Raw genomic sequence first — 115,343 nt, 5'->3', positions numbered from 1 at the left:
TTTGACAGCGAACCAGGAGCAGTAGTGGTACCAAACGAAAACCTAAAACCAGAATACGCCTATAGTGGTGAATTAGGACTGAAATTAGATTTCAATAATGTATTCATTTTAGATCTAGCAACCTATTACACCTATTTAGACGATGCCTTAGTACGACGCGATTTCACCTTAAATGGCGAAACCGAAATCATGTACAATGGCGAACTAAGTCAGGTGCAAGCCATGCAAAACGCATCTAAAGCATGGATTTATGGTTTTGAAGTTGGTATGAAAGTCAATCTATCTAAAAAAATACAGTTTAGCTCACAATACAATGTGATTGGTGGTACCGAAGAAGATCATGACATCGAAGTTCCGGTAAGACATATTGCACCAAATTTTGGAAATACACACCTTACGTGGAAATCGGATAAACTAAAATTAGATGCTTTTGCAGAATATAATAACGAGTTATCGTTTCTAGATTTAGCGCCTTCAGAAATAGAAAAAGATTATATTTATGCATTAGATAACAACGGAAATCCATATTCTCCTTCTTGGTATACACTAAATTTTAGTGCGCAAATGGAGGTCTATAAAAATACTACAGTGACCGCGAGTTTAGAGAATATTACAGATCAACGTTATAAGACCTATTCCTCTGGTATTGCTGCTCCAGGAAGAAATTTAATTATAGCAGTGAGCTATTCTTTATAATTGTATAGCTGGCTTAATTTGGGCGTTTATTACTTCGCTTAAGCTTCGTAATACCAGGCTGTACATTATATCTTTTTATGTTTTCAGGAGTAGGATAAGCATAATACAAAACAGCAACTATACTACCTGTTAAAACACATATTCATAACATAAAAAGGATGCCATTTCCATCCTTAACGCAAAAAAGCCTTTCTAAAAAAGAAAGGCTTTTTGTTATTTCGACTATATGCAAACAAAGTATAGAAAGTAATACTCTTTAGTTTCTTTTAATAGCCTTTTTAGTAATCACTACATCATTAGATAAAGTGACTTTAGCAAGATAAGCAGCTTGGCTTAGTTTATCTAAAGTATAGATTTCTGTACTACTGTTTCCGTTTAGGTTATATAGTAGTCTACCTAATACATCATATACTTTTACATTTTTAATTTGTAAAGCATTAGAAGTGCTAAACTTCACCGTGCCATCTGGTTGTTCTATCATGGTAAAGGCGCTGTTTAATTCGTTTTCATTTATAGAAAGAGCAGTTTCTTTAAATACAATTTCAAAACGGTCGTTGTGTTCTCCAGTTTCCGAAGTGAAAGTATAAGGAGCTTCACTTAAATTATGAATAAATCCTAAGGCATTATCTTTTAAATAAATGGTTTGGTTTTCGGTTTCAAACAAGCCGTCTATTGCAGCAATAGCAATAGTGTGGTTGTTTTGAGAAGGAACATGTAAACCTAATGGAATGCTATCAGCATCATCAAATGGTAATGCACGACCTTGTATAACAAAGTTTTCATTGTCAATTAAAGAATAGAAGTTTTGATTATCTGTAATCGCATCATATAAACGATCACGTTGTTGTGTTGCATGATCCACATAACCAACTAAAATACGCGTTGTAGATGCGTTTTCAGAAACTAAATCTAACCAAATACGATGTTTTTCATCTACTTGTTCATTTCTAAAAAAGTCTGAATTAACATATGCTTTGTTTCGCATATCATTTTTAAATTCTACTTTATCATTGCTAGTATTTAACATATTAACCATAAAGCTTTGCCCAGCTGCTATGTCTCCATTAAACCCTGATGGTCCATTAGTAGTTCCAGTTCCGTTATGTGTTATGTAATCATTAGCGGTATAATTAGAACCAAAATTATCATAAAAAGGATCAATAGTTCCATTCGAAGGCAGGTTGCCGTGTGTCCAAATATTAACAAAACCATCTATAACGTTGGTGTTAACAGTGTTTGATAAAAACGAAAGCGCATTTATAGCAGATGGATACGGATTTCCTATTAAATTCCAATCATCATCTTCTTCTCCTTCATCACTACCTCTAAAAACATCTACTGTAAATTCTCCATTAAAAGGTTTACCATTATTAAAAGTGGATGTTATGTTTGCGGCAGTTGTTGTATAAGACTCTGGACCTCTAACAATATATCCAACACCTCTTTGCATAGTTTCTCCAGCGGCAGATACCCAGTTTCCTTGTCCGCCATTTGGATTTGCAATCGTTGGATTCCAACGATAAATTCTATTTGTTGGTGTAGTTGCACCGTAAACATCATTGATAGAAAAACCATCAACAGGGGATGACCAATACACATAATCTAATTTTCTAATATTAGCATTACGCTTCATGGTTATTGGTCCACTATTAGTATCTGTATCGTTTATTTGAATCAAACTACCAGAGTCTTCAATAGTTAAATCACCACCAGTTACAATTACACCGTCATCTACCGTTAAAACTTCAGGAGAATTAATAGTTAAGGCACTAGCTACCATATTTAAATCTTCACCAACTAAAATATTTGTAGGATTTCCTAAGGTTTTAATTCCAGTTCCAGAAATAGTTACATTTTTATACTCCGGACTAAAAGGTGTAATGTTTTGATTTGCTCCTTGATACTCAATAGTAGAATTATCAAGTAACGTAATTATAGGGCTATTCGCATTGCTTAAAGAAGTGTTTGCAAGACCTGAAAAACCATTGGTATTAGATTGTTTAAAAGTACCTGTTCCGGTAACTGTAAACGAACCGTTAGATTGAAATTGAATAAAGGAGTTTGGTCCAGAACCATTTGCAATGGTTCCTACATTATCACCTGAAACTACAATGTTTGCATAATCAGGCACTGGATTAGATAACCTAACAGATTCAAAGCCTCCATTACTATTAAACTCGATAGTTGTATTTGGTTCAAAGGAGTAATTTCCAGTAGCATCTGGTTTCGTTCCAGCCCCAGCCATTATAAATCTACCTTGATCTTCCATGATTAAATTTGTGCCAGAACCACCTAAAGACCAGTTTTTGATATCTACAATAGCATCTTCAGATATGGTGATATTGTTAGAAACACTTGCGGCACTACTAATACCCTTGTATGTTGGTAATCCTGGAGGTAATGGAGGTAATCCTTCTAAAACGTTAGAACCACTAAAGGATAAATTTACATAATTAGGTACTCCAGATAAAATTTGTGTATTATCTGTTCCTGTACCATTTAAATGCACAATTCCGCCTGTTAAGGAGTAGCTACTGTAGTTACTTAATTGCGGTAAATAATCTGTCAATTGCGTATTAGTAATAGTACTTATTCTGTATTCACCATCCGTCATTACCAATCTTCCACTTCCAGAAAAATCTCCAGTATTGGTTCCGATAACAATTCCTTGTTGAATTTCTAATTTACCACCATTAGAGTCTAACGTTATTGCGTTTGCAATACCAATATTATTACTTAAGTTAAGTGTTTTGGTATTATCTATAAGATTTACGTAAACTAGTTTTCCTGTAGAACCCGTGGTTAAAGCATCACCAGTAACTTGATTTTCTCTTCCAACATAATGAAATGTTGCGGTTTGACCATAAGATGTATTCGTTGCAGCAAAATCTTCAACATTACCCTGTGTACTACTATCCCAAATGCCTTGTGGATGTGTTATAAATAAAGTTGCCCCATCTAGTTGCGTAAATCTATTTCTAGCTCCTGATATGTCTTGCACTTCTAGAGCAGTTGTACCATTAAAGCTAAAATCGAAAATAGCTCCACTTTCAACTTCTATACTAGAATCTCCAGTAAACTTTAAGTTTTCATTTAATAAGGTTGCAGTATCTCCACTTTCTATTACAAAAGGAACATTACTACAATTAGGAGCAACTTCAATTGTATGAGAATTATCACCACTAAATATAATCTCTTTTGTAGTTACATCACTATTTACTGTGTTAACTGTAGAACTAATCTCCAGATTTCCTTCAATAATTACTGGGGAATTTCCTGCAGTAACAGTTGGCGTACCATTAAAAGCATGGTGTACATAAAAATCATCATTACTATTAACTGTAACATTACCAAGCACTAAAAAGTTTTGGTCAAAAGTATCATTTGAAAAAGAACCTCCAAAAGTGAAAGCACCATCAGTGACTAATATATTACCTCCATAAGTGGAAGAGATATTAGCAGTTCTATTAGACATACCTAAAACATAAAAAGAAGAATTGTTATTTATTTCAAAATCATTTTCTGTAACATTAATATTCAAACTACTTCCAACAACTGTCCAATGGTCTAATAAACTTGTAGGATTAAAATATAGATTACCAAATTTATAACCATTATCATTATTAGTAATTGCATTAGCAACATTTATTAAACTTCTTTGAGTAGCTGACGCTCCCCAATCCCAGTCATTAATCTCTACCATAGAGCCTCCTTCAAACTTCTCAACGCCATCCCAAATTGGGTGGACATTAGTCATGGTTCCTTGATCGATAGTCATTTTTGCACCATCTCGAACGATTAAGTTTGTTGTGCTTGCTAAATCGATATCACCTCTAATTATTAGTTCAGCAGTAGATTGTACTTCTAAAGTGTTTCCTGCTGATAAAAATTCGGTAGCAACAGGTGGATTATCATTTTCTAGTAATTCAAGAGTTCCTCCTGCCATAACTAAAATATCACAGTCGTAATTATTACTAGCACTTCCACCTCCTGTAACGTATTGATCAATTAAAATACGTGTTATAGTTGTAGATGTGTTTTGTGGTGCATTACCATCAGGTACATTTACCCAAGCCGAGCCATTAAAATATTCCCAATCTCCATTATAAGAAAAATCAGTAGCATATTTTGGTCTAAAATCACCAGAATTGAAAGTGAATAATATAATATCAAAAGGACTAGATATACCATTTAATAGACCAGAAGCACTTGCTGTTAAAGTAAATCCAGTTCCAGAAACTGTATGAACAACACTATTAAAAGTAGCTATGCTACTAGCAGTTGGCTGTGTAATTGGATCACCTGTCATAGTACCAGTAGATGTAATAGAAATGTTTCCTGTCCAATCTAAATCTATATTGGTATTAATATCAGTAGCTTCCACTTGAACAGCAGGAGTCATAGTTGCATTTGTACTTGTAGTACTTGGTTGTTGTAAAAAGTTTAACCTGTCTGCCGTTACCTCAATACGGTTTCTATCACCAATAATACTAGAATTAGCTCCTCCTGCATCTGTTGAAGCAAATACAGAGCCCGTACTGTTTGCTGTTGCATTACTTATTGTAAATTGTAATTGTTCGTTATCACTTACTGTTGCATTAAAACTAACTCTTAATGTTAATGTTAAAGTTCCATTATCTGGTGCGGTAAAATTAGCTCCAGACAATCCTGAAAATGTAATAGTTCCTGCAGCCGTATTAATGGCAGGATTATTGGCACGCATAGCGTTTCCATTAAATAAACCAGCATTTCTAATATAATTAATATGTGCTGTTCCAACGTTAAATGTAATATCGGTAAGTTCTGTACCAAGCGCGTCCGTGTCTGTTGAAGCACCACCATCTTGTATTATAAATCTGTAAACTCCAACGCTACCCGTGGTGTTGGTAAAAGGACCTGCATTTTGAAAATTAATATAAGGGATATTTGAAGTATATGTATAACCAGAATCACTTATAATATCTGAAGCACTACTATTAGAACCATTTCCTTCGATATCAAATGTATAAGGATTTTCATCACCATCATCATTGGCAATACTTATTGTTGCCTGTCTTGCACCTAATCCACTAGGGTCAAATTCTATCGAGAATGTGGTGTTTCCTCCGTCACTAATTGGTGAGCTAGGGTTTGCTGTTAACGTAAAATCTCCAGCATTTGCTCCTCCAATAGTAACATAAGGACTAGCATTGGTTAAAGTTAAATCTGCAGTACCTGTATTATAAATTGTAAAAGTGTGCACTGCTGTGCCCCCTGCAATGGCTACGTTACCAAAATAGGTGTCGTCTAAAGCGTTTGGTGTAGTTGCGCCATTTACAATTTCTGTACTGTTTCCTTGGATTTCTATTTCTGGTTCTGGTGTGGAGGCAATACAATATAGCTCTACTAATTCAATAGTAATTCTTTTTCCGGAAACTGTAGAAAACTCTAAAACAGAGTTTGCCGGAACACCTGTAAAAGATGCTGAATATACATTAAAAGAACCATCTGCAATGGTATTAAAAAATTGCGAAACGCCGTTTAAGGTAACGGTTACTTGGTTTTCATCACCATCCCATCCTTCAGCATTAAATTGAACCGTTACATCTCCAGATACTCCAGGTAATGGATCTGTAAAAATTGAACCAGGACTACTTCCAGAAGCTAACCGTTTTGCGTTAGTACCACTGTTAACAGTATAACCCGATGTGTTTGAAAAATTTCTACCATACATTGTAAAACAAGGCCCACTAATAGTAGTATCATTATTGGAAACTGAAGTTGCATATAGAGGGCCACCTCCACAAGCTGTATCATTATAAGCAAATACAAAATAGTAATAAGTAGTAATTGAACTCAATCCACTGTCTGTAAAAGAATTTCCAGAACCATTGTAAACTATGGTTCCTCCTCCTAAACTATTACCAACAATATAAGTATTTGTGTCTGTTGGATTAACACTTAAAGTACTAGTTGTACTTTGTATTACTAAATAATTATCTGCTCCAGAGGTTGTAAAAGCAACATCCATTGCACTAGCTGTAATGTTTGAAAATAATAGGTTTGAGGCAGAACTAGGTGTTGAGCAAGCGGCACTTACTTCACCTTCCAAATCAATATCAACGTCTGTTGCTCCTGTGCTTGTAGCAGAAATCACTTCATCATAGTTGTTTACAGATAGACCAGATTTTAAACGTACATAAATTGTTTGACTAGCATTTCCGCCAGATTCTGAAACGGTTAAAGTGGAAGGATTGCTTACCCACGAAGCATCATCATTAGAAATCTCATAGTTAGTTGGTGGAGTTAAAACAATATCGTTTGTTAATAAAGCTCCCTCAATAGTAAAACTTTGAGAAGGAGAAGGACCTGTACCAAAAACGTAATCTAAACCTGTAATTGTAGTTGGTGTTGCTGTAATGTTTGGGCTAGCAGGTGCAGCTAATTTATATAGTTTTAATTTTACTTGGTTTGACGTGTATGCAACAAAACGAGGAGAGCCATTATTCCATTGTAACATTCGTGCTGAATTTGAAACATTAGCTAAAGTCCATAATCCACCACTTACTGTTGGTGTCCATCTTTCTGTATTTGCTACAGTGCCATTATAAAAATCTGCATCGTTTGCTGTTGCTCCACTTCTTCCCCAAGAAGCATAGCCTTCATTTGCGTTGTAAATAGTAATGTTACCACCAGAAACAGTAATAATAAAAACGTTAGCAGCTGTATATCCAGTAGTAATTGTAGCACCAGGACTTGTAATTGTAGTGTAATCTATAAGTACACTACCAGAAGTTGTATTTTTCATCAAACCTTGATTAGTGTAACCATCACCAACAATTAGATAATTACCATCGGTAAGTGCTCCTACAGTTGTGATTTGATTGTATGTCTGCCCAAAACCAGACACAAAAGCACATAAAAAGGCTATAAATAATAGAGAGTATTTCTTTTTCATAGGGATAATTAATTAATGCTAACTTTTTAATAAAAAAAAATTGACAAACAAATATACAGTAAAGCTTAAAAATGAAAAGCATAAACATGTTACCAAATTACTTCGTTTTTAACGCTTTAGAGTAAATAATCTTTGAAAAACATATTCAATCGATGAATTGTAAAAAATGAATATTTTTTTATTTAAAATTTTAAGAAATAAAGGTAATTAGCATGGTTGTAATTACTTACCGTTTTTTATGCTGTTTTGGTGTATAAAAAACAAAAGACTCAACGATGAGGTTGAGCCTTTTGTTAAAAAAAAAGAAACGTTTTGTAGAGTGTTATTTTTTTACCGCTTTTTTAGTTAGCACCATATTATTAGATAAAGTTACTTTGGCTACATAGGCAGCTTGGCTTAAATTATCTAGATTGTAGATTTCTGTGCTGCTATTTCCGTTTAAGTTGTATAATAAACGACCCAAAACATCATAGATTTTTACGTTTTTAATTTGTAAATCATTCCCTGTGCTAAATAGTACACTACCATCTGGTTGTTCTATTACCGTGAAACTGTTATGGTATTGGTTTTCGTCTATGCTTAAAGGATTGTTGTGAAATACAATTTCAAACCTATTATTCATTACTCCTGCATCTAGTGAGAAAGTATATGGTGCAATTTTTAAATTATGTATATATCCTAAGACATTATCTTTTAGGTAAATGTTTTGTGCTTCTGTTTCAAATAAACCATCTACAGCAAAAAGTGCAATACTATAATTAGAAGCACTTGTAGCTTTTATTCCTAAAGGAATTACATCGGTATCTACAAATGGTAATGCACGACCTTGAATTTTATACCCTTTATTTTCTATAACGGAATAGAAGTTTTTATTACTATCTAATTCGGATTGTGCATCATACAATCGATCTACTTGCATGGTTGCGTTTTCTATATAACCGACTAAAATTCTTCTTGCTGGTTGTCCTTCTGGTACTAGATCTAACCAGATTCTGTTTTTTTCTGTATTGGCAGTTCTGTAAAATTCAGAATTATCTAAAGAGATATTACGCAGTGAATTATTAAAAACAACCGTTTCTGAAGCAGCTGCTCCATCTACCATATTTACCATAAAACCTTGGGCTGCACCAATTTCGCCATTAAAAGTGCCTGGTCCGGCAGAAGGTCCTGAAAGATTGTATGTTAGGTAGTCGTTTTCGTCATAATTAGCAGCGAAATCATAATAAAAAGGATCTGTAATTGCAGTGCTAGGTAACGTACCATGTGTCCAGATATTCACAGCTCCTTCTAAGTTTGTGTTTAAGTTAAGAAAATCTATTGCGCTAATAGCCGATGGATATGGATTACCCAATAAATTCCAATTGTCATCTTTAACATTATAACCAGTAGGATTAGCTCCTCTAGATATGGTAACGTTATGTTCTCCGTTTAAAGGAACACCATTGTTAAAGATTGCTGTAAATCCTGAAGCAGCAGATGTGCTAAAGGTATTTGGTCCTCTAACAATATATCCAACACCAGGTGTCATGGTATTGTTTGCAGCAGCAATCCAGTTCCCTTGGCTACCATTGCCATTAGTTATGGTAGGATTCCAGCTGTAGATTCTATTTGTTGGTGATGCAGGAGATATATTATTGGTGTTAAAACCAGAAATAGGTGAAGACCAATAAACATAATCCATTTTACGAATTGAGGTAGTACGTTGCATACTAATATTACCCGAGTTTATGGCGTTATCATCTATTTGTACTAGAGAACCACTGTCTAATATGTTAAACGTACCGTAGTTGGTAACTTCAAAGTATATCTCTGCATATTCGTTTTTAGTTACTACTAATGTTTTACCAGCGTTAATAAGAAGACTACAAGCGCTAAAACTTCCGTTTATACTCGTGTCATAATCCCCATCAATTATTGCTACAGTATTTAGATTTGGTGCATTATTAGACCAGGTTGTTCCGTTCCAGGTGGTAGCGCTGGCTTTTGTGATTTCCGCATTTGAAATATTTACACAGGTGCCTGCTTCTGTTACTTCACAATAAAATTGGTAGTTAAATAAATTACTTAAAGGATTCGTATCTCCTCCAATTAATAAATTATCGCCATCTTCTCCTAAGATAGTATATCCTGCAGGAGATGTGCTTGTAACTGCTATCCAAGAATCATTAACAGCATTGTGATAATACCATTGGTAGGTTAAATCGCCAAGGGTATCTGTATCGCCTTCGGTTGCCGTTACAGAAAAATCTAAAACCGCACAATCGCTTGTATTTGTAATAGAAGAAACTAAAGGAGCATTGGTTATTGCGGCAGATGAAAAGATTCCTAAATCATCACAACTTTCTGAAGTAGCGGTTGACCAATCTCCCGCATTATACGTTGCAGTTGGCCCTGTAGCCGTAGGATCTCTTAAAATAGAATATCCATCTTCATCAGGAGCATCTACAGCGTCTATAATTGCACCGTTATTGGTAAGGTACATACTGTCTGATGCATTAATTCCGCCTCCATTATCTATCACATCATACGCAATACCTGTACAGGTAGAAGTACTAGTTCCTAAATTCAAAGTATATACCGTATGTGGTGCAAGTGTTCCAGATAAAGTAATTGTTCTTGTAACACCACCCGCTCCACTATTAGCTGCTTCAGAATATCTTTCAATAGCATAGGTGCTTAAATCAATAGGGTTTACTGTAGGATTGTATAATTCCATATACCAAACATTATTAGCCTCGGAATCGTACACTTCTGATATTATTAAATCGGTAAAATTGGTCGGTCCATAACAAGTTCCTCCAGCTTCTAGGATTGTAAATATATCTGCATGAAGTCTACAGCCTGCTTCTGTAAGTGTAAGATTGTTTGTTGTAGCACCAGCAGGTACGTGGACAATTAAAGTAGTTGCATCTACAAAATCTACTGTAGCAATTATACCACCAAAATTAGCTGTAGTACTAGCTGTAAATCCTGTTCCTGTTACTGTAATCTCTGTTTCTTCTGGACCAGTTGTTGGTAGCATAGAAGTAAATGTATGTGTTGGTGTACAGGAAGGAATTACTTCTATCGTATAATCTGCAATTGTTCCATAACCAGGTTTAGCACAAGGGTCTATTAATGCTTCACTACCACCTTCATCTTGAATAATACGCATTCTGTAGTTTCCAATAGGTTGCCCTGCAGGTACATTAATCGTAAAGTTTACAAAGAGGTTGGTGCCACTAAAAGTAATTGTAGTAGTTCCAATTTTTTCATCTGTATCGTTAAAATTTCCATCTTGGTTCCAATCTATCCAAACTGCACCAGCACCATCAAAATAAGTTCCATCGTTACAATCTCCAAATTCAACGCTAAGTGTATATGCGGTACCATCAAATAAATCTGCAGTCATTGCAGTATTGTCTTGTACGGTATTTGTACAAATATTGGAAGTAATATTATTTATTGAATTATTTTCACCTGTTAGTATAACTCCTTCAATTTCAGAATCACTACTAGACCATGATTCAGGATCGCAGTACGCTAAAGTTGGTGTACAATCTACTTGCACGCCAGAACTCCAACTAGTACCATTATTAGTAAATACGGTATAGGTATAGTTAGTATTATTAGTAAGGTTTGTAATACTTACGGAAGTACCAGAGCCATTATAAACCACAAACCCAGTATCATAAGCTGAACCAGAACCAAAGGTTGCATTGGGAGCATATGTACCGCTATTTCCGGAAGGTGTAGTTGTTAATGCACTTGTAGATGCTATTATTATATAATTATCTAAACATCCTGTTGCTGCTGTCCAAGAGAGACCAACACTACCGTTTTCACAGTTTGCAGTTGCTAAAGCGGTTACGTTATTAGGGGTGACTTCTGCTATATTATGTGTACCACTAGCATAGGCTGTTCCTGTTGCTGTACCGCTGGTAAAAGAAAAATCTGTTGGTGTTATTGCTTCTACTTGTATGGTGTTTCCGTTTGTAGCACCACAAGGAATATCTGCAGTTATAAAAATATAACCAGTGCTTCCGTTAGTAATTGTTTGTGAAAAACTAGAAAAGCTATGTGTGCCAGCACCTAAAGCTGTTGTTATATTTCCTAAACTGGTAGTTGTACCTGCATTAAAAGTATTATCTGTAGAGTAATACGCTTCAAAATTTGTAATATCTGAAGTTAAAGCGGTACCTGAAGTTGTAAAATTAAAAGCGGTTAATTCTGCTTGATAATTAGTTACTGCTAAATCAAAGGCATAAATAACCGTATTAGTCACATTTGCATCCGCCTGAATATTGGTAGCGGTGACAGCAGGATTTGAAGAACTTAATACAATACTTGGTATATCGGTACCATTTCCTTCTACGTTGAAGTTATATGTACTTTCGTTGGCGTCATCACTTGTGATGGTTATTGTTGCTGTTTGTGTTCCAACGGTGGAAGGATCGAAGGAGACTGTAAATGTGGTACTAGAATTTGCAGCAATTGTAGTAGGGAAAGTGCCTATGGTGAAATCTCCTAAATTGGAAACGATACTAGAAATATTTAAAACTAAATCTCCAGTGTTTTCTATGGTAAAAGTATGGACTTGTGCACCACTTGAAATTAATACATCTCCAAAATCGGTGTCATCTGCGGTGTTTATTGCAGTGTTGCCATCTGGTATATCTGTTGCGTTTCCTAGGATGTTGATTTCTGGTTTAGGGGTAGACGCTTCACAATAAAGTTCTACTAATTCAATTGTAACTCTTTTTCCAGAAACAGTAGAAAATTCTAAAACAGAATTTGCAGGAACTGCAGTAAATGATGCTGCATATACATTAAAAGAGTCATCTGTGATGGTACTGAAAAATTGAGAAATACCGTTTAAAGTAACTGTAACTTCTTTTTCGTCTGAATCCCAACCTTTAGCGTTAAATTGTACTGTAACATCCCCAGATACACCTGGTATTGGATTCGTTGAAATTGAACCACCGGAACTTCCAGAAGCTAATCTTTTGGCATTACCACTATTAGTTGTGTAACCAGATGTGTTAGGGAAATCTTTACCATACATTGTAAAACAAGGCCCAACATAAACCACAAAACTTACACTTATGGTGTGGGTAGCAGTTACGTTTGTAAAATCGTAAGAAGTTACAGCACCAACGGAAACACCATCAACCAATACATCATCCACGGCATATCCTGAATTTGGAGTAAACGTATAGCTTTGGTTTGTGCCACAAGTAACACTGGTAGTGACACTAGGCGAGATAGAACCATTAGCTCCAGTCGAAGCCGTTATATCATAAGTGTCTGCGGTATAAACGGCAGTAATCGTGTGGTCTGCGGTAACATTAGTGAAAGCGTATGGATTAGAGGTTATGGCGCTATTGTTTGCTCCATCAACATCCCAATAGGAAAAAGTATGACAAGCATCTGCAGTAGCAGTAAAAGATTGATCGGCATTATCTGGAACGTTAGTTGTACCAGGAGTAATGGTGCCGCCTGTTGCTTGAGTTACTGTAATAAAATTACCAGTGGCAATTGTACCAAGTATTTCGGCATCATCTATAACCCAATCCTCATTAGAATTATTGTTATTTATTATTAATCTTACTCTCAGATTATTAGCATTAGGTAGACCGTCAACTATTATTGTACTATAGCCATCATTAGTTCTATTCCCTCCTCCAGTAGGAGAAAATGTAGTGGCATTATTATCATTATCATAAGTTGTGGAAGCAGTAGCTGTTCCCGTATCAAAAGACCACTTTGCATTAGAATTTCCTTGAACTTCTAACTCACTTGACCAAGTAGTTCCTCCATCAGCACTTACTTCAACATATACTTCATCCCCACTATCAGCTCCGTTTGTAGAAGAACCAAAAGAGGCTAACCGACAAGTAAAATAAACACTTGTGTAGGCTGAAGCATCTATAGCGTCAAAAGTTATTGTTGCTGTCTGGTTGCTTGTTTCAAATCCACGAGTACCACTTACAAAGTTATTGTCATTAGGAACAGGGCCAGTACCTGTAGTAATAAAACCATTTGTATTAGTGTAATTTAAGGTTGGAGTGGCAGGAGTAGTTTCAAAATCCTGTTTAGCTATTGTTGTCTGCGAATAACAGGACAGAATAGCGCATAGGAACGCTAGTAGGTTTAGGGCGTAGGTTTTAATCATAGGGAAAATGTCTTAATAATGCTTCAAAAAAAAGCATAAAACAAGTATGCAATTTAAATTAAATTGTATAAAATCGAAGCGATTAAAGCTATTTTTTTGTTATCAAATGGTTAACCTTTAGCTTTTCAGGTTTTTTTTGAACAATATGGGAAGGCCTTTGTTTTGGGTGTGTAGCACTATAAATAAAGTTTTATTTTAAGGTTTAAAACCTTGTGCGCTAAAGTTTTAAATTGTTTTTTCTTACAAGTTTTTTGCGCTTATTACTTTAATGAAAACCGTAGTTTTAGTAGTGTTTTTTTACTCCAATTTATTTTTTATTTTTTGTTGCATTTATATCAAGATATTTGTCTTTTTACTTCTAAAACTGAAGCGTATCTGTTCGTTTTGTTTCTTTTTTATTATTTATAATGCCAATTTCTTGTGTATGCAGCATCAAAAAATTGTTTTGCTAGGGTTGGTTTTATCTTTATTGCCATAAAAGGGAATAATAATGTTAATATATCGAGCCAGTAGTTTTATTCAGGATAAAATATTTATTTTCGTTTTGTTAAAAAAATAGCATATCTCAAGATGTTTAATAAACAGGTTATTCGCTTGCCCTTTTGGCTAATTAATTTGTTGTAACTATAAATGCATGTAAAGGCTTATGAATACTCACAAAACCTATTCTCTAGATGAAGCACAAAAAAAACTAGAGTTTTACTGTGCATATCAAGAGCGTAGCCATAAGGAAGTGGTTACAAAGCTAAAAGACATGCGCATGATTCCCGATGCCATAGATGTTATTGTGGTGCATTTAATACAAAACAATTTTTTAAACGAAGAGCGCTTTGCGAAAGCTTTTGTTCGAGGAAAATTCAGAATTAAAAAATGGGGAAAAAATAGGTTAAAGCTAGAGCTTAAAAGAAAGGATATTAGTAAAACAATTATAGATATTGCACTTAAGGAAATTGATGCAGCCGATTACCTAGAAACCTTTCATGCGTTGGCAGAAAAAAAAGCCGAAACAATTAAAGAACCGAATAGCTATAAGAAAAAAAAGAAGCTAGCCGATTACTTGTTATACCGAGGATGGGAAAGTCCGCTTGTGTATGACGTAGTAAATACCTTAATAAAATAACCCTTAAAGTAGAAGTACTTTAAGGGGTATGGTTTACCAAAACAAGGTGTAAATAATGACGTTATAAATTAAATATAACTCCTGCATTTACAGTAAATTGGTTGTGTAATTTTTCTGAAGGATCTAGTTTTCCAGTATCGTATTTGGCAAGAGGAACATTTAATTCTGTGAAAACACCAAAACCGTCTGTAAAGAAATAACGAGCGCCAAGGTGTGTACCAAAATTCTTTAATCCAAGGTGTAAACCAGGATATAAATCGAAGGCATCGTCAATGTTTAATACGTTTCCAATATTTGCATTAATTCTTGCTTTGATATCAAATCTTTCATCGAAAGCTTTACCTACATAGTTTGTGTTAATGCCTAAAGAATAACTAGAAGAAACACCAACCGAAATATTTTCTCCTAAACCGTAATCAAAACTAGCAAAAATACCCGTTGCATTGTCTTGAAAATTAGCGCCAACTTGTACTTTTTTATCTCCATTTCCAGAAAAGGATTGTGCTTGTAAAAAGCTAACACTTAGTAAAGTGATAAATAATAATATATTTTTCATTTGAAAGTTTTTAAATTAAAACGATAGCAAAATTAGCTAATTTTTTTATTAGTATTAAGTATTGCTTGCTTGTTTTTATAATCAATCCAGTTTTGTCCTTTTATTTTTCGCATGATTGTATCAAAATGCCTCATGATTGCAATGTTATATACTGCTTTTGCTAGGTTTTTTGGGTTTTTAGGAATAGACCGTAAACTCATAGAAAAACCTGGTGTTATATATTTCATGTAATGCCAGTAACCTTCTGGCATATATAAAACTTCGCCATGATTTAGTTCCGTAATATAGCCTTTAGCGTTTTGTAGGGCTGGCCATTTTTTAAAATCTGGATTAGAGAAGTCTATATCTTCTCTGGTTATTAAAGAGTATGGTATTTTATATAAGTATTTATTTTGGTCCTGATTAAATAATATACATTGTTTTTTACCTTCAAAATGAAAGTGAAAAATATTGGCAAAATCGATATCGTAATGCATAAATGTATGCGAGTCTTTTCCGCCAAAAAAAAGCATTGGTAAGCTTTTCATAAGTTTTAAACCAAAATCGGGAAAGCTAAAGTCTTTTTGAAGTAGGGGTACTTCCTTTAAAATATTCCAAAGAAAAATCCGGTATTTTGTCGGCTCACTTTTCAGTAAATCTACATACGCACTCATTTTCATGGTGGCATGTGCTTCGTTAAAACCGTCTTTGTAGTTTACAGGTCTATCGTCATACAACGGAACCGTTTTATCACCAGCCACTTGTTTTATGTAGTCTAGATTCCATTTTGTGAAAGCAGGCCAATCTTCTATACAACGCTCTATTACCACAGGTTTTTGTGGTTTGAAATAGTGTTTTATAAAATCCGCTTTCGTAATGGTTTTTACTCTAGGGATCTCTTGAAGATGGAGTTTCAATATAATGGGTTTAGAAGCCCAAAGTTACTAAAATGAAAGTAAATTAAATCAACAAACCTATATTGATTGTTTTCGAAAAAAAAGCGATATCTAGAATTTACTGGTTCTTGATATCGCTTTGTTGTTCATCTATTTATTGAAACGTGTATTTTAATCCAAATAACAAATTCCCTTTTGGCATTGGTACTAAGTTCGTTTCTGTGTATTCGGTATTAAAAATATTGTTTGCAATTATAGAAATTTCAAATGCTTTTAGATTATAATTTACACTTGCATCTACAACGGCATAGCTTTGCCCCGAAGTTCTTTCAGCATATTTATAAATAATATTTTGCGATATATTTTTTATAAACTGCGATTGAAAACTTGCTGTTGCATGGTGTTTTAAAGAGTTGATAGAATATCTAGAGAAGTTAGAAGAAACTGTTTTTAAATCGTCTTCTAAAAAGGTGTATCCTGTTGCAATTTTTTGATTAAAAGTACCAATCTTAAAACCATAAGAAGCATTAATTTCTATTCCTTTGGTGTTTAAATCTCTAATATTGGTTGCTTGCCATAGATCGGTATCGTTTTCTTTTACAAAATCGATTAGTTTTTTCGAGTCTCTATTAAAAGCAGCAAAGGAAAGGTTAAAGTTTCCGGTGTTAAATTTAATCCCCAATTCTTCGGCTATAGCTTCTTCTGGATCTAAATTTTCGTTTCCTAATTCACTCGGACTGTTATAATATAAATCGGTATACGTAGGTATTCTGTAGGTGTAACCAATGTTTCCGTAGATTTTTAAAGCATCATTTAGTGTATAGCCAACATCTAAACCAGGAAAGGCATGAAATTTAAAATCGGAAAAATAATTCACCGCAACTCCAGGAGTTATGTCTAATTTATCATCCATAAACGTAAAACGATGTTCTAAAAACATGGTAGTCATAAAACGATTTCTAGATCCTAAATTGTTACTAGATAAAAACACTTTTGCAATATCTACTCCAAAACCAGTAATACCAATATTCGATTTGTAGGAAGCATCTAATGCAGCACCTACTTTATTGGTTTGGTGTAAGTTTCTATAAACAGAAGGATCTTGTCTTATATACACATACATGTCTTGGTTGCGTTTCCAATATAGTTTTGGCTTAAGGGTTAGCTTTTCTTTTTTTATTTCGGAAGAAATTCCAATCAAGCTAGCTTGTGTTTCTTCGTATTGATTAATTGCAGACGGACTAGCATAAAAACCATTGGCACCAAATTTTCTTTCTTGAAACGAAGCGATGAAATTTATAGGTGCTTTATCCGTGTTGAAAGTACTCTTTACAAAATAATTCTGATTATCATAATCGGTGTTATGTCGGTATCCATCCGAAGTATTTCGAGATACATGTATAATATGCGAAGATTTTTCTAACTGACTACCAACCGTTACGCCACCATTTAATTGATTATAAGAACCTGTTTGTGCATTTAGTGTCACTAGATTTCCCATATTCTTTTTGGTCACAATATTAACTGCACCTGTAAATGCGTTTTGTCCAAAAACACGAGCTGCAGGACCTTTAATAATTTCTACACGTTCAATAACTTCTATTGGTAAAGCCATGTTCATGGTATGATGTCCGGTTTGTGCATCGTCCATTTTAATACCGTCGATTAATAGTAGAGTTTGATCAAAACCACCACCACGAATGTATAAATCTGCTTGGCTACCTGCCGTTCCACGACGTCTAATATCTACACCTGCAACTTGTTGTAATAAGTCGGCAACATTAGTGGTTGTACTTTTTTTAATGTCTTTTTGGGTGATAACTGTTATGGTTCTGGAGTTTTTAGAAAACGGTAAATCGATTCTTGTGGAGGTAATAACTACAGAATCTAATTGTTGTTCTTTTTCTAATTCTTGTGCTTGTAGGCTTATAGAAAATACAGCAAGCAAAATAAATAAAACGTTTAATTTCATAATAAAAGGTATTCGTGTTTTTTAGCGCGGCAAAATTAGTAACTTTCCGGATCACTAAAGTAGTCCAGTTTTAAAACAATGCATAGTCCGGTTAACGACAAGTTACAATCCTTAATATATTTTGAGAAGTCGCCAAACACTTCCATTTATATTCAAATAGCACAGCAAATTATCAATGCGATACAGCGTGGGTATTTGACAGAAGGTACTGCTTTACCAGGAACGAGAAAATTTAGCACCTTACTTTCTATAAACAGAAATACTGCAGTTGCCGTTTATGAGGAGCTTGCATCACAAGGTTGGGTAGATGTTATACCTAACAAAGGAACGTTTGTATTAAAGCCTGAAAAGAAAACTGCTGCTATAAAAGGAACGTTGCAAGGATTAGAAAAATTAAAAACGTATCCAGAAACGGCAGGGTTTCCGTTTCAATCTTCTTTTCATTTGGCTTCTACCGAAGAATTTTCGATACATAAATATGTAATCAATGATGGAAAGCCGGATTTAAGACTGCATCCTACACACCAATTTTCAAAATGGTATAGCGCATCGATGAAGCGTGCTTCGTTAATTTCAAAATGGAATCAAACCCAAGATGAATCGTACACCACTTTTAGTAAGGAGCTGTGTAATTATTTAAATGCTACACGAGGTTTTCATATTAAAGCGAATAATATTGTGAGTACTCGAAGTACCGAAATGAGCTTGTATATTGTGTCGCAACTTTTAATAAAAGAAAACGATGTGGTTCTTGTTGGGGATTTAAGTCCGTATAAATCGAACATGATTTTTCAACAAGCAGGCGCTAACATTATAACGATTCCTGTAGATGCGCATGGAATGGATGTCGATTTTATTGAAAAAAACTTTACCAAAAACAGCATTCGTTGTGTGTATGTTTGTGCACACAGGCAATACCCAACTACAGTTACACTTAGTGCAGAAAGACGATTAAAGCTATTGCAATTAGCCAAGGTATATGGTTTTGCGATTATAGAAGACGATTTTGATTACGATTTTCAGTTTGATGGTTCAGCTATGGTTCCTATGGCAAGTGCAGATGGTCATGGGGTTGTTATTTATTTAGGAAGGTTGGGACAGTCGTTTTTTCCTAATTTTCAAATCGGATTTGTAGTAGCTCCAGAAAATATTATCCAGGAAGCTAAAAACTATTTGCAAATACTAGATAAGCAAGGTGATTTAATTCAGAAACAAATACTTACAGAGCTTATTCATGAAGGAGAAATACATCGATTAATTAAAAAGAATATTACGGTGTATAAACAAAGGCGCGATTATTTATGTAGCTGTTTAGAAACCCATTTTAAAGCCCATGCTACTTGGCAAGTACCAGAAGGAGGTTTAGCCGTTTGGTTGCATTTTGAACCTAGAATATCGCTTGTTAAGCTTGCTGAAAAAACAAAAACACATAATTTATTTTTACCGAAAACCATACTGTATCAAAACAAAAAGATTTGCGCGATACGATTTGGTTTTGGACATTTAAACGAAGCAGAAATAGAAAGCGTTGTTCGTATTTTAAGAGCATCTTTTGATGCCGTTGTGCAAGAAACTATTTAGTGATCCAAGAAAGTATTTAATATCTTAAAAAATTTCTCCGGTTCTTCTAAATACGGGTTATGTCCGCTTTGCTCAAACATTTCAAACTGTGCTTGTGGCATAAAGATTTTGTATTGTACCGCGAATTCTGGAGTAGAAACACCATCATAACGTCCTGCAACAATAAGTGTTTTCGCTTTTACATCTTTTAATTGTTGTCGGTAATCTTGATTAATCATACTTCCGGAAACATCAAAATCGCCATCTCTTCCAATAATAGTAGTATACACATCATTTGCCCAACCTCTATGTTTATACTTTGGTACATTTTGTTTCAAGCTGGTGTTGTGATAGTAAATGTATTTGGTTGGAAAGTTACCATACACGGTTTTTAGTGGTTCTTGACTAGACACGTAACCTAATGCACGAAGCGAATCTACTTGTTTCCATTTTTCAGGAAAATGTGTTTTTGCATAATGGTTGTAGCTATCGCAATTGGCTTGCCACATCGCACCAGAATGAAAACCGTTTATTAGTACCATTTTATCTACATTGTCTTTATATTTTATGGCGTATGCTTGCGCTGGAACGGTGCCGTAAGAATGTCCTACTAATGCAATTTTATCATATTTTAAAAGAACACGAAGCTTCTCTATAAGCGCAACATCTGCTTCTACAGAATACTCAGAAGCATCTTTAGCATCATCACTTTTACCACGACCTAGCCAATCAAAAAACACTACGGTATTGGTTTTATAGTATTGCCCAAAATTCCCTTGCATATAATCGTGCGAGTTTCCTGGTCCGCCAGGAAGAAAGAAAATAGGGTCGCCAGAACCTAAAACTTCTACGTTTATTTTGTAACCATCAATCGTGTAGAATTTAGATTCAAATTTTTCAAAAATATCTGGATCTTGTTGTGCGGAAATAATAAAGCTACTTAGCAGCATCAAGACGAATAAAGTTTTAAAAGAGGAATGCATAATTAGTTGTGTTTAGTTTATTATTTAATATCGAATTCGGTATTACAATCATCACATTTATATTTGTCTTTGGTGTAAAAGGGAAGCGTACCAAAAAGGAAACCTATTAAAAATGAAAAGAAGGATTTAAAATCGGTAATAGTAGAAACCATAGCGATATGATTACTGCCACAGTTTACGCATTGTATCGCATTTCCTTCATCATCTACAGAATACTTTTGTATGGTGTCTAGAATATGCTGCGCTTGAAGTGCGTCTTCTACATATACTTTTAATTTTATGCCACCAATAGCGTTGCTTACCAATGGATCGGTTTCAATAGTAAAATTATCACTTAAAAACACAGGAATACCTTCCGATTCTAAACGGCCTTTTATAATCTGCGCTTCTGTAGAATATTGGTATTTCGCTATGGTTTTAAAGATATCGCTCATAATTTCCCGTGAAAACGGGAATCTTTTAGTTAGTCTTAATGATTTCTTAAAGATACAAAAGACCTCACAGGTTTTTAAAACCTGTGAGGTCTAAATTATTAATATTTTTTTAATAAAAAATTATTGTTTTACGATAATTTTTATATATTTGTTATCGTTAAACAATAATAATATAGGTTATGAAAATTAAAATGTTTGGAAAAAAATCGGTTTCAGCATTACTCTTTTGGGTGTTTCTTTTTCTATTAACACTTGTGGTCATAAGTACTGCAATGTATATTCCTAATTTGATTCAAGATGCAAGTTCTATTATGCTGTTAAATCTTGCTCCTTTAGTAAGTTATTTCGCATTATTAATTCCACTAGTCTTTCTGTTTTATGCATTTAAGAAGCGCGTTTTATTTACCAAACAATGTATAAAATACTTGTACCTATTTGCTGTATTTAATTCCTTATCCTTAATATTCACTTGGGTTACTTTTGTTTTCTTTTTAGGGATGGAACACATAGACATGTTCTCTCTGTCGTTTCCAAATATTTTATTAATCACTTTTGCGTTATTTCTTACCTCTATTTTTAAACAGGGATTTTATGTGCAACAAGAAAACGAACTAACTATATAATTATGAAGAAAATAAAATCTCTAAACGTATTTATTATTGCATTGATTATAATTTACATATGTTATTTTGTAGGTAATATATATCTTACTTTTTTTTCTGATTTTACAGATAAATTTAGAGCGATTAATAAGGATTTCTTTTTTGGATATTACACCCAATTTATAATTATGGCATTTCCAGTTTTTACTTTTATAGGATTACTATTTATAAAAAAAGGACTTAGTGTAATTATTAAAGAAGGTTTTTTTAACCTGAAAAGCGCAACCCAATTTAAAACAGGAGGGAAATTATTTTTAGTGTCTGGTATTTTGAGCTTCCTTTTTGATTTTATAATAATGTATGATTCTAAAAGCATGGTTTTATTAGGGAATTTAGGTCAAGATTTCCTTCTGATGATTGTAGGATTCAGCCTATATATTGTTGCAGATATTTTACAAAGTGGAAACATAATGCAACAAGAAAACAAATTAACTATATAATTATGAGAACCATTTTAATTTTAAAAAGACTTATTACTGTTTTTTATTATTTAATTTTTATTGGCTTAATAGCTCAGTTATTCCGCATAATAAATCAAATAATTACAGGGAAAATACACGATTTAAAACCAAAAATATTTGGTGAACAATTAGACTATAATAGTATGAGTCTATTTGAAATAGGATTATCTGGCGTTGTACCTTTTGTTTTGTTTTATTGTTTTTTTCAATCCCTTATTTATCTAAAAAATAGTCTTAAAGATTTGGAATCTGGGAATTATTTTAGTGCGTTAGTAGTTACTAATTTTAAAAAAATAGGAATCCTTTTTTTAGTATGCTCTATAGGAGAGGTTATAGGTAAACTTCTGTTTTTTATATTTTTTAAAAGCAAGTTTCATTTTGAGCTAGACAGTTCTGTTGTACTATTTTTTATAATGGGATTATTTTTCATGTTTTTAAGTGAAGTTTTTCAAAAGGCAAGGAGATTACAACAAGAAAATGAACTAACCATATAACTATGCCAATAATAGTAAATTTAGACATCATGCTTGCGAAGCGCGAAATGAAAAGTAAAGACTTGGCAGAAATTATTGGTATCACTACCGCTAATCTTTCCATCTTAAAATCGGGAAAAGCAAAAGCCGTTCGGTTCTCTACACTCGAAGCCATTTGTAAAGCATTAGATTGTCAGCCAAGTGATATTTTAGAATATAAAGAAGACTAAAAATACTATCTTAGAGCTTTAAATAATTCCTTATGAAAAAAGTTCTATTACTCGTAATGCTTGTTTTGGCATTCGCTTTCGTGGAAGCACAACCTGCTAGTGAAAATATATCTTCTAATCCAGAAGTATCTACAAACTATTTCATTTCCTTTGAAAATGCAGCGCATCACGAAGCGCAAATTCAAGCAACATTTACAAATATTAAGTTGGGTGAAACAGAGATTATAATGAGTAGAAGCTCTCCTGGTCGTTATGCATTACATGAATTTGTTAAAAATGTGTATCAGGTAGTTATTACAGATAGCCAAGGAAATATTTTAGAAACCAATCGTATAGATCCGTATTCTTGGAAAGTTTCTGGACACGATGGTACCATTAAACTAAGCTATACTTTATTCGCTAATCGAGGAGGAGGAACCTACGCACAAATAGATGAGACGCATGCGCATTTAAATATTCCAGCAACCTTTATGTATATGCCTAACTTGGCTAATCAAGGGATGGAAGTAACTTTTAATGTACGTGAAGATTTAAATTGGAAAGTCGCTACGCAATTAAAACACCTACAAGGTAACACCTATTTCGCTAGTGATTTGCAGTATTTTATGGATAGTCCGACAGAAATAAGCGACCATAGTACACGTTCTTTTGATGTAGACGGACAAACCATAAATTTTGTATTGCATCATAATGGTGCCGAAGCGGAACTAGATACTTATTTTGACAAAGTAAAGAAAACCGTACTGCAACAAAAAGCCGTTTTTGGAGAGTTACCGAAATATGATTATGGTGCATATTCGTTTTTAGCATGTTATATTCCTAATGCTTCTGGAGATGGTATGGAACATAGAAATTCTACTATTTTAACGAGCACAAGAGCTTTAGCAGATGGTGGTTTAGAAGGAAATATAGGAACCGTTTCTCATGAGTTTTTCCATTGTTGGAATGTAGAACGTATTCGTCCGAAATCTTTAGAACCTTTCAATTTTGAAGAAGCCAACATGAGTGGTGAACTTTGGTTTGCTGAAGGTTTTACTAGTTATTATGACGATTTAACACTTTGTCGTGCAGGATTAATTAATCAAGAAGCATTTATAAACGGATTAACAGGAACCTTTAATTATGTGTGGACTTCTCCAGGACGTCAATTTTTTAATCCGATCGAGATGAGTTACCAAGCACCTTTTGTAGATGCTGCACGTTCTGTAGATCCTGTAAATAGAGGCAATACCTTTATTTCTTATTATTCCTACGGAAGTATGCTAGGTCTTGCATTAGATTTATCGTTAAGAGAAAAAGGATTGCAATTAGACGATTATATGAAATTGGTGTGGACTACTTTCGGAAAACAAGAAAAACCATATACCATTTCCGATTTACAAAACACTTTAAATAGTTACGCCGGAAAGGATTTTGGAGATGCCTTTTTTAATAACTATATCCACAAAAGTGGCATGCCAAATTATAAAAGATTATTCGATATGGTTGGTGTAACTTTAGTACAAAATACTGCTGAAATCGGATTTGGTGCGCAGGTTAGAAAAGGGGTTATTTCTAGTTATACTACTATTGGATTGTCTGCATATAATGCGGGATTAGAAAATGGTGATACTATTATTCAAATAGGGGAATATGTACTTTCGGATGCTTTAGAACTAGACGCTGTTTTGAAAAACTTTAAACCAAAGGATGTAACCAAAGTCGTGTTTGAGCGTTTTGGGAATAGAAGGGAAGCAAAAATGACCTTTGTAGCCAATCCTAGCTACTCTATTGCTACTATGGAATCGAAAGGACAAGTTTTAAAAGCAAATCAGAAGAAAGCTAGAGCTGCTTGGTTAGAGGCTAAATAAGGGTTTGAAACGCATTTGATCTAGAAATTCAGTATCGTATTGAAGTATATTGTAAAAGGAGAAGTATTATTTACGTATATTTAAAACATAAATTATAGATTTCCGTTCCTGCCTGTCGGAAAATAGGCACACGGAATATAAAAACAAGTTCCTTATGTTACAATATACATCCGAATCTCTTACGTTTTTTACTCCAGAGGTTATTGAAAATTCTGGTGCCGTTTTTTGCGATACAGGAATTTCTGCTGGGTTTCCAGCGCCAACCGAAGATTTTAATGAACAAAGAATAAGTCTAGATCGGGAACTTATAAAAAATAAGGAAACTACTTTTTACGCTAAAGTTAGCGGACAATCGATGATTGGTGCAGGGCTAGACGATAAAGATTTATTAGTAATAGATAGAAGTATAGAACCAACACATAATAAAATTGCCGTTTGTTTTTTAGATGGCGAATTTACAGTAAAGCGTTTAAAAATAGATGACGAAGGACTTTGGTTACAACCAGAAAATCCTAATTATCCAATTATTAGAATTACCGATGATAACGATTTTGTTATTTGGGGAATAGTTACCAATGTGATTAAAAAGGTGTGATTTTTAGTGCTATTTTCATGGCATTGGAACCGATATAAAATAAAAAAAGCTTCAGAATTTCTGAAGCTTTTTTTTATATAATATGTGTTTGTAATTAGTCTGCTAATACAATCACTTTATTGTTGTTGATTTCTAAAGTACCAGAGTTAATTGCTAACCATGTTGCTTTATCACTTCCTGTAGTGAATTTATCTTTTACTTCTTCTTCTAAAGAAATATCGCCATAAATTTTCACATTTCCTTCTTTTAAAAGAGAAACAATAGGAGCGTGATCTTTTAATAATTCGAACTCTCCGTTTATTCCAGGAACAGCAATACTTGTTACTTCTCCTTTAAATAAAGTTGCTTCTGGTGATACAATTTCTAAATACATAGTTTATTGTTTTAAATATTAAGCTTCAGCTAACATTTTCTCTCCAGACTCGATAGCTTCTTCAATAGTTCCTTTAAGGTTAAAAGCAGCTTCTGGTAAGTGATCTAATTCACCATCCATAATCATGTTAAATCCTTTAATCGTTTCTTTAATGTCTACTAAAACACCTTTAAGACCTGTAAATTGTTCTGCTACGTGGAAAGGTTGTGATAAGAAACGTTGTACACGTCTTGCTCTACCAACAGCCATTTTATCTTCTTCAGATAATTCTTCCATACCAAGAATAGCAATAATATCTTGTAATTCTTTATAACGTTGTAATAACTCTTTTACACGTTGTGCACAATCGTAGTGCTCATCACCTAAAATATCAGCAGTAAGAATTCTTGAAGTAGAATCTAAAGGATCTACGGCAGGATAAATACCTAACTCTGCAATTTTACGAGATAATACGGTTGTTGCATCTAAATGCGCAAATGTTGTTGCTGGTGCTGGATCTGTTAAATCATCTGCAGGTACGTAAACCGCTTGTACAGATGTAATAGATCCTCTTTTTGTTGAAGTAATACGTTCTTGCATTGCTCCCATTTCTGTTGCTAATGTTGGTTGGTAACCTACAGCAGAAGGCATACGACCTAATAATGCAGATACCTCTGAACCAGCTTGTGTAAAACGGAAGATGTTATCTACGAAGAAAAGTACATCTTTCCCTTGTCCTTCACCTGCTCCATCACGGAAATATTCAGCAATTGTTAAACCAGATAATGCAACACGTGCACGTGCTCCAGGTGGTTCATTCATTTGTCCGAATACGAAAGTAGCCTTAGACTCTTTCATTATATTTTTGTCCACTTTTTGAAGATCCCAACCACCTTCTTCCATAGAATGCATAAAGTCGTCACCATACTTGATAATTCCTGACTCTAACATTTCACGAAGTAAATCGTTTCCTTCACGTGTTCTTTCCCCAACTCCTGCGAATACAGAAAGTCCACCGTGTCCTTTTGCAATATTGTTAATCAACTCTTGAATTAATACTGTTTTTCCTACTCCAGCACCACCAAATAAACCAATTTTACCCCCTTTTGCATAAGGCTCAATTAAATCGATTACTTTAATACCTGTGAATAGAACTTCAGTAGAAGTTGATAAATCTTCAAATCTTGGTGCTTGTCTGTGTATTGGTAACCCAGCTTCACCAGCTTTAGGTAAATTTCCAAGACCATCAATAGCATCTCCAATTACATTAAATAGACGACCGTAAACGTCATCACCAACTGGCATTTGGATAGGAGCACCAGTAGCGTTAACTTCTGTTCCTCTACTTAAACCATCGGATGAGTCCATAGCAATAGTACGTACTGTATCTTCACCAATGTGAGATTGTACCTCTAATACTAAAAGCGAACCATCTGCTTTTTTGATTTCTAATGAATCATAAATCTTTGGAAGTTCAGCACCAGCAGCGAATTCTACATCGATAACTGGACCTACTATTTGTGCAACTTTACCTGTAACTTTTGACATTACTTTTATATTTAATGTTTTGGTATAAATTTATTACGAATAACATGTGACTCCATTTGAGCGGAGTACGAGGTTTTTTCGCGCTGCAAATATAGTGGTTTTAATTTAAAAAATATATCAAAAGATACAGATTTTTATGCATAAAAAAACGCCTTCATTTTGAAGGCGTTTTTTTAAATAAATATTTATGTAATTTATGGTAATAAAGGAGAATGGTTTACACCATAATCTGTAGCTTTTGCTACATTACCTGAAGCTCTAAAGTTAGAACCAAAATTAGTATCTATAGCATCTAAAAAGGCATTTGCCATTAATGCATAGCCTCTTGATGTTAAATGAACACCATCTAAACTTACTAGACCACCAAATACTAATTCTGTATTCAAATCATATTCATCAAATATAATACCTGTTGTAGTTGCTTGGTCTAAAATATCATTTAAATCTACTAAAGCTAAGTTTGGATTTGCATCTGTTGCTGCTTTAATGGAAGTGTTGTAATTCATCGTTGCAGTAGCAATTTCTGCTTGCTCCTCTGGAGTTAAAACCCATTTATCTGCTAAAGGAATTTGAGTTCCATATCCATCAGGAATTAAAGTAGATAATGGTAATACAAATAAATCAGTAGATGTAGATGGTCTGTAACTAGGAAGACCTAATCCAGATAAATCTGTTAAGTTTTCATCTATTAATACCATCGTATTTGTTGTAGAAACTTCAAACATTATGGTTCTAGCAGCAGCTTCATCTGCAGTAATTAAATTATTAGCAAGTGCTACTTGTAATCCTCCATTATATTGCGCGTATGCACCATTTAAAAGAGCAGCATTTGCTGTATTTAACGGAATTGGATTATAAGGAACTGTTGTAAAGTGAGATAAACTTGTAATGTTTGGTACATTACCAACTACTCCTTTAACATTATTTGTACCATTTGAAGTTAACCTTGCAATGATTCCATTTAATGCGGCATCAAAAGTTGGTAATGGTGTGATTAAGTCACTACCATCTCCTCCGGATACTGCATATCCTAAAACATCATTACCACCTATTTCACTTAAAGTGAAAAACGTAGGTGCTTGATCTACTGCTAAATCTAAAATGCTAGCATTAGGTGTTAATCCCGTTAATCTAATAGCGTAAGGGTTAGCAGCGGCAGGGAAATTAGCTAAACTTCCAAAACCTGGAGCTAATAAATGGTAACTTTTTGCTCCTGGTACTCCTAAATTATTAAACGGTCCTGTTGGATTGTTTAAAACAAAATCTGTAGTAGACATTGCCGCAGGATTTACACTTTGTAATGGAACAGGTCCTGCTCCTCCAAATACTAATCTTTCTGCAAATAATCTTTCTCCAGTTAAAGGGCTAATTATTGGACTACCTCCCGCAATTAATCCACCATAATTATCATTCATTAAAGGTTGTGTAAAAACTCCTCCTCCTGCATTTGCAAATTGTTTTGCTAATGTATTTGGAAATGAATCTTCTTGACCAGCTATGAATAAACCACTATCTGTATAACCAGCTGTAAACGATGCTCCAATTGCAACATAGTTTGAGAAATCTGCAGAACCAGCAGTTAAAGCAGGTAAAGTTACTTCAGGTTCTGGAGAGTCAATAAAATCATCTTCACTTTTACAAGCTGTAAACCCAACTAGGACTGCAGCTAGTAATGCATATTTTATATTTTTCATATTCGTTATTTTATAAGTTATTAATTGTCCATCCTATGTAGTACATAGAACCAATATGACCAGTACCAATAGCCGTAAAGTATTCTTTACCTCCAAGGTTTGTTCCACCTAATTTAAATGTAGACTTTAATTTTGGTACTCTATAATTAATTTGTGCATCCACGGTATGAAATTCTGGTACTACACCATCTCCAAACGTTGCTTCCCAATAATAATCATCACTAAATCTATAAGAAAGATTAAATCCAAAGTTTTCAAATAAATTAGTATTACCAAAAGAGGCTTTAAATTTATGCTCTGGAGTATTAAAGTTTGTTTCAAAATTAGGATTCGCATTTTCGTCATAATCTTGTTTTGTAAAGGTATAACTTCCGCTTAAGTCGAAACTACCAAATACTTTAGTAGAAAGACCTAAAGAAGCACCATAAGAATTTACATCTACACTAGAATTTGTATATGCACTATATGCTTGGTAATCTCCATTTGCAATTGCTGCTACAGATAAAGGAGTTCCTACTTCACCATATAAAGGAGCTACTACAACTTCTTGAGAAATGAAATCTTGATATTTATTATAATACGTACTAAAATCAACAATTAGCTTATTGAATTTTCCTCTATAGCCAATTTCCATAGAAGTTACTTTCTCTGGTTTAACAAGCTCTGGATTAGCAATAGCATCTGGAGTTAATAAAACTGCTGGGTTATTGGTTGCTGCAAGTGCCTCAACAGCACTTTGTGTATACGAATTGTCATAAGCTCTAGCACCTGTTTGTGTAATAGTAGATGATTGTCCATAGTCGTTTTGACCAACTGTACTAATATTATAGTTTCTAGAAAATCTGTCTAAATTATCTGGAGCAGAACCTATTAAAATAGCACGACCAGAATCTAAACCAATAAATAAATCTTGTGTTGTTGGGTTTCTAAATCCTGTTTGAATAGACCCTCTAATATTATGATTTTGGTTTAAGGTTAAACCTAAAGATAATCTTGGAGAAATGAAACCGTCAAAAAATTCTGATTTATCATAACGAGCAGAACCTGTTACTTTTAATTCCATTTCATCATTAAGTTCGAAATTTTTCTGAATTTGAGTATATACACCAAACTCAGAATAATCTATTTCGCTATCCCCATCTGTATAAATAGTACCACCAGAATTTAAATTGTATTTTCTGTAAGAACCACCAACTTGAATATCTGCAAAGTCAATTAAGTGACTAAAGTTATAGTTACCATCTGCATGGTAATATTTAGATGCATCTTGAAATTTAGATCCCGTAGTTAAATCTGGGTCATTTATACTTCTGTTAAATGCATTTTTAAATTGTGGTGAACCTGGCTCAAAACGTTCTATTCCATCATCTCCATCTGTATCAATTACTTCATCAGCAACATTTCTAGCTAAAGCATGTTTTTGGGCTTCGGTTAAACCTTGAGGGTTACCACTTAATTCGATACCAGCAATGGTTCCTATGTAATCTCCAAACCAATCTTGATCACTTTTCCAAGCTCTGTTAATTTGAATTCCAGTAAATACCATGTCATAAGAATCTCCTGCTTTATCAGCAACTACATAACCTCTTAAAAAGTAATTATCATTTTTTAATTCTAATTTATGTTGTTGTTGGAAGAAGTTATCGATGTTATATCTATTTGTTCCCTGATAAATAGTAGAACCTGTTCCTACTTTACCAACATAAGAAACTTCGAAATTGCTATCTGTAATTGGGCGATAGTATAATCCCCAATCTGATTTAATACTTTCCGCATTATAATCGGTTAAATCGCTTTCATTATAACCGGTTCTACTTACTTCAACATCTGGTATAAAACCAAAACCTGAAGCAGATCTTATATTTGTTGAAACCTCATCACCATAAACATTTAAACCATTATAGTTAATGTTGCTAGCACGTGTTCCACCTACCATGTCTGTGTCGTCAATACTATTAGCTGCCCAATCTGTTCCTTTTAGGAAACCAAAATTTATTTTAGCGGCAAATTTGTCACTAAACTTGTAAGCCATACGTATACCTAAATCTGTATATGGATTATCTCCTGATGCTTTTTGAGAAGTGATACCTTGTTTGATGAACCCACTAATACCTTGGTGGTCAAAAGGACTTTTACTTCGCATAAAAAGGATACCATTAAAAGCATTTGCACCATATAATGCAGATGAAGCTCCTGGTAATAACTCTACACTTTGAACATCTGTTTCAATCATACCAACTAAATTACCAATAGGGAAATTTAAAGCTGGAGTAGAATTGTCCATTCCGTCAACTAACTGCATGAATCTAGTGTTTGCAAATGTTGCAAAACCTCTTGTGTTTACAGATTTAAATGTTAAACTATTTGTGTTTACATCTACACCTTTTAAGTTTTCTAAACCACCATAAAAGTCAGCTGAAGCTGTGTTTTTAATTTCTTTTAAACCAAAACGTTCTACCGTTACTGGAGATTCAAAAACACGTTCTGGAGTTCTAGAAGCTGAAATTACAACTTCATCTAAAGAAGTTCCTTCTGCTAAAATAAAATTAAAGGTTTGGTTGTTTGCAGTTACTTCTTGTGAAGAAGCCTCAAAACCAATGCTACTTGCTTGTATAGTAAATGGAGGGTTTTGGTTTACTGTTAATGTGAAGTTACCATCAAAATCGGTAACAGTACCAACGGAGGCACCTACAACAATAATGTTTGCACTAGGAATTGGTAAGTTGCTATCGTCAACCACTGTTCCTGTTATTGTTGTTTGCGCATAGGTTAATCCACAAAAAAGCAACAATAGAATTGAAAGAATTGTTCTCATTTTTTAGTTTTAGTTAAATTATTTGAGCCAATATAATTAAATATTATGATAATTTTAAGAAGTTTTTTTAAAAATTATGCACGCATAGTACTATTCTTTTAATTTTAGGGGCTAAAATTTAAGAATTTCTTAAAAAATGACAACAATAATAAGGTTTATGTAAAAACGCTATTGCTACTCTACCGTGACCGATTTTGCTAGATTTCTTGGTTGGTCTACGTTTCTATTTAACATTACTGCAATATGATAAGACAATAATTGAAGTGGAATGGTGGTAAGTAAAGGAGTTAAAGATTCTAAAGTTTCTGGAACCTCAATAACATGATCGGCTAGGTTTTTAACATTGGTATCTCCTTCTGTTACTATACCAATTATTTTACCTGCTCTTGATTTTATTTCTTCAATGTTACTTACAACTTTTTCATAGTGTCCTTTTTTTGTTGCTATAACAAAAACTGGCATTTGTTCATCTATTAATGCTATTGGACCATGCTTCATTTCTGCTGCAGGATATCCTTCAGCGTGTATGTATGAAATTTCTTTTAATTTTAATGCACCTTCTAAAGCTACTGGGAAATTATAACCTCTTCCTAAGTATAGACAGTTTTTTGCATCTTTATATATTTTTGCAACTGCTTTAATATGTGGTTCTGATTGTAATGCTCTTTCTACTTTTTCAGGAATTAATTCTAATTCTTGTAAGTGGTAATGATAATCAGGATTCGATATTTTTCCTTTTGCTTTAGCTAATTTTAAAGCAATTAATGTTAATACCGTAATTTGAGTGGTAAATGCTTTTGTGGACGCAACACCAATTTCTGGTCCTGCGTGTGTGTATGCACCTGCGTGTGTTTCTCTAGCTATAGAAGAACCTACAACATTACAAACACCAAATACAAATGCTCCATTTTGTTTAGCAAGCTTAATTGCAGCTAAAGTATCTGCCGTTTCACCAGATTGCGAAATAGCAATAACGATGTCTTTATTAGATATTACGGGGTTTCTATATCTAAATTCTGAAGCATATTCTACCTCAACAGGTATTCTTGCTAAATCTTCAAAAATATATTCTGCTACTAGTCCGGCATGCCATGAAGTACCACAAGCAACAATAGTTATTTTATCTGCTTGAAGAAATTTGTCTAGATTGTCATCTACTCCAGACATTTTAATGATTCCTTTTTTTGCTAAAAGACGTCCTCTGTAGGTGTCTCTTATTGCATCTGGTTGTTCATGAATTTCTTTAAGCATAAAGTGTTCATAACCTCCTTTTTCAATTTGCTCTAAATTCATTTGAAGCTCTTGAACGTAAGGTGCTACAACAGAATCATCTTTAATTTTTCTGATTTTAACCTCTTTATTTAATCTAATAATTGCCATTTCTTCATCTTCTAAATAGATGGCACTTTTTGTGTATTCTAGAAAAGGAGTAGCATCACTAGCAATAAAAAATTCGTCTTTACCAACTCCAATAGCTAATGGACTTCCTAGACGAGCGATAACTATTTCGTCTGGTTTGTTTTTGTCAATAACGGCAATTGCATAAGCTCCTACTACTTGGTTTAGTGCAATTTGTACTGCTTTACCTAGTTTTACGTTTTCTTTAAGTTTTACGTCTTCAATAAGATTTATTAAAACTTCAGTATCTGTGTCGGATTTAAAAGTATAGCCTCTTTTGGTTAATTCTGTTTTAAGCGCTGCGTAATTTTCTATAATACCATTGTGGATAATAACTAGATCTCCAGAGTTGGAAGCGTGCGGGTGTGAGTTTACATCATTAGGCACACCATGGGTTGCCCAACGTGTGTGACCTATACCTAAGTTACCGTTAGTAGATATTTCGTCTTCTAATTTTTTTTGTAAATCTGCAACTTTACCTTTGGTTTTAGATATCTTTAGGTTTTCACCATCAAAAAGGGCAATTCCTGCACTATCATATCCTCTGTATTCCAGACGTTTCAGTCCTTCAAGGATAATTGGATATGCTTCTCTATGACCTATGTAACCTACTATACCACACATAAATTATTAGTTTTCTGGTTCTGTATAAAAAATTTCTAACTTAACTCTTTTTTCGTCTGGGACATTTGCTTTACTACCATGTAATACCGTTCCTCTTGGTGACATTACTGTTCCAGATGGTACTTTGTCTTCACTGTTAAAAATACTGTATGGTGAAATTTCATTAATGTTAGTTGTAACCATTAACCCTAGCTTAAGGTTCATAGAATCTCTTAAAAGAATATTATTTAAATGTTCTGTTAATCTGATTTTATATTTTACACCAAAACCATCACTATCTCTTTCTAAAACTGTTGAGTGATACACGACAGAATACTCAGGATCTATAGTGTTTGGACTGTCAATATAATAATCAATAACAGGGACGTTATTTTGTATATCATAAATTATTACTCTACTTGGCTCTTGCTCTTTGTTTAAACCAGCAGTTTCATCTACATAAAAAACTAAGTTAGCTTCGTTAATAAGACGTTGGTCTTTATATGTATCTATAAAAGTCTCATAATCATCTGGTAATTCATTATTATCTGTATCTTCATTACCAAATAAATCTATAATAGCCATAGATCCTGCTCCTCCTTTTAAATATAATTTATCATCACCATTAACTTCATCAGGGTTGTTGTAAGCATCGATTACATCTGCGTTCGTAATGTTGTTTTCAAATAAATTTAATCGGTTTCCATTTAGGTTTATTTGAAGTGTTTGATCTTCTCTAAGTTCCGTACCATCTTCATCCGTTTCACCAGTAAGGTTTGTATAATTAAGTTCAATCATCGCATTGTTAAAATTAAGCATGATTAAATTACCCTTTCCATTAACAGCTTCTGCTTTAAAATAAAGACCTCTAAAATAATTTTTAAAATTATTGTCATTACTTAATTCCGTCATACCTTCTTTTTCGAAAAACAAGCTCTCCCAGTAGCCGCTAGGAGCATTTAGTTCTTTTCTAAACCTTGGAGATAGTTTTTCTTCTACCTCCTCTTCATCTTCAATAGTAGTTAAAGTTATTTCTTCTTTACTTGGAAAAAAATGAGGGTTTTCAAGAGTGCCTTCGGTTTCAAATAAGGTGGCCTCTATATGATTGTCAAAATTTATAGTTGTATTTGCGTTGGAATAGTATTTTTGAGATTCCTCTAGACTTTCTGGATCAATATCTCTTAAGAAATATCCGTTTTTATAAATAGATAGCTTTATTGGAGATTCATCAGAATCACCAAATAATGAATCTTTAGCTGTCATAGAATAGGTCGATTCTCCTTCTGTTGTATCCTCAAGTGTTGAATAGTAAGGTATAGTTAATATTACAGAAACAAGTTCTGGTGAGTCCCCAAATTCAGGAGCATAAGTTGAAAGTGTAGCTTGGGTTACAACACTTGCCGTAGTTAAGCCATATATATCATCATTATAAACACCTAATAAATTAGAAGAAAGAGCATTACTTTGAACAGCTTCTATCTTTTTATTATATGTTGTTACCGTGAAAGTAGCGTCTTTTGTGCTAAAATTTTGATATCCTTGAATTTCACTTTCTAGCGTAGAAAAATCTTTGTCACAAGCTACAAATGCTAATGTTATTAGCGAAAGTAGACTTATTGCTTTAATTGCTTTAATTGTTTTTTTCATAGTAATGTGATGCAGTTAGCTTAAAACTTCTGTGTTGTAAAAATTGGTGTAAGCTTCACTAAATTCATCTTTATTTTTGTACTCTAATACTGGTTTTTTAGATGCTTCTAAATGGGTTTCAATGTCTTTTGGTAATTCTTCAGATGCAACTATTAAAGCATCAGAATAGTCAATAGCAACTTTCATTAAATTTGTAAAAGTTGGTTTTTTAAGCGTTTCTATTGCATCCCCTTCAATGTTGTCAAATTTCACTTTGTTAGACATGTCTTTGTTTAACGATCCTTCAAAGGTTTGATTGTATATAGACGTAACTATTTTACTTTCATTAAATAGTGGTTCGTTTTTATAATATTCTTTAAGATATAAAGGTAATAAAGCAGCCAACCATCCATGAACATGAATAATATCTGGAGACCAGTTTAATTTTTTCACCGTTTCTATAACTCCTTTTGCAAAGAAAATAGCACGCTCATCATTATCTGGAAACAATTTACCGTCTTCGTCTGTTAAAGTCGCTTTACGTTTAAAATACTCATCATTATCTATAAAATAAACCTGAATACGCTCTTTTGGTATAGATGCTACTTTTATAATAAGCGGCATATCTAAATCATTAATCACTAAATTAATTCCAGAAAGTCTAATTACTTCGTGTAATTGATGTCTTCTTTCATTAATGTTTCCATATCTAGGCATGAATATTCTAATCTGACCACCTTGTTGGTTTACCATTCGAGGTGTTTCAAACGACATTGAAGAAATTTCGGTTTCTGGTAAATAAGGTACTACCTCAGATGATACATACAATATCCTCTTATCTTTCATATAGCTGTTTTTAATGTTTTTTTATACAATATGTAACCCCAAAATTGACTTTTAATTGTTTCTAAAAACTTCAATAGGCGGTTATATATACTTGTTTGTTTGAAAAATTTCAAAATAAAAAACACGCAAAAGTACAAAATTTTATGCAGTTTGTCAGTAAAATATTAAGTTTGCACACGTTAATTTTTTATTAAATATGAATATCTTTTCAGAAATAAAACAAATTCAAAAATTTATAGCCCAATTAAAGCTTAAAAACCAAACTATTGGTTTTGTGCCAACTATGGGAGCCTTGCACCAAGGTCATTTGTCTTTAGTAGCGGAGGCGCTAGCTAATAATGATGTTGCTGTAGTTAGTGTTTTTGTTAATCCGACACAGTTTGATAATGCCGAAGATTTAAAAAAATACCCAAGAACTTTAGAAAAAGATGCCGATTTATTAAAAACGTTGTCTAAAGATATTATAATATATGCACCTTCTGTAAGTGACATCTATGAAAACAACGTAGTAGCCCAACATTTTAGTTTTGATGGTCTAGAGCACGAAATGGAAGGTAAATTTAGAGATGGACATTTTGATGGTGTGGGTACTATTGTAAAACGTTTATTTGAAATTATAACACCAGATAATGCTTATTTTGGAGAAAAGGATTTTCAGCAATTAGCTATTATAAAAAAACTGGTAGAGAAGTATGACATTCCTGTGAAGATAACAGGGTGTGAAATACATAGAGAATCTAATGGTTTAGCTATGAGTTCTAGAAATACAAGGCTAAAACCCGTGTATAAAGCTGCGGCTCCTTTTATTTATAAAACATTACAAACGGCTAAAGATAAGTTTGGCACAAAAAGTGCTAATAAAGTTACAGAATGGGTTTACAAAGAGTTTGCTAAACATGAATTATTAAAGTTAGAATACTTTATTATGGCAGACGTAAAGACATTAAAAACAGTAAAAAGAAAATCAAATAAAAAAAACTATAGAGCGTTTATTGCTGTCTATGCAGATGACATTAGATTAATAGACAATATCGCACTGAAGTAATTTGAATTTTTTGTTGTGTAGCGAAAATTATAGATTTTTTAATTCGATGAAGCCTTTTTTAAAAGCATAGCATTAGTTAAGGTTGAAAAAAAGTCAAAGTCAAATTAAAATAGGATAAATTTGCAGCAAAAAGAAAAAGTTTAAATCACTTCACTTAATTAATTATCTTTGCCACATGCAAATACAAGTAGTAAAATCTAAAATTCACCGAGTAAAAGTTACCGGAGCAGACCTTAATTATATTGGTAGTATAACTATTGATGAAGATTTAATGGATGCCGCGAACATTATTCAAGGTGAAAAAGTGCAAATTGTAAATAATAACAATGGCGCTCGTTTAGAAACGTATGCCATTCCAGGGCCAAGAAATTCTGGTGAAATCACATTAAACGGGGCTGCCGCAAGGTTAGTATCTCCAGGAGATGTGCTTATTTTAATTACCTATGCTTTTATGAAACTTAAAAAAGCAAAAACATTTAAGCCGGCGTTGGTTTTCCCAGATGAGGCAACCAACCTTTTAAAATAAAGTAATAAAACAATAGTATTATAGATGAACTCTCAATTTATTGAGGGTTTTTTTATTGTTTTTTCTAATTTAAAAACAGAAAAAAATAATTTGTAACTTGCATTTTCAATTCTCAAATACTTAATAAATGAAAGCATTAATCTACGCGATAGTTTTACTTTTTACATTTCAATTTTCTAACGCTCAAGTACAATACGAAACTTTCGATTCGCAAAAATTGAATGATACTCGTGAAATAAAAATTCAATTACCAAGAGGTTATGATGAAAACACCAATAAAAGCTATCCGTTAATTATAGTTTTTGATGGGGATTATATGTTTGAAATAGTAGCGGGTAATGTCGATTATTATTCCTATTGGGAAAACATGCCAGAAGCAATAGTTGTTGGTGTTAATCAATTAGATAAACGAAGAGATGATACTAATTATTCAGAACAAAGTTCTTTGCCAGTAGATTCTGGAGCAGATTTTTTTGAATTTGTAGGCATGGAACTCGTTCCGCATTTAGAAAAAAAGTACAGAACAGAAAACTTTAAAGTTGCTATTGGTCATGGGGAAACAGCAAATTTTATTAACTATTTTATGTTGAAACCATTGCCTTTGTTTCAAGCGTATATTAGTATAAGTCCAGATTTAGCACCAGATATGGCTACGTATATTCCGGAAAGATTAAAAGGATTTGAAACAAAACTCTTTTATTATTTAGCAACATCTACTAATGACGTAAAATCTATAAAAGCTAAAACGGAAGCCTTAAACACTAATATTAAAGCATTAGATAATAAAAATGTGCTTTATAATTTTGATGTTTTTGAAGGACCTTCCCATTATGCATTACCAGCACATGCCATCCCAAAAGCGCTAGAAAGTATTTTTTTAGTTTTTCAGCCAATTAGTAAAAAAGAATACAAAGAGACTATTCTTAAATTAGAGGGATCTCCAGTGACTTATTTGTTAGATAAATACCAAACTATTGAAGATTTATTCGGAATAAAAAAACAAATATTGGTGAATGATTTTAAAGCGATATCTGCAGCAATAAATAAAAATGAACAATACATTTATTACGAAGAATTAGGGAAATTAGCACGTAAGCAATATCCAGAAACCATGTTAGGAAACTATTATCTAGCACGTTTTTATGAAGAAACGAATGAGCCTAAAAAAGCCATGAAAACCTACCAGTCAGCATTTATGTTAGAAGAAATAGCTGGCCTAACTAAGGATTTAATGTTGGAGAAATCAGACGAGATTAAAGCAGATTTTGGCTATTAAATAGCATTCAGGCTTTTAGAAATCTGGAAGGTTTTACACAAGAATAATTGTATCAGTAATTAAAAAAGTTTCCGTTTTCACGGAAGGTAAACATGGCTAAAGTAAAAACAACTTTTTTTTGTCAGAACTGTGGATCGCAATACGCAAAATGGCAAGGACAATGTACTTCTTGTAAAGAGTGGAACACGATAGTAGAAGAGGTAATTCAAAAACCAGAAAAAAGCGACTGGAAAACACCAACTTCGACAAAAAAGCGTGTTTCAAAGCCGTTAACTATTAATGCTATAGATGCATCAGAAGATGCAAGGTTAGACACGCAAGATGGCGAGTTTAATCGCGTGCTTGGTGGCGGAATTGTACCCGGATCTTTAATCCTTTTAGGAGGAGAACCAGGAATAGGTAAAAGTACTTTATTGCTTCAAATAGCATTAAAACTGCCATATAAAACCTTATATGTTTCTGGTGAAGAAAGCCAAAAACAAATAAAAATGCGAGCAGAACGTATACATGCGAATAATGATACCTGCTTTATTCTTACCGAAACAAAAACCCAAAATATCTTTAAGCAAATTGAAGCGCTAGAGCCCGATATTGTGGTTATAGATTCTATACAAACCTTACATAGTGATTATATAGAATCGTCTAGCGGAAGTATTTCTCAAATTAAAGAATGTACTACAGAACTCATTAAATTTGCAAAAGAAACAGCAACTCCAGTGCTATTAATTGGTCATATTACAAAAGATGGAAACATTGCAGGACCAAAAATATTAGAGCACATGGTAGATACTGTACTTCAGTTTGAAGGAGATAGAAACCATCTTTTCAGAATTCTTCGTGCCAATAAAAACCGTTTTGGTTCTACTAATGAAATTGGTATTTATGAAATGCAAGGTTCTGGTTTAAAAGAAGTTTCTAACCCGAGTGAAATATTAATCTCTAAAAAAGATGAAGACTTGTCTGGTAACGCTGTTGCTTCTACTATTGAAGGATTAAGACCACTTATGATAGAAGTGCAAGCATTAGTTAGTACCGCAGTTTATGGTACGCCACAACGAAGTGCCACCGGATTTAATGCGAAAAGATTAAATATGCTGTTAGCAGTTTTAGAAAAACGAGCTGGTTTTCTCCTTGGTGCAAAAGATGTATTTTTAAATATTACAGGAGGAATATCTGTAGATGATCCAGCAATAGATTTGGCTGTTGTAGCTGCAATTTTATCTTCTAATGAAGATGAAGCACTACCAAAAAATTATTGCTTTGCCGCAGAGGTTGGCTTGTCTGGAGAAATTCGTCCCGTACAACGTGTGGAACAACGTATTCTGGAAGCCGAAAAATTAGGATTTTCTACCATATTTGTGTCTAAATACAATAAAATAGCACTTAAAAATCTAACAATAAAAATTCAATTAATATCTACGGTTGAGGAATTGGTAGCATTTATCCTATAGTATTCTTTTCTAAACGTTTTTAAATCCTATTTGCTAAGTAAGAGTTGCGTAAAACAAAGGCAATGATTAATAATAGTGCTGTTACTCTATTATAGTAACTTATGAAGTAAGTTTAAGAAGTATATCACGACAAAAATCACTAAAATATAAATAAAAGATAGTTATTTAATAAGACATTAGTAAAGCAAAACTACCATAGACTTCCTTTGAAGTTTATGGTAGTTTTTTTAGTCTAGTACTTTTCTTAAAAGTATAAAACTAATTAACCTATAATAAAGACCACTCGTCGATACTTTTCCGTTTTTCACCGATAAAGAATTTCTTTAAAGCGGGTATGAACTACCTTTGTTGCATCTATAAAGGTTTTCTTATTGTTTATTGAAGATTAGATTAGATGAAACCCAAATTTTAAATTAACGATGAAACTACTTAATTCTGCTAAATATAGCAGGCTATTATTTTTTGTAATATTTTTAATAGCTTTTCAACAAGGATATTCCCAGTGCACTCCATCAGGAATGTTTGATTATAACAATTTTAATATCAGCAATGTGCAAGTGTTGGGGGATGATGCTAGCCAAATTAATAATTACACCGGTTTAGATAATGCTACATATTCCGATTACACGGCACAATCTGTAACGGTAACAGCAGGAAGTACATATAGTATTAATGTAAGTCATATTAAAGAGAATTGGGGGAATTTAAAAGTGGTTATGTGGATAGACTATCAGGGAGATGGTAGTTATGTAGAGGTTTATAATTCTGGTAATTATAATAATAATGGAGCTACTACAGATACAACAAATGCTTCTATTGCTATAAGTGGTTCCGCTCTTCCTGGAACAGCAGTGTTAAGAATTGCTGCTTCTTATTGTTCAAATTGTGGTGGTGGTGCAAGTGTTAGTGCAGATAGTTGTACGTATACTGGTAGAGCAGAAGTAGAAGATTATACATTAAATATCAATCAAGTAGCAGTCACACCATTAGTTAGTGATGATGAATTAAATGTTTTAAAAAATAGTGTATCAGGTGTTGATAATCAGATAAATGTAGCATCCAATGATTATATTGGTACAACAGGAGGAGATGGTGAAGATTATAGTTTGTTAACAACATCTTCCAATGGAACGGTAACCGAAATTTCGGATGGTGTTTTTGAATATATTCCAAATAATGAATTTTTAGGAGAAGATAGTTTTACCTATACGATATGTAATAGTATAAATCAATGTGAAACTGGAGTAGTTACTGTTTATGTTGGTTCTGGAGCCTGTGCGCCTATAAGTGATTCGCAAGGAACGCATTATATAACCAATGTGTTACTAGTAGGAGATACTACTACCATAAATAATACCTCTGGAGATGATGGAGGTTATGGGAATTATATAGGTACACAAAGTGCCGATTTAACTAGAGGTTCTACATACCCAATAGAGCTTTCTGTTTCAGACAATATGGCGTCTCAAAATAGATCTGGTTGGACGGTTTATATGGATTTAAATAGAGATGGTAATATTACAATTGCTGAAGAGGTTTGGAATTCAATGAACGTAAATCCTGTAGGAAGTGGTGAAGATCAATCGTTGTCTAATACAGATAATACTTTTAACCCAGGTTCTATAACTATACCAGCAACAGCGGGGTTAGGTAAAACTATTTTACGTATTGGAGTAAGACAATATTGGCATTCCGATAATCCTTGTGGAACAACATCTGCTAATCCGGAAGAATTTGAAGATTATATTGTAGACATAAAAAATGATGCTGTTTCTCAAGACCTAGATGTGTATGGTAATGGTCTTAATATTATTTCTGGAACAACCACAACAACCACAGAAAACTATACAAACTATAATGTATACGATATTAACTCTGGGGCAGTAACAAGAACATTTATTATAGAAAATACAGGTGTAGCCAATTTAATATTGCAATCTCCTTATGTAAGTCTATCTGGTAATGCTGCATTTACTGTGCAAAATCAACCAGACATTACTACATTAAACCCTAATCAATCTACTACATTCACAATCGCTTTTGACCCAAACGTAGTTGGAACATTCGCATCTACAGTATCTGTACATTCTAATGATCCAGATGAAAACCCTTTTACTTTTGCAATAGAAGGAGAAGGTGCACAAACTTTTCCAGATACAGATGGAGATGGTGTACCAGATAATGTTGATATTGATGATGATAACGATGGGTTAACAGATACTTATGAATCTATAACTTGTGCTAGTTATCCTAATGCTACAACTACAGATCTTGTTTTTTTAAATGAAACCTTTGGAGCTGGAACTAATAGAATTCAAATTAATGGTAATTACGCAGGAGCAACTACTACCTATTGTTATGAAGATGGTACAGGTTCTTGTCCAGCAACTTATAACCCAACAAGTGTAAATGACGGAGATTATACTGTACACCATACTATTACTAATGGAGATGGCGTTACAGGCGATATTAATGTAGATATTTCAGATTGGGCAGAGGGTTATTGGTATACAGGAGGAGATCATACAGCAGGAGATGAAAATGGTAGAATGGCTATTTTTAATGCAGCAGAAGATCCAGGTATTTTTTATAGTCAAGATATCATAGGAGTAACAACTGGAGTACCAATACAATTTGGGTTTTATGCTATAAATATAGATCGTACAGATGCTCCAGGTCTAAATGATAGAAATAAGCCGGAAGTTACTATAACTATTTATGATAATGTTGGTAATGAAATAGCGTCAGAAACATCTGGTTTAATTCCAGCAACAAGCCCAGCTGGAGATTGGGTAGAGGTTTCTGCAAGTTTTATTAGCCCAGTTTCTCAATTTAAAGTAGTATTAACAAACTCGCAATTAGGGGGACAAGGAAATGATTTAGCAATTGATGATATTTTTGTAAAACAAACACTTTGTGATTTAGATGGAGATGGTGTTGCAGATGTTATTGATTTAGATAATGACAATGATGGAATTCCTAACGTAGTAGAGTTGGGTTATGTTGATGATAATTTTGACGCTACAGTCTACAATGACGCTACTAACGTTTGGGTAGATGCTAACGGAAATGGAATGCACGATGCCTATGAAGGTTTAACCGCTTTAGATTCTGATGGTGATGGCGTACCTAATCATATCGATTTAGATAGTGATAACGATGGTGTTTTTGACAACGTAGAATATAACGGATTTGGTGATATAGATGTAAATGGAGACGGAGTAGGAAACGGTTCAGATTATCAAGATACTTTGGTCGATGATACAGAAGACGATCAAGATGGAGATGGTATCTTATCAGCAATAGATGACAATGATAATGATACCGATGGAGATTCTGATACAGACCATGGTACCTTTAGTTATAATGTGCCTATAGATACAGATGGAGATGGTATTCCAGATTATTTAGATATAGATAGTAATGACGCTACTAATGATCCTTCTAATGGAACAGATATTAGTGAAACTATATACGCAGGGTTAGATGCAAATAATGACGGAATTATTGATGGTAATACAGATGCCGATGCAGATGGATTATTAGATGCTTTTGATACAGATGATGTGAATTTTGGTTCTCCAAGAGATTTAGATAAGTCGTATAGTCTTTTCTTTGACGGAAGAAATGATTACGTAGAAGATGATAATGTTATCTCTAGCGGAAACGCAACAATCATGGCTTGGATAAAATCGGAAGGAGATAATACATTAAATACAAATAGAATTGTTGCAGGTCAAAATAAATTTTATTTAGTAGTTAATGATTTGAATAATTCGGTAACAGTAATGCTAAATGGTCGTGCTGTTTTAACATCTACAGATTTAGTTGTAGATGCTATTTGGACACATGTAGCAGCAACTACAAACGGAAGCGAAACCATACTTTATGTAAATGGGGAAGCACAAGGATCTCCTTTAAGTTCTGGAGGTGTTAATGCAGATACATCTAATTTTACAATAGGAAGACTTGCAGATACAGACTTAAATTATTTTCATGGAGAAATAGACGAAGTAAGAGTCTTTAATAGCAGCCTTACGGAAACAGAAATTCAAAGAACCGTATATCAAGAATTAGAAGAAACCGAAAATTTTAACCAAGGAAAAATAATTCCAAAAGATATTTCTGAAAATTTTATAGGAGCAAATTTAATTCGTTATTACAAAATGGATAGCTTTAAAGATGATATTACAGATGATAAAGTTACACCAAGTATAGATCAATATACAGGAGCTAAGCTTTATAATATCAAGAGAATTTACTTTCAAACGGCGCCACTGCCATACAAAACAATTCAAGATGGTTTATGGACCGCTCAAGAAAATTGGGAACATGGGAACGTTTGGGATATTGATGTTGTAGCAAATAATAAGGACTGGAGTATTGTTGATATTCGTAATAATATTTCTACACTAGCATCACACACAAACTTAGGATTGTTAGTTAAAGACAAAAAAAGGTTTACAGTCAATGAGGATAATTATATTAATAATTCATGGTATTTAGAACTTCATGGTACTATTGATTTATTAGAAGACTCACAGCTGGTGCAAACAGATAGCAGCGATTTAGTTACAGATATTGACGGTGAAATATTAAGACGTCAAGAAGGTGCATCTAGTTATTATTGGTATAACTATTGGGGTTCTCCTGTCGGAAATACAGAAGCAACAGCCTTGACGAACAATAATAGTACTTCTAACAATGAAAATAATACACCTTTTAAAATCAGTATGTTAAAGGATGATGCAGGAGATGCTATGGTATTTACTAGTTCTAACCACCAAACCGGAAAGTTAAGTTCTCGTTGGATGTATACGTATGAGAATGGAGTAACTTATTATGATTACCAAACATTAACAACAAATACAAATATAAATTCTGGAGTAGGTTATATTCATAAAGGAGTTGGGGCTGAACAAGGATATATTTTTAAAGGGAAACCAAATAATGGAACCATAAAAGTAAGTGTTTCCGATATTGGAGGTTCAGGATCTGTATCAGGAGTGTCAAAAACGGAATATCTTTTAGGTAATCCTTATGCATCTGCAATAGACGTTTATAAGTTTATAGATGATAATGCCGCTGTTCTAGAAGGAAGTATCCAACTATGGCAACAATGGGCAGGAACTTCTCATGTAACCACAGAATATGAAGGTGGTTATGCACAAGTAAATAAAACAGGATCTGTACGCGCATATCAATTTGTAGGAGGCGAAGGTGCAAATAATGGTTCGTTAGACGGAACCAAAACACCATCAAGATATTTGGCAGTTGCACAGGGTTTTATGGCAGAAATAAAGAATAGCGGATCTGTAGTTTTTAATAATAGCCAACGGGTTTTTATAAAAGAAGCAGATGCAGATGGATCTTCATCTAATGGGTCTGTGTTTTTTAGAACAACAGAAGATGTTTCATCTACAACTACTATGGGTAAAATAAGATTAGAGTTTAATGCTCTAGATGGTCAAGAAACGCGAAGAGAATTATTATTAGGTTTTAGTGATGCAACCACAGATGCTTATGATTATGGTTACGAAGCTAAAAATACAGATGAGAATCATGATGATTTAAGTCTGTTATTAGATGGTGAGAATATGTCTATACAATCGTACGGAGAAATAACACCTGAAAAAGTTATACCATTAGCATTAAAAACATCTGGAAATAACAGTTATAATATCAAAATTACAGAAACAGAAAATATAGCGGAAGGTCAAGAAATCTATTTAAGAGACAACTTAAATGATATATACTATAATTTAAATCAAGATGAAGGGTATACCTTTTTAGCAGATGAGGGAGAGTTTAATGAACGTTTTAAAATTGTATTTACAAATCAAAGCTTGAGTATCGATGAGGTAACTGCAAATAATAATGTAGTACTTTACTTTAATTCCAATCAGAATCTGTTATACGCGAAACAACTTAATGATGATGTTAAATCATTAGTTGTACATAATATGTTAGGTCAAAGTGTCTATGCTAAAGAAGGTGTTAAAGCTTCCGACTTAGAAAATGGAATCCGATTAGAAAACACCAGTACAGGAGTGTACTTAGTTACTCTAAAAACGAAGAGTAATTCCGCAATAACTAAAAAAATCATAATTCAATAAACCTTATTAATCTACACTTTAATGAAAAGAACTTTACTCTTTTTAATGCTATTATGCGCTTGCTTTATGTATGCGCAAGGACCAATGACACCACTGAATTCTTCGGTAACTAGTGGTTCCGATTGGACAACAACAAATCTTACTGCCGATTTTGCTTTTAACTTTCCTTGGGAAATAACCTATGCGCCAGACGGAAACTTATGGTTAACAGAACGTGTAGGTGAAAAAATTGTTAGAATAGGAACTTCAGGTGGTACAATTACTACCATGATCGATTTAAATAGTAAAATTGAAAACTCAAAACAAGGAGGTTTAATGGGTATGGCTATTCATCCTGCTCTATATACTAATCCAGCAACTACTACAAACAATTATGTTTATGTAGCATACACATATAATGATGGTGGATTAAAATTAAGAATCGCTAGGTTAGTTTATAATAATGCTTCAGGAACTTTAACAGAAGATACATCTTTGGATGCTAATGGAACTTTATTAGAAGGATTGCCAGGAAGTGCAGATCATAATTCAGGACGTTTAATATTTGGCCCAGATTCTAAATTGTATTACACCATTGGAGATCAAGGAGCAAATCAATTTGATTATTCTTGTAATCCAAATTTAGCGCAAGTCTTACCATCAACTGCAACAGATTATGATAATTATCCAGGTAAAACGTTACGTATTAATTTAGATGGTTCAATACCTTCAGACAATCCTGTTTTAAGTAATGTGCAAAGTCACGTTTACACTTACGGACACAGAAATGCGCAAGGAATTATTTTTGCTCAAGATGGTACGTTGTATAATTCAGAACATGGAGCAAAAGTGGATGATGAAATAAATGTCGTTGAAAGTGGTAAAAATTATGGATGGCCAGAAATTGCAGGATACTATGATAATATGGCGTATAGCTATTGCAACTGGTCTTCTTTAGGTAGTGCTTGTAATGCAGGAGATTTTAGTGATCATAACTGTCCGTCAGGAGCAGATACTGCAACAGAATATGAGTCATATCCAACAGCAGGAGATGTACCTGCAAATTTTCAACCACCAATAGGAACCTATGGGGGTACCGTATCAACAGATCCTCCTGGAGGATGGTTCACATGGCCAAGTGTAGCGCCTTCAAGTATTGATATACATGAGGCTGGAAATATTCCAGGTTGGGGACGTTCGTTATTAGTGCCAACTCTAAAAAAAGGAACTATTTATAGAGCGAAACTAACGCCTGACGGAAATGATATTGTAGGAGATGATGATCCAGGATCTATTGATGGATATGAAGAATTTCACTCTTCCAATGATAGATATAGAGACGTTGCAATTTCTCCAGATGGATTAACAATTTATGCAGTTACAGATAATAGTGGAGGGACTTCTGGTCCATCTTCAGGTTCTGGTGTTTCTATTGAAAATGGTGGAACAATCGTTAAAATTACATACGTTGGTGCTTTAGTTTCTAATCCACCTGCAGCAATTTGTCAAGATATAACAGTTACTTTAGATCCTGACGGAAACGTAACTATTATTGCTGCAGATATAGATAATAATTCAACAGGCGGAAGCGCAGGAATGGATACTATGGTGATAGATAATGATACTTTTGATTGTTCTCATGTTGGAACCCCTCAAACAGTTTGGTTAACAGTAACAGATAATAATGGTAATGAAAGTAGATGTACGTCTACAATAACAGTGCAGCCTAATGCTAGTCCAAATCCTTTTACTGCTCCAGCTTTAGAAGATATTGTGAGTATTTGTGAAGTAACAGTTCAGGCTCCTACATTAATAAATAATGGGTGTGTAGAAGTTACTGCAACAACAGCAGATGCTGTAACATATACATCAGGCCAATCAGGAGTAATTACTTGGACTTTTAATGATGGAATAAATTCGGATACTGCTACGCAAAATGTAACCGTTAATGCATTAACTGTACCAACAAATATCTCGGTTACACCAGGTCCTAATTTCGCAGATATTACTTGGGATAATCTAGAGGACGTAACATTTAATTTAAGATACCGTGAAGTTGGTTCGTCAACTTGGATATATGCAACTTCTGCTATAAACGCAACAACAATAACAGGGTTAAGCTTATTAACAGATTATGAGTTAGAAATAAATAGCGATTGTGGTACATCACAATCTTTATATACAGCAACTACATTTACAACAACCGATATTGCATACTGTGATGCTTTTGGTATTATAAATGGAGATAATCATCATATTACAAAAGTAGTCTTAGAGTCTATAGATAATAGTTCTACTGGATCAACATACACAGACTTCACAAGTGTTTCAACAAATTTAAACGCTTCTAATACCTATACCATTGATATTGATAAATCTATTCCTGGTGACAATTGGAAAACAGCAGGATTTGGAGTGTGGATTGATTATAATGGTGATGGAGATTTTATAGATTCTGGTGAGCTTGTTGCAGGTACAACAGCAGGAGATGATTTATCTCCTTACAACCAACAAACACGTTCGTTTTCGTTTTTCGTACCTTCCAATATTACAACAATTTCAACAAGAATGAGAGTTGCTATGATGCAATATTATACACCTTACGGAAACAATGCTCCTTGTGGTATAGTGAATACAGATAGTAATTCTTCCGAAGTTGAAGATTACACCATTAATCTAATAGGAAGCACATTAACTACTCCAGATAATATCTTGGCAGCCGTTTCGGTGTATCCAAATCCAGTAAAAGATAATGTGGTTGTTAAATTGCCTTCCGCTTTTAATTATCAAGAATTAACGGTAACGTTATTCGATTTACAAGGTCGAGTGATACGTCGTAAAACAGTAACTAATTCACAAAGTGAAATTCGTTTTAACGCTTTAGGAGAACTAAGTAATGGCGTTTATTTTATGAGAATTACAGAAGGAAGTAAGACTTTAATTTCAAAGAAGCTTATTAAAATATAAGTACTTTAAAATACGAAAAAGAAAAGCCTCTGAAATTTCAGAGGCTTTTCTTTTTTATAAACTTAACAAATTCATCGAAATTCATTAATTTCGCAACTCTTAAAAGTAAACGATATAATGAGCACGACATTTCCTGAATATAAAGGACTTAACTTACCAAAAGTTGCAGACGAAATCTTAAGCTATTGGCAAGAAAATAACATCTTCGAAAAAAGTGTAACCACTAGAGAAGGTGCAAAACCTTATGTGTTTTTTGAAGGACCTCCTTCAGCAAACGGATTACCTGGTGTACACCACGTATTAGCTCGTTCTATTAAAGATATTTTTCCGCGTTACAAAACCATGAAAGGTTACCAAGTAAAGCGCAAAGCTGGTTGGGATACCCATGGTTTACCAATTGAGCTTGGTGTTGAAAAAGAACTAGGTATTACTAAAGAAGATATTGGTAAAACAATTTCTGTAGAAGATTACAACGCCGCATGTCGTAAAGCCGTAATGCGTTATACCGATATTTGGCACGACCTTACCAATAAAATGGGGTATTGGGTAAATATGGACGATCCATATATTACGTACGAACCGAAATACATGGAAACGGTTTGGTGGTTGCTTAAAGAGATTTATTCTAAGAACTTGATGTATAAAGGCTATACCATTCAGCCGTATTCGCCAAAAGCAGGAACCGGACTTAGCTCGCATGAGGTGAACCAACCTGGTGCATATCAAGATGTAACAGACACAACCATTGTTGCTCAGTTTAAAGCATTAGAAGAAACATTACCAGATTTTTTACAAAACGAAGGGCATATTTATTTCATGGCTTGGACTACAACACCATGGACATTACCAAGTAATACCGCTTTAACCGTTGGTCCAAAAATAGATTATGTTTTAGTAGAAACGTATAATCAATATACTTTTGAGCCAATAAATGTAGTGTTAGCAAAAGGGTTAGTGAATAAGCAGTTTGCAGGAAAGAATAATGTACAGGTACAAACAAAACCAGAATTATTAGACTATACATCTGGAGATAAAAAAATACCATATTACGTAGTAAAAGAATTTGTAGGGAAAGATTTAGTCGGAATTAAATACGAACAATTATTACCGTATGCCTTACCAAACGATAATCCGCAAGATGCTTTTAGAATTATTGCTGGAGATTTTGTTACGACCGAAGATGGTACAGGAATCGTACATACAGCACCAACTTTTGGAGCAGATGATGCATTAGTTGCTAAGCAAGCAACACCAGAAATTCCACCGCTATTAGTAAAAGATGAAAATGGCAACTTAGTACCACTTGTAGATTTACAAGGTCGTTTTCGTCCAGAAATGGGTGAATATGCTGGCAAGTATGTGAAAAACGAATATTATAACGATGGTGAAGCTCCAGAACGTTCTATAGATGTGGAGTTAGCGATTAAGTTAAAAGAAGAAAATAGAGCTTTTAAAGTTGAAAAATATAAGCATAGCTATCCACATTGCTGGCGTACAGATAAACCAATTCTATATTATCCATTAGATTCTTGGTTTATTAAAATTACCGATGTAAAAGGTAGAATGCATGAGTTAAACACTACCATTAACTGGAAACCAAAATCGACAGGAGAAGGTCGTTTTGGAAACTGGATTGCAAACGCAAACGATTGGAATTTATCGCGTTCTCGTTACTGGGGAATTCCATTACCAATCTGGAGAACAGAAGATGGTAAAGAAGAAATATGTATAGGTTCTGTTGGAGAATTAAAAGCAGAAATGGCAAAAGCTGTTACCGCTGGCGTTTTAGCAAAAGATATCTATGAAGATTTTGAAGTTGGAAACAACTCCGAAGAAAACTACGCTAAAATAGATTTACATAAGAATATTGTAGATGAAATTGTACTAGTTTCCCCTAGCGGACAACCAATGAAACGTGAAAGCGATTTAATAGATGTTTGGTTCGATTCTGGCTCTATGCCTTATGCACAATGGCATTATCCTTTTGAAAATAAAGAATTAATAGACGAGCATAAAGCATTTCCTGCAGATTTTATTGCGGAAGGAGTAGACCAAACACGTGGTTGGTTTTATACGTTGCATGCTATTGCGACAATGGTATTCGATTCTGTAGCGTATAAAAACGTAGTTTCTAACGGATTGGTTTTAGATAAAAACGGACAAAAAATGTCGAAGCGTTTAGGAAACGCAACAGATCCTTTTGAAACTTTAGCAACCTACGGAGCAGATGCTACACGTTGGTATATGATTTCGAATGCAAATCCGTGGGATAATTTAAAGTTTGATGTTGATGGTATAGAAGAAGTGAAACGTAAATTCTTCGGAACACTATATAACACCTATTCTTTCTTTACTTTATATACAAATATTGATAAATTTAGTTATGCGGAAGCAGATATTCCGTTAAATGAAAGACCAGAAATTGACCGTTGGATTCTTTCCGAATTAAACACTTTAATTCAGAAAGTAGACGATTTCTATGCCGATTACGAACCAACAAAAGCGGCTAGAGCAATTTCAGAATTTACACAAGAATATTTAAGTAACTGGTACGTACGTTTAAGCAGAAGACGTTTCTGGAAAGGCGATTACCAAACCGATAAAATTTCAGCATACCAAACCTTATATACCTGTATGTTAACCATAGCGAAACTTGGCGCTCCAATTGCACCATTTTTTATGGATAAACTTTACCTAGACTTAACAAAAACAACACAAACAGAAACGTTTGAAAGTGTACATTTGGCTGAGTTCCCAAAGAGTAATAAAGCTTTTATAGATACATCTTTAGAGCGTAAAATGGAAGCAGCGCAAACCATTTCATCGTTAGTGTTATCGTTAAGAGCTAAAGAGAAAATTAAAGTACGTCAGCCATTGCAAAAAATTATGATTCCTGTAGATTCTGCGGAACAAAAAGAAGAGATTTTAGCCGTTGCCGATTTAATAAAACATGAAGTAAACATTAAAGACATTGAGCTTTTAGAGGATGCTTCCGATATATTAGTGAAGCAAATAAAGCCTAATTTTAAAACCTTAGGACCTCGTTTTGGTAAGGATATGAAAGCGATTGCTGGAGAAATTCAGAAGTTTACAGCAGAAGACATAAAAAAAATCGAGCAAAACGGTGTTTTAGATGTTGAAGTAAACGAAAAAAGTATTACTTTAGAACTCAGTGATGTGGAAATAACATCACAAGATATTGAAGGTTGGCTTGTAGCAAATGAAGGAAGCTTAACCGTTGCTTTAGATGTTACCATTACCGAAGAATTACGTAAAGAAGGAATTGCTAGAGAACTCGTTAATCGCATTCAAAACTTACGTAAAGATTCTGGGTTTGAAGTTACAGATCGAATAGATGTGAAGATTCAAAAAGATGACCAAATTGTTAAGGCTGTAGAGGCTAATATCGAGTATATTAAAGCCGAAACCTTAACCGAAACGTTAGAGATTGTAGAACAAATAGATAATGGAATAGAAATTGCATTTGATGCTATAAATACCAAATTATTTATTACAAAATATTAAAATTATGTCAGGAGAAATAAGTGTAAGATATAACGATAGCGATTTAGCAGAATTTAAAACGCTAATTCTAGAGAAAATTGAAAAATCAAAACACGATCTAGAGCTTATTAAAAGCGCGTATATGAACGACCTTGGTAATGGTACGGAAGATACTTCGCCAACATTTAAAGCTTTTGATGAAGGTAGTGCTGTTATGAGTAAAGAATCGAACTCCCAACTAGCTATTAGGCAGGAAAAGTTTATTCGCGATTTAAAAAATGCACTTATCAGAATTGAAAATAAAACTTATGGTGTGTGTCGTGTTACCAAAAAACTGATTGCTAAAGAACGTTTAAAATTAGTACCTCATGCGACTTTGAGCATTGAGGCTAAAAACATACAGTAACTTTCCTGCAAAGGCAGGAATCTCATTATAAAGAGATTTTTAACTATACTAAAACGCTTCAATTTCTTTGAGGCGTTTTTATTTATATCACCTTTTATCCTTCCAGACTAACCTGCACCTAGCGTAGTCTAAGTGAAGCATCTTAATGCAATGAAACACAGTATTTACATATTTCTCTTTTGTTTTACCTATATGTTGCATGCGCAAAACATTCACGAAAAAACATTTTCAGAAGGGGATATTTCAACCATTAGTATTAATGGTAAAAATGTATTTAAAATTACTGTGGATACAAAACCGGTGCATGAAATTACAGTACATTCTCGAGTAGAAGGAGAAAATAACGAAAATATCGTTTTAGTCACCGAAACGAAAAACAGCAATTTATATATAGCCGTAAAAAAGCAACCTTTATTTGTAGATGCAAACGATAAGTTAAGTGCGCACAAGGTAATCTCTGTTGAAGTTAATCTAGTGATACCAGAGCATTTAAGTATGGGTATTAATTTATATGAAAGTGATTTAATTGTAAACGGAAATTATAAAAGTGTAAGCGTGAATTCCGATAGTGGTAATTGTTTTTTTAATGCGTTTTATGGGGATGCAAAAATATACACAAGAGATGGAAATATTGCTGTACAAACCAACAAAGCGAATATTATAGCTACTTCTAAAAATGGAGATATTAAACAAGAAGAAATAGATTCTGGGAGTCATGAAATAATAATTAAAACCATAAACGGAAACGTTACAGTATCTAAAAGTCAATAATATTCCTATTTTTGCAACCATTGCTATTAACTGAATGTCACCTTGAGCATAGCCAAGAACAAAATATATTTTGTTTGTAGGTAGCTAGCAAAGCTAGTCGAAAGGTCTTATTTTCAAACTAAATGAATCTTAAAAAATCAATATTACTTATCCTCCTTATTTTACTAATAGATCAAATTAGTAAAGTATATATAAAAACCCATTTTTTATTAGGCGAAAGCGTAGAAGTCTTTGATTGGTTTAAAATTTATTTCATTGAAAATGATGGCATGGCTTGGGGAACTAAGATTAGCGATTTTGTTACTTTTATTAGTGATCGAACAGCCAAAATATCTTTAACCCTTTTTAGAATAGTTGCTATTGTTGGTATTGGTTATTGGCTAGTTACTGCAATTAAAAAACAAAACCCAAATGTACTTATTCTTGCAATTACTTTAATTTTTGCAGGCGCTTTAGGTAATATTATAGACTCTACTTTCTATGGTGTTTTGTTTAGTGATAGTTACCATCAAGTGGCTTCCTTCTTGCCAGAAAGTGGTGTTAACGGACATATATTAGAAGGTAAAGTGGTAGATATGCTTTATTTTCCTTTATGGAAGGGCTACTTGCCAGAATGGCTTCCATTTTATGGAGGTAAATATTTCACTTTTTTCGAACCTGTTTTTAATGTTGCAGATATGGCAATAAGTACAGGATTTATAATGCTTATTGTGTTTAATAAAAAAGCATTTCACAAAGAGTAAATTTTCTACATTTATTTATAATTAATAGAATATTTTCTATATATTGTGTTGTTTTAATGCAATACTATTATGAAAATATATATATTAAGTTTTCTTTTATTCTTTAGTTTTAGGTGTGGTTTTTCGCAGTTACGAGTAAAAACGTACTATGAAAACGCTAAGGATAAAACTGTGTTTTATGCCGATAATAATGAAAACTGTGTTGTTTCTATTAAAATAAAACTGCAATTAGAAAATTTGCATTCTTCCGTAGGTGTAGAGAAAATATTCGTGCTTCCTGCCAATACAAAGCAAATAGAACTAACTACCTTAACTAAAATAGATAAAGACAAGAAGTATAAAGTAAGTGGTTCTACATGGTATAACTACGGAAATCATTTTCAAAAGAAATATGATACCGAGTTTGCATATAGTTTACCCTATCTAAAAGGAGAAAGTTATTGTTTGTATCAAAGCTATAACGGAAGCTTTTCTCATCAAAACAAAAGGCAATTAGATTTTACCATGCCAATTGGAACTAAAATAGTGGCCGCAAGAAAAGGTGTCGTTATTAAAGTGGTAGATAAATTTAATAGACATTGTGGAACAGAAGATTGCGAAAAATTCAATAACTTAATTTATATCTTTCATGAGGATGGCACCATTGCAGAGTACGTACATATTAAAAGACAAGGAGCAAAAGTTAGGGTTGGAGATCAAGTAAAGAAAGGACAAGTTATTGCAGAAAGCGGTAATGTTGGCTGGTCTACTGGTCCGCACTTACATTTCTCAGTGTTTTTGCAAAGACTTGGAGGAGCACGTGAATATGTAAAAACCAAGTTTGAATTAGCAGATGGTTTACAACCTGGCTATTTAGTGGAAAAAGAAAAGTATACTAAAGATTATAACTAAAATCGATACACCTGTTTAGGTGTCACACAATAATCTAAAGCAATATCTCCTTCAAAAACATCCGTAATTACTCTTGCTTCTGCTTCAAAAAAGGAAAGTCCGATTTTAATAGTTCCCGGTTTGCAAGAAGCTAAAAAGGTATCGTAAAACCCTTTACCGTAACCTACTCTGTTTCCGCTGGCATCAAAAGCTAAAAGAGGTATAAATACCACTTCAATGCTTTCCGAGGGAATAGGAATGCCATCTACAGGTTCTGGGATGTTATATTTGTTCTTTTTAATGATGGTGTTATCTGTCAGTAAAAAATTCTTCAGCAATCCTGTTTTAAAATCGCTTTGAGAAAGCACGATGTTTTTATCTTTTCCAGATAGAATGTTTAAAATATAATCGGTATTTACTTCGTGTTGTTCTTCAATACTTAAAAAAATATGGTAAAAAGAAAAGTTCCAAATATCTAATTGCAAGAGTTGATTGGCGATTTCTAAACTGTAATCGTCTAACTGTTGTGCTGTTAATTCTCTGCGTTGCAATCGGTATGCTATTCGTAACTCTGCTTTTGTCATAATAATTCGGTTGAAATATGAAACAATGCATCCCCTTGGTATACAATTGGTAATTCGTTGACATTAATGATATAGCCCGTATTACTTGCTTTTACAAAATGATTAAACTTACCATAAGGATCTGTAATATTACCAAGAACATCTCCTTTTTTAACCATACTATTTATTGGTATGGATGCTTTAAACATACCAGAATATTTTGCTCTAATCCATTTGCTTTCGTTAATAAAAACGCAGCTTGTTTTAGGTTTAGAAACTTTAAATTTGGAAGAAAGCATTTCTAAGCTATGCAGCACACGCTTTATACCATTTACACCATGATTGGCAACATTGTCGTCTATGTGATAAGATTTTCCACCTTCAAAAAGAAGCATTGGTTTACCTAATTTATTACAAGTATGTCTAAAAGATTTGTTGAGGTTTTTAGAATAAACTACAAAAGGAGCACCAAAATTTTCAGCTAAATTATCGAGCGTTTCGCTTCCTTTAATAATTCTAATTTGTGGCGCATTAAAACGTCCGGAACCTCCTGTGTGAAAATCCATAACAAAATCGACTTCCTGTACAATTTCATGTATCAGTTTGTAAGCAACTCTACTTGCTAAAGAACCTTTTAGCGATCCAGGAAAAACTCTATTTAAATCTCTTCCGTCAGGAAAATCTCTAGAAAGATTTATAAACCCAAAAACGTTGATCACCGGAATACAAATAATGGTTCCTTTTTTTGGTTTATTAATTCCTTTAGCAATGATTTGGCGTATAATTTCAACACCATTTACTTCATCACCATGAATTCCTGCAGTTAATAAAACTGTAGGACCAGGTTTTTTTGCACGTTCAATAATTACGGGAACTTCTACAGAGTTAAATGTATGAAGTTTAGCAACATCAAAAGAGATTTCTTTACTTTCTCCAAGTGCTATGGTTTCCCCAAGAATGGTAATGGCTTCTTTATGGTCTGTCATAAATTAACTATCTATTTTTCTCAATATACGAGATAATATTTTTAGCAATATTTTTTCCGGTTGCACCTTCAATACCTTCTAATCCTGGGGTAGAATTCACTTCTAAAATAAGTGGTCCTCTACTAGATTGTAGCATATCTACACCACAAACAGGAAGTTTTAAAGCACGAGATGCGTTGATTGCTAAACGTAATTCTGGTTCGCTTAGTTTGATCACATTTGCGCTTCCACCTCTGTGTAGATTAGAACGAAACTCACCTTCTTTACCTTGCCTTTTCATTGCGCCAACTACTTGACCATCTACAATTAAAGCACGTAAATCGGCCCCTTTTGCTTCTCCAATAAATTCTTGAACAATCACTCTTGCTTCTAGTCCGTTAAAAGCTTCTAATACAGATTCTGCTGCATTTTTGGTTTCAGCTAAAACAACTCCAAGTCCTTGTGTTCCTTCTAGTAATTTGATAATTACAGGAACGCCACCAACATGTTCTATCACTTCTTCTACATCTCTAGAATAATTAGTGAAAACGGTTTTAGGCATACCAATTCCTGCTTTACTTAAACGTTGTAAACTACGTAATTTGTCTCTAGAGCGTTGTATAGCATCACTAGTTACAATAGTAAAAACACCCATTTCTTCAAACTGTCTAACCACTGCACAGCCATAAAAAGTTATAGATGCTCCAATTCTTGGAATTATAGCATCTACGTAATCTAGATATCTGTCTCTGTAGTAAATGGTTGGTTTGTGTTGTTCAATAATAATATCACACTTTAAAGGGTCTATAACCTCTACTTGGTGACCGCGTTTTTCGCCTTCTTCTACTAATCTGTTTGTAGAATATAAATTTGCGTTACGCGATAAAATAACTATGTTCATAATGTTTTTAAATTGTGTGATATGTTTTCTTGGTCTACATCAACCAAAAATTTATTTTTTAAAAATTGTCTACCTATAAGTACTGGAAACTTCATTTCCTCTCTTGTGCTTAAAGTTAAGTTAATCTTATATGTTTTTCCAAACAAAACGACTTCCGATTTCACTTTAAATCTATTTTCCCTAAAACCATTGCTACTCTTGACATCTGTTTTAGTGTAATTTTCAAAAATTACTTCCTTACCGCTAAAATTAGGATGTCCTTTACTGTAAAAGGTGCATTTTAAATTTTCACCATCTACAATAATTTGCGAACAGTGTATGGCAGAGGTATAAGCTCCGGTGTCTATTTTTACATCTATATTATATAAATCAAGCTTTGGGAAGTCTACTTTATCTACTCTTCCTATTGTTTTTTTTGTCATTTTTTATTTTAAAAAAGTGGCGCAATGTAATAATTATGTGGTAGCAAAATCATCTTTTTTTTATTAAAAATTTATCCGTTAAAAGCATTGTAATTTTTCTGTAGAAAAAATTAAAATAAGTACATTTACAAGATGGGCGAACCTGCTTTAAAAATACAACTAAAAACCTTACCAAATGCTCCAGGAGTATATCAATACTTTGATGAAGAGGGTACGCTTATTTATGTAGGTAAAGCTAAGAATTTAAAAAAAAGGGTGAGCTCCTACTTTACCAAAACACATGAAAATGGTAAAACCCGAGTACTTGTTAAAAAAATTGCAAGCATAAAACATATCGTGGTAGCCACAGAAACAGATGCGTTACTGTTAGAAAATAACCTAATTAAAAAAAATAAGCCACGCTATAATGTATTGCTAAAGGATGATAAAACCTATCCTTGGATTTGCATAAAAAAAGAACGATTCCCTAGAGTGTTTTCTACCAGAAGAGTATTTAAAGATGGTAGTGAATATTTTGGACCTTACACCAGTATGAAAACTGTGTATACCCTTTTAGATTTAATAAAAGGCTTATACCAACTACGAACTTGTAAATACGATTTGTCTCCAGAAAAAATTGCGACAGGAAAATATAAAGTTTGTTTAGAGTATCATTTAGGAAACTGTAAAGGTGCCTGTGAAGGTTTGGAAACAGCAAAAGCATATGACGAAAATATTGTAGCAATTCGGGAAATTTTAAAAGGAAATTTTAAAGATTCACTTTCGCAATTTAAACAGCAAATGAAGCAGTTTGCTGAAGAAATGCAATTTGAAGAAGCACAGCAAATAAAGGAAAAAGTAGAAGTGCTAGAAAACTATCAAGCAAAATCTACGATTATAAATCCGAAAATTAGCAATGTTGATGTCTTTAGTATTGTTAGCGATGAAAGCTTTGGGTATGTGAATTTCTTGCAAATTTCTTATGGTTCTATAATACGTTCGCATACTTTAGAAATAAAGAAAAAACTAGACGAAACCGATCTACAGCTTTTAGAACTTGCAATAACTGAAATAAGACAACGTTTCAACTCGAACTCCAAAGAACTTTATGTACCTTTTGAGGTAAATGTTGGTGAGAATCTTAAAATCACGGTGCCACAATTAGGGGATAAAAAGCATATTTTAGATCTTTCTATTCGTAATGCGAAGTATTTTAGAATGGATCGCTTTAAGCAAATAAAAATTACAGATCCAGACAGGCACGTGAAACGCATTATGGCACAAATGAAAGCCGATTTGCATTTAAGCGAAGAGCCAAGACATATCGAGTGTTTTGATAATTCAAACATTCAAGGTACGCATCCTGTAGCGGCGTGTGTGGTTTTTAAAAACGGAAAACCAAGCAAAAAAGAGTACAGACATTTTAATATAAAAACAGTAGTAGGGCCAGATGATTTTGCTTCAATGGAAGAGGTTGTTTATAGACGTTACAAACGTTTATTAGATGAAAAGGAGCCTTTGCCACAACTAATTATCATTGATGGTGGAAAAGGACAACTCTCTTCTGCATTAAAAAGTTTAGATGCATTAGATTTAAGAGGAAAAATTGCGATCATCGGAATTGCGAAGCGTTTGGAAGAATTATTTTACCCAGATGATCCAATTCCACTATATTTAGATAAAAAAAGCGAAACGCTTAAAATTATACAGCAATTACGTAATGAAGCCCATCGCTTTGGGATTGAACATCACAGAAATAAACGAAGTAAAACAGCATTAAATACAGAATTGGAAGGTATTCCTGGGATTGGAGACAAAACCATTGTAGAATTATTAAAAACATTCAAATCTGTAAAACGAATTGCGAATGCAAAATTAGACGAATTAGAGGCTGTTGTTGGCGTGTCTAGAGCAGCAAAAATTTATAATTATTATCATACTAAATGAATAAAATACTAACGGTAATATTGCTTTTTATTAGTCTTTTTAGTTTTTCGCAAGAATCAGAACAAAAAGATCTAAAAGTAGGTTTGGTCTTGAGTGGTGGTGGTGCAAAAGGACTTGCGCATATTGGTACACTTAAGGTTATTGATAGTTTGGGTATTCGAGTAGATTATGTTGCTGGTACAAGTATGGGGGCTATTATTGGTTCTCTTTATGCTTCGGGTTATTCCGGGAAAGAAATAGATTCTATTTTTCAAGCTGTAAATTTTGATGATATTATTAGTGATAATTTACCTCGAAAAGCAAAAACGTTTTATGAACGGGATAATTCTGAAAAGTATGCCGTAACACTTCCGTTTAAAAAATTTAAAGTAAAATTACCAAGAGCATTATCTAGAGGGCAAAACACATTAAGTTTACTAACCAAGTTAACCTTGCATGTCAGTGAGATAGATGATTTTAGTAAATTGCCAATTCCGTTTTTTTGCGTGGCTACCAATATTGAAAACGGAGAAGCGGTGTATTTAGAATCTGGTAGCTTGCCACAATCTATTTTAGCTAGTGGTGCTTTTCCTTCCTTATTTCAACCGGTAAGAATAGACGATCAGGTTTTAATAGATGGTGGTGTTGTAAATAACTATCCAATAGATGAGTTAAAAGCCAAAGGAGTAGATATTATTATTGGTGTAGACGTGCAAGATGATTTAGCAACTAGAGAAAACCTGCAATCAGCAACCAAGATATTACTTCAAATAAATAATTATAGAACCATAAATGATATGAAAATCAAGTCCAAAAAGACGGATATTTATATTAAACCAGATATAACAAATTTTAATGTAGTGTCTTTTGGTGAAGGAAGAACAATTATTGATAACGGCGTAGCTGAAACAAATAAACATATAGAAGAACTTCAAGATATTGTTGCTAACCAAATAAAAAAGAAACCAAAATCTTTCAAAATAGAACCTATAGATAGTCTAAAAATTAAAGGTATAAATGTTAATGGGTTAGATAAGTATACCAGAGCTTATGTACTTGGTAAATTAAAATTTAAGCCAAATCAAAAAATAAGTTACAATACTTTTCAAGAGGGCGTAAATAATCTTGCAGCAACTAATAGTTTTGAAAATGTAAGTTATAAGTTAACGCCTTCAAAAATAGATAAAGGCTATGTGATGGATGTTAATCTAAAAGAAAGTAATTTAAATACACTACTAAAGCTAGGTATTCATTATGATGATTTATATAAAAGTGCTGTTTTAATTAACGTAACACAAAAAAAGTTGCTTTTTAATAGTGATGTAGCTTCTTTAGATTTTATTGTTGGTGATAATATTAGGTATGATTTTGATTATTATGTAGATAAAGGATTTTACTGGAGTATTGGTGTGCATTCTAGATACAATCAATTTAAACAAAACATTCAAGCGCAAACTATTTTAACACCACAGCAGTTACTAGCTGTTAATGTGAATAAGCTAGAGGTAAAGCTTGTAGATGTTACCAATCAATTCTACTTGCAAACTTTATTTAGAAAAGATTTTTCATTAACATTAGGAGCAGAACACAAGCATTTAAAAATAAAAACAGAAACCATTCTTACTAATGCAAATAAAGAGGAAACGGTTTTTGATAATAGTAGCTATTTTAGTCTTTTTGGGAACTTAAAACTAGACACTTTCGATAATAAATACTTTCCAAACGAAGGGGTGTATTTTGATGGAGATTTTCATTTGTATTTATATTCCTCAGACTATAATAATGATTTCTCAGAATTCTCTATAGGGAAAGCAACTATTGGTTACGCAAAGAGTTTTAGTAAGAAAATCACAGCAAATATTGCAACAGAAGGCGGTTTTAAAATTGGTGAAAATACAGACAGATCTTTAGATTTTGTAATTGGAGGTTACGGAAATGACTTTATTAATAATTACAAATCGTTTTATGGCTATGATTTTTTATCATTAGTAGGAAACAGTTTTGTAAAAGGGACAATTAGTCTTGATTACGAAATTTTTAAAAAGAACCATATCAACTTTGCAGCAAACTACGCTAATATAGGAGATAACCTTTTCGATTCTGGCGATTGGTTTACCGCACCAGATTATTCCGGTTATGCAGTAGGCTATTCCTTAGATACTTTTTTAGGCCCTATTGAAGCCAAATACTCTTGGTCACCAGAAACAAAAGAAGGAATGTGGTTTTTTAACGTAGGTTTCTGGTTTTAAAAAGTCTCATAAATTTTCACGATATTTGTAAAGCATGAACCATTCATTACTAAAACGGGATGTATCATGTGACTATAGAAAAACAATACGTATGAAACCATTTTGGCAAGACATATTAATTTTTTTAAAATTTCTTCAGAAAAGAAATCCAGAATGATAACGCATTATTTTATTTCGTTTTAAAAAAAGTATGTAATAACTTTAAATTTAAAAAGTATGCCGTTTTATCATAAACTAGGAAAAATTCCACCAAAAAGACACACACAGTTTAGAAAGCCAGATGGCACCCTTTATGCCGAACAATTATTTGGTACCATAGGTTTTGATGGTATGTCTACAAACTCATACCACGAGCAAAGACCAACACAAGTAAAAGAAATAAGAAAGCAATACAGCGTTGCGCCAAAAATAGCAAAAGCAAATCATATACAATCCTATCGTTTTAGAGGGTTTCAAGTAAAACCAGAAATCGATTATTTAGAAAGCCGAAAAGCAATACTAACTAATAGCGATTGTACCATAATTCTAGCAGCACCAAAACAAGCTACACAAGATTATTTTTATAAAAATACAGATGCAGACGAGCTTATATTTATCCATAAAGGAACAGGAAAACTGCGTACGCATCTTGGTAATTTAGACTTTAAATATGGAGATTACCTTTTAGTACCAAGAGGAGTTATCTATAAAATAGACTTCGATACAGAAGATAATAGATTATTTATTGTAGAATCTAGAAGACCAATATACACGCCAAAAAGGTATAGAAATTGGTTCGGACAATTACTAGAGCATTCTCCGTTTTGTGAGCGCGATATTCGTCAGCCGCAAGAATTAGAAACCAATAATGAAAAAGGAGATTTCATTATTAAAGTGAAAAAACAAGACGATATTTTCGAAATGGTCTACGCAACACATCCTTTTGATGTGGTAGGTTATGACGGGTATAATTATCCGTATGCATTTTCTATTCACGATTTTGAACCCATTACCGGACGTATCCATCAACCGCCTCCAGTGCATCAAACTTTTGAAACAGACGCCTTTGTGGTTTGCAGTTTTGTACCAAGATTGTATGACTACCATCCAGACTCCATTCCGGCACCTTACAACCATAGTAATATAGATAGTGACGAAGTTTTATATTATGTAGATGGCGATTTTATGAGCCGTAATGATATCGATGCAGGACACATTAGTTTGCATCCCGCAGGAATCCCTCATGGTCCGCACCCAGGAGCTACAGAGCGTAGTATTGGTAAAACAAAAACCGATGAACTCGCAGTGATGGTAGATACTTTTAAACCGTTAATGGTTACCGAAGAGGCAATGAAAATTGCAGACGAAACGTATCTAAAATCTTGGTTAGATCATTAAAATAAAAATTATTAGAAGCTATTTCCTGCTTTCGGCAGTCGCTCTTTGCAAGGAGCTCCAACAAAGCCTCAATCAGGGCTAGGCATGTTGCAAACCAATAGCTTAAACAAACAATAAAATCATCAAAAGATGGCAAAAGAAATAAAATCAGTAAACTACGGTTTAGAAAAAATATTTGAAGGCGCACAAGATTTCCTTCCGCTTTTAGGGACAGATTATGTAGAGTTTTATGTGGGTAATGCAAAACAAGCAGCACACTTTTACAAAACAGCATTCGGTTTTCAATCACATGCATACAAAGGTTTAGAAACAGGATCTAAAGATGCTGTAAGTTATGTGTTAACACAAGACAAAATCAAGTTGATGCTAACCACACCTTTAAATAGCAAATCTCCAATAAACGATCATATTGTAAAACATGGAGATGGTGTAAAAATAGTTGCACTTTGGGTAGAAGACGCAAGAAACGCCTATGAAGAAACCATGTCTAGAGGTGCAAAATCATATATGGAGCCAACCGTAGAAACAGACGAACACGGAGAAGTAGTTCGTGCAGGAATTTATACCTACGGAGAAACGGTACACATGTTTGTAGAGCGTAAAAATTACAATGGTGCATTTTTACCAGGTTTCGAAAAATGGGAATCCGATTACAATCCACCAGCTGCCGGACTAAAATATATTGATCACATGGTTGGTAATGTAGGTTGGAACCAAATGGATGTTTGGGTAAAATGGTATGAAGATGTTATGGGATTTGAAAATTTCTTATCCTTTGACGATAAACAAATTCACACCGAATATTCCGCATTAATGAGTAAAGTAATGTCTAACGGAAACGGTAGAATTAAATTCCCAATTAACGAACCAGCAGAAGGAAAAAAACGTTCGCAAATTGAGGAGTATTTAGACTTTTACGAAGGCGCAGGAGTACAACATATTGCTGTTGCCACAGACGATATTATTAAAACCGTTTCGCAATTAAGAGCGAATGGTGTAGAATTTTTATCCACACCACCAGACGAATATTACCGTTCTGTACCAGGAAGACTGGAAGAGTTTAGCCACGAATTAAGAGAAGATATCGAAAAACTAAAAGGTTTAGGTATTATGATTGACGCAGATGAAGAAGGCTATTTATTACAAATTTTTACAAAACCAGTAGAAGATAGACCAACCTTATTTTTTGAGATTATTCAAAGAATGGGAGCAAAAGGTTTTGGAGCAGGAAACTTTAAGGCACTTTTTGAATCTATTGAAAGAGAACAAGCAAAAAGAGGAACCTTATAATAAAGATGTAACGTGTAGTAATATAAAAACTCTAACATTTTCATTGTTAGAGTTTTTTTGTTTTCTACTTTTGGAATAGTAATTGTAATTATTAAAGCGTAACAATATAAAGTAAGATAGTAAGTTACATTTACAACCAATACAAATATGAAAGGATTATTAATAATATTACTAGCAATAGTTACTATGAACACGGCTAAAGCACAGGAAGATAGCGCTTTTCAAGATGGAGAATGGTTTCGTTTCGAAATGAGCTACAGTGGTTTCTTAAAAGCAGGAAATGCAACGTTAACCGTAAAAGACGATACAATAGATGGTAAGCCTGTGTATCATGTTGTTGGTAAAGGTTGGACAACAGGAGCAATAAAGTGGTTTTTTAAAGTTAAAGATAAATATGAGAGCTATTTTGATAAAACAACGTTATTACCTTATAGGTTTATTAGAAACATAGATGAAGGAGGTCATAAAAAAGATATAGAAATAGATTTTGACCAAGAGAATCGAAAAGCGTACATAAACGATAAAAAGAAAAAGAAAAAAATGGTAGTAGATACAAAACCAAATGTCCAAGACATGGTTTCTATGTATTACTATTTAAGAAATAAAATAGAAATTGCGACGCTAAAACCAGGAGACGAAATTAAAACAGATATGTTTTTTGACGAAGAAAACTATGGTTTTAAAATAAAGTATCTAGGAGAAGAAATTTTAGAGACAGAATTCGGAAAAGTAAAAACACTGAAATTTAGACCCTATGTATTAGCAGGACGTGTTTTTAAAGAAGAAGAAAGTTTAACCCTTTGGGTTTCAAAAGACAAAAATAAAGTACCTTTACGTATTCAGGCAGATTTAGCAGTAGGTTCGCTTCGAGCAGATTTGGATGCCTTTAAAGGCTTAAAATACCCTTTTAGAATTATTGCAGATAACTAATATTTGATGGAAAAAGACATAACCAACCAACTCAAAGAAAAATTCGATAATATAGGCCAAGATTTAGAGGTGCATTTACAAGGTTTGCTATATAGTAAACCTATAAATTATTGGGATTATATTCAAACAGATGCATTATTAGATCTACAAACCCAACGCTCTGTTTTACCGGATGAAATGGTGTTTATCATGTATCATCAAATTAATGAACTGTTATTTAAAATGATACTTTGGGAGATTGATCAAGTAGCAAATAAAGAAGATCTTGATGCTGTATTTTTTACAGACAAATTAATGCGTGTAAGTCGTTATTTCGATATGCTTACTTCTTCATTTGTAATCATGAAAGATGGAATGGATGTTGAACAGTACAATAAATTCAGAAATACCTTAACTCCAGCAAGTGGATTCCAAAGTGCGCAATACAGAAAAATAGAATTCGCTTCTACAGAACTTATTAATCTAATCGATAATCGATTTAGAGATACTATTGATAGAAATACACCTTATGAACACGCTTTCGATCATTTATATTGGCAAGCAGCAGGAAAAGACTATAAAACAGGTAAGAAAAGCTATTTATTAACAGTTTTTGAAGATAGATATAAAGACGAATTTATTAGATTTACAAAATTTTACAACACACATAATCTTTACACCAAGTTTAAGGCATTGCCGCAAAGTGTTAAAGACGATAAACAATTAATAGATGCAATGCGTCATTACGACCATACTGTGAATATTAAATGGGTTATGGCTCATTATAATACAGCAAATCACTACCTAAATATTGGTGGTAAAACGGCTGAAGCAACAGGAGGAAGCGAATGGGTTAAGTATATGCATCCTAAATACCAAAGAAGAATATTTTTTCCGGAACTATGGAGCGAGCAAGAATTAAAAGATTGGGGAACAGATGTATAATTGCTTTTGCAGCAATTTCTTTATTTTATAGCTGTAAACAAGACCCAAAAGAAATCATATCAGAAGAAATAGCAATTGTAGAGCCAGAAGAAACTTTAGAATTTGGCTTTAATCTTAACGATTATATCGTTAAAAGAGATACCATTCAAAAAGGAGATAGTTTTGGTGAAATTTTGCAACGAAACAGTATTAGTTTTGCTAATATTTTTAAAATAGCAGAAAAAACAAAAGACACTTTCGATATCCGAAAACTGCAAGTAGGTAAACCATATACGCTACTATGTACCAAAGGAGATTCGCTAGAAAAGCCAAACTGTTTTATCTATCAACCAAACAAAGAAGAATACGTAGTAATAAACTTTCAAGACTCTATTCATGCATATACAAGTAGAAAACCTATTAAATATGTTGAAAAAGAAGTTGCAGGAGTAATTACTTCAAATATTTCTGAAGCATTAGATTCTCAAAATGTAAGCGTACGTTTAGCATACAAACTAGCAGATGAAATTTATCCTTGGACTATCGATTTTAGACGCCTTCAAAAAGGAGATCGTTTTAAAGTAATTTATACCGATAAGTATATTGACGATAGTATTTATGTTGGTGTAGCGGATGTTAAAGCTGCATTTTTTGAACATAATAACGAACCTTTTTATGCTTTTGAATTTGAAACGGATAGCCTAAAAGGAATTTCAGATTATTTTAATGAAGAAGCAAAAAACTTACGTCGTGCATTCTTACAAGCACCGGTACAGTTTAGCCGAATATCATCCCGTTATAATTTAAAAAGACGTATTGCTTATTATGGTAATAGATTGCGTCCGCATAGAGGAACCGATTTTGCAGCAGCTATTGGAACGCCAATTCTTGCAACCGCAAACGGAACGGTTATAGAATCTACCAGACGTGGAGGTAATGGAAAGTTTGTTAAAATAAGACATAACGCGACCTATACAACGCAATACCTTCACATGAAAGCGCAAAAGGTTAAAAAAGGACAGTTTGTAAAACAAGGGGATGTTATTGGTTGGATTGGTATGACCGGAAATACTGGTGGTCCTCATGTATGTTATCGTTTCTGGAAAAACGGAAAAGAAGTAGATCCTTTTAAACAAAAACTTCCGGAAGCCGAACCAATTTCAGACAGCTTAAAAGTGAAATATCTAGAGTTTATTAAACCTCTAAAAATCCAACTGGATAATATTCAGTATAAAACACCAGAAATAGAAGAGAAATTAGAAGAAGTCTTTGATAATATAAGTGCAATTACGCAAGTAAATAACTAACCTTATGGCATTACCAAAAATTAACCCAACCACTACTGAAGCTTGGAAAAATCTTGAAAAACACTATAAAAAAGTGCAAGATGTTGAAATGAAAAATTTATTTGCTCAAGATGAAAAAAGAGCAGACAAATTCACCATTTCTTGGGAAGATTTTTATGTTGACTTTTCGAAAAATAGAATTACAGACGAAACCTTCAAACTGCTTTTAAAATTAGCAGATGAGGTACAATTAAAAGAAGCAATGCAAGCTTATTTTTCTGGTGAAGTAATTAACGAAACCGAAAAAAGAGAGGTGTTACACACCGCATTAAGAGCACCTAAAGATGCAAATATTAAAGTGGATGGTGTGAATGTTATGCCGGAAATATTTTCGGTAAAACAAAAAATAAAAGATTTTTCGGAAACTATTATTTCTGGAAATAAAAAAGGATATACTAACAAAGCATTTACAGATATTGTAAATATTGGTATTGGTGGTTCTGATCTTGGTCCAGCAATGGTTGTAGATGCACTTCAGTTTTACAAAAATCATTTAACAACACATTTTGTTAGTAATGTAGATGGAGACCATGTAAATGAAGTCATAAAAACACTAAATCCGGAAACTACGCTATTCGTAATTGTTTCTAAAACATTTACAACCCAAGAAACCTTATCGAATGCAACTACATTAAAAGACTGGTTTTTAAAAAGTGCGAAACAAGAAGATATCGCCAAGCATTTTGTTGCTGTTTCTACAAATATTGAAAAAGTAAAAGGTTTTGGTGTAGATGAAAATAATATTTTCCCAATGTGGAATTGGGTTGGAGGGCGTTTTTCACTATGGAGCGCAGTAGGCCTAACTATTAGTTTGTCGGTAGGGAATGAAAATTTTGAAAAGCTACTTCTGGGAGCTAACAAAATGGATACCCATTTTAAAAACGAAGATTTCAAAACCAATATTCCAGTAGTATTAGCATTAATTAGTATTTGGTATAATAACTTTTTTAATGCAGAAAGTGAAGCTGTAATTCCGTACTCACAATACTTAAATCAATTTGCTACCTATTTACAGCAAGGTATTATGGAAAGTAATGGGAAAAGTGTAGATAGAAATGGTGATGTAGTAGATTACCAAACAGGAACCATTATTTGGGGAGAACCAGGAACGAACTCGCAACACGCGTTTTTTCAACTAATACATCAAGGAACTAAACTTATTCCTGCAGATTTTATAGGATTTGCTAAATCTTTATATGGTAATAAAGACCATCAAGACAAGCTTATGTCTAACTTTTTTGCACAAACAGAAGCGCTTTTAAACGGTAAAGATAAAAGTGAAGTTATAGCAGAAGGAACCGAAAAAACATTAATACCATTTAAAGTATTTCCGGGGAATAAACCGACGAATACTATTTTTATTGATAAACTTACACCAGGAAGTTTAGGGAAACTTATTGCGATGTACGAGCATAAAATTTTTGTACAAGGAATTATTTGGAATATTTTTAGCTACGACCAGTTTGGTGTAGAGCTTGGTAAGCAGTTAGCTGGAAAAATTTTAAAAGAATTTAAAAATGATGATTTCGCAAATCACGACGCTTCTACCTTAAATTTATTGAATCATTATAAGAAATTAACAAATTAATTGTTAAAAAGTATGTTTATAGCTTTAATATCTAAGTAATTGAAAGCGTGCTTATTTGTCTTATCTTCAAGATTGAAAATTTGTTAACGTTAAGTTAATGTTAAACCATTAATTCGATGTATTTTTGCAAAAAAATAAACCAAATATTAAATTCAATAAAATGAAAAAAATTTCAAGATTTTTATTTTTAGTAGTAACGCTTATGCTTACTACAGGAGCAATGGCTCAAAGTACTGTAACAGGTACTATTATTGATGCCGAAATGAATGCGCCACTACCGGCAGCAAACATTATTGAAAAAGGTACTACAAATGGAGTATCTACGGACTTTGACGGTAATTTCACAATTACTACACAAGCAAACGCAGGGGAAGTAGTTATTTCTTATGTAGGTTACACACCTGTAACAGTATCCTTTACTGGTACTACTAATTTAGGAAACATTACTTTAACTAGTGATAACTCTTTAGAAGAAGTAGTAATTATTGGTTCTGGAGTTATTGATTTAGCAGAAGACAGAAAAACACCTGTTGCTGTAACTACTATTAAAGCAGCTGAGATTCAACAAAAAGCTGGAAACTGGGATTTACCAGAAGTATTGAAATCTACTCCTTCTATACAAAACCTTAAATCTGGTGGTTTTGGAGATGGTCAAATGTTTATTCGTGGTTTCGATCAAACAAACACGGCATTCTTATTAAACGGACAACCAATTAATGGTATGGAAGATGGTAAAATGTACTGGTCTAACTGGTCTGGTGTTATGGATGTTGCTAATGCAATTCAAGTACAACGTGGTTTAGGAGCTTCTAAATTAGCGATTTCTTCAGTTGGTGGTACGGTAAACATCGTAACAAAAACTATTGATAGAAAAGAAGGTGGTTTTTTCCAACAAATGGTAGGTAATGATAATTACACGAAAACTACAGCATATTATTCTACAGGAGTAAACGAAAAAGGATGGTCTTTTTCAGGTTTATTAGGTCACTGGCAAGGGGATGGTTATGTAAATAGCACAGATGGTCAAGGGCAAACATATTTTTTCTCTGTTGGTTACCAACCAAATGAAAAACATTCTTTAAACTTCTTATTAACTGGTGCTCCACAATGGCATGCAGCAGCTGGAAGTGGTTCCATAGAATCGTTTTTAGATAATGGTAGAAAGTATAACTCATGGAATGAATCTGGAGTTGATAGTCCAAATAATTTAAATGGAGGAAAATACCCAGGTGGAAGAAATATTTACCACAAACCAGTAGCTAACTTAAGTTGGGATTGGACAATTAATGAGAAATCTGAATTATCTACTGTACTTTACGGTTCAATGGGTCGTGGTAGTTTTGCACAAGCAAGAACTTCTGGAGATGATGTAACATATGCAAGAGGTTCTAATAATAACCATAACTGGTTTGGTTTAGTAACTAATTATAACAACCAATTAAGTGAAACCTTAAACCTTAACTTTGGTGCAGATGTACGTTTATATAACGGTATTCACTTTAGAGATGTAAGAGAATTTGTAACTGTAGATTCTGTAAGTGCTTCTTCAGGATATTCTGGAGATTATGAATTAACAGAAGCTGGTGGTATTAATCCTTGGGAAGTATTTTTTAACCCAAACAATGACCATTCACAACGTTTTGGTTATGATTACGAAGAGCAAATTAACTATGCTGGTGTTTTTGGTCAGTTAGAATATTCTAAAGATAAATTATCTGCATTCTTTCAAGGAGCGGTTTCTAACCAATCTCATGTAAGAACGGAATTCTTAAACACAGAATTTGAAGGGAAATCAGAAGAGTCTGATAAAGTAAACAACCTTGGGTATAACTTAAAGTTAGGTGCTGCTTATGAAGTTAATGAAACACATAAAGTATTTGTTAACGCTGGTTACTATTCACGTCAACCTTTCCATGATACTTTATTTCAAGATAATAGAGGAGGGAATACATTATTAGATCCTGAAGCTGAAAATGAAGAAATTACAGGATTTGAAGCTGGTTACCAATTTAATGGTGGTAGAAAAATTTCTGCAAACTTAAACGTATACCATACTACTTGGGATAACGTAACTAAGTATAACAGTAACGGTGAAACAGGTGATGATTTCTTAAGTTACCAAACATTAGGAGTGAAGCAAGTGCATTATGGTGTAGAGTTAGAGGTGAATACTCGTCCTTTAGATAATGTAAAACTTAACGGATTTGTTTCTTTAGGAGAATGGCAGTTTAAAGACAATGCTACACAAAGAACTTTTGATAACGACGGAAGCCAAGTAGGTGCGGATGAAGAGATTGTTATTGATGGATTTAGTGTTGGTGGTGCTGCGCAAGTAACTGCTGGTATTAATGGTAGCTATGAGTTTTTACCAAGATTTAGTATTGATGGTGGATGGAACTGGTATAACGATGTTTTCTCTACAGGTTCATTAGGAGAAGCGCCATTATCTATGCCTTCTTATGACACTGTAGATACTGGATTATCATACAAAATGTTAGTTGGTGAGAATAAAACAAATTCATTACAGTTTAGATTAAACGTAAGTAACGTTTTTGATGAGGTGTATTTAGAGTCTGTTAATGGAACAACTGCTGCTTCAGCAATTGCATCTGAAAACTATAAAGGAGTTAATAAATCAAATACAGGTAGATTTGGTTACGGTAGAACTTGGAACACAAGTATCCGTTTTAATTTCTAATTCACTTTAGAAAAGAGTATATTAAAAACCTCTTCCATTTTTTGGAAGAGGTTTTTTTATGCCTAATAATTAGTACATTTGTTATCAAATTAATTCAAACTTAAATTATATGTATAGTATTGTAAAAAACCTTCATTCTTATTGGGCTTATTTAGTGCTTCTTGTGTTAATACTAGCGGTAGTAAATAGCTTATATAAAACGTTTTCTAATAAAGAGTATGAACCTAAAGATTTCAGAATTGCATTATTTACACTTATTGTAACACACATTCAGCTGTTAATAGGGTTGGTGTTGTACTTTACTTCACCAAATGGCTTTCATAGTATCAAAGCAAACGGTATGGGAGGATTATCTCCTTTTGCTAGATTATTAGCTGTAGAGCATCCTTTTATGGGGATTTTAGCGGTTACTTTAATTACTATTGGTTACTCTAAGCATAAAAAGAAACTTACTTCTAAACCAAAACATAAAACCATTGCTATCTTTTATACCATAGCATTGTTATTAGTTTTAACTAGAATACCTTGGAGTGTTTGGTTAGGTTAAAATAGTTTGTAATTTCGACCAAAGTGGAGAAATCTATGTAATTTAAAAAGATACTTCAACTGCGCTTAGAAATGCACTCAGAAAAACATTGTAATAAAAAAGGCTTCCATAATATGGAAGCCTTTTTTTATAGTTAAAACTACTAGTATTAAACTCTTTTTTTAAGTAAGAGTAACTTCTGTTTTATAAAAGAAACAGAAGGCGAGGTAGTTCTTATTCCTTGATTTCTTTAATAAGAAGTGTGTATACAGGGAAGTGATCACTAAATCCGTCGGTAAATCCACCATCTGCAAAGCTACGTTTTGGATACCCTTTATATCTTCCTTTTTTATTTACTAGGTAATTTTTATTAAAAATTCCAGCTTTATATAATGTAAAAGAAGAATAGTCTTTTTCAATTAATGGCTTTGTTACCATAATTTGGTCAAATAAACTCCATGCATCTCTATATGCAGTAGTACCTAATCCTTCCTTTTTAAACATATTAGAATATGGATTATAAAGTCCTTTAAAACCAACCTTGTCTTTGTCGCTTTGTGCTTGTAAAACTTCTGTAACACTAGCGTTTGTTGGGTCATCATTTAAATCTCCCATGATAAATACTTTAGCATAAGGGTCAAGAGATTGTAATGAATCTAAAATTCGCTTCGTTAATTTAGCTGCTGCAACACGTTTAGGTCTGCTACGTGCTTCTCCACCACTACGAGATGGCCAGTGATTTACAATAACATGAATCATTTCTCCGTCTAATTTACCACTCACTAATAATTGGTCTCTGGTGTATTTACGTTCTTTGGTGTTATCGTCATAAATTTTTAATTCATGGCTACTAGTAGATAAAGGTGTGAAAAATTTCTTTTGGTATAAAAGCGCAACATCAATACTTCTAACATCTGGAGAGTTATAATGAACAATGCCATAATCTTGGTGTATTAATGCAGGATCATTTACTACATCTTCAAGAACTTCTCTGTTTTCAACTTCAGAAACTCCTAATATTACTGGAGAGTTGTTGGTAAAGTCTTTTCCTATTTCGGAAATAACACGAGCCATATTTTTTACTTTCTTTTGGTAAACTTCAAACTGTTTCGTTTTCATTTCCATAATAGGACTTCTTTCGTCAAATTTACTTGTGTCATTAATAGTGTCAAATAAATTTTCAAGATTATAAAACCCAACAGTATGGACTTTGAATTTCTTTTTTTCTTGAGCTTCCGCAGTGAAAACCACTGTTAAACACAGTGCTGCGAGCCAGAATTTTAAATTTTTCATGAATGTGAATGTTATGTTATAGTTATGTTAATACAAAACTCCTGCCAAATGTAGATATTTATTATAAATAATGTAAATTTGCTTGCTTTAAATAATAATTATTTAATGTAAAAAGAGTTTATAACCTATAAATTAAAGTATGCAAAAAAGATTTTTAATTCTTTTCTTCGGAATTTTATCAGGCTTTACCACGTTTGCGCAGCAAACCACGGTAACAGGAAGTGTGAAACAACCAATTTCTCTCGAGCCTATTTCAGATGTTACTGTTACTATTGAAGGAACAAACATATCTACGCTTACCAATGCGCTAGGAGTGTTTACGTTTAGCAGTGATTTGCCATTAGGCGAACAAGTTTTAAGATTAACTAAAGAGGCTTTCGTTCCACAACGTTATCCTATTGTAGTTAATGAAGGTAAAACATTAACCATAAACGATATGGTTATGGAAAGAGACGTAGCTGGAAATGATTTATTCACCATTACACTTTCTGATGATGAATTAAATGATGATACTACTGGAGCAGATAATATTTCAGGTTTGCTTTCTTCATCACAAGATATTTTTCAACGTACCGCAGCTTTCGAGTTTAGTTCTTCTTTCTTTAAAGTAAGAGGTTTAGATTCCGATAACGGTTCTGTTTTAATTAATGGAATTGAAATGAACAAGTTATACAATGGAAGACCACAATGGAGTAACTGGGGTGGACTTAACGATGTAATGCGTAATCAAGAATTAACTTCTGGTTTAACGCCTTCAGCGTACAACTTTGGTGGTATTCTTGGTACAACTAACGTGAACGTAAGAGCTTCTAGTTATAGAGAAGGTGGTCGTGTAACGTATTCTTCTTCTAACAGAAGTTATACTAACCGTTTAATGGCTAGTTATGCATCTGGAGCTTTAGAAGGTGGTTGGGCGTATACTGTTATGGCAGGAAGACGTTGGGGAGAAGAAGGATATCAAGATGCTTCATTATATGATTCTAATTCGTTTTTTGCATCTGTTGAAAAACAATTTGGAGACAAGCATAGCTTAAACTTTACATCTATCTATGCACCAAACAGAAGAGGTAAATCTTCACCAAACACACAAGAAGTATACGACCTTAAAGGTATTAAGTATAATGAGTATTGGGGATATTTAGATGGTGATAAAAGAAATTCACGTATTAAAGAAGTGGAAGAACCAATTCTTATGTTAAATCATTATTGGGATATTTCTTCTAAAACATCATTAAATACGAATGTTGGTTACCAATTTGGTAAATTAGGAAATAGCCGTTTAGACTATTCTGGAGGAACAAACCCTAGTCCAGCATATTACCAAGATTTACCAAGCTATCCATTATCAGATCCAGATGGTCCAGATACTGCAACTGCTTATGAATTAGAACAAGAGTTTTTAAATGATGGTCAAATAGATTGGGAGTATATTCTTACTGCAAACTTAAATAATAATACGGCAGAAAACGGAACTAGTCCTGCAGCATATGTATTATATGAAGATCGTGCAGACGATAAGCAACTTACTGTAAATTCTATCTTAAGTTCAGAAATTAATGAGAACATATTAATTAATGCATCTCTTAATTACAAGAAATTAAAATCGGAAAATTTTGGAGAAATAATCGATTTATTAGGTTCTACAGTAGGAGCTTTAAATGTAGATTCTTTTGATAATTTTCAATATGATAATCAAAACCCAGATCGTTTAGTTGGTGAAGGTGATAAATATAGATACAACTACAATTTATATGCAGATGTACTTTCAGGATATGCACAAGCACAATTTAAATACAACAAAATAGACTTTTTCGTTTCTGGTAGCGTTTCAAATACTACATACCAAAGAGAAGGATTATGGCAACATAGTAATTTCCTAGATAATTCTTATGGAAAAGGAGAAGAGCTTACCTTTAATGGTCTTGGTGCTAAAGCAGGATTTACATACAAAATAACAGGAAAGCATTTATTTGATGCAAATGCTGGTTATATTGAAAGAGCACCTTCTTTACGTAACACGTTCTCTAACTCTAGAGAAAATGATAATGTAGTAAGAGGTATCGAAGAAGAAAAAGTAACTTCTTTTGATGCAAGTTATATTTTTAGATCTCCAATTATTAAAGCAAGATTAACAGGATTCTATTCTACTGTTAAAGATGCTAACGAAGTAGGTTTCTACTACGCAGATGGATTAAGTGGTGATGCAATTGCAGAAAATGAAACTTCAGCTTTTGTACAAGAAGTTTTAACGGGAATCAATAAAAGAAATATTGGTGTAGAATTTGGTATTGAGGCACAAGTTACTCCTACTATTAAATTAAAAGCAGCAGGTTCTGTTGGTGAGTATGTTTATGATAACAATCCAGATTTATACTTAACTTCAGCTGGTTTCGATTCTGCAGATGGTTCTATTTCTTACGGACAAGCAAATCTTAAAGATTATAAAGTAGCAGGAGGGCCACAACGTGCAGCTTCTATTGGTTTTGAATACCGTGACCCTAAATACTGGTGGTTTGGTGCAACAGCTAACTTTTTCTCAAATGCTTACGTAGATGTTAATGCATTAACAAGAACGGAAAACTTTTATTTAGATGTAGACGGATTACCATTTAATGACTACGATCCAGAAGTAGCTACAGAGTTATTAAAACAAGAAGAATTTGACGACTATATGGTTGTAAATCTTGTTGGTGGTAAATCTTGGAAAATCGATCAGTACTATATTGGCTTTTTTGCTAGTGTAGGTAATGTACTAGATAAAGAGTATAAAACTGGTGGTTTTGAACAAGGTAGAAATGCAAATTATAGAGAATTAAGAGACGATAATGCCAACCCAACACCTACATTTGGTTCAAAATATTGGTATGGACGTGGTGCAAATTACTTTGTAAATGTGTACTTTAGATTCTAAAAAAAAAGAAAAATTAAATAATAATATTACGAATTATGAAATGTAATACATTCACAAATTCACAAATTAAAAATAAATACGCCATGAAAAGAACGAATAAATTTTTAACGTTAATACTAACAATGGTAGCTGTAATAGCTATTACATCTTGTGTACAGGATGATGATTATACAATTCCTAATAGTTTAGGTAACGACGAAAACGAAGCATTAACTGAATTGTTAGGGCAATTAAATGATGTAAATAGTGGTGTAACCGCTTTAACCGTAACTCAAGTAAAGAAACTTTACACAGATTATGAAGAAGAACAATCTGGATTTGATTATGATAAATTTTATCAAATTCTTTCTGATGTTGTAGTAAAAGGATATGTATCTTCTTCTGATGCAACTGGTAACTTCTATAAAGAATTCTATATTCAAGATAGCCCAACAAATCCAACAGCTGCTATACAAATCGTATTAAACCAAGCAGATTCTTATAATCAATACAACCAAGGAAGAGAAGTCTATATTAAACTAAAAGATACTTACGTTGGTTTAACTTCTTCTGAAGTTATTGCTATTGGAGGTAAAACAGATGATGATGAAGTAGGTCAATTTACTGCTGTTCAGGTTCCAGATTATATTTTAAGATCTGCAAATACAGAAGCTATTACTCCTTTAGAATTAAGTTTTTCTGCTATAAATGAAAGTCATGTTGGAATGTTTGTTAAAATTAATAATGCTGAATTTCCTTCCTATTTAAATGGAGAACTTTATGGAGATTCTTCAGAAGATTTTGATACTCAAAGAGAATTACAAGCATGTGATGGTTTTTCTTATTCAAACTTCATATTAGAGACTAGTTCTTTTGCTAATTTTTATAATACTGCTTTACCATTAGATAAAGGTGGTTCTATTGCAGGTATTGTTACAAAGTCTTATGGTGGAGATAATTTAGTTTTAGCCTTAAATTCTTTAAATGATGTGGTATTTGATCAAGAAAGATGTACGCCTTTAAGTCTTGATATGTTTGACGTAGTTTTTGAAGAGGATTTTGTTGGAGGTTTAAATGGATGGGATGTTATTAACACAGAAGGAACTCAGTCTTGGTATGCAGCATCTTTTGGTGGAGATTCTTATGTTAGAGGTTCTGGTTATGATGGTTCTAGTGCCGTTACAATGGTTAGTTGGTTAATTTCCCCTTCCTTTGATTTTGATGCGCAAGAAGGCGAACAAATGGTATTAGAAATTGCTGATGCTTTTAGTGATGCAGGTGAAGAGCCATTAAAAGCTTATTATTCTACTGATTATGTTGCAGGAAGTGACCCTTCTACTGCTACATGGGTTGAAGTAGGAACAGATGAAATTGAAGCATTACCAATTAATGGTGGATTCTTTGATAATATATATAACGAAACTGGTTTTATCGATCTTTCTGCTCCAACTGGAAATGGTTTCATAGCTTTTGTTTACGATAGTGATGATGCGGCAATTTCTTCAACTAGAGATTTAGGGAATGTTAAAATATTAGCTCCTCAATAGAAATATTAAATAGACTTATTAGTCTTAAAACCTGCTAATTTATAATTAGCAGGTTTTCTTTTTTTTAACAATATATTGAATAAACTATGACACTTTTCGATACTCTTTTTTTTAGCGTTTTTAAGCATTATAAAGATGCTAAAAATAAAAAAGCAAACCAATATGCTACCATTTACATTTCGGTGCTACAATGTGCGTTATTATTACTTTTTGGTGTGTTCTTTGCTGGTTTTTTTAAACAAATGAATATGACAAGCCTATCGCAAGACAAAGCAATCGTGCTATTTGTTTTAGCATGCATATTTATATTTTTTAAAAACTGGATGCAGTATGCTGGTCGAAAACGAAAAGTACTAAATGCTAAAATGCTAAATAAGAAATCTGCAGGTTACAGCATTTTTATGCTATGGTTACTTCCTGTGGCTTGTGTAGGTCTAGCTGTAGTTATTTATCAAGCGGTTTAAAAAGTGGATGTAATAAAACTTGAAGAGATTTCTCGACAAGCTCGAAATGACATATGTTTCAGTCATCAGTCATCAGTCATCAGTCATCAGTCATCAGTCATCAGTCATCAGTCATCAGTCATCAGTCATCAGTCATCAGTCATCAGTCATCAGTCATCAGTGATTTACTTTAAGTGCTTATTTTTTCTGTGTTTTTAAAACGGCATACACAGGGAAGTGATCACTATAGCCACCTTGATATCTTTTACCAACATAGGTTCTAAATGGCGAACCTTTATATTTTCCGTCAGATACTCTTAAAAAATCTTCATCAAAAATATTAGCCTTTTCAAATTGTAAACCATTTTCTGTTTTTTCATAAAAATTTCTGGTAACTAATATTTGGTCAAATAAAAACCATTGTCTTTTATATTTACTAGTTCCTCTCGTATACGAGCGTAATGCTTGCATTGGATTTAATAAATGAAAACCACTAAGTAAACGTGCAATGCTTTTACTAGAAGGATCATCATTAAAATCTCCTACAACTATAATTTTAGCATCTGGATCATTTAATTTTAAGTTCGAAATAATTTCTCCAACCTTATTAGATCCTGCCATTCTTTTGTGCTCTGTTTCCCTTTCCCCTTCGCGTCTAGAAGACCAATGATTTACAATAACATGTATTTTATAACCATCGAGTACACCAGAAACTAATAAAATATCTCTTGTATAATCTGGTAAACCGGCATCATTATATAATTCTAATGAAAATTTTTCGGAAGCTTCTAGGGTAAAAATCGTTTTATCATAAAGCAAAGCAACATCTATCCCACGTTCGTCTTTAGAGTCGTAATGCACATAATTATAGTTGCAATTTTTTACATGTTTAGAGGCAATTAAATCTTTTAAAACTTTCGCGTTTTCTACTTCCGCTAAACCAATAATTGCAGGATGCTTCCCGTTTTCTTTTCTTCCTATATTAGAAATAGCATAACCTAACTTTCGTAATTTATTTTGGTAACGTTTAAATGTCCATCGTTTATCTGCTCTTGGCAAAAAATCGCTATCATGTTTTTTTGCATCATCAAAAATGTCGAATAAATTTTCCGCATTATAAAAAGCTACGGTATGTAAATCTGGGTTTACAGGAATTTCGGAATAATCAATCATTCAATAGTTTGTTTTAAATAGGTGTATGTGAAATGGCTAAGTTTGGAAGCTTAATAGGAGCAGTAAACTGATCTTTTGGATTTCCTCAAAAATATAAAAATTAAACTGCTTACAATTGATTAACTTTGTACTTTAATTGAATTTATGATAGAAAAGAAAGATATAGACCTAGAAAGAGCAGTTTTAATTGGAGTAGTAACTAAAAGTCAGGACGAAGACAAGTCTAAAGAGTATTTAGACGAGTTAGAGTTTTTAACCTATACCGCTGGAGGAGAAGTGTTAAAACGCTTTACCCAAAAACTAGATTCGCCAAATCCTAAAACCTTTATTGGTACTGGGAAGATTGAAGATGTTCGTAAGTTTATTGAAGAAAACGACGTAGGAACAGCCATTTTTGATGACGAATTATCTTCGGCACAAGAACGTAATATTAGTAAAATACTAGGCTGTAAAGTACTAGATAGAACCAACCTTATTCTAGATATCTTTGCACAAAGAGCACAAACTAGTTACGCTAGAACGCAAGTAGAATTGGCACAATGCGAATATTTACTACCTCGTTTAAAAGGAATGTGGACCCACCTCGAAAGACAAAAAGGTGGAATTGGAATGCGCGGACCTGGAGAAACAGAAATTGAAACCGATAGACGTATTGTAAGAGAAAGAATCACCTTGCTTAAAGCTAAAATAAAGACCATAGACAAGCAAATGTCTGTTCAGCGAGGTAATCGCGGACAAATGGTACGTGTTGCGCTTGTAGGGTATACCAACGTTGGTAAATCGACTTTAATGAACGTGGTGAGTAAAAGTAAAGTATTTGCCGAAAACAAACTCTTTGCAACGCTAGACACCACCGTACGTAAAGTAGTAATCCAGAATTTACCATTTTTATTAAGCGATACCGTAGGATTTATACGTAAGCTGCCAACCCAATTGGTAGAAAGTTTTAAAAGTACGCTAGACGAAGTAAGAGAAGCAGATTTGCTGCTACATGTTGTAGATATTTCCCATCCTAATTTTGAAGAACACATAGAATCTGTAAATAAAATTCTAGGGGAAATCGATAGCACAGACAAACCCATGATTATGGTTTTTAATAAGATTGATACTTATGAAGCAGAGCCTTATGATGAAACCGATTTAATTGCAGAACGTACCGAAGAGCATTATTCTTTAGACGAATGGAAAAAAACTTGGATGCACAGAGTTGGTAAGGATAATGCCTTATTTATTTCTGCCTTGAACAAGCAAAATTTAGAAGAATTTAAAAAACGTATTTATGATGAAGTTCGTGAAATTCACGTAACTCGTTTTCCATACAATCATTTTCTGTATCCAGATTATAACGAAGAAGAAGAGTAATATTCCTGCGCAGGCAGGAATCTCATAATTTAAAATCCCGAACCATTACGTTTGGGATTTTTTTTATGGCAATTTGCTTTTGGTTTTTCTACCAAAAGTAACCAGGCCTGCCTGCCGGCCGACCGGCTTTACACTACTAGTTTTGTAAAACCTTAAATGGAAGTTTTACAAAAGCTAACCGTTGCAATCCTTATTGCAGGACAATCCATTATGATTCTTGTTCGTTTTTTGTCATTTCGTGCTTACCGTGAAGTCTCATAACAAATAGAAAAATGCACTTCGCTTATTTTACTACAAAGCCTCCGAGTTTTAATTTGCATTAAAACCCACCTTCTTTTAGCTAAAGGAAGGAGTTCTGTTCCTAATGTTTAAAACAAAAAAGCGCGCTTCATAGAAGCGCGTTTTTAATATATATATCTTTTTCTAAGAATTAGAATCCGTAGTTAAAACCTACACCAAAAGCTTCTCTAATTTGGAAACCATTAGGGTTTGTATTATCATCATAGATTGCTTGAAATACTAAGTTAGCAGAAATGTATTTGTTTACTGACATTGAAAGATTCATTGTGTAATCGATATCTACATTTTGAGGATCTTCTAAATAGTTAGAATATAACGCTAAGATGTTTTCCATAGAAATGTTTTTCGCTATGTTTAATTTGTAGTAACCTCTTACAGCAGCGCCTAACTCAAAACGAGAAGTGTCACCAGCTTCAGTACCAAAACTTCCAGCAAATTCATCATGTACTAAAATTAATTTAGCAGCAGCAGGAGAAATCATAACATTTAAGTTATCCGATTTTTTCCAAAACATTCCAGGACCAGCTTGAAAGTAAGCAGGAGAAAAGAAATGTGAAGTTGCAGCAACACGTACATTATCTACATATAAATAACCTTTATCCATTTGCGTTTTAAAGTTAAAGTATGCTGAGTAATACCAGTTACCAGTTGCTTTTTTACCACCTATAGAGTTGAATTCTATTCTGTCATTAGATTTTGTAAAATCTTCAGCTCCTTTGTTTTTGTTTACTCCGTAATCCACAATTAACTTGTTATCCCAAACATAATCTCCTTTAACTAAGTTTGCATCGTAGTTGATTAATAAGTTAGCAGCAGTATTACCAATACCTCCACCAGTCCATTCGTTGTTGAATGCAGATTGGTTAAATGTTAATAAAACATTTCCTCCTTTTCTCCATCCTGGTAAAGCATCAATTTGTGCTTGTAAAGCATTAGCTTCTGCTTGTGCAGCATCTGCTATAGCTTGCTTCTCTGCTTTTTGAGCTGCTAATTCTGTTTTTGTTTGTGCGTTTTCTTCCGTTTGTGCATTTACTGAAGCTACTCCAATAAATAATGCAGCTAATAAAAATATTTTTTTCATTTTGTTACGTTTTTTTGAACGCGCAAAAATACGTATTAAGACTACAATCTTTTATACTAAAGTTTGTTTTTTCTTATGAAAATAGATAAAAAGAATTATTTTATCGACGAAGTGCTTTTAAAAAGCGGAACAGAAGAGCAGGCTTCTCCAAACATAATCATTTTTGCGACAGGTTTTAACTTGTTGGTAATCATTATATAAGCACTAGATGGTACCGGTTTTTTAGAGCAACCTTTTATAATGATAGGTTTATCTTTATAGGTAGTAATATCTAAATTATTAATAATGTCTTGGTATAGATAAGATTCTAAAGTTTCTAAGTTCCCTAAAACAGTAGTTTTAGCAAAGGGTTCTAACTGAATACTTAAAAGCATATACGCCCAATCTGGTACTATGGCATCCGTGGTACAGGTTAATGCTACAAAAGCATCTTGGTACTGCGACCAATCGTGTTCTTTAACAAGTGCTCTAAAATCTTTTTCACGAAGCACGAATCCTTCATAAAGCCAATCTTTAATATCAAAAAGTACACGTCTGCCTTGCGGATAATAATCTTCAAGATCAAAAACAACAAGTTTACTACTTGCTACGCGGTTTATAATTTCTTCAGCCATATTACGAAGATAGGTGTTTTAAATTATTAATTTTATGTCCGTTCGAGAGAACCTTTTATCTTTTTGTGTCGATAATTTATTGGTAACCTTCTGCTTGCAGTGTAAATAAATCGGCATACAAAGACTGGTTTTTCATGAGTTCTTCATGGGTTCCCATTTCTAAAACGCGTCCTTCTTCTAGAACCAAAATTCTATCTGCTTGTCTTACCGTACTAAATCTATGCGAAATAATAACACTGGTTTTAAATTGAGTTAAACCAATAAAACGATCAAACACTTCGCTTTCTGCTTTCGCGTCTAATGCAGAGGTTGGTTCGTCTAGTATCATTACTTTGGCATCTTTCATATATGCTCTGGCTAATGCTACTTTTTGCCATTGTCCTCCAGAAAGTTCTTGCCCTTTTGCAAAACGTTTACCTAGTTGTTGGTCGTAACCAAACTTTAAATCTTGCACGACTTCATTCGCTAAACTAAGTTCGGCTGCATTTTCAATTTTTGACTGATTGTCTAGTTCATCAATATCACCAATGGCAATGTTTTCTCTAACGGTAAATTCGTATTTAAAAAAGTCTTGAAAAATAACGCCAAAATATTCTTGGTACTTTGCTTTATCAAATCTATTAATATTAATGCCGTCTAATAATATTTCACCAGAAGTAGGTTCGTAAAAACGAAGCAATAATTTGGTAAGCGTTGTTTTTCCTGCACCATTTTGTCCAACGAATGCTAATTTTTCGCCAGCTTTCATTTTAAAACTAATTCCTTTAAGTATTTCGTTTTCGGATCCTGGATATGCGAAATGCACATTTTTAAATTCAAATCCTTCCTGTATCGTTTCCGGAAGTGGCATGTCTTCTTTGTGTGAAGGAGTAATAGAAATATCTAAAAAATCGAAATAATCTTTTAGGTATAAGGAGCTTTCTGTAATTCTTGTAAACTTCGAAAAGAAGTCTTGCAGGTTTCTGGTAAGCCTGTTAAATGCTCCAGATAAAAAGGTTAATTCCCCTAAGGTAATCCCTCCAGAAATCACGCGATATATAATAAATACATAAGCACCATAATAACTTAGAGTACCTAAAACATTAAATAGGAATCCTAAAGCTGAACGTTTTACCGCTAGCTTTTTGTTAAGATTATAATATTCATTAGATAGGTTTTTAAATCTGTCGACTACAAAATCGGTTAAACCAAAGAGTTTAATTTCTTTAGCTGTTTTATCATTTGCGCCAATAAATCGTAAATAATCTAATTCTCTACGTTCTGCAGTCCAACCTCTAGCTAATGAATATTGTTGTTGGCTAAACCATATTTCGTTAATAAACGAAGGAATAATACTTAGTACTAAAAGGATGATTAAATACGGTTCAAAATAAATTAAACCAGCAACTAAGGTTAGTATGGATATTAAACTTTGTACTTCGCCTAGCGCGTTAGACATCAATCCGACACGACCTGTAGTTTGCGTTCTTGCGCGTTCTAACTTGTCATAAAACTCCGAGTCTTCTAAAAGACTGATGTTTATTTGATTTGTTTTTTTAATAATTCTTACGGAGGAATCTATAGAATAAGAATCGCCAAGTAAACTATCGGTTAGTGAAATGGCTCTGCTGACTAAATCCGATAGAATGATTAATCCAAATTCTATGGCAACATAAGTCCATAGTAGCGTTAAATCGGAAACTTCTACTTTGGTTTGAAGAATTATTTCATCAATAATTATTTTACCAATCCAAAGTATGACTACTGGTAATATGGCACCAATTCCTCTGCAAAAAGCAGATAATAGGAATAGTTTTTTGTTGGTTTTCCAGATTTCTTTAAAGAATCTAGGAATAAAAACTAGTGCACTAAAAGATTTTCTTAAGTTGGTTTTTTTAGCCTCTTTAAGAGATGTTAACTTACGTCTTGGCATTAATATTATAAAATGTTAAGGTTTGCTCAAAATTAGAATGAGAAAAATAATAATATTTATACGAGTAATAACGGAATACTGCTACGGAGAACTGTTCACTAATTTATAGCATACCAAGCTCTAACTTTGCTTCTTCACTCATTAGTTCTTGATTCCAAGGTGGATCGAAAGTAATTTCTACTTCTGCATCTTTTACCTCGTTTATAGATTTTATTTTTTCTTCCACTTCTAAAGGAAGTGTTTCTGCAACAGGGCAGTTTGGTGTTGTTAAGGTCATTAAGATTTTTACTTCGTAATCTTCATTAACAAAAACATCATAAATTAATCCTAATTCATAAATGTCTACAGGGATTTCTGGATCGTAAATCGTTTTAATAACGGTTACAATTTTTTCTCCTAATGCTGCTGTATCTATAGTTTCGCTCATGTCAAATTTTATTTTTCATTTCCGCGAAGGCGGAAATCTCATTTATTTTTCGTTCCCATAAAAGCGGAAATCTCTTTTTATAAAAACACATTCCTGTATGCACAGGAAGTCCTACTTATTGTAGTTGTGTTTGGTATGCAATAGCATACAGTTTTAATTGTTTAATCATACTTACTAAACCGTTTGCTCTAGTAGGTGACAAATGTTCTTTAAGTCCGATTTGGTCTATAAAATCGGTATTAGCTTCTAAAATATCTTTTGGATGCTGGTTAGAAAATACACGGATTAATATTGCTATAATTCCTTTTGTAATTATGGCATCACTATCTGCTGTGAAATCAATTTTATCATCTTTTAATTCTGCATGTACCCAAACCTTACTTTGGCAACCTTTAATGATGTTGTCTTCGGTTTTATATTGGGGGTCAATTAATGGTAAATCTTTTCCAAGATCTATCATGTATTGATAACGTTCTTCCCAGTCTTCAAACATGGCGAACTCCTCAATTATTTCGTTTTGTATTTCTTGAATATTCACGTGATTTTATTTTATGCAAAAATACAATTAAGTATTATTTTCAGCATTATAATTATTGTTTTTCACTCAGACTAAAAATAGTATTTACTAAATCTTCAATTTTAGCATTTGGCTTTCCTGCATCAAAAGTTTTAGTATGGTATGTTTTACCATTTTTAGTTATTGTTAGTGTTGCCGCTGCAGCAGCATCATATTGATGCGCTTTTGAAGGGGATTCTAGGTTTTCTAACTCCTCTAAATCTAAAGCTGCTACTTTTTTAAATATATCTGTCGTTTCATTTGGACTAAACTTTCGTGCTTCTGGTGCAGCTCCTCTTTGTTTTTGAGAAATAATACTATCGTTTGTAATCACTATCTTTAAATAACTACCTCTTGTGGAGGATTTATATTCAATAGTGTAATCATCTTCTTGTGCTATTTTTGAAATGTTATTATTAACAGCAACGACTAAATCTTCTTTGCTGTTTTTTAAAGTTAATACATTGTTTTTTATGGTGAAATTTGTTGTTTTTTCTAGAGTATTCATTAGGTTTTGTTCTACATCCATAAAGCGTTTGCACATCATTTTTGTAGACATAAAAGTGCCAAATTTTATGGTGTTTCCTGCGGTAGAATAACTTGCTGAAAAGTTGTTACAGCCGGCAAACCCGGAAACTATATTAGTGGTTTCATCGAAATTTAAGTGTATGTTTTTTGGTAATTCTGTATTGTCAATAAATGACGAAATCATATATTTTCCGGAAAGCACTGCGATTTGTTTTGCTTCTATATTGTTTTCCAAATTTGTAGCTGCTTTTGTGTTTCCGCAAGATTCTAATGCAAAAACAGTTAAAAGTATAGTGATAAATTTCATAATCTTCATTTGTTAAAATTTAAAATATAATATACAAAAAAGACGCCAAACTTTACGATAGCATCATTTTTGCTTTCTTGACTCCAGAAACTAATGTGTCAATTTCTTCTTTGGTATTATAAAAAGCAAAAGAAGCACGAACGGTTCCTGGAATTTTAAAGTATTCCATAATTGGTTGCGCACAATGGTGCCCTGTTCTAACGGCAATTCCTAATTTGTCTAAAATGGTCCCAACATCATAAGGATGAATCCCTTCTAAATTAAATGAAACTACAGAGGTTTTATTTTTTGCAGTTCCATAAATTTTTAAACCTTCAATTTCTAAAAGTGCTTTGGTAGCATACTCTAAAAGTTCATGTTCATATTTAGCAATGGCATCAAAACCTATGGCATTCATGTAATCTATGGCTGCTCCAAATGCAATACCACCGCAAATATTTGGTGTTCCTGCTTCAAATTTATGCGGTAATCCGGCGTAGGTAGTTTTTGTAAAACTGACTTCAGCAATCATTTCGCCACCACCTTGATAAGGAGGTAATTTGTTTAACCATGCTTCTTTTCCGTAAAGCATACCAACACCTGTTGGACCACACATTTTATGCGCAGATGCCACATAAAAATCGACATCTAATGCTTGTACATCTGGTTTTACATGCGGACAAGCCTGTGCGCCATCAATTAGAACAGCAGCACCAACTTGATGTGCTTTTTCTATGATTTCTTCAATAGGATTTATGGTTCCTAAAGCGTTCGAAATATGATTTACAAAAACAAGTTTCGTGTTTTCATTAAGGAGTTTATCATATGCAGCCATCACTAACTCACCATCTTGGTTCATTGGAATGACTTTTAAAATAGCACCCGTTTTTTCACATAACATTTGCCAAGGCACAATATTACTATGATGCTCTAAAGCAGAAACAATAATTTCATCTCCTTTTTGTAATAACGAAGAAAAACCACTAGCTACTAAATTGATACTGTGGGTTGTTCCAGAGGTATAAATAATTTCGTGCGCATGTGCTGCGTTAAAATGTTTTTGAATGGTATGTCTTGCAGCTTCGTATTTATCTGTTGCTTCCTGACTTAAGGTATGTACACCACGATGAATGTTGGCATTGTAATTACTATAGTAATCCACAATAACATCTATGACTTGTTGTGGTGTTTGTGATGTTGCTGCATTGTCAAAATACACCAACGGTTTCCCATTTACTTGTCTTTTAAGTATAGGGAAATCGGCTCTTATTTTCTTCAAATCTAACATGCTACAAATTTACGTTTTGTTTGATAAAACTAGTATAAAGAAAATATAAAAGATAAAATTTATTATGATTTTATTCCAATGCATTTAAATAAAATGTATATTTGAAATATGTATAGCAAAGAATTAACAAAAGGAACCTTACAACCTATCATTTTAAAGCTGATTAGCGAAAGCGAAAAAATGTATGGTTATGAGATTACACAAGAAGTAAAGAAACTGACTTCTGGAAAGATCGATATATCGGAAGGTGCATTATATCCTATTCTGCATAAGCTGGAAGCTAAAGGTGTTTTAGAAACCGAAAAGGTATTTATAGGAAAACGCGTTCGGAAATATTATACGATCACTTCGGAAGGTAAAAAGGTGGCAGAAGCAATGACACAAGAAATAAATAATTTTATGGACACCTTAAACTTAATTTTTAACCCTAAACCTATTATATAATGCAAATAGAAGAGAAACATATTGACTTTATAGAGAAGAGTTTGAAACTTTATGGTGTGCAATCGGAAAGCTTAAGAGAAGATTTGGTAGATCATATTTGTACCTATATAGAAAGCCAAGATGGTAATGATTTTAACGCATTGTATCAAGAAGCTTTGCAAAAGTTTGGTGGTTATGCTAGTTTTCAAAACCTACAATTAGAAAGCAATTTTCAGAAAATAGAACAACAAATGACAGTTTTAAGTAAGCTTCAGTTTATTGGAGGTCTTCTTTTAATAATACTTCTAGTATTAGGTTTTATATTTAAAATCATGCATTGGCCCTATGCCAATTTATTTATGCTTTTGAGTTGTGCTGTTTTAGTAATGTTTCTTGCTCCAGTTAGTTTATATGGTCGATATAAAAAATCTATTCACAAATTTTCTTAGACTAAAAACAATTCCAAATTATAAACAATGCGAAATTTAAAACAGTATCCTACTATTTTTTGTTTATTGATTTGTGCTTTTTTAAGTGCTCAAAACAATTACACTTCAGAGATTGATCAACTTCTTGAAAAGTATCAAAGTGCAGATGCTCCAGGATTAAGTGTTAAAGTTATATCTGGAAATGAAAGTATTTATGCTAAAGATTTTGGTTTGGCTAATCTGGATTATGACATTAAAAATTCGGACACTACTATTTTTAGTTTGGCCTCTATAGGAAAACAATTTACAGCTTCCGCTATTTGGGTCTTAGTTAAAGAAGGTAAGATTAGGTTAGAAGATGATATAAGGAAGTATTTACCCGAGTTTCCAGAATATCAACAACCTATAAAAATTAAGCATTTATTGAATCATACAAGTGGTATTAGAAATTACCATGCACTAATGTCTTTGTCCGGATTTGATTATGATAAAACATATTATGATAATAATACGGTGTTTGCATTAGCGTGTAAGCAAAAGGGCTTGAGTAATATTCCTGGTGAAAAAGTAGCGTATTCTAATACGAATTATACTTTGTTAGCGATTATTGTGGAACGAATTTCTGGACAAAATTTAAATGAATTTTTAAAAGCTCATATTTTAAATCCGTTACAAATGGATGCTACTTTTGTGCGAGTAGAAAATGGTAAAACAATTAAGAATAAAGCGGTTGGTTACCAAAAACAGAATAATCAATTTGTGTATTCTTCTAGTAATCAATTAAGTTATGGTGCTGGTAGTATGGGGTCTTCTATTAAAGATATGACCATTTGGATGCAGATGCTAAACGAACAAATTTTGGAGTTTAAACCTTTGTCTCAATTTTTGAAAACAACCGAGATTTTAAATAATGGTGAAAAAGCAAAATATGCACGTGGTATTATGATAGATAATTATAAAGATAATATAGTTGCAAGTCATGGTGGATATAGTTTTGGTGGACGTACGCAGTTAATTACTATTGTTGAAAAGCAATTAGGTATTATAGTTCTCACTAATTTGCAATCTATTGATGCGCCAAGCATTGCATATCAAATTTTAGATATTCTTCTGTCTGATGAAAATAATAATGTAGCGGTTACTAAAGAGGAAGAAGTTTTTAAGCAAGTAGCCTTAGATAAATACACTGGTGATTATAAGGAAATTAATAGTGATATGACAATGCAGCTATTTGTGGAAAATGACACCCTAAAAGCTAAAGGGTCGATAGGCAGAAGTGCAACTTCTTTACTGCAATTCGCGGATAATAAATTTCACAGAAAAGATAGTCAGCAAGTGAAATATGATTTTACACCTGCGACTACGCATGATATGGTGATTCTATTTGGTGGTACTCCTTTTTATTTTAAGCGTGCTACATTAATAGATCCAGAAACGGTGAATAGTAATGATTTTGTAGGTTCTTATTTTTCGGAAGAATTGGACGTTACCTATCATCTTTTTGTAGCGGATAATGTCTTTAAGTTATCTTATAAAAACAATGAAAATATATCTTTGCATCCGATTCAGTTAGATGAATTTGGAAATAATAGCAGAACACTTTATCGTTTTACTAGAGATAAAGAAGGTGCTATTATAGGAATGCTTTTGTATAGTGAAGGCACTATAAAAGATGTTTTTTTTAAAAAAGAAGCGAGTATTAATCGATCCTAATTAGTCTGTTGGAGTTTTTTTAATTCCATAAATTTTATCTATTTTCTTAAACTAAATACTATGAAAAAATCATTTTACGTTGTTGGCTTTTTTACTTTTTTTGTTTTAGGTATTGGCGCTATGTTTGAATTTTTAACTTGGCCTTACAGAGGAGTTATTGTTTTTATTGGCTTCTTACTTTTAAATTTTGGAATGATACCGATGTATTTTTATCAGAAGTATCAGCAGGTGAAAAGTTGAGTTTTATCTATGACTTGAAACAAAAAACGGCAAACATATTCATGTTTGCCGTTTTTTGTTTTTTAGCCCAGATTGAGGCTTTGTTGGAGCTCCTCACAGAGAGCGACTGCCGAAAGCTGGAATAGCTTCCAATAAATATTTTATAAATCGAAACCTATATTAACACCTAATTTTGTTGCTATAAGCTTATTAATACGTTTTTTAAGTTCCGGAATTTTTACCGTTTCTAATACGTTATTCGCAAATGCATACATTAATAAAGCTTTGGCTTCTTTTTCTGGAATACCACGAGAACGCAAATAAAACATCGCGCTATCATCTAGCTGACCAATAGTACAACCGTGTGAACATTTTACATCATCTGCAAAAATTTCTAGTTGTGGCTTCGAGTTTATAGTTGCTTTATCGCTTAATAATATGTTGTTATTAGACTGAAAGGCATTGGTTTTTTGCGCTTCTTTGTTTACCACTACTTTACCATTAAAAACTCCAGTTGCGCTATCGTTAAAGATCCCTTTGTAGTCTTGATGACTCTCGCAATTTGGTTCTATATGATGCACTAAGGTGTTGTGATCTACGTGTTGTTTGTCGCCAATAATCGTGATACCATTTAATGTAGAATCCATGTGTTCTCCATTTTGGTAAAAGTTAAGATTGTTACGTGTTAACTTACCACCAAAACTAAAGGTATGCACAGAGATATGACTTTCGCGTTTTTGATTCACAAAAGTACTGTCGATTAAAGATGCGTTTACGTTATCGTTTTGAATTTTATAGTAATCTACAATGGCGCGTTTGTTTCCAAAAATTTCTGTGACACTATTGGTTAAAACAGGATTGTCTGTTAAACTTTGGTGACGTTCAATAATTTGAACATGCGAATTTTCGTCTACAACAATTAAGTTACGCGGTTGTTGCATTAACGCAACTTCGCTACCTGTAGAGAAATGTATAATTTGAATTGGCTTATTTACCAATGTGTTTTTAGGGATATGAATATAAGCTCCTTCTTGTGCAAATGCCGTATTTAATGAAGTAAGGCTATCTTTTGTAGCTACTTTATTAAAATAGTTTTCAATAATTAAACGGTATTTTGGTTTGCTTAAAGCAGCAGACATTAAACAAACGTCTAGTCCGTCATGTGTAGTTTGCGATAAGTGTGAAGCAAATTTACCATCAATAAATACAATATTATAGGTATCTATATCATGAATAAAATACTTTTTCACATCACTATATTCAATGGCGTTTTCTTGTTTAGGGAAAACACTATAGTCATGTTTTAAAACACTGTTTAACGATGTATATTTCCAAGCTTCTTCTTTTTTAGAAGGAAATCCTTCCGTTTCAAAAGTTTTTATAGCTTCGGTACGAATATCATGAATAGGACTGTCTAAGTCTGCATGATTTTCGAAAGCTAAAAATGAGGAAACTAATTTTTCTTTTAAATCCATTTTTTTTGTCATTCCTGCGAAGGCAGGAATCTTTTAATTTAACTGTAATTTTTATTGTGGATTCCTGCCTTCGCAGGAATGACAGTTAAGCGTTCACTTCTTCTTTAATCCAATCGTACCCTTTTTCTTCTAACTCATGCGCTAGAGCAGCAGTTCCCGATTTTACAATTTTACCATTGTATAAAACGTGTACAAAGTCTGGTTTGATATAATCTAATAAACGTTGGTAGTGCGTAATTAAAATCACAGCATTGTCTTCGCTTTTCAATTTGTTTACTCCATTTGCTACAATACGTAATGCATCGATATCTAAACCTGAATCTGTTTCATCTAGAATAGCAAGCTTAGGCTCTAGCATTGCCATTTGAAAAATCTCATTACGTTTTTTCTCTCCACCAGAAAAACCTTGGTTTAAAGATCTAGATAAGAATTTTCTATCTATTTCTAATAATTCTGATTTCTCACGAATCATTTTTAACATGTCTTTTGCAGGCATGTCTTCTAAACCTTTTGCTTTACGATTCGCGTTGATAGCCGTTTTTATAAAGTTGGTTACCGAAACTCCAGGAATTTCTACAGGATATTGAAAAGAAAGAAATATACCTTTATGTGCGCGCTCTTCTGCTGCAAGATCTTCGATATCTTCACCGTTTAAAAGAATGTTTCCATCGGTAACTTCATATTCTTCTTTTCCTGCAATTACAGAAGCTAGAGTACTTTTACCAGAACCATTTGGTCCCATGATAGCGTGTACTTCACCAGCTTTTACTTCTAGATTAATTCCTTTTAAAATAGACTTGTCTTCTACACTTGCGTGTAAGTTGTTTATTTTTAACATAATTATTTTGTACCTAATTTTACAACGTTTTCTGCTTGTGTATCGATAGCAGAAATATTTAGTATTTCTTTAATATCTACTTGATTATCCCAACCTTCTTCTCCTTCCGGTTTTGGCTTAATTTCACCTCTAACTTCTATCATCACAAAGTCTGTGTCTTCTTTTTTAAAGTCTTTGGCTTTTTTGTTTAATTCGGTAACCTTATCGTTTAAGATAACACCATAAATCTGGTTTTTTGTTTGTAATACTGCAGCATCTGCATAATACACAAACTCCCCTTTAAGTAAGGTTAAGCCATCACTTTGTTTTGCTGTTCTACCATCTTCTGTTTCGGTAGTTTCTGTGTTGTCTTTTTTTGCTTCGTTTTTACAGCTTGTAAATGCTACCGCTAATACTAATAAGAATACTAATTTTTTCATTTTTTTAAATTTGAAAATAAACTTAATTTAATATATTTTGAATTCAATTTATAAGATTCCTGCCTTCGCAGGAATGACAATTATCCTACACTTCCTTCTAGAGATATTTCTAAAAGTTTTTGTGCTTCTACAGCAAATTCCATTGGTAATTTATTTAATACATCTTTACTAAAACCGTTTACAATTAATGCAATGGCTTTTTCGGTATCAATACCACGTTGGTTACAATAGAAAATTTGATCTTCTCCAATTTTACTTGTCGTAGCTTCGTGTTCTATTTGTGCTGTTTTATTTTTTGCTTCAATGTATGGAAACGTATGTGCGCCACATTCATTCCCCATTAATAAACTATCACATTGGCTAAAGTTACGTGCGTTTTCTGCGCGAGCGCTAACATGTACTAAACCTCTGTAGGAGTTTTGTGATTTACCTGCTGAAATACCTTTAGATATAATAGTCGACTTGGTGTTTTTTCCTAAGTGAATCATTTTGGTACCAGTATCTGCTTGTTGGTAATTATTAGTTACCGCAATAGAATAAAATTCGCCAACCGAATTGTCTCCTTTTAAGATACAGGAAGGATATTTCCAAGTTACTGCAGATCCTGTTTCTACTTGTGTCCAAGAGATTTTTGCGTTTTTCTCGCATAAACCACGTTTGGTTACAAAGTTGTAAACACCACCAACACCTTTATCATTTCCAGGATACCAGTTTTGTACTGTAGAATATTTAATTTCTGCATCGTCTAAAGCAATAAGCTCTACAACGGCTGCATGTAATTGATTTTCATCACGACTTGGTGCTGTACAACCTTCTAGGTACGATACATAACTACCTTCGTCTGCAACCAATAATGTGCGTTCAAATTGTCCGGTTCCTCCTTGGTTGATTCTGAAATAAGTAGATAATTCCATTGGGCATTTTACGCCTTTTGGGATGTAACAAAACGAACCATCACTAAATACTGCCGAATTTAAAGCCGCATAAAAGTTGTCGGTTGTTGGAACAATAGTACCAATATATTTTCTTACCAGTTCTGGATGTTCTTGTATTGCTTCAGAAATTGGCATAAAAATAATACCTTTTTCTGCTAATGTTTTTTTGAAAGTAGTTGCAACCGAAACAGAATCTACAACAATATCCATTGCGACATTGTTCATTTTCTTTTGTTCGTCTACAGAAATTCCTAGCTTTTTATACATCGCTAATAGATCTGGATCTACATCGTCTAATGTTTTGTTAGGATCTACAGCAACAGGAGCAGAGTAATAAGCAATAGCTTGAAAATCTGGCTTTGTATAATTTACATTTGCCCAATCTGGTTCTTCCATTTCTTTCCAAACCTTAAAGGCTTCTAGTCGCCAATCTGTCATCCATTGTGGTTCGTTTTTCTTTTTAGAAATAGCACGCACAATATCTTCATTTAAACCAATAGGAAATGTTTCAGATTCAATATCTGTAAAAAAACCATATTCATATTCTTTGGTTTTTAATTCTTCTCTAAGGTCGTCCTCTGTATACTTTGACATAATTTGTCTTTCCGTTTAATTATAATGAAAAAGATTCTCCGCAACCACAAGTTCGGTTTGCGTTTGGATTATTAAACACGAAACCTGTTCCGTTTAATCCTCCAGAATATTCTAGTGTTGTTCCTATTAAGTACAAAAAGCTTTTTTTGTCGACAATAATTTTTACTTCGTTGTCTTCAAACATTTTATCTTCTTCTTGTATTTCTTTATCAAATTTTAAATCATAAGATAAACCAGAGCAACCTCCACTTTTTACACCAACACGAACGTAGTCTGTTGCTGCATTGTAGCCTTCATCGGTCATAAGTTCTATAACTTTCTTCTTAGCTGTTTCTGAAACTTTTATCATATTATTAAATAGATTTTGTCTAAATAGAGTGCAAATATACAATATAAGTCATGGATTTCCATATAAGCTTACATTATATTAGTGATGTTTTTATAAGAAAAATCTATGGATTGATAAAAGCAGGATTGGTTGTGAATGAAGGGTCTGAAAGTGATAAAAGAAATGCTTTTAGGTCTGCTTTATCTGAATTTGTAAGTTGTACACCACCTTGATTCACTTTTTTCATTAATGGATCTATGGTTGGGGAATCTTGTAAGCCTTCGCTATAGTGATTAATGACTTCTTCTAAAGTGTTGAAACGACCATCATGCATGTATGGCGCTGTAAATAATAAATTACGTAGCGAAGGCGATTTAAATTTTCCATTATCTGCAGGATCACCAGATACTTCCCCCAATCCAAGGTCTGTAAATGTTGCGTCTAAACCATTGTTGTGAAAAATATTGTCTGTCCAAAGTGGGTTATTAGGGTTTCCATGACAATGAAAACAGTCTCCTTTGGTTTCGTCCATAAAAACGTTTAATCCGTTTGCTTCTTGAGGCGTAAGCGTTGCTTCTCCTAATAAATGTTTATCGAATTTAGAGTTTGAAGAAATTAAAGTCCGTTCAAATTGTGCCAGTGCTTTTGTGGTTAATTCTTTAGTGATTGGACTAGCACCAAAAGCTTCTTCAAATAATTGCGGATATTCTGGGTGTTGTTCTAATTTGGTGATTACCGTTTCCCAGGTAGCATTCATTTCTATTGGGTTTGTAACAGGTTCTAATGCTTGATGCTCTAGGCTGAAAACGCGTCCGTCCCAAAAGAATTTTTCGTCATAATTCCACGCTAAATTAAATAGAGGCATCGAGTTACGTGAACCTATACTGCCATCTACACCAACGCTAAACCTATCTGGATCTGTAAATGCATTCCCAGGATTATGGCAAGAGGCACATGCTTGCGTATTGTCTGCGGATAAAATAGGGTCGAAAAAAAGTTTTTTTCCTAGAGCGATTCCTTCCTCCGTTTGCGGATTATTTATTGGAATTACTGGAGGAATAATACGGTCTTCGAATACTTGTGGAATTTGTAACGGACTAGGTGTTGGTATATATACGTTTAGGTCTGAAGGCTCATTAGAACAAGACAGACAGAACACGAAAAGAATACTATATATAAACCGATGCTTCATTTTTATTCTGAAATTTCAGTCAAAGAAAATACATTTTGTCCGTTTTGAAACATCATTACTTGTGCATTAAAATTTGGCATCATCATATTGTGTAATGTATTTAAATCCCATAAATTCGGGTTTTTAAACCATTCGGCAATATTCATATTTATATTAAAAGTTAGGTCTTTTGTAATGGAAACCGGACCTAATTCTACATCGATAAAGGTATCTTGAAAAAGTAAATTATCAGGATTTGAATTATCTACAGCTCTAATGGCGTGATATGCATAACCTGTTTCGGTAGCTGTATTGTCTATAAATTTACCTTCCAATTGCATGTAGTGATAACCACCACCAAGCATGTCTGGAACGTTCCAAGATTCTGAATTTAAATCGGCGTACGTTTCGCTATAATTGTCTTCGTTATTAAATCCAAATGTAAAAATAACATTGGTGTATTCTCCTTTTGGGATTGGTGTATACGGCTGAAAAATTAAATTGACATCATTAGTTACATCTATTAGAAAATAACCACTGGTGTTTTGTATTTCTCCGTTTGCTTTTTCAAATCTAATGTTAGAGACCAAATAACGTAATTTTTCGATACTCATTTCTTCGCCATTAGCATTTGTGAATTGAATGCTGTTGAAGTCGGAATTTGTAACTGGCGTATCGTTCCAGCTATGTGTAAATTTAAATGCTGCGGAAACATTTTCACTTATATTATCATCTGTGTCTTCCGCGCACGAAAAGCATAAAATAGAGAAGAAAGCTAGCGCTAAAATCTTTTTCATAATTATTTTATTTTTATTATTAGTAGGTCGGTAAAACCTTTATTATTTGTTAAATCTGCGTCATCACTACTAGATTCTCCAACAGCAACATAAGATAGGTTTTGTAGTTGTACAGCATCATAAGCAAAATCTATGTTTGTACCACCAATTGTTTTTTGCCAACTTACATTCGCATTGTTATCTATTTTAAAAACCCAAGCATCATTTTGACCATTATTAGCATTTAAGTCGCCGTCAACACTTCTGGAACTTCCAGAAATAATAAAACCATTGTCTTGTGTTTTTGAGATAGAACGACCAGCATCAAAACTGGATCCACCCATTGTTTTTTCCCAGATTAAATCCCCATCAGGAGATATTTTTATAATCCATAGATCTGCAGCTCCAAGTAAATTGCTAACATCTTGGTCATTACTTCTGGTATCACCAACTACTATGTAGTTTCCATCATTCGTATTTGTGATGGCCCAAGCTTCATCAATTCCCGATCCACCAAAAGATTTTTCCCAAATAATATTTCCTGTGGTGTCTATTTTTACAACCCAAAAGTCATACGTTCCTTTGTTGTTATTAATATCTACATCATCACTATCTGAAGAACCAACAATAATATAACCATCATTGGTTTCAACGGCATCATGAGGTGTATCGGTATAAGACCCTCCATAATACTTACTCCATATTGTATTTCCAGTTGCATCTAATTTAATGGCCCAATAATCGCCTCCTGCATGTTTTGTGTTTCCAGCTCCACCGGAAGCGGAAACATCGAGAATCCCAGTTATAAAGTAGCCATTATCATTGGTTTGCAATAGTGAAATACCAACATCTACTCCTGAATATCCAAAAGATTTTTCCCAAATAATATTTCCAACGGCATCTAGTTTTGTTAGCCAGTAATCTTTAGCGCCGCTATTTTGGGTTACATCTTCATCAACACTAGCACTTTGGCCTAAGATTGCAAAGCCTCCATCTGTAGTTTGAATAATGGTATTTCCTCTATCATCTCCAGTACCTCCATAGGTTTTGTTCCATTGTAATTGGTTTTCTGTATCAAATTTTAAAACCCAATAATCATAGCTTTCATTTGGTTTATCTGTGATGTCAAAGTCCATACTTTGGGTGTGACCAAGTATAGCATAACCTCCATCTTGTGTGCTTACAACCGATTGTGCGCTTTCGTTTTTTGTTCCACCAAATGAAGTAATAGCATCTATTTCACCTAGATTTTCTGAGGTAGCTACATCATCATCCGACTTACAGCTATTTAATAAAATAAAGGTAAGGCTTGCTATTAGGGTTAAAACAATATGTGTTTTGTTATTCACTTTTTCTTACTATTAATAGCCCTCTTTCTATATCGCTAATTATAATATTTCCGCTTGAAAAATACGGATAAACACTCCAGGCACCATTAAAACTTGTGTTGTTGTTTTCTGGATGTGTATCAAAAAAACCAGATTCTACCATGGTCCCAGAAGCAATATTTGTAATATCAATCATTCTTAATCCTGCAGAATAGTTAGCTTGAAAATAAGTGTTTCCTTTTACATAACCATTATGATCTATGGCTGCAGTTGGTCCAAAATAATCTAAATGAAAAGCAGGATTATCTAAATCAGTAAAATCAAATACAATGGTTCTAGTGTTGTTCCCAAATCCCATTTCATCGGTTTCATCTCCAAGAATAAAATAACGAGAATCTTCTGTAAACCAACCTTGATGTGTATAACCAATATTGTTGTACGCAATTGTAGAAATAGTAACAGGATTAGCTTTATCTGTTATGTCTGCTATTACTACTTCATTTTCATTACTTCCTATTAAAATTTCATGTCCAGAATAATCAGAATCAGGACCTGTATACGTTACAACTTGTGCATCATGAGAATAGCCATTGAAACCACCTTCTGCTATTGGGTTTGTTGGATTTTGAATATTTATAAAATGAGCACCACCTCCAAAGGTGTTAGAGCCTACTGCGTATGCATAGCCAGAATCTTCATTAATAACAATGTTGTGGGCTTTTCCAAATTCGGTATAATGTGCGTCTGATGTGAAGTTTATAGGAGGATTTGTCACATTTCTTAATTTCGTTAAATCAAATACTTGCATACCATGATTTAAGTTTTGACTACCATCTGCTACAATATAAGCATGGTTGTTATATACTTTTACGTCTCTCCAAAAATTAGCACCATCAGCAGTATCTAATCTTCCTAGAAAAACGGGTTCCGTAGGGTTTGTAATATCTACAAAAGCAGTACTGTTTGTCATTGCTATAAGTGCATATTCATTTCCTGTTAAAGGATCTGTCCATCCCCAAATATCGCTTCCTTCAGGATTCCCCATTGTGTTAGCTAAAACAGAAACAGGAATTTGTGCCATTAAATCATATCCGTCACAAGGATATTCACCAGCCATACCATTAATACATTCAAATAAAGGAGTAGTGGTAATATCATCACAAGTATTACCAATACCATCATTATCGTCATCGGCTTGATCTGGATTGGCTATTTCTATGCAATTATCAATATTGTCTGGTATGCCATCTCCATCTGTGTCTAGGTTGGCTTCTTCATCACAGGGGTTACCAATACCATCATTATCATCATCTGCTTGGTCAGGATTTGCAATAGTAATACAGTTGTCTAAATTATTAGGTATTCCGTCTCCATCAGAATCTTGGATAATTATAGCGTCTACTGGCTCGTTATCACAAGAATGCATTAAAGGAGTCAATAAGGTAATTACAAAGATTGTTTTTAAAAGGAGTCTCTTCTTCATGAATTTGGGCATAATAGAAATTTATTATAATATTTTCAGCTTTTAGAGCAAATTTAGGAGAATTATCTACAAAAAACTTGCGCTTACTGTTAAAACTATTTTTGGTTCCCTTTTAGTGTATTTATCTATAGCCACTTTTAAATGCTGTTTTATTTAATATTATGGTATATATTTATTTTAAGCTTCTTATTTTTGCAGCATGATAGAAGATAAAAATCAACAACGTACCGCATTAAGTGATTTAGGAGAATTTGGATTAATTGACCACTTAACTTCTCAGTTTGAAATTTCACATAAATCAACAATTAAAGCAATTGGAGATGATGCTGCAGTTTTAGAATTTAAGAATAAACAAATTGTAGTTACTACAGATTTGTTGGTAGAAGGTGTGCATTTTGATTTAAGCTATGTGCCTTTAAAACACCTAGGTTATAAAGCGGTTGTTGTTAATTTATCAGACGTGTTTGCTATGAATGCAAATGCCACTCAAATTACAGTGTCTATTGCGGTTTCTAATCGTTTTCCGTTAGAAGCTATAGAAGAGTTATATGCAGGGATTGCTACTGCAGCAAAAATTTATGATGTGGATGTGGTAGGAGGAGATACCACTTCATCTACTTCAGGATTATTAATTTCTATTACTGCTATTGGGGAAGTAGAAAAAGAAGATGTAGTGTATAGAAGTGGTGCAAAACCAAACGATTTACTAGTGGTTACTGGTGATATTGGTGGTGCATATATGGGATTACAAGTTTTAGAACGCGAAAAGCAAGTGTTTTTGGTAAATCCGAATAGCCAACCAGATATGGAGCCTTACGCTTATATTATGGAAAGACAATTAAAACCGGAAGCTAGAAAAGATATTGTAAAACTTTTTAAAGATTTAGAGGTGAAGCCTTCTTCTATGATAGATATAAGTGATGGTTTATCTTCTGAAATCATGCATTTATGTAAACACAGTAATGTGGGTTGTGATTTGTATGAAGACAAATTACCATTAGATCCTCAAGTAATTTCTACTTGCGAAGAATTTAATTTAGATAGCACAACGGTTGCTTTAAGTGGCGGTGAGGATTATGAATTGCTATTTACGATTTCGCAAGAAGACTATCCTAAAATTAAAGCAAATCCTAATTTCACGGTAATTGGTTATATGACAGAGCCAAATGTAGGTATGCATTTAGTAACTAGAGGAGAAACTAAAATACCATTACAAGCGCAAGGTTGGAACTCGCTTAACGATCAAGAATAAGTTCTTTTCGTTTTTCTTTTTTATAGTACACACTTTTTAAAACAGAATTAATCCTTTTAAATTTAGGCGTAAGCGGAATCAAGTTACCATTTGCATTTGTTGTCATTTGTTTTTTACAATGTTTGCATTGATATTCTTTCACATGTGCTGTGATATCTTTTGAAACTATAAAGTCATGACCAAAAACGCTACATTGAATAGTGTTCATAGAATTTAATTAGCTAGTTTAGAGCTAAGTAAGTTAGAGGATTTTATAGTTTTTACTTAATAATCACTTAGTTAATCGATGAAGCGTAAGATTTTTCCTGTAAACGCATTACTTTCCTGTTGTATATACGTTCTAAAACAGAGTTGATTCGCTCAAACTTAGGAGTAAGGGGAATTAAATTACCATTACTATTTGTAGTCATTTGTTTTTTACAATTAGCACATTGGTATTCCTTTACATGATAGGTTACTTTTCTAGAAACTTCATATTTGTGTCCAAAAATATTGCAAACTAAATTAGGAATAAAAGCAGGTTTGATGGTAGGTTTGTTCATTTTATTAGCGTTTGGTTACAGTAAATCTAATAAAAAAAATAATATAAACGTTGAAACGCGTGATTTATTCGATGAAATGCACAATCTCTTTCAGGAGTTGGATTGGGTTTTCAATATGACTCATGTGTCCTTCGCTTAAAACTACCGTGTTAATTTGGGTGTTTTTAGTTTCTTTAATTAACTTTTCTCCATCCACTACAGGATCATTTTCTCCTATAAGGATCGTTCTTTTACCCTCTAAAGACTGAAATACTTCTTGTCTGTTTGGTCTTCGTCGCATACCTTCCTGACAAGCAATATATCCTTGAACAGGAGTTTTTAGAGCTTCTTTTAAAGCAGTATCAAATTCCGCTTTATATACTGTTTTGCTTTTTTTACTAAATAAATTAGCAAAAGACATACGTACCATATTGTTAAAATTGGTGTGTATCATCTTGTTTGCTCTAGCGCGAAGTAATTTACGTTCGTCATCATCGGCTTCATAAGTTGAATTCATTAAACATAATCCTTTTAAGTTTTTATGGTTTTCTTCGGCGAAAGCCAAAGCAACATATCCACCCATAGAATGACCAATCATATAATACCTTCGTAGTTTTAAATGATTTAAAACCGCAAGAACAGCTTCGGCCATGTCTTCCATAGTATGCACATATCCTAAGCAAGGTGTTTTTCCGTGACCCAATAAATCGATACAAATTACGCGGTTTCTTTTGGTGAGTTCTGGTAAAAAGGCATTCCACATCGTACTGTTTTCTAGAAAACCGTGTAATAAAACGATAGCTGTACCTGCACCTTGATCTGTGTAAAAAATATTTATGCCTTTGTGATCTAAAATCATATTTAAACTATATTGTGCAAAGATAATTAAGGGTTTGTAATAAATTGCGACTCTATATTTAAAATAATACATTTCCTTTTACAGCAATAGAATATGAATAAAACTAAAGAATTATTAATTACAAGCTTTGCCTTGTTTTCGTTGTTTTTTGGAGCAGGAAATTTGCTATTACCACCGCTTTTGGGGTATCAGGCAGGCGAGAATTGGTTTTGGGTAATTATAGGTTTTGTAATTACCGCAGTAATAATTCCTATAATAGGTATTTATGCACATGCCAAATTACAAGGGACTTTGTATGATTTTGGTAAAAAAGTGTCCCCAGCTTTTAGTCTTATTTATTGTGTGCTTATTTATATCGTTGCAGTTGCAATTCCGTCACCACGTACCGCAGCAGCTACTCATGAAATTGCAATACATCCAAACTTTAATACTTCCCCTTTACTAACGAGTAGTATCTATTTTATTTTGGTATTAGTATTTGCATTAAATCGTTCTAAAATATTAAACCTTATTGGTAAATACCTAACTCCATTTATAGTGATTATGTTGCTTTTGGTAATTGGTATTGGTCTGTTCTCTTCACAAATGCTTACTAATCCTTCGCAATTTGAAGCGCCAATTGTAAACGGAATTTTAGAAGGTTATCAAACTTTTGATGCCATTGGAGCAGTGGTTGTAGGAGCTGTAATTATTATATCTATTAATTTAAAAGTTAAAGATTCTTTTGAAGCAAAAAAAGAACTGATTAAAAAATCGGGATTTATCGCAGGATTTGGACTCTTCGTTATTTACGCTGGGCTTATTGCTGTTGGTGCTTTTTATGGATCCGAAATAGATGTGAATAGCGCATTAAGTAGTGATATGCAACGCGCAAATCTGTTAACAGGAATTAGTAAAAAAGCATTAGGAACTTTTGGTAATACTATTTTAAGTGTATTAATCGCCTTGGCTTGCTTTACAACGGCAGTAGGTATTGTGACCGGAACTGCAGATTATTTTAAAGGATTAATAAAAAATTCGCAAACTGTGTATGTCATTACAGCAGTATTAGCTTCTGTGATTGGTGTAGTCGTTGGTCAGTTAGATTTTAATTCTATAATCGTGATTGCATTACCAGTGTTATTATTCATTTATCCAATAACTATTGTGCTCATTTTACTAAACGCAATCCCAGATAGATTTGCTTCCAATACCGTATTTCGAGTAGTGGTTTTACTAACCTTTATTTTTAGTATTCCAGATGTGCTTAATTTTTTAAGCCCTTCTACAGATTTAACACAAGTTATTTCCAGTATTCCGTTTGCAAGTCATAGCTTAGGTTGGGTGCTACCAGCTTTTATTGGTTTTATATTGTTAAATTTCAAAACTTTTACGACTAAAGCCATAACGAACCAATAGGTACCACATGGCAGAGCAGGACATCACAAGATATTCGTATAAAGATATATTTTCATTGAGCGTTGTTCAATTTGAAAAAGCCTGTGTTTTTAATAAACCAGAACAAGTCGATGCCTATAATATCTATTGGATTAAAAAAGGAAAAGGCACCTATAACATCGATTTTGAAAGCTATAATTTTCAAGACAACGTGCTGTTCTTTTTATCTCCTGGTCAAGTGTTTTCTGTAGATTCCGAAAAAATCCAAGAAGCCTACAAAATATCTTTTATTCGAGATTTCTACTGCATTCAAACCCACGATAAAGAAGTCGCTTGCAATGGCGTTCTTTTTAATAATGTCTACGAAACCCCTTTTGTAAAACCTTGCACTAGCGACACACAAAAACTAGATTTTATATTAGACGGTTTAATCGAAGAATTTAAAACCAACGAAGCTGCGCAATATGATATGCTGCAAACCTATTTAAAGCAATTCATTATTCATGCCGTTCGCGTGCAAAAACAACACCTTACTATTAAAGAAGACGTAGAAACCAAACTCTTTAAAGACTTTAGCGTATTGGTTGAACAAAACTATAAAAAACTGCACGCCGTAACCGATTATGCGAATAGATTAGGACTTTCCCCAAAATCGTTAACCAAACATTTTAATAAAATAGGAAGCCAAACACCTAGCGATTTTATTAAAAACAGAATTATTCTCGAAGCCAAAAGACAGCTTATTTACTCTAATGATTCAGTAAAAGAAATAGCTTACGATTTAGGTTTTAATGACGCTGCGTATTTTACACGATTCTTCAAAAAAGCAGTATTAAAATCACCACTTCAGTTTAAAAAAGAATATTAATTTTTTGGGCGTGACCATAAAGGTCAGGCTGTACGTTAGATCTTTTTTTGCCATATATGGCAGCAAAAAAAGGATGCCACTTCCATCCTTCACGCAATAATTATAGGTTTTTATGTTTCAAAAGCATAATAAAATAGGCATGTCCAAGCATAAGGAACTTTTGTCCATTTTTCAAAGCGTATTCTCGTCGCATCTTTGCAGTGTAATTAATAACTAATCAAAAATTATGAAAATAGAACAAAATATACAATGTCCAAATTGTTGGGGATTTCAGGAATACGACGAAAAGCAAGCCGACAATAAAATTTGCGATTGTAAAAGTCAAGAGTAAAAAACGCAATAAAACTTAAATAAATAATAATAAGATTCCTGCCTTCGCAGGAATGTAAAAACAAATATTATGAGCACAAGAATTGAAACATTAGATCCAGAAACAACTACAGGAAAATCTAAAGAATTATTTAATGCAGTACAGAACAAATTAGGATTTATTCCAAACCTAATAAAAGTGTTTGGTAATTCGCCAGCAACCTTACAGACCTATTTAAGTTTAGGAGAGTTAACAGGAAGCGGAAACTTTAGTAACAAATTTAGAGAACAATTAGCATTAGCAATTGCAGAAGAAAATGCATGTAACTATTGTTTATCTGCGCACACAGCAATTGGTAAAATGAATGGCTTAACCCAAGAGCAAACTGAATTAAGCCGACAAGCAATTGCAGCAGATTCTAAAACACAAGCAGGTTTACAATTTGCACAAGATGTAACTAAAAACAGAGGGCAAGTTTCTACAGAAGCTATTCAAACAGTAAAAGAAGCGGGCTATAATGATGGTGATATTTTAGAAATCGTTTTAAACGTGGTTTCTAATACACTTACCAACTATGTAAATCATATTGCAGAAACCGAAGTAGATTTCCCAAGTGTAGAAACAGGAAAATTCACAGTAACTAGCAATTAATACAAATCATAATTACAAACATATAAAATACAAAATCATGAAGAATTTATTTATCGCAATCTTTTTAGTAGCATTTTCAATCACGGCTACAGCACAAGACAAAATGACTAAAAGTACAACTGCAACAACTGTTGTGTTAGAACAAACATTAGGAGAATTCACGCAGAAAGAATTAACGCTTAAAGAAGGGACCTATGTATTTCAAGTTTCTAATAATAATGCCGCGCCAGAAGTTGGTCTGGTTTTAATAGAAGCAGGAAAAGATGGAGCAGATTCTAAAAATCATATTGCAGATGCTTATGTTTCTCAAATGGTAAAACACGGTAAAACAGAATCTTCAAAAGAGGTAACGCTTACCAAAGGAACGTATCAATATTTTTGTCCTTTTAATAAAACACCACAATATACTTTAACCGTAGAGTAGTTGTTTGATTAATAGTTTTTAGTGTAAAAGCGAGCTTTAGTAAAGCTCGCTTTTTTTTGTATTATTTTTCGGATTTTGCTATATTGATTTAAAATTTAAAGTCATGAAAAAAATCATTTTAAGCGTATTCTTTATTTGTGTTTGTTTTCTTTCTTATGCGAGCCATACACCAAAAATTGGCGATGTATTAATGGTTAAAGCGCCTTCTAGTCAGTTTTATAATCATATTGCATTTCCACAATTAAATATATTGGTGAAGCGTGGTAAAACAGCAAGTTATGCGCCAGTAATTGGAAACAAGGTTGTGGTAGAAGAAGTGTTTACAAAAAAGGATAAAACCTATGTCATTTTAAAAAAGAGTGATGGCACCAAGTTTTTCGGACTGTATAAAGATGTAAAAGCAAATTACCAAAAAGCTATGGATTCTGGTGAATTGGAGTTGTTGAAATCTTAGTGTTAGGTCCATGTTACGCCAATGTTGGTGTTTTTTACCAACATTTAAAACCATTAATTCTTCAAGTTTTTAATTACCGAAAACGCCTTGTCTACCACGTGATCTTCCACTAAAACCGTAAACTCGTTCGTGGTAGAAACTACTTCGTAAATCGGAATGTTCTCCCAAGCCAAACGCTTAAAAATCTGATAATATAAACCCGATATTTTCGAATTGTCTTTTGGTAAACGTACGCTAATTGCAGATAATCCTTCTTGGATTCCTAATTGGTTTTCGGAAGCAAAACACTTTAAAATCGCCTTTTTTTCTGAACTCGAAATGATGATGTTACTTTCGTAAATTCCTCGGGTAAATGCGTAAAAAATATCTTTATTTGTTTCTACTTGGTCTAAAATTTTGGTGTGACTTTGTATTAGGGTTTCCGAATTCTGAAACGTAAAATCACTCAAATTAGAACGCACTGTTATATCTCCTAATTTTTGTAAAGTACTTTTTAATTTTAACGAATGACGCAAAGTGTTTGGTGTATTATATCTTCGTAAAGCCATCATAATTGCTCCAGACTTTACCGGTTTTCCTAGCATAACACCAATTGGCGCGTTTAATTCTTCAGCTAAAGCAGAATAGTTAATAATACTTCTTGACAAGGCTTCTTCTAAAAAGGGTTGTGTAATTAATATGTCTTCTACACAAGAGGCAATAGTTTTCATAAATGGTAGTTTATTTAATGATATGCTTCAGTCCGTCCGCACTATATGCGAAATTAAATAAATTGTTAATTATTTAACAATTTGTGTAAAAGTAGTATAATTTTTTCATTTTTATGGTTAACAACAACGTACTAAGTAGCTTTACACTATAAAATAGTTAAGATTATGTTGGTATTAAAATTTGGAGGTACATCTGTTGGGTCTATAGAAAACATGATTCATGTAAAGGATATCATTAATAACGGACAACAAAAAGTGGTGGTTTTGTCGGCAATGTCAGGTACTACAAATGCATTGGTTGCCATTTCAGAGTACATAAAAATCAAAAATATAGACAAGGCTCTTATTGTGATTGATGCCTTAAGAAATAACTATAGTAAAACCATTACGTCTTTACTTAGTAATCCTGCTTTGCATGCTGAAGTTTCAGCCTATGTATATACAATATTTGATGATTTAGAAACGCTGGTGAACAAGCCTTATTCTATCTTATTATATAACCAAATTGTAGCGCAAGGTGAATTGTTATCTACCTTTATTTTTAGTCGTTACTTACAACAAGAAAATATAAATGCAGCATTATTGCCGGCTTTAGATTTTATGCGAATTGATAAAACATACGAGCCAGATAACTATTATATACAACAGAATTTAAACCGAATTATTACGGGAACTCCCGATGCAGAGATTTACATCACGCAAGGTTTTATTAGTCGGGATGCCGAAGGTAATATTGCGAACTTACAACGTGGCGGAAGCGATTATACGGCAACCATTATTGGTGCAGTTTTAAAAGCGGAAGAAGTACAGATTTGGACAGATATTGACGGATTCCATAATAACGATCCGCGTTTTGTGGAAAACACGAAGGCCATCTCTAATTTGTCTTTTGATGAATCTGCAGAGTTAGCATATTTTGGAGCAAAAATTTTGCATCCACAAACCGTAATGCCAGTTCGTGCATTAGATATTCCAGTGCGATTAAAAAATACCATGTCACCAGCATCTCATGGTACCTTAATCACTAATGAAGTGCATGGTGAAGGTATTAAAGCAATTGCTGCAAAAGATAACATCACAGCAATAAAAATTAAATCGGCTAGAATGTTACTAGCACATGGTTTTTTAAAGAAAGTATTTGAGATTTTTGAGCGTTATGAAACGTCTATCGATATGATTACTACTTCCGAAATTGCAGTTTCGTTAACTATCGATGATACTACACATTTAGAAGCTATTGTAGAAGAATTAGAGCGTTTTTCAATTGTAGAGGTAGATGATTATATGAGTATAGTTTGTTTGGTTGGAAATGCTATCATTTTTCATGCAGATACTCCGAATTTATTTCAGATTTTACAAGATGTGAGTGTTCGTATGATTTCTTACGGAGGATCTAATAATAACATCTCGTTATTAATTAATACTAGCGATAAAGTAGAAACCTTGAAAAAACTACAGCGTTATGTTTTTGAGAATGATGGGGTTTTGGTGTAGGGAATCGTTTTGATTGTTGTTTTGTTGGTGGAAAACACCAACAAAGGCTAGGCTCCTTGTTTTCTCCGCCAATGTTGGTTTTTTTTCACCGCCATTTAGAACACAAATCAGTATAGAGACTTAGCTAGAATATAGCATAAAAAAGCCTCAATGAAGAGGCTTTTTTTTTAACGTATGTATGTTTTTTATTTATTCATAATTTCTTCAATCTCATCCGCTTCAATTGGTATGTTACGCATTAAATTGAATGGTTCTCCCGTTTTTTGTATCACGACATCATCTTCAATACGAATACCAAATCCTTCATCCGGAATATAAATCCCAGGTTCTACAGTAAAGACCATGTTTGCTTGCATTGGCTCTGTTAGAATGCCATAGTCATGTGTGTCTAATCCCATATGGTGGCTAGTTCCGTGCATAAAGTATTTCTTGTATGCTGGCCAATCTGGATTTTCGTTTTGTACATCTGCTTTATCTATTAAGCCCAAGCCTAATAATTCGCTAGTCATTAGTTTTCCAACTTCTACATGGTAATCTGCCCAGATAGTTCCAGGGACCAACATTTTGGTTGCTGCGTTTTTCACTCTTAAAACAGCATTATAAACTGCTTTTTGTCTGTCGTTAAACTTTCCAGAAACAGGAATCGTTCGTGTCATATCACTAGAATAATTTGCATATTCTGCACCAACATCTAATAAGATTAAATCGCCAGCTTTACACTCTTGGTTGTTTTCTATATAATGTAGAACGTTCGCGTTATTACCAGAAGCAACAATTGGTGTGTAGGCAAAACCTTTTGAGCGATTGTTTAAAAACTCATGCATAAACTCTGCTTCAATATTATACTCCATAACCCCAGGTTTTACAAAGTTTAATATTCTACGGAAACCTTTTTCAGTAATATCACAAGCTTGCTGAATGAGATCTAATTCTATCTGATCTTTTACAGAGCGTAAACGTTGTAAAATAGGATTACTTTTAGCAACAGCATGTGCTGGATATTTTTCTTTTAACCACTTAGTGAAACGGTCTTCGCGAGTTTCAGTTTCTACATTTGCTCTATAATGCTCATTGGTGTTTATGTAAACGGTTTCTGCTTGTGTCATTAGTTCAAACAATACTTTTTCTATGTCTTGTAACCAATACACGGTTTTAATTCCGCTTGTTTTAAATGCAGCTTCTTTGGTAAGTTTTTCACCTTCCCAAACGGCAATATGTTCGTTGGTTTCTTTTAAAAAAAGAATTTCTCTATGCTTCGGATTTGGGCAATCTGGAAAAAGAACCAATATGCTTTCTTCTTGATCTACACCGCTTAAGAAAAAAATGTCTCTGTGTTGTGCAAATGGTAAAGTGCTATCTGCACTTACTGGGTAAATATCGTTAGAATTGAAAACAGCAAGACTTTTTGGCTTCATTTGAGAAGCAAAATTTTTACGGTTTTTTATAAAAAGTTGGTTGTCTATTAGGTTGTATTTCATTGAAAAATTGTTTTAAATTCCCTTTAGAAAAGGAATTTTATTTTTGAATTCCGTTAAGTGTATCAAAAATAAGAAGTTTAAAATACAATTGTTATAAAAGCGTCTTAAAATATGGCGCCTTTTTTCTAATTGCTTTGTACCTTTTATATTTATAGGTATCTTGAAACTTTAAATCGCTATTATGAAAATTAGAGTCTTTTTTACGTTTTTAATATGTTTTATGCTTTCTGCGGAAGCGCAACAACCAGCAACAGCTTCCAGCTTGGTTCAAAATGCTTTAAAAGAGAAACAGGTATTAATAGAAAACTCGCTAGTTAAAAATATTCCTTTTGAAAATATTGGGCCATCTATAATGAGTGGTCGCGTTGTCGATATAGAAGTGAATCCAGAAAATACCATAGAGTTTTATGTAGCCTATGCGTCTGGCGGATTATGGCATACCCTAAATAATGGGTCTACTTTTACGCCAGTTTTAGATACTGCACAAACACAAAATATTGGAGATATTGCTGTCGATTGGAATAACAAAACCCTTTGGGTTGGTACTGGTGAAAATAATTCTTCACGTTCTTCGTATGCCGGAATTGGTATTCTAAAGTCGAACGATAACGGAAAAACATGGACCAATGTTGGGCTTCACGACTCGCATCATATTGGTCGTATTTTAATTAATCCGAATAATCCAGAGGAAGTAACAGTCGGTGTTATTGGACATTTATATTCTCCAAATGCAGAGCGTGGTGTGTATAAAACGATGAATGGCGGAAAAACATGGAAGCAAACCCTTTTTGTAAATGATGTAAGCGGAATCATAGATTTACAATATGCACCAAATAATTACAATATCATGTTTGCTGCTGCTTGGGAGCGTGATAGAAAAGCTTGGCATTTTAACGGAAACGGAAATAACTCCGCGATATATAAAAGTATAGATGCAGGAGAAACTTGGATAAAAATTTCCACAGAAGCTAGTGGATTTCCAACAGGAAATGGTGTTGGTAGAATTGGATTGGCAATTTACGATGATAATATTATTTATGCATTGCATGATAATCAATTCCGAAGAAAAGAAACCACCAAAAAAACAGATAAACGTGGTTTAACAAAAGAAGATTTTAAAACCATGAGCTCAGAAGACTTCTTGAATCTAGAAGATAAAAAGCTAAATGGGTTTTTAAAAATGAATGGTTTTCAAGAAAAGTATCGTGCAGAAAATGTAAAGCAAATGGTACGTAGTGGCAATGTAAAACCGACAGATATAGCACGTTATTTAGAAGACGCAAATACCATGCTTTTTGATAGTCCGGTAATTGGCGCTGAGGTGTATAAAAGTAAAGATGGTGGAAAAACGTGGAGCAAAACACATGAAGACTATTTAGACGATTTGTATTATAGTTATGGATATTATTTTGGAGAAATCCGCGTGGACCCGCAAAATGAAAATGGTATTTATGCTATGGGAGTTCCTATTTTAAAATCGAAAGATGGCGGAAAAACTTTTGTTTCTATCAGTAAAGAAAACGTGCATGCAGATCATCAAGCACTATGGGTAAACCCTAAAAAAGCAGGGCATTTAATAAATGGTAATGATGGCGGTTTAAATTTAAGCTATGATGATGGTGAAAGTTGGGAGAAGCTAAACGTAAATGCCGTTGGGCAATTTTATACCATAAATGTAGATAATGAAAAACCATATAATGTATATGGTGGTTTGCAAGATAATGGCGTTTGGGTTGGTGCAAATAATGCAAAGCAAAATAAGGGGTGGCAGCAAAGTGGTCATAATCCTTGGGAGAGTTTAATGGGCGGTGATGGTATGCAAATTCAAATAGATTCTAGAAATGCGAATCTGTTGTATACCGGTTATCAGTTTGGTAATTATTATAGAATTAATCGCGAAACTAAAGCGCAGAAATACATTCAGCCAAAACATGAATTGGGTGAAAATCCGTATCGATTTAATTGGCAAACACCAATATTACTATCGCCACACAATCAGGATATTCTGTATTTAGGTGGAAATAAATTAATGCGTTCTATGAATCAAGGCGACGATTGGAAAGCAATTAGCCAAGATTTAACTAATGGTGGAAAAAAAGGAAATGTTGCCTATGGAACCTTAACAAGTATTAGTGAGTCTCCTTTTGCGTTCGGACTTATTTACACCGGAAGTGATGATGGGTTGGTATATGTAACTAAAGACGCAGGCGGAAGCTGGGAGAATATTTCAGCTAATTTACCAAAAGATCTTTGGGTGACGCGGGTTATCGCTTCGCAACATAAAGAAGAACGTGTTTATGTCACTTTAAATGGCTATCGTTGGGACGATTTTAATAGCTACGTGTATGTTTCCGAAGACTATGGAAATACGTGGAAAAGCATACGTTCTAACATTCCAATGTCGCCAGTAAATGTTATCAAAGAAGATCCTGAAAATGAAAATATTCTCTATTTAGGAACCGATAATGGTGCCTATGTTACTTTTAATAAAGGAGCGAAGTGGGAGGTATTCCATAAAAATTTACCTGCAGTTGCTGTGCATGATTTGGTGATACAACCAGAAGCTAAAGATTTGCTTTTGGCAACACACGGAAGAAGTTTTTATAAAACGAATATTGCGCCATTACAAAAAATGAATGTGAATCTTTTGAGTAAAAAAATAACGCTTTTCCCTTTTGAAGATGTACGCTATTCGGCACGTTGGGGAAGTTCTTGGAGCAAGTGGTTTGACGCAAATACACCTCTAGAAATTATTAAGTTTTATGGGAATACTTCAGAAACTAAAGAAGTTAAAATCCTTTCGGAAAAACAATCCATTTTAAATACTATTTCTGTGGAAGCAGATAAAGGATTTAACTATGTAGATTATGATTTGTCATTAACCGAAAACGGAAGAAAAGTGCTTCTTAAAGAAAATACAAGTATCGATATTGAGGCTGCTAAAAACGGAGTGTATTATTTACCAAAAGGAACTTATTTTATTCAGATAGACGCTGAGAAAGTAAAATTTGAAGTGAAGTAGCAGTATCTAAAATACTATTTCTCCTGTTTTCAAGTTATTAGTGTAAACCAATAAAACATGAAAACGTTCTATTTTATTTTTTGTAGTTGTTTGATGCTATTGTCTTCTTGTACTGATGTTAATGACGAACCAGATACTACTTCCGACGCAAATTTAATTATTAAACTAGCATTTAATTCTACCCAAGAACGATTGGGTAATTTTGGGGAGCCTGTTTCTGTTGCAACAGGAAATGCTGCGCAATCGCCTAGTATAAATAGAATGAGCGCGAATTATATTGAATTTGCACCAAATATGTTAACGGCATTAGGAACTGGAGAAATTGTTTTCTCCGGA

Annotated in this window: 88 protein-coding genes (2 of these 88 only partly in view); 47 read left to right on the top strand and 41 right to left on the bottom strand. The window is 33.4% G+C overall.

What is annotated here, in order from left to right; all coding sequences use genetic code 11:
- Positions 1 to 696, top strand: the 3' end of a protein-coding gene (locus FG167_RS04675; protein WP_203460262.1) for a TonB-dependent receptor. Its footprint begins 1,713 nt before the window's first position; the window shows 696 of its 2,409 coding nt (coding positions 1,714-2,409); its start codon lies off the left edge, out of view; the stop codon is at positions 694 to 696.
- A 256-nt stretch (positions 697 to 952) separates the two neighbouring features.
- Here the strand turns inward: FG167_RS04675 and FG167_RS04670 are convergent, their stop codons facing one another.
- Entirely contained in the window at positions 953 to 7,633 is a 6,681-nt protein-coding gene (locus tag FG167_RS04670) for a choice-of-anchor D domain-containing protein (protein ID WP_203460261.1), read from the bottom strand.
- A 322-nt stretch (positions 7,634 to 7,955) separates the two neighbouring features.
- Complete coding sequence (locus FG167_RS04665) at positions 7,956 to 13,787, bottom strand: choice-of-anchor D domain-containing protein (RefSeq protein ID WP_203460260.1); 5,832 nt, start codon at positions 13,785 to 13,787, stop codon at positions 7,956 to 7,958.
- Between the two features lie 646 nt (positions 13,788 to 14,433).
- Between FG167_RS04665 and FG167_RS04660 the strand changes: the two genes are divergently transcribed.
- Entirely contained in the window at positions 14,434 to 14,907 is a 474-nt protein-coding gene (locus FG167_RS04660; RefSeq protein ID WP_203460259.1) for a regulatory protein RecX, read from the top strand.
- A gap of 61 nt (positions 14,908 to 14,968) precedes the next feature.
- Here the strand turns inward: FG167_RS04660 and FG167_RS04655 are convergent, their stop codons facing one another.
- The 3 genes from FG167_RS04655 to FG167_RS04645 all read right to left on the bottom strand — a co-directional run bounded on the left by FG167_RS04655 (position 14,969) and on the right by FG167_RS04645 (position 18,310).
- Positions 14,969 to 15,463, bottom strand: coding sequence for a DUF6646 family protein (locus FG167_RS04655; protein ID WP_203460258.1), 495 nt, complete (start codon positions 15,461 to 15,463; stop codon positions 14,969 to 14,971).
- Positions 15,464 to 15,495: 32 nt separating this feature from the next.
- On the bottom strand, positions 15,496 to 16,359 hold the full coding sequence (locus FG167_RS04650; RefSeq protein ID WP_203460257.1) for a cupin-like domain-containing protein: 864 nt from the start codon (positions 16,357 to 16,359) through the stop codon (positions 15,496 to 15,498).
- A gap of 133 nt (positions 16,360 to 16,492) precedes the next feature.
- Complete coding sequence (locus FG167_RS04645; protein ID WP_203460256.1) at positions 16,493 to 18,310, bottom strand: TonB-dependent siderophore receptor; 1,818 nt, start codon at positions 18,308 to 18,310, stop codon at positions 16,493 to 16,495.
- Positions 18,311 to 18,388: 78 nt separating this feature from the next.
- Here FG167_RS04645 and FG167_RS04640 point away from each other — a divergent pair, with 78 nt between their 5' ends.
- Complete coding sequence (locus FG167_RS04640) at positions 18,389 to 19,891, top strand: PLP-dependent aminotransferase family protein (protein WP_203460255.1); 1,503 nt, start codon at positions 18,389 to 18,391, stop codon at positions 19,889 to 19,891.
- Here the strand turns inward: FG167_RS04640 and FG167_RS04635 are convergent.
- Positions 19,888 to 20,853: an alpha/beta fold hydrolase gene (locus tag FG167_RS04635; protein ID WP_239004444.1), complete on the bottom strand. Its 966-nt coding sequence runs from the start codon at positions 20,851 to 20,853 to the stop codon at positions 19,888 to 19,890. The two genes, FG167_RS04640 and FG167_RS04635, sit on opposite strands and share 4 nt — an antisense overlap.
- A 20-nt stretch (positions 20,854 to 20,873) precedes the next feature.
- Positions 20,874 to 21,287: a DUF2007 domain-containing protein gene (locus FG167_RS04630; RefSeq protein WP_203460254.1), complete on the bottom strand. Its 414-nt coding sequence runs from the start codon at positions 21,285 to 21,287 to the stop codon at positions 20,874 to 20,876.
- Positions 21,288 to 21,466: 179 nt separating this feature from the next.
- On the opposite strand from FG167_RS04630, the gene FG167_RS04625 reads away from it, so the two are divergent.
- From FG167_RS04625 to FG167_RS04600, 6 genes are all read left to right on the top strand, one after another.
- The gene (locus FG167_RS04625) at positions 21,467 to 21,910 is read left to right on the top strand and encodes a DUF2975 domain-containing protein (RefSeq protein WP_203460253.1); all 444 of its coding nucleotides are present in this window, start codon (positions 21,467 to 21,469) and stop codon (positions 21,908 to 21,910) included.
- Positions 21,911 to 21,912: 2 nt separating this feature from the next.
- Positions 21,913 to 22,389, top strand: a complete 477-nt coding sequence (locus tag FG167_RS04620; protein ID WP_203460252.1) for a DUF2975 domain-containing protein — start codon at positions 21,913 to 21,915, stop codon at positions 22,387 to 22,389.
- Between the two features lie 2 nt (positions 22,390 to 22,391).
- The gene (locus FG167_RS04615; RefSeq protein ID WP_203460251.1) at positions 22,392 to 22,904 is read left to right on the top strand and encodes a DUF2975 domain-containing protein; all 513 of its coding nucleotides are present in this window, start codon (positions 22,392 to 22,394) and stop codon (positions 22,902 to 22,904) included.
- A gap of 2 nt (positions 22,905 to 22,906) precedes the next feature.
- Positions 22,907 to 23,113 carry a helix-turn-helix transcriptional regulator gene (locus tag FG167_RS04610; protein ID WP_203460250.1) on the top strand — a complete coding sequence of 69 codons (207 nt, stop codon included), beginning with the start codon at positions 22,907 to 22,909 and terminating at the stop codon, positions 23,111 to 23,113.
- A 32-nt stretch (positions 23,114 to 23,145) separates the two neighbouring features.
- Positions 23,146 to 24,963 (top strand): M61 family metallopeptidase, encoded by a 1,818-nt coding sequence (locus FG167_RS04605; RefSeq protein ID WP_239004443.1) that lies wholly within the window; start codon positions 23,146 to 23,148, stop codon positions 24,961 to 24,963.
- A 154-nt stretch (positions 24,964 to 25,117) separates the two neighbouring features.
- The gene (locus tag FG167_RS04600; protein WP_203460249.1) at positions 25,118 to 25,558 is read left to right on the top strand and encodes a LexA family transcriptional regulator; all 441 of its coding nucleotides are present in this window, start codon (positions 25,118 to 25,120) and stop codon (positions 25,556 to 25,558) included.
- Between the two features lie 94 nt (positions 25,559 to 25,652).
- Here the strand turns inward: FG167_RS04600 and FG167_RS04595 are convergent, their stop codons facing one another.
- From FG167_RS04595 to FG167_RS04565, 7 genes are all read right to left on the bottom strand, one after another.
- Positions 25,653 to 25,931, bottom strand: a complete 279-nt coding sequence (locus FG167_RS04595; protein ID WP_203460248.1) for a F0F1 ATP synthase subunit epsilon — start codon at positions 25,929 to 25,931, stop codon at positions 25,653 to 25,655.
- A gap of 18 nt (positions 25,932 to 25,949) precedes the next feature.
- Positions 25,950 to 27,458, bottom strand: coding sequence for a F0F1 ATP synthase subunit beta (gene atpD / locus FG167_RS04590; RefSeq protein ID WP_203460247.1), 1,509 nt, complete (start codon positions 27,456 to 27,458; stop codon positions 25,950 to 25,952).
- 194 nt (positions 27,459 to 27,652) lie between these two features.
- Positions 27,653 to 29,152 (bottom strand): G-D-S-L family lipolytic protein, encoded by a 1,500-nt coding sequence (locus FG167_RS04585; protein WP_203460246.1) that lies wholly within the window; start codon positions 29,150 to 29,152, stop codon positions 27,653 to 27,655.
- A gap of 10 nt (positions 29,153 to 29,162) precedes the next feature.
- Positions 29,163 to 31,967 (bottom strand): TonB-dependent receptor domain-containing protein, encoded by a 2,805-nt coding sequence (locus FG167_RS04580; RefSeq protein WP_203460245.1) that lies wholly within the window; start codon positions 31,965 to 31,967, stop codon positions 29,163 to 29,165.
- 174 nt (positions 31,968 to 32,141) lie between these two features.
- Positions 32,142 to 33,989, bottom strand: a complete 1,848-nt coding sequence (glmS, locus tag FG167_RS04575) for a glutamine--fructose-6-phosphate transaminase (isomerizing) (RefSeq protein WP_203460244.1) — start codon at positions 33,987 to 33,989, stop codon at positions 32,142 to 32,144.
- Between the two features lie 6 nt (positions 33,990 to 33,995).
- A complete protein-coding gene (locus FG167_RS04570; protein ID WP_203460243.1) occupies positions 33,996 to 35,615 on the bottom strand; it encodes a DUF4270 domain-containing protein in 1,620 nt (539 codons plus the stop codon).
- A 15-nt stretch (positions 35,616 to 35,630) separates the two neighbouring features.
- A complete protein-coding gene (locus FG167_RS04565) occupies positions 35,631 to 36,440 on the bottom strand; it encodes a glycogen/starch synthase (RefSeq protein WP_203460242.1) in 810 nt (269 codons plus the stop codon).
- Between the two features lie 196 nt (positions 36,441 to 36,636).
- On the opposite strand from FG167_RS04565, the gene panC reads away from it, so the two are divergent.
- From panC to FG167_RS04510, 11 genes are all read left to right on the top strand, one after another.
- Positions 36,637 to 37,485, top strand: a complete 849-nt coding sequence (gene panC, locus FG167_RS04560) for a pantoate--beta-alanine ligase (protein WP_203460241.1) — start codon at positions 36,637 to 36,639, stop codon at positions 37,483 to 37,485.
- 175 nt (positions 37,486 to 37,660) lie between these two features.
- Positions 37,661 to 38,011: an aspartate 1-decarboxylase gene (panD, locus tag FG167_RS04555; RefSeq protein WP_203460240.1), complete on the top strand. Its 351-nt coding sequence runs from the start codon at positions 37,661 to 37,663 to the stop codon at positions 38,009 to 38,011.
- 127 nt (positions 38,012 to 38,138) lie between these two features.
- Positions 38,139 to 39,287: an alpha/beta hydrolase gene (locus FG167_RS04550; protein WP_203460239.1), complete on the top strand. Its 1,149-nt coding sequence runs from the start codon at positions 38,139 to 38,141 to the stop codon at positions 39,285 to 39,287.
- 92 nt (positions 39,288 to 39,379) lie between these two features.
- Positions 39,380 to 40,738 (top strand): DNA repair protein RadA, encoded by a 1,359-nt coding sequence (radA, locus tag FG167_RS04545; protein WP_203460238.1) that lies wholly within the window; start codon positions 39,380 to 39,382, stop codon positions 40,736 to 40,738.
- 419 nt (positions 40,739 to 41,157) lie between these two features.
- Complete coding sequence (locus FG167_RS04540) at positions 41,158 to 46,854, top strand: LamG-like jellyroll fold domain-containing protein (RefSeq protein WP_203460237.1); 5,697 nt, start codon at positions 41,158 to 41,160, stop codon at positions 46,852 to 46,854.
- Positions 46,855 to 46,875: 21 nt separating this feature from the next.
- Positions 46,876 to 49,800: a PQQ-dependent sugar dehydrogenase gene (locus FG167_RS04535; protein ID WP_203460236.1), complete on the top strand. Its 2,925-nt coding sequence runs from the start codon at positions 46,876 to 46,878 to the stop codon at positions 49,798 to 49,800.
- A gap of 117 nt (positions 49,801 to 49,917) precedes the next feature.
- Complete coding sequence (ileS, locus tag FG167_RS04530) at positions 49,918 to 53,325, top strand: isoleucine--tRNA ligase (RefSeq protein WP_203460235.1); 3,408 nt, start codon at positions 49,918 to 49,920, stop codon at positions 53,323 to 53,325.
- A 4-nt stretch (positions 53,326 to 53,329) separates the two neighbouring features.
- Positions 53,330 to 53,710, top strand: coding sequence for a TraR/DksA C4-type zinc finger protein (locus FG167_RS04525; RefSeq protein ID WP_203460234.1), 381 nt, complete (start codon positions 53,330 to 53,332; stop codon positions 53,708 to 53,710).
- 150 nt (positions 53,711 to 53,860) lie between these two features.
- Positions 53,861 to 54,481, top strand: a complete 621-nt coding sequence (locus FG167_RS04520) for a hypothetical protein (RefSeq protein ID WP_203460233.1) — start codon at positions 53,861 to 53,863, stop codon at positions 54,479 to 54,481.
- Between the two features lie 122 nt (positions 54,482 to 54,603).
- On the top strand, positions 54,604 to 55,224 hold the full coding sequence (locus FG167_RS04515; protein WP_203460232.1) for a lipoprotein signal peptidase: 621 nt from the start codon (positions 54,604 to 54,606) through the stop codon (positions 55,222 to 55,224).
- Between the two features lie 69 nt (positions 55,225 to 55,293).
- Positions 55,294 to 56,115: a M23 family metallopeptidase gene (locus tag FG167_RS04510; RefSeq protein WP_203460231.1), complete on the top strand. Its 822-nt coding sequence runs from the start codon at positions 55,294 to 55,296 to the stop codon at positions 56,113 to 56,115.
- Here the strand turns inward: FG167_RS04510 and FG167_RS04505 are convergent.
- The 4 genes from FG167_RS04505 to FG167_RS04490 are packed head-to-tail and all read right to left on the bottom strand — an operon-like array spanning position 56,112 to position 58,945.
- Entirely contained in the window at positions 56,112 to 56,678 is a 567-nt protein-coding gene (locus FG167_RS04505) for a 5-formyltetrahydrofolate cyclo-ligase (RefSeq protein WP_203460230.1), read from the bottom strand. The genes FG167_RS04510 and FG167_RS04505 overlap by 4 nt on opposite strands.
- A complete protein-coding gene (locus tag FG167_RS04500; protein ID WP_203460229.1) occupies positions 56,675 to 57,643 on the bottom strand; it encodes a succinylglutamate desuccinylase/aspartoacylase family protein in 969 nt (322 codons plus the stop codon). Before FG167_RS04500 ends, FG167_RS04505 begins: the two co-directional genes overlap by 4 nt.
- 7 nt (positions 57,644 to 57,650) lie before the next feature.
- A complete protein-coding gene (gene rimK, locus FG167_RS04495) occupies positions 57,651 to 58,523 on the bottom strand; it encodes a 30S ribosomal protein S6--L-glutamate ligase (RefSeq protein WP_203460228.1) in 873 nt (290 codons plus the stop codon).
- Positions 58,520 to 58,945, bottom strand: coding sequence for a RimK/LysX family protein (locus tag FG167_RS04490; protein ID WP_203460227.1), 426 nt, complete (start codon positions 58,943 to 58,945; stop codon positions 58,520 to 58,522). Before FG167_RS04490 ends, rimK begins: the two co-directional genes overlap by 4 nt.
- Before the next feature lie 132 nt (positions 58,946 to 59,077).
- Between FG167_RS04490 and uvrC the strand changes: the two genes are divergently transcribed.
- The 10 genes from uvrC (at position 59,078) to FG167_RS04440 (ending at position 73,778) form a co-directional block, all read left to right on the top strand.
- Positions 59,078 to 60,871 carry an excinuclease ABC subunit UvrC gene (gene uvrC / locus FG167_RS04485; protein WP_203460226.1) on the top strand — a complete coding sequence of 598 codons (1,794 nt, stop codon included), beginning with the start codon at positions 59,078 to 59,080 and terminating at the stop codon, positions 60,869 to 60,871.
- Positions 60,868 to 63,099 carry a patatin-like phospholipase family protein gene (locus FG167_RS04480; RefSeq protein WP_203460225.1) on the top strand — a complete coding sequence of 744 codons (2,232 nt, stop codon included), beginning with the start codon at positions 60,868 to 60,870 and terminating at the stop codon, positions 63,097 to 63,099. The genes uvrC and FG167_RS04480 overlap by 4 nt, the downstream gene beginning before the upstream one ends.
- A 216-nt stretch (positions 63,100 to 63,315) precedes the next feature.
- On the top strand, positions 63,316 to 64,476 hold the full coding sequence (locus FG167_RS04475; protein ID WP_203460224.1) for a homogentisate 1,2-dioxygenase: 1,161 nt from the start codon (positions 63,316 to 63,318) through the stop codon (positions 64,474 to 64,476).
- A gap of 129 nt (positions 64,477 to 64,605) precedes the next feature.
- Complete coding sequence (gene hppD, locus FG167_RS04470; protein ID WP_203460223.1) at positions 64,606 to 65,766, top strand: 4-hydroxyphenylpyruvate dioxygenase; 1,161 nt, start codon at positions 64,606 to 64,608, stop codon at positions 65,764 to 65,766.
- Between the two features lie 147 nt (positions 65,767 to 65,913).
- Positions 65,914 to 66,696: a DUF3108 domain-containing protein gene (locus FG167_RS04465; protein ID WP_203460222.1), complete on the top strand. Its 783-nt coding sequence runs from the start codon at positions 65,914 to 65,916 to the stop codon at positions 66,694 to 66,696.
- 6 nt (positions 66,697 to 66,702) lie between these two features.
- Positions 66,703 to 67,620 carry a tryptophan 2,3-dioxygenase family protein gene (locus FG167_RS04460; RefSeq protein WP_055444382.1) on the top strand — a complete coding sequence of 306 codons (918 nt, stop codon included), beginning with the start codon at positions 66,703 to 66,705 and terminating at the stop codon, positions 67,618 to 67,620.
- Positions 67,578 to 68,906, top strand: a complete 1,329-nt coding sequence (locus FG167_RS04455) for a peptidoglycan DD-metalloendopeptidase family protein (protein ID WP_203460221.1) — start codon at positions 67,578 to 67,580, stop codon at positions 68,904 to 68,906. Before FG167_RS04460 ends, FG167_RS04455 begins: the two co-directional genes overlap by 43 nt.
- A 4-nt stretch (positions 68,907 to 68,910) precedes the next feature.
- Entirely contained in the window at positions 68,911 to 70,533 is a 1,623-nt protein-coding gene (pgi, locus tag FG167_RS04450) for a glucose-6-phosphate isomerase (protein WP_203460220.1), read from the top strand.
- A 160-nt stretch (positions 70,534 to 70,693) separates the two neighbouring features.
- The gene (locus FG167_RS04445) at positions 70,694 to 73,231 is read left to right on the top strand and encodes a TonB-dependent receptor (protein WP_203460219.1); all 2,538 of its coding nucleotides are present in this window, start codon (positions 70,694 to 70,696) and stop codon (positions 73,229 to 73,231) included.
- A 109-nt stretch (positions 73,232 to 73,340) separates the two neighbouring features.
- On the top strand, positions 73,341 to 73,778 hold the full coding sequence (locus tag FG167_RS04440) for a hypothetical protein (protein WP_203460218.1): 438 nt from the start codon (positions 73,341 to 73,343) through the stop codon (positions 73,776 to 73,778).
- Positions 73,779 to 73,991: 213 nt separating this feature from the next.
- Here FG167_RS04440 and FG167_RS04435 read toward each other — a convergent pair whose 3' ends face one another.
- Positions 73,992 to 75,050 carry an endonuclease/exonuclease/phosphatase family protein gene (locus FG167_RS04435; RefSeq protein WP_203460217.1) on the bottom strand — a complete coding sequence of 353 codons (1,059 nt, stop codon included), beginning with the start codon at positions 75,048 to 75,050 and terminating at the stop codon, positions 73,992 to 73,994.
- A gap of 139 nt (positions 75,051 to 75,189) precedes the next feature.
- Between FG167_RS04435 and FG167_RS04430 the strand changes: the two genes are divergently transcribed.
- The 3 genes from FG167_RS04430 (at position 75,190) to FG167_RS04420 (ending at position 79,951) form a co-directional block, all read left to right on the top strand.
- Positions 75,190 to 77,961 (top strand): TonB-dependent receptor, encoded by a 2,772-nt coding sequence (locus tag FG167_RS04430; RefSeq protein ID WP_203460216.1) that lies wholly within the window; start codon positions 75,190 to 75,192, stop codon positions 77,959 to 77,961.
- 83 nt (positions 77,962 to 78,044) lie between these two features.
- Positions 78,045 to 79,487: a DUF5689 domain-containing protein gene (locus tag FG167_RS04425; RefSeq protein ID WP_203460215.1), complete on the top strand. Its 1,443-nt coding sequence runs from the start codon at positions 78,045 to 78,047 to the stop codon at positions 79,485 to 79,487.
- 86 nt (positions 79,488 to 79,573) lie between these two features.
- Positions 79,574 to 79,951, top strand: a complete 378-nt coding sequence (locus FG167_RS04420) for a hypothetical protein (RefSeq protein WP_203460214.1) — start codon at positions 79,574 to 79,576, stop codon at positions 79,949 to 79,951.
- Between the two features lie 177 nt (positions 79,952 to 80,128).
- Here the strand turns inward: FG167_RS04420 and FG167_RS04415 are convergent, their stop codons facing one another.
- Complete coding sequence (locus tag FG167_RS04415) at positions 80,129 to 81,103, bottom strand: endonuclease/exonuclease/phosphatase family protein (protein WP_203460213.1); 975 nt, start codon at positions 81,101 to 81,103, stop codon at positions 80,129 to 80,131.
- A 144-nt stretch (positions 81,104 to 81,247) separates the two neighbouring features.
- On the opposite strand from FG167_RS04415, the gene hflX reads away from it, so the two are divergent.
- Positions 81,248 to 82,465 (top strand): GTPase HflX, encoded by a 1,218-nt coding sequence (hflX, locus tag FG167_RS04410; RefSeq protein ID WP_203460212.1) that lies wholly within the window; start codon positions 81,248 to 81,250, stop codon positions 82,463 to 82,465.
- 430 nt (positions 82,466 to 82,895) lie between these two features.
- On the opposite strand, the gene FG167_RS04405 is transcribed toward hflX, so the two are convergent.
- The 7 genes from FG167_RS04405 to FG167_RS04375 all read right to left on the bottom strand — a co-directional run bounded on the left by FG167_RS04405 (position 82,896) and on the right by FG167_RS04375 (position 89,457).
- Complete coding sequence (locus FG167_RS04405) at positions 82,896 to 83,846, bottom strand: DUF3078 domain-containing protein (RefSeq protein ID WP_203460211.1); 951 nt, start codon at positions 83,844 to 83,846, stop codon at positions 82,896 to 82,898.
- 95 nt (positions 83,847 to 83,941) lie between these two features.
- Positions 83,942 to 84,460 (bottom strand): DUF2480 family protein, encoded by a 519-nt coding sequence (locus FG167_RS04400; RefSeq protein WP_203460210.1) that lies wholly within the window; start codon positions 84,458 to 84,460, stop codon positions 83,942 to 83,944.
- Between the two features lie 76 nt (positions 84,461 to 84,536).
- Positions 84,537 to 86,372 carry an ABC transporter ATP-binding protein gene (locus tag FG167_RS04395; protein ID WP_203460209.1) on the bottom strand — a complete coding sequence of 612 codons (1,836 nt, stop codon included), beginning with the start codon at positions 86,370 to 86,372 and terminating at the stop codon, positions 84,537 to 84,539.
- A 103-nt stretch (positions 86,373 to 86,475) separates the two neighbouring features.
- On the bottom strand, positions 86,476 to 86,799 hold the full coding sequence (locus FG167_RS04390; RefSeq protein WP_203460208.1) for an iron-sulfur cluster assembly protein: 324 nt from the start codon (positions 86,797 to 86,799) through the stop codon (positions 86,476 to 86,478).
- Positions 86,800 to 86,914: 115 nt separating this feature from the next.
- Positions 86,915 to 87,337: a SufE family protein gene (locus tag FG167_RS04385; RefSeq protein ID WP_203460207.1), complete on the bottom strand. Its 423-nt coding sequence runs from the start codon at positions 87,335 to 87,337 to the stop codon at positions 86,915 to 86,917.
- Between the two features lie 52 nt (positions 87,338 to 87,389).
- Positions 87,390 to 88,190, bottom strand: a complete 801-nt coding sequence (locus FG167_RS04380; protein ID WP_203460206.1) for an META domain-containing protein — start codon at positions 88,188 to 88,190, stop codon at positions 87,390 to 87,392.
- A gap of 52 nt (positions 88,191 to 88,242) precedes the next feature.
- Complete coding sequence (locus FG167_RS04375; RefSeq protein WP_203460205.1) at positions 88,243 to 89,457, bottom strand: aminotransferase class V-fold PLP-dependent enzyme; 1,215 nt, start codon at positions 89,455 to 89,457, stop codon at positions 88,243 to 88,245.
- 108 nt (positions 89,458 to 89,565) lie between these two features.
- Between FG167_RS04375 and FG167_RS04370 the strand changes: the two genes are divergently transcribed.
- The 4 genes from FG167_RS04370 to FG167_RS04355 are packed head-to-tail and all read left to right on the top strand — an operon-like array spanning position 89,566 to position 92,261.
- Complete coding sequence (locus FG167_RS04370) at positions 89,566 to 89,901, top strand: PadR family transcriptional regulator (RefSeq protein ID WP_203460204.1); 336 nt, start codon at positions 89,566 to 89,568, stop codon at positions 89,899 to 89,901.
- A complete protein-coding gene (locus tag FG167_RS04365) occupies positions 89,901 to 90,329 on the top strand; it encodes a hypothetical protein (RefSeq protein WP_203460203.1) in 429 nt (142 codons plus the stop codon). Before FG167_RS04370 ends, FG167_RS04365 begins: the two co-directional genes overlap by 1 nt.
- Positions 90,330 to 90,356: 27 nt before the next feature.
- Complete coding sequence (locus tag FG167_RS04360) at positions 90,357 to 92,021, top strand: serine hydrolase (protein ID WP_203460202.1); 1,665 nt, start codon at positions 90,357 to 90,359, stop codon at positions 92,019 to 92,021.
- 60 nt (positions 92,022 to 92,081) lie between these two features.
- Positions 92,082 to 92,261, top strand: coding sequence for a hypothetical protein (locus tag FG167_RS04355; protein ID WP_055442182.1), 180 nt, complete (start codon positions 92,082 to 92,084; stop codon positions 92,259 to 92,261).
- 140 nt (positions 92,262 to 92,401) lie between these two features.
- On the opposite strand, the gene sufD is transcribed toward FG167_RS04355, so the two are convergent.
- The 9 genes from sufD to FG167_RS04310 all read right to left on the bottom strand — a co-directional run bounded on the left by sufD (position 92,402) and on the right by FG167_RS04310 (position 101,587).
- Positions 92,402 to 93,715 carry a Fe-S cluster assembly protein SufD gene (gene sufD / locus FG167_RS04350; RefSeq protein ID WP_203460201.1) on the bottom strand — a complete coding sequence of 438 codons (1,314 nt, stop codon included), beginning with the start codon at positions 93,713 to 93,715 and terminating at the stop codon, positions 92,402 to 92,404.
- A gap of 85 nt (positions 93,716 to 93,800) precedes the next feature.
- Positions 93,801 to 94,553: a Fe-S cluster assembly ATPase SufC gene (gene sufC, locus FG167_RS04345; protein ID WP_203460200.1), complete on the bottom strand. Its 753-nt coding sequence runs from the start codon at positions 94,551 to 94,553 to the stop codon at positions 93,801 to 93,803.
- Positions 94,554 to 94,555: 2 nt separating this feature from the next.
- Complete coding sequence (locus tag FG167_RS04340; RefSeq protein ID WP_203460199.1) at positions 94,556 to 94,972, bottom strand: hypothetical protein; 417 nt, start codon at positions 94,970 to 94,972, stop codon at positions 94,556 to 94,558.
- Between the two features lie 80 nt (positions 94,973 to 95,052).
- On the bottom strand, positions 95,053 to 96,501 hold the full coding sequence (sufB, locus tag FG167_RS04335; RefSeq protein WP_055442177.1) for a Fe-S cluster assembly protein SufB: 1,449 nt from the start codon (positions 96,499 to 96,501) through the stop codon (positions 95,053 to 95,055).
- Positions 96,502 to 96,520: 19 nt separating this feature from the next.
- Complete coding sequence (locus FG167_RS04330; protein ID WP_203460198.1) at positions 96,521 to 96,850, bottom strand: iron-sulfur cluster assembly accessory protein; 330 nt, start codon at positions 96,848 to 96,850, stop codon at positions 96,521 to 96,523.
- A gap of 103 nt (positions 96,851 to 96,953) precedes the next feature.
- On the bottom strand, positions 96,954 to 98,021 hold the full coding sequence (locus FG167_RS04325; RefSeq protein WP_203460197.1) for a cytochrome-c peroxidase: 1,068 nt from the start codon (positions 98,019 to 98,021) through the stop codon (positions 96,954 to 96,956).
- A 2-nt stretch (positions 98,022 to 98,023) separates the two neighbouring features.
- On the bottom strand, positions 98,024 to 98,797 hold the full coding sequence (locus FG167_RS04320; protein ID WP_203460196.1) for an MbnP family protein: 774 nt from the start codon (positions 98,795 to 98,797) through the stop codon (positions 98,024 to 98,026).
- Between the two features lie 2 nt (positions 98,798 to 98,799).
- Positions 98,800 to 100,125: an aryl-sulfate sulfotransferase gene (locus tag FG167_RS04315; RefSeq protein WP_239004442.1), complete on the bottom strand. Its 1,326-nt coding sequence runs from the start codon at positions 100,123 to 100,125 to the stop codon at positions 98,800 to 98,802.
- Positions 100,118 to 101,587 (bottom strand): choice-of-anchor B family protein, encoded by a 1,470-nt coding sequence (locus FG167_RS04310; protein ID WP_203460195.1) that lies wholly within the window; start codon positions 101,585 to 101,587, stop codon positions 100,118 to 100,120. The genes FG167_RS04315 and FG167_RS04310 overlap by 8 nt, the downstream gene beginning before the upstream one ends.
- 199 nt (positions 101,588 to 101,786) lie before the next feature.
- Between FG167_RS04310 and thiL the strand changes: the two genes are divergently transcribed.
- Positions 101,787 to 102,839 (top strand): thiamine-phosphate kinase, encoded by a 1,053-nt coding sequence (gene thiL / locus FG167_RS04305; protein ID WP_203460194.1) that lies wholly within the window; start codon positions 101,787 to 101,789, stop codon positions 102,837 to 102,839.
- Here thiL and FG167_RS04300 read toward each other — a convergent pair.
- The 3 genes from FG167_RS04300 to FG167_RS04290 all read right to left on the bottom strand — a co-directional run bounded on the left by FG167_RS04300 (position 102,823) and on the right by FG167_RS04290 (position 104,219).
- Positions 102,823 to 103,047, bottom strand: a complete 225-nt coding sequence (locus FG167_RS04300) for a hypothetical protein (protein WP_203460193.1) — start codon at positions 103,045 to 103,047, stop codon at positions 102,823 to 102,825. The two genes, thiL and FG167_RS04300, sit on opposite strands and share 17 nt — an antisense overlap.
- A gap of 67 nt (positions 103,048 to 103,114) precedes the next feature.
- Complete coding sequence (locus FG167_RS04295; RefSeq protein WP_203460192.1) at positions 103,115 to 103,381, bottom strand: hypothetical protein; 267 nt, start codon at positions 103,379 to 103,381, stop codon at positions 103,115 to 103,117.
- A 64-nt stretch (positions 103,382 to 103,445) separates the two neighbouring features.
- Positions 103,446 to 104,219: an alpha/beta fold hydrolase gene (locus FG167_RS04290; RefSeq protein WP_203460191.1), complete on the bottom strand. Its 774-nt coding sequence runs from the start codon at positions 104,217 to 104,219 to the stop codon at positions 103,446 to 103,448.
- Positions 104,220 to 104,312: 93 nt separating this feature from the next.
- Here FG167_RS04290 and brnQ point away from each other — a divergent pair, with 93 nt between their 5' ends.
- From brnQ to FG167_RS04265, 5 genes are all read left to right on the top strand, one after another.
- Positions 104,313 to 105,617: a branched-chain amino acid transport system II carrier protein gene (gene brnQ, locus FG167_RS04285; RefSeq protein ID WP_203460190.1), complete on the top strand. Its 1,305-nt coding sequence runs from the start codon at positions 104,313 to 104,315 to the stop codon at positions 105,615 to 105,617.
- A 7-nt stretch (positions 105,618 to 105,624) separates the two neighbouring features.
- A complete protein-coding gene (locus FG167_RS04280; protein ID WP_203460189.1) occupies positions 105,625 to 106,464 on the top strand; it encodes an AraC family transcriptional regulator in 840 nt (279 codons plus the stop codon).
- A gap of 400 nt (positions 106,465 to 106,864) precedes the next feature.
- A complete protein-coding gene (locus FG167_RS04275; protein WP_203460188.1) occupies positions 106,865 to 107,425 on the top strand; it encodes a carboxymuconolactone decarboxylase family protein in 561 nt (186 codons plus the stop codon).
- Positions 107,426 to 107,462: 37 nt separating this feature from the next.
- Positions 107,463 to 107,849: a cupredoxin domain-containing protein gene (locus tag FG167_RS04270; protein ID WP_203460187.1), complete on the top strand. Its 387-nt coding sequence runs from the start codon at positions 107,463 to 107,465 to the stop codon at positions 107,847 to 107,849.
- Positions 107,850 to 107,952: 103 nt separating this feature from the next.
- Positions 107,953 to 108,303 (top strand): hypothetical protein, encoded by a 351-nt coding sequence (locus FG167_RS04265; protein WP_203460186.1) that lies wholly within the window; start codon positions 107,953 to 107,955, stop codon positions 108,301 to 108,303.
- A 53-nt stretch (positions 108,304 to 108,356) separates the two neighbouring features.
- On the opposite strand, the gene FG167_RS04260 is transcribed toward FG167_RS04265, so the two are convergent.
- A complete protein-coding gene (locus tag FG167_RS04260) occupies positions 108,357 to 109,013 on the bottom strand; it encodes a hypothetical protein (RefSeq protein ID WP_203460185.1) in 657 nt (218 codons plus the stop codon).
- A gap of 165 nt (positions 109,014 to 109,178) precedes the next feature.
- On the opposite strand from FG167_RS04260, the gene FG167_RS04255 reads away from it, so the two are divergent.
- Complete coding sequence (locus tag FG167_RS04255; protein WP_203460184.1) at positions 109,179 to 110,507, top strand: aspartate kinase; 1,329 nt, start codon at positions 109,179 to 109,181, stop codon at positions 110,505 to 110,507.
- Between the two features lie 185 nt (positions 110,508 to 110,692).
- Here the strand turns inward: FG167_RS04255 and FG167_RS04250 are convergent, their stop codons facing one another.
- Positions 110,693 to 111,985 (bottom strand): aminopeptidase P family protein, encoded by a 1,293-nt coding sequence (locus FG167_RS04250; RefSeq protein ID WP_203460183.1) that lies wholly within the window; start codon positions 111,983 to 111,985, stop codon positions 110,693 to 110,695.
- Positions 111,986 to 112,166: 181 nt separating this feature from the next.
- On the opposite strand from FG167_RS04250, the gene FG167_RS04245 reads away from it, so the two are divergent.
- Positions 112,167 to 115,007 (top strand): glycosyl hydrolase, encoded by a 2,841-nt coding sequence (locus FG167_RS04245; RefSeq protein WP_203460182.1) that lies wholly within the window; start codon positions 112,167 to 112,169, stop codon positions 115,005 to 115,007.
- 57 nt (positions 115,008 to 115,064) lie between these two features.
- A protein-coding gene (locus FG167_RS04240) for a hypothetical protein (protein WP_203460181.1) crosses the window boundary here: on the top strand, positions 115,065 to 115,343 show its beginning. 591 nt of this gene lie beyond the right edge of the window; 279 of the gene's 870 nt are visible here — the first part of the coding sequence; the start codon lies at positions 115,065 to 115,067; its stop codon lies beyond the right edge, outside the window.

The organism is Lacinutrix sp. WUR7 (assembly GCF_016864015.1).
Lineage (GTDB): Bacteria > Bacteroidota > Bacteroidia > Flavobacteriales > Flavobacteriaceae > Oceanihabitans.
Note: the sequence above shows the minus strand (reverse complement) of the source record. Positions and strands in the feature narration are given on the sequence as shown.

Excerpts from the sequence above, each read along its gene's own strand:
- FG167_RS04445 (WP_203460219.1), top strand. The coding sequence starts at position 70,694 with ATGAAAAAAATTTCAAGATTTTTATTTTTAGTAGTAACGCTTATGCTT.
- FG167_RS04510 (WP_203460231.1), top strand. The coding sequence starts at position 55,294 with ATGAAAATATATATATTAAGTTTTCTTTTATTCTTTAGTTTTAGGTGT.
- FG167_RS04320 (WP_203460196.1), bottom strand. The coding sequence starts at position 98,797 with ATGAAAAAGATTTTAGCGCTAGCTTTCTTCTCTATTTTATGCTTTTCG.
- FG167_RS04365 (WP_203460203.1), top strand. The coding sequence starts at position 89,901 with ATGCAAATAGAAGAGAAACATATTGACTTTATAGAGAAGAGTTTGAAA.
- FG167_RS04610 (WP_203460250.1), top strand. The coding sequence starts at position 22,907 with ATGCCAATAATAGTAAATTTAGACATCATGCTTGCGAAGCGCGAAATG.
- FG167_RS04515 (WP_203460232.1), top strand. The coding sequence starts at position 54,604 with ATGAATCTTAAAAAATCAATATTACTTATCCTCCTTATTTTACTAATA.
- FG167_RS04255 (WP_203460184.1), top strand. The coding sequence starts at position 109,179 with ATGTTGGTATTAAAATTTGGAGGTACATCTGTTGGGTCTATAGAAAAC.
- FG167_RS04465 (WP_203460222.1), top strand. The coding sequence starts at position 65,914 with ATGAAAGGATTATTAATAATATTACTAGCAATAGTTACTATGAACACG.
- FG167_RS04270 (WP_203460187.1), top strand. The coding sequence starts at position 107,463 with ATGAAGAATTTATTTATCGCAATCTTTTTAGTAGCATTTTCAATCACG.
- FG167_RS04550 (WP_203460239.1), top strand. The coding sequence starts at position 38,139 with ATGAAAGCATTAATCTACGCGATAGTTTTACTTTTTACATTTCAATTT.
- FG167_RS04665 (WP_203460260.1), bottom strand. The coding sequence starts at position 13,787 with ATGATTAAAACCTACGCCCTAAACCTACTAGCGTTCCTATGCGCTATT.
- FG167_RS04400 (WP_203460210.1), bottom strand. The coding sequence starts at position 84,460 with ATGGCTGAAGAAATTATAAACCGCGTAGCAAGTAGTAAACTTGTTGTT.
- rimK (WP_203460228.1), bottom strand. The coding sequence starts at position 58,523 with ATGAACATAGTTATTTTATCGCGTAACGCAAATTTATATTCTACAAAC.
- FG167_RS04310 (WP_203460195.1), bottom strand. The coding sequence starts at position 101,587 with ATGAAGAAGAGACTCCTTTTAAAAACAATCTTTGTAATTACCTTATTG.
- FG167_RS04570 (WP_203460243.1), bottom strand. The coding sequence starts at position 35,615 with ATGAAAAAAACAATTAAAGCAATTAAAGCAATAAGTCTACTTTCGCTA.
- hppD (WP_203460223.1), top strand. The coding sequence starts at position 64,606 with ATGGCAAAAGAAATAAAATCAGTAAACTACGGTTTAGAAAAAATATTT.
- radA (WP_203460238.1), top strand. The coding sequence starts at position 39,380 with ATGGCTAAAGTAAAAACAACTTTTTTTTGTCAGAACTGTGGATCGCAA.
- FG167_RS04540 (WP_203460237.1), top strand. The coding sequence starts at position 41,158 with ATGAAACTACTTAATTCTGCTAAATATAGCAGGCTATTATTTTTTGTA.
- FG167_RS04275 (WP_203460188.1), top strand. The coding sequence starts at position 106,865 with ATGAGCACAAGAATTGAAACATTAGATCCAGAAACAACTACAGGAAAA.
- FG167_RS04600 (WP_203460249.1), top strand. The coding sequence starts at position 25,118 with ATGTTACAATATACATCCGAATCTCTTACGTTTTTTACTCCAGAGGTT.
- FG167_RS04325 (WP_203460197.1), bottom strand. The coding sequence starts at position 98,021 with ATGAAGCATCGGTTTATATATAGTATTCTTTTCGTGTTCTGTCTGTCT.
- panD (WP_203460240.1), top strand. The coding sequence starts at position 37,661 with ATGCAAATACAAGTAGTAAAATCTAAAATTCACCGAGTAAAAGTTACC.
- FG167_RS04355 (WP_055442182.1), top strand. The coding sequence starts at position 92,082 with ATGAAAAAATCATTTTACGTTGTTGGCTTTTTTACTTTTTTTGTTTTA.
- FG167_RS04435 (WP_203460217.1), bottom strand. The coding sequence starts at position 75,050 with ATGAAAAATTTAAAATTCTGGCTCGCAGCACTGTGTTTAACAGTGGTT.
- FG167_RS04420 (WP_203460214.1), top strand. The coding sequence starts at position 79,574 with ATGACACTTTTCGATACTCTTTTTTTTAGCGTTTTTAAGCATTATAAA.
- FG167_RS04635 (WP_239004444.1), bottom strand. The coding sequence starts at position 20,853 with ATGCATTCCTCTTTTAAAACTTTATTCGTCTTGATGCTGCTAAGTAGC.
- FG167_RS04460 (WP_055444382.1), top strand. The coding sequence starts at position 66,703 with ATGGAAAAAGACATAACCAACCAACTCAAAGAAAAATTCGATAATATA.
- hflX (WP_203460212.1), top strand. The coding sequence starts at position 81,248 with ATGATAGAAAAGAAAGATATAGACCTAGAAAGAGCAGTTTTAATTGGA.
- FG167_RS04525 (WP_203460234.1), top strand. The coding sequence starts at position 53,330 with ATGTCAGGAGAAATAAGTGTAAGATATAACGATAGCGATTTAGCAGAA.
- sufB (WP_055442177.1), bottom strand. The coding sequence starts at position 96,501 with ATGTCAAAGTATACAGAGGACGACCTTAGAGAAGAATTAAAAACCAAA.
- FG167_RS04480 (WP_203460225.1), top strand. The coding sequence starts at position 60,868 with ATGAATAAAATACTAACGGTAATATTGCTTTTTATTAGTCTTTTTAGT.
- FG167_RS04425 (WP_203460215.1), top strand. The coding sequence starts at position 78,045 with ATGAAAAGAACGAATAAATTTTTAACGTTAATACTAACAATGGTAGCT.
- FG167_RS04440 (WP_203460218.1), top strand. The coding sequence starts at position 73,341 with ATGTATAGTATTGTAAAAAACCTTCATTCTTATTGGGCTTATTTAGTG.
- FG167_RS04645 (WP_203460256.1), bottom strand. The coding sequence starts at position 18,310 with ATGAAATTAAACGTTTTATTTATTTTGCTTGCTGTATTTTCTATAAGC.
- FG167_RS04330 (WP_203460198.1), bottom strand. The coding sequence starts at position 96,850 with ATGATAAAAGTTTCAGAAACAGCTAAGAAGAAAGTTATAGAACTTATG.
- FG167_RS04490 (WP_203460227.1), bottom strand. The coding sequence starts at position 58,945 with ATGACAAAAAAAACAATAGGAAGAGTAGATAAAGTAGACTTCCCAAAG.
- glmS (WP_203460244.1), bottom strand. The coding sequence starts at position 33,989 with ATGTGTGGTATAGTAGGTTACATAGGTCATAGAGAAGCATATCCAATT.
- FG167_RS04265 (WP_203460186.1), top strand. The coding sequence starts at position 107,953 with ATGAAAAAAATCATTTTAAGCGTATTCTTTATTTGTGTTTGTTTTCTT.
- FG167_RS04375 (WP_203460205.1), bottom strand. The coding sequence starts at position 89,457 with ATGTTAGATTTGAAGAAAATAAGAGCCGATTTCCCTATACTTAAAAGA.
- FG167_RS04370 (WP_203460204.1), top strand. The coding sequence starts at position 89,566 with ATGTATAGCAAAGAATTAACAAAAGGAACCTTACAACCTATCATTTTA.
- FG167_RS04295 (WP_203460192.1), bottom strand. The coding sequence starts at position 103,381 with ATGAACAAACCTACCATCAAACCTGCTTTTATTCCTAATTTAGTTTGC.
- FG167_RS04405 (WP_203460211.1), bottom strand. The coding sequence starts at position 83,846 with ATGAAAAAAATATTTTTATTAGCTGCATTATTTATTGGAGTAGCTTCA.
- FG167_RS04475 (WP_203460224.1), top strand. The coding sequence starts at position 63,316 with ATGCCGTTTTATCATAAACTAGGAAAAATTCCACCAAAAAGACACACA.
- FG167_RS04625 (WP_203460253.1), top strand. The coding sequence starts at position 21,467 with ATGAAAATTAAAATGTTTGGAAAAAAATCGGTTTCAGCATTACTCTTT.
- FG167_RS04455 (WP_203460221.1), top strand. The coding sequence starts at position 67,578 with ATGGAGCGAGCAAGAATTAAAAGATTGGGGAACAGATGTATAATTGCT.
- brnQ (WP_203460190.1), top strand. The coding sequence starts at position 104,313 with ATGAATAAAACTAAAGAATTATTAATTACAAGCTTTGCCTTGTTTTCG.
- FG167_RS04660 (WP_203460259.1), top strand. The coding sequence starts at position 14,434 with ATGAATACTCACAAAACCTATTCTCTAGATGAAGCACAAAAAAAACTA.
- FG167_RS04640 (WP_203460255.1), top strand. The coding sequence starts at position 18,389 with ATGCATAGTCCGGTTAACGACAAGTTACAATCCTTAATATATTTTGAG.
- FG167_RS04260 (WP_203460185.1), bottom strand. The coding sequence starts at position 109,013 with ATGAAAACTATTGCCTCTTGTGTAGAAGACATATTAATTACACAACCC.
- sufC (WP_203460200.1), bottom strand. The coding sequence starts at position 94,553 with ATGTTAAAAATAAACAACTTACACGCAAGTGTAGAAGACAAGTCTATT.
- FG167_RS04580 (WP_203460245.1), bottom strand. The coding sequence starts at position 31,967 with ATGAGAACAATTCTTTCAATTCTATTGTTGCTTTTTTGTGGATTAACC.
- FG167_RS04615 (WP_203460251.1), top strand. The coding sequence starts at position 22,392 with ATGAGAACCATTTTAATTTTAAAAAGACTTATTACTGTTTTTTATTAT.
- uvrC (WP_203460226.1), top strand. The coding sequence starts at position 59,078 with ATGGGCGAACCTGCTTTAAAAATACAACTAAAAACCTTACCAAATGCT.
- FG167_RS04585 (WP_203460246.1), bottom strand. The coding sequence starts at position 29,152 with ATGAAAAATATAAAATATGCATTACTAGCTGCAGTCCTAGTTGGGTTT.
- FG167_RS04535 (WP_203460236.1), top strand. The coding sequence starts at position 46,876 with ATGAAAAGAACTTTACTCTTTTTAATGCTATTATGCGCTTGCTTTATG.
- FG167_RS04245 (WP_203460182.1), top strand. The coding sequence starts at position 112,167 with ATGAAAATTAGAGTCTTTTTTACGTTTTTAATATGTTTTATGCTTTCT.
- panC (WP_203460241.1), top strand. The coding sequence starts at position 36,637 with ATGAATATCTTTTCAGAAATAAAACAAATTCAAAAATTTATAGCCCAA.
- FG167_RS04415 (WP_203460213.1), bottom strand. The coding sequence starts at position 81,103 with ATGATTGATTATTCCGAAATTCCTGTAAACCCAGATTTACATACCGTA.
- FG167_RS04390 (WP_203460208.1), bottom strand. The coding sequence starts at position 86,799 with ATGAGCGAAACTATAGATACAGCAGCATTAGGAGAAAAAATTGTAACC.
- FG167_RS04250 (WP_203460183.1), bottom strand. The coding sequence starts at position 111,985 with ATGAAATACAACCTAATAGACAACCAACTTTTTATAAAAAACCGTAAA.
- thiL (WP_203460194.1), top strand. The coding sequence starts at position 101,787 with ATGATAGAAGATAAAAATCAACAACGTACCGCATTAAGTGATTTAGGA.
- FG167_RS04505 (WP_203460230.1), bottom strand. The coding sequence starts at position 56,678 with ATGACAAAAGCAGAGTTACGAATAGCATACCGATTGCAACGCAGAGAA.
- FG167_RS04360 (WP_203460202.1), top strand. The coding sequence starts at position 90,357 with ATGCGAAATTTAAAACAGTATCCTACTATTTTTTGTTTATTGATTTGT.
- FG167_RS04670 (WP_203460261.1), bottom strand. The coding sequence starts at position 7,633 with ATGAAAAAGAAATACTCTCTATTATTTATAGCCTTTTTATGTGCTTTT.
- ileS (WP_203460235.1), top strand. The coding sequence starts at position 49,918 with ATGAGCACGACATTTCCTGAATATAAAGGACTTAACTTACCAAAAGTT.
- atpD (WP_203460247.1), bottom strand. The coding sequence starts at position 27,458 with ATGTCAAAAGTTACAGGTAAAGTTGCACAAATAGTAGGTCCAGTTATC.
- FG167_RS04620 (WP_203460252.1), top strand. The coding sequence starts at position 21,913 with ATGAAGAAAATAAAATCTCTAAACGTATTTATTATTGCATTGATTATA.
- FG167_RS04630 (WP_203460254.1), bottom strand. The coding sequence starts at position 21,287 with ATGAGCGATATCTTTAAAACCATAGCGAAATACCAATATTCTACAGAA.
- FG167_RS04340 (WP_203460199.1), bottom strand. The coding sequence starts at position 94,972 with ATGAAAAAATTAGTATTCTTATTAGTATTAGCGGTAGCATTTACAAGC.
- FG167_RS04395 (WP_203460209.1), bottom strand. The coding sequence starts at position 86,372 with ATGCCAAGACGTAAGTTAACATCTCTTAAAGAGGCTAAAAAAACCAAC.
- pgi (WP_203460220.1), top strand. The coding sequence starts at position 68,911 with ATGGCATTACCAAAAATTAACCCAACCACTACTGAAGCTTGGAAAAAT.
- FG167_RS04565 (WP_203460242.1), bottom strand. The coding sequence starts at position 36,440 with ATGAAAGATAAGAGGATATTGTATGTATCATCTGAGGTAGTACCTTAT.
- FG167_RS04290 (WP_203460191.1), bottom strand. The coding sequence starts at position 104,219 with ATGATTTTAGATCACAAAGGCATAAATATTTTTTACACAGATCAAGGT.
- FG167_RS04655 (WP_203460258.1), bottom strand. The coding sequence starts at position 15,463 with ATGAAAAATATATTATTATTTATCACTTTACTAAGTGTTAGCTTTTTA.
- FG167_RS04595 (WP_203460248.1), bottom strand. The coding sequence starts at position 25,931 with ATGTATTTAGAAATTGTATCACCAGAAGCAACTTTATTTAAAGGAGAA.
- FG167_RS04520 (WP_203460233.1), top strand. The coding sequence starts at position 53,861 with ATGAAACACAGTATTTACATATTTCTCTTTTGTTTTACCTATATGTTG.
- sufD (WP_203460201.1), bottom strand. The coding sequence starts at position 93,715 with ATGGATTTAAAAGAAAAATTAGTTTCCTCATTTTTAGCTTTCGAAAAT.
- FG167_RS04500 (WP_203460229.1), bottom strand. The coding sequence starts at position 57,643 with ATGACAGACCATAAAGAAGCCATTACCATTCTTGGGGAAACCATAGCA.
- FG167_RS04300 (WP_203460193.1), bottom strand. The coding sequence starts at position 103,047 with ATGAACACTATTCAATGTAGCGTTTTTGGTCATGACTTTATAGTTTCA.
- FG167_RS04605 (WP_239004443.1), top strand. The coding sequence starts at position 23,146 with ATGAAAAAAGTTCTATTACTCGTAATGCTTGTTTTGGCATTCGCTTTC.
- FG167_RS04280 (WP_203460189.1), top strand. The coding sequence starts at position 105,625 with ATGGCAGAGCAGGACATCACAAGATATTCGTATAAAGATATATTTTCA.
- FG167_RS04430 (WP_203460216.1), top strand. The coding sequence starts at position 75,190 with ATGCAAAAAAGATTTTTAATTCTTTTCTTCGGAATTTTATCAGGCTTT.
- FG167_RS04380 (WP_203460206.1), bottom strand. The coding sequence starts at position 88,190 with ATGAAATTTATCACTATACTTTTAACTGTTTTTGCATTAGAATCTTGC.